Source organism: Occultella kanbiaonis (assembly GCF_009708215.1).
Taxonomy (GTDB): Bacteria; Actinomycetota; Actinomycetes; order Actinomycetales; family Beutenbergiaceae; genus Occultella; species Occultella kanbiaonis.
Genome location: NZ_CP046175.1, coordinates 4,790,248 through 4,905,590 on the forward strand (window position 1 = coordinate 4,790,248; position 115,343 = coordinate 4,905,590).

The window sequence follows — 115,343 nt, forward strand, 5'->3', positions numbered from 1 at the left end:
GACCGCGCTGCGCGGCCGCGGCGCCACCGTGGAGACCTACACCTACGACGCCGGCCACGGGTCCCACGTGGACCACGAGCGGGTGCGGCAGATGCGCGCCGAGCTCGAGTTCGTGCTCCGGCACCTGCCGGGCGCGCGGGCCTGACAACGGCTGGTGGTGGGCGGCCTCTCGCGGCCGCCGACCACCGAAGCCTCAGCGGGCCGCGAGCAGCTCCGCGATCTGGATCGTGTTCAGCGCGGCACCCTTGCGCAGGTTGTCGTTCGAGACGAACAGGGCGAGGCCGCGTCCGTCCGGCACGCCCGGGTCCTGACGGATCCGGCCGACGAAGCTCGGGTCCTGACCGGCTGCCTCGAGCGGGTTCGGCACCTCGGAGAGCTGCACGCCGGGCGCGGCGGCGAGGATCTCGGTGGCCCGGGCCACGCTGAGCGGCTGCGCGAACTCGGCGTTGATGGACAGCGAGTGCCCGGTGAACACCGGCACCCGCACGCAGGTGCCGGAGACCAGCAGTTCGGGCAGGCCGAGGATCTTGCGGGACTCGTTGCGCAGCTTCTGGTCCTCGTCGGTCTCACCGGAGCCGTCGTCGACCAGGTTGCCGGCGAGCGCGACCACGTTGAAGGCGATCGGTGCCACGTACTTGTTCGGCTCGGGGAAGGTGACCGCCTTCCCGTCCTGGGCCAGCGCCTTGGTGTCCTGCCCGACGGCGGCCCGGATCTGGGAGTCGAGCTCTTCGACGCCGGCGACGCCGCTGCCGGAGACCGCCTGGTAGGTGGACACGATGAGGCGCTGCAGGCCGGCCTCGTCGTGCAGGGCCTTGAGCACCGGCATCGCGGCCATCGTGGTGCAGTTCGGGTTCGCGATGATGCCCTTGCGCGCATCCGCGATCGCCTCGGGGTTCACCTCGGAGACCACCAGCGGCACGTCCGGGTCCATCCGGAACGCCGAGGAGTTGTCCACCACGGTCACCCCGGCCGCGGCGAACCGCGGGGCCTGGGTCCGGGAGGTGCTCGCACCGGCGGAGAACACCGCGATGTCCAGGTCGGAGACGTCCGCGGTGGCGGCGTCCTCGACCACGATGTCCTCGCCCTTCCAGGGCAGGGTGGTGCCGGCCGAGCGGGCGGACGCGAAGTACCGCACCGCGTCCGCCGGGAAGTCACGTTCCTCGAGCAGCCGGCGCATCACGGCGCCCACCTGCCCGGTGGCGCCGACGACGCCGATCCGTACGCCCATGCTCAACGCCCCGTTCCGCCGTAGACCACGGCCTCGACCTCGTCGGCGTCCAACCCGAACGCCGTGTGCACCGCGCGGACCGCCGGCTCCAGGTCCTCGCTGCGGGTGACCACCGAGATCCGGATCTCCGAGGTGGAGATCATCTCGATGTTGATGCCGGCGTCCCGGAGGGCACCGAAGAGCCGCGCGGAGACCCCCGGGTGGGAGCGCATCCCGGCACCGACCAGGGACAGCTTGCCCACGCCCTCGTCGTAGTTGAGGCTCTGGTAGCCGAGCTCGGCGGCCGTCGCCTCGAGTGCCTCCTTCGCCGCCTTCGACTGGTCGGTCGGAAGGGTGAAGGAGATGTCGGTCCGGCCGGTCTCCTGCTCGGACACGTTCTGCACGATCATGTCGATGTTCACGCCCGCGGCCGCGACGGCCTCGAACAGCTGCGCGGCCTTGCCCGGCACGTCCGGGACGCCGACGACGGTGACCTTGCCCTGGGAGCTGTCGTGGGCCACGCCGGAGATGATGGGGTTTTCCATTGGTCCTTCTTCGGGGTCTGCGTCGGTCACGAGCGTGCCCTCGTTGAGCGAGAACGAACTGCGCACGTGAATGGGAACGCCGTAGCGGCGGGCATATTCCACGGCCCGCAGGTGCAGGATCTTCGCGCCGTTGGCCGCCATCTCGAGGGTCTCCTCGGTGGTGATGCGGTCGATCCGGCGCGCGGCCGGCACGATCCGCGGATCGGCGGTGAACAGGCCGTCGACGTCGGTGTAGATCTCACACACGTCGGCGCCGAGCGCGGCAGCCAGTGCCACCGCGGTGGTGTCCGAGCCGCCGCGGCCGAGGGTGGTCACGTCGTTGGTGTGCTGGGTGACGCCCTGGAAGCCCGCGACGATGGCCACGGCGCCGCCCTCGAGGACCCGCTGGATCCGGCTGGGCGAGACGTCGATGATGCGGGCGTTGCCGTGTGAGGTGTCGGTGATGACCCCCGCCTGCTGGCCGGTGAACGCCTGCGCATCCGTGCCGAGCTCATGGATCGCGATGGCGAGCAGCGCCATCGAGATCCGCTCGCCCGCGGTCAGGAGGATGTCCATCTCCCGGTTCGGCGGGCTGTCGGAGATCGCGGCGGCGAGGTCGAGCAGTTCGTCCGTGGTGTCGCCCATGGCGGAGACCACCACGACCACCTCGTTGCCGGCGGTCTTGGTCTCGGTCACCCGTTTGGCCACGCGCTGAATGCTGGCCGCGTCAGCGACCGACGATCCGCCGAACTTCTGGACGATGAGTGCCACGGAGGCTCCGATGGGGGTGGGAAATTGGAACGCCTGATTCTAGATCGGACCAGTGGGTGGACACGCTTGCGTCCGCATCCCGAAACCGTCAGTTGCCGCTGACGACGTCCCAGGTGAGCTTGATGATGAGGGCGGCGACCACCACGAGGAACGCGATCCGGATGAACCCGCTGCCCTTGGCCACGGCCATCCGGGCGCCGAGGTAGGCGCCGAGGATGTTCGCCGCGCCGACCACGATCCCGATCCCCCAGAGCACCGCGCCGTACGGCACGAAGAACACCAGCGCGCCGAGGTTGGTGGCGAAGTTCACGATCTTCGCGAGCGCGCTCGCCGGCAGGAAGGCGTAGCCGAGCACGCTGACCAGGCTGATGACCAGGAAGCTGCCGGTACCGGGGCCGAGGAGCCCGTCGTAGGCACCGATCGCGAGGCCGAGCGCGACGGCCGCGCCGTAGTGCCGGTTCCCGCTCCAGCGCAGGTCCGTCACGGCCCCGAGCTTGGGCTTGGCCGCGGTGTAGATGGCGACGAGGATCAGCACCACGATGATGATCGGGCGCAGGGCCTGTTCGGGGATGTTCGAGGCCAGCGCCGCGCCGCCGACCGCCGCGACGAAGGCGGCGATCGCCATCGGCGCCGCCGTTCGCATGTCCGGATGGACCCGCCGGTAGTAGGTGATGGAACTGGTGGACGTGCCCATGATCGAGCCGACCTTGTTCGTGGCCAGAGCCTGCACGGCGGTGATGTCCGGGACGAACAGCAGCAGGGCCGGGAGCTGGATCAGGCCGCCGCCGCCGACCACGGCGTCGACCCAGCCGGCCGCGAACCCGGCCAGCACGAGCAGCGCGATCACGCCGAGCGTCAGTTCGAGGCCACCGGTCCCCGGGAGGGTGATCGTGGCATCGGCGAGCATCGGGGCGTCGGGCACGGAGCAGGTCTACCACCTCCGCTCGCCCGCCGCCGAGCCGGTCCGAACCGCGGGGCACACGATCCGGACACAGGACCCACGCAGGGCACGCCGCCGATCCGGCGTGTCCACGGGATCGGCGGCCCCTAGCGTATGGGCATGTCGACACCGCAGCCGGCGGGCGGCCAGCCGCCGCCCCCTCCACGCCCCACCGCGACCCCGGCGGACACGGGTCCGCCGCCCCTGGGGTCCGGCTCGCCAGCAGCACCGGCCGCTGCGGCGGCAGGGCCGGCGATCCTGGCCCGCGACCTGCACCGCTCCTTCGGCACGGTACGGGCCGTGGCCGGCGTGGACCTGGCGGTACGGCCCGGATCGGTCACCGCGCTGATCGGCCCGAACGGCTCCGGCAAGACGACGCTGCTGCTGATCCTCGCCGGGCTGCTCACCCCCGACCACGGTTCGGTGCTCGTGGCCGGGGCCGATCCCGCATCGTCGGCGACCGCCCGGGCCCGGATCGGCTGGATGCCCGACGCGTTCGGCACCTGGGACTCCCTGACCGCGTTCGAGGTGCTCACCACGATGGCCGGCGCGTACCGGCTGGGGCGGGAGCAGGGTCGCGACCGCGCCTGGGACCTGCTCAGGACGGTGCACCTTGACGACCTGGCCACCGCGCCCGCGCACACGCTCTCGCGCGGGCAGAAGCAGCGGCTGGGCATGGCGCGCGCGCTGATCAACTCCCCCGACGTGCTGCTCCTCGACGAGCCCGCGTCCGGGCTCGATCCGCGCTCCCGGATCGAGATGCGCTCCCTGCTTCGTGGCCTGGCTGCCGCGGGCACCACCGTGCTGATCTCCTCCCACGTCCTCGCCGAGCTGGACGAGATGGTCGACGACGCGGTGTTCCTCTCCCGTGGTCGCACGGTCAGCGCCGAGCAGCTCCACGCCGGTGCCGGGACCCGCCGGTGGCGGCTGCGCTCCCTCGACGGCCCGGCGCTGCAGCAGTGGGCGTTCGAGGCACGGATCACTCTCGTCCCGGACACCGACGCGCCCGACGGCGGGGGCTCGGTCCTCGTGGATCTCACCGACGACGCGGCTGCTGCGGCGCTGCTCGCCGCAGCGGTCGGAGCCGGGGTTCCGGTGGTCTCGCTCGCCCCCGTCAGTGGTCTGCTCGAGCAGGCCTACCTCTCCCTGGATACGGACCGACGATGACGACGACCTTCACCGTTCCCCTGGAACCGAGCGGCCCCGGCGGCGGATCGCCGGCTCCCGACACCGCGGCGCACGCGATCTCCTGGCATGGGGTCCGTACGATCGCGGTGCTGGAACTGCGGCAACGGATCAGGTCCACGCGGTGGCGGGTCGCCCTGGCGGTCTGGTTCGCCCTGGTCGGCCTGGTCAGCGTCCTCATCGGTGGGGCGTTCGCGTCCCTCGGCGGCGACCCCAAGTGGGCCTTCGGCCTGGTCCTGATGTTCGTGCTCGGCCTCGGCCTGGTGGTGGCGCCGACGCTCGCGTCCACGGCGATCAACGGTGACCGCAGCGCCGGCACCCTCGCGATCCTGCAGGTGACGCTCCTCTCGCCGGCGGACATCGCCGTCGGGAAGCTCCTGGCCGGGTGGGCCGCGGCACTGGCGTTCCTCGTGGTCTCGCTGCCGTTCCTGATCTGGAGCGCCCTGCTCGGCGGCACCACGGTGGGCGGGTTCTTCCTGTCCCTGGCCGTGCTCGCCCTGATGCTCGGCGTGGTCTGCGCGATCGGGCTCGGGTTCTCCGCGCTCACCGCACGCACCGCCGGCTCCAGCGTGCTCACGTACATCGCCGTCGCCTCGCTCACGGTGCTGACGCCGATCCTGTTCGTGCTGACGCTCCCGGCGGTGACCACCACGGAGCAGGTCGAGGTCTACGGCCTCGCCCAGGGTCCCCCGGCCGACGGGGAGAACAGCGGGTGCGAGACCTTCACCGCCGAGCGCGAGGTCAGCCACACCGAGCGGACCTGGTGGCTGCTCGCGATCAACCCGTTCGTGATCCTCGCGGACACCGGCGCCCAGCCGGGCCTCGACCCGGAGGACTCGGGCCCGTTCGAGGCGATCCGCGCGGCGACGAACGAGATGCGCAACGGCCCGCCGGACGTCGTGCAGGAATGCTGGTGGGAGAGTCAAGCGCCCCCAGAGGTCGATCACGGCACGCCGGTCTGGCCGTGGGGGCTGGGCGCGAACCTGCTGCTCGGGGCAGCCGGGCTCGCGGTCGCGATCCGCCGGCTCAAGGTGCCCTACCGCACCCTGCCGGGGGGCACGCGGGTGGCATAGCCTTCGCGACGCGCGCATTCACCCGTGCGCGCCCGCGATCGGCGCGCCGTCGCGATCGGCGTGCGTCCGCGCACCCGCTCTCCTGTGCTCGGCGCTTCCGCGGAAGCGCCGGGGCTTCAGCCCCCGGTGTGCAGGGCGTCGAACTCGGCCTCTCCGGCCACGTCGTCGTCCACGTCCAGGCGCAGGTGCGAGATCAGGCTGAGCAGGATCCGCATCGCGCTGGCCGCGCGCTCACCCCAGGCCGACAGGTAGGAGAACTGCCACCACCACAGCGCCTCCGACGGGTTCCCGGCCCGGTGGTGCGCCAGCCCGACGCTCAGGGCCTGCGCGATGTCGGACAGGTCATTGCTCAGCGCGCCGGCGCTGACCTCCGGGCTGACCAGCGGGTCCGCCACCTCGGTGTACTCGTCGATGCCCTCCAGCACGTTCGCCAGAGACACCCGGAGCGGCTCGAGGTCACCCTCGGGTCCGTCGTCGGGCTCGAACCGCTCGGCCGGGACGATGTCCACGATCGCGCCGAGGCGGGCACCGGCGGCGCTGAGATCGGAGACTGCGAGCAGCAGCAGCGGGATGGAGGAGTCCGGGCTCACCCCGGCGGCGACCTCGCGGACGGTGTCTAGGAATCGCTCGGCGACCCCGGCGGTCGCGGTGGCAAGCACCAGCAGGTCGGCATCCAGACCGTGGTTCTCAGACATCGATGCTCCTCCGTCCCTCGAACGCCCGGCCGAGCGTGATCTCGTCGGCGTACTCCAAGTCTCCACCAACGGGCAGACCGGAGGCCAGGCGGGAGATGGTCAGCCCCATCGGCCGCAGCATCCGGGCCAGGTAGGTGGCCGTGGCCTCGCCCTCGACGTTCGGGTCGGTGGCGATGATGATCTCCTGGATGGCGCCGTCGGCGAGCCGGGTCATCAGCTCCCGGATCCGGAGGTCGTCCGGTCCCACCCCGTCGATCGGATTGATGGCGCCGCCGAGCACGTGGTAGCGGCCGCGGAACTCCCGGGTGCGCTCGATCGCGACCACGTCCTTGGCCTCCTCGACCACGCACAGCATGGCCGGATCCCGGCGTGGGTCCCGGCAGATCCGGCACTGGGCGTCCTCGGAGACGTTGCCGCAGATCTCACAGAACCGGACCTTGGTCTTGACCTCGGTGAGCACGTGGGCGAGGCGCCGCACGTCCGCCGGGTCGGCCGCGAGGATGTGGAACGCGATCCGCTGCGCGCTCTTGGGGCCCACGCCGGGCAGCCGGCCGAGTTCCTCGATGAGGTCGGCGATGATTCCCTCGTATGCGGCCATCAGGGCTGTCCGTCCGTGGTCTCGGTGATCTCATCGATCACGGTGCCGCCGAGCAGGCGCGCCACGAGCGGCGCGCCGATGAGGCCGGAGGACTCGATGTCCGGGTCCGACATGTCGGGTTCGTCGATCGATGCCGCAGGGCCCGACGGCGGCCGGTCGCCGCCCCGCGGGCCGGCGCCATTGGTCTGGGCGGCGCGGGCGGCCGCGAACGCGGCGTCCCGGGCGGAGCCGGGCGCGCCGGCACCGGTGGGTGCGGCGGGGCCCGGTGCCGAGCTGCGCGGCGTGGAGGCGCGCCCACCCCGGTAGGGCTCGGGCGGCGGACCGTCGTCGAAGTCCGGTGGCTCGGCCGGGGGGATGTCGTCGTCCGGCGCCGTCCGTGCCGCGCCGCCGGCCGACGGCGGCCGGTCGCCGGGGCCACGCTCGCGCCGGGTGCCGCCGGACGGCGGATCCTCATCGGTGCCACGACCGTCGTTCGGACCACCTGTGCTGTCGGTGCCTCCGGTGGCGCTCCTGCCTCCGGTGGCGCTCGGGCCTCCAGCGCTGGTCGCGCCACCCGCGCTCGAACCCGCGTCGTCCCCGGGGATGTCCCAGGGCGGGGGCGGGAAGTCGTCGTCCGCGGCGGAACCGCCGGTAGCAGCCTCGGCCGGGGCGGAACCGCCGGTGGCGGCGTCGGCCGCGGGGGCGGTGGTGCCTGCCCGGGCGGGCGGCTCGGGGTCGTCGGACTCGCCGTCTCCGGAGCCGGACGGCCCGGCTGGTGCGCGGCCGCCCGAGGCCTGGGTCGCCGAGCCGGCGGACGGCTGCGACCGTGCCGACGGCTCGGCCGCCCGGTTGCTCGCGTCCTGAGCAGCGGACCCGTGCGAGGCCGACGGCGAGGCGGGGCCTGCGGAGACCGGCCCCGGCGAGGCGCCTGGGGAGCCGGCCGCCGGACTCGCCCCCGCGTCCGGGTTCGCAGACGCAGCGGGGTTCGCCGATGCACCCGGGTTCGCAGGTGCAGCAGGGTTCGCCGGGGCACCCGGGTTCGCCGGGGCTGGATTCGCCGGTGGGGGTGGGCTTGCAGGCGCAGCCGGTCGACCCCAGTCGGCCTCGGCGCGACTCACCGCGTCGTTGCCGGGGGTCTGACCACCGGTGGGCGCACCAGCGTCGGCCGGGTCATGGCCTGCATCGCCGGACTGGGCGCCGGACTGACCGGCGGGAGCGCTGCCGTCGGCGACGACGGCGTCGATGCGCACGGACAGGCCGAGCGTCTCGGACAGCGCACGCTGAAGGTGTTCACCGTGGCTGCCGTTGCGGAACGCCGAGGCGAGCCCCGGGGTGGAGAACCCGAGCGCGAGGTGCGTCGCGGTCAGGTCGACGACCTGGGCGTCCTGGGAGATGAGAGCCCAGGTGGTGCGCTTGATCCTGGTCAGGGTCTCCAGGACCTCGGGCCAGCGCCGGCGGACCTGCTCGGCCGTCATCCCGGCGGATGTGGCGGGCGCGGCCTCGGCAGCGGGCGCCGCGGCCGGGGGCGTGGCGGTTGGAGGCGGTGTGGCGGCGGCCTGTGGCGCGGCCGGAGCCGCCGAGACAACCGGCCGGTCCGGTGCTTCCGACTCAGGAGCAGAGCCGGATCCAGCTCGCTCGGTCGAGTGACTGTCGGATGCTGCCGGCTCGGAGTCGAGGGCGTCGGACGTTGGCTCGTGGGGCGCGGCGTCCGTTGCTCCGGTGGACAAACCGTGGTCCGCCTGCTCGCCCGGCGCATGCGCCGCGGGTACGCCCGACCGGTCGCCGCCGGCGGCGTGATCGGCTGCACCACCCACGGGAGAAGGCTGTGTCGGTGCGGGCTGCGCTGACGGGTCCGAGGTCGGGACCGGCTCCTGTGGCCGCGCAGGGTCGGCCGCAGCGGATGCCTCGGCCGCAGCGGGCGCCTCGGCGGGTGCGGATGACTGCGGCTGCGGGAGCGCCGGCCCACGCGGAGCCAGCGGGGCTCCGCCGCTGAGCGCACCCTCCAGACGGTCCAGCCGGGCGTTGAAGCCGTCGACGCCGTCGTCCGCGGCGGGCAGGAGCAGGCGGGCGCAGAGCAGCTCCAGCTGCAGGCGCGGCGACGTCGCTCCGATCATCTCCGTCAACGCGAGGTTCACCAGGTCCGCGGCCCGGGACAGCGCGCCCAGGCCGAGGTGCTGGGCCTGCACCCGCATCCGCTCCAACTGGTCCTCGGGGACGGCCCGCAGCACCGTGCCCGCCTGTTCGCCGGCGGCGAGCACCACGATCAGGTCGCGCATCCGCTCGAGCAGGTCCTCGACGAACCGTCGCGGCGCGTGCCCGGAGTCGATCACCCGCTCGACGACCCGGAACAGGCTGGCCCCGTCCCGCGCGGAGAGAGCGTCGATCGCGTCGTCGAGAAGCGCGCCGTGGGTGAACCCGAGCAGGGCGACGGCCCGCTCGTAGGTGATCTCGCCGTCGTCCGCGCCGGCGATCAACTGGTCCAGGACGGACAGGGAGTCCCGCACGGACCCACCGCCGGCGCGGACCACGAGCGGCAGGACGCCGGAGGCCACGGTGATGTTCTCGGCGGTGGCCAGCCGCTCCAGGTAGGCGGTGAGCTGCTCGGGCGGGACGAGCCGGAACGGGTAGTGGTGGGTCCGGGACCGGATCGTGCCGATGACCTTGTCCGGCTCGGTGGTCGCGAAGATAAACTTCACGTGTGCCGGCGGCTCCTCGACGAGCTTCAGCAGGGCGTTGAAGCCCTGCGTCGTGACCATGTGCGCCTCGTCGAGGATGAAGATCTTGTACCGGTCCCGGGCCGGGGCGAACGCGGCGCGCTCGCGCAGCTCACGGGCATCGTCGACACCGTTGTGGCTCGCGGCGTCGATCTCGACGACGTCGAGGCTGCCGGGGCCACCCCGGGCCAGCTCCACGCAGCTGTCGCAGGTCCCGCACGGGGTATCGGTGGGTCCCTGGGCACAGTTGAGGCAGCGCGCCAGGATCCGGGCGGACGTCGTCTTGCCGCAGCCGCGAGGCCCGGAGAACAGGTACGCGTGCGTCACCCGGTTGGCCCGCAGGGCAGCCATCAAGGGCTCAGTGACGTGCTCCTGACCGATCACGTCGGCGAACGTCTCTGGCCGGTAGCGGCGATACAGCGCGGTGCTCACCCGATCACAATAGGCGGCGGCACCGACACCGCACACTCGCCTGTGTCCGGCCGGCCCGATCCCGGCGCGTACCGACACAACCCGGCCTCACCGGAGGCCCTCGGAGGACGTGAAGGACCCCCCGCGTACCCATCAGAGCCCACCTGCCCTTGCTGCCTTCCGGCCCTGGGGGGGTTCAGCGGGATGACGCCACACGGGGGGTCTGCCGTCCAGTCTAACTGGACCTGCGCACAGGTTCGAACCGCCCAAGGCGGCGACACCGGCGACGGCGACCATCCGCCGTCAGGCATCGGCCTTCGGCCGACCGGCTCAGCCGGACTCGGTCCGGTGCACCCGCACCGAGACGATCCGGTGGCCGTCGATCTCGACCACCTCAAGGACGTGGTCGCCGGCCGGCACGACGTCGCCGACCTTCGCAACCCGGCCGAGCCGGTCCAGGAAGTACCCGCCGACGGTCTCGTAGTCACCCTCATCAGCGAGCTCGAAGCCGACGCGCTCGGCGAAGTCCTCCAGGTTGAGCCCGGCGTCGATGAGCCCGTCGTCCTCGGTGGGCGCGGGCGCGCCGGCCAGTTCGAGATCGTGCTCGTCGTGGATCTCGCCGACGAGTTCCTCGACGAGGTCCTCCAGCGTGACGATGCCGTCGGTGCCGCCGTACTCGTCGATCACGACCGCGATGTGGATGCGGGCGCGGCGCATGATGGACATCGACGGCAGCAGGGCATTAGTGGACGGCAGCACCACCACCTCGCGGGCCAGGTCCCGGACCTTCTGGACGGTCGGCGCCGGGCGCACGGTCGCGGGGATCTCCTCGTCGTCGCCGGCGAGGGTGGCGACGTCCGCGAGGAACAGGTCCCGCACGTGCACGAAACCGAGGATGTCGTCGAAGTCGTCGCCGATGACGGGATAGCGCGAGTACGGCTGGTCCGCGATGAACCGGGTCGCCTCGCGGATGCCGAGGTCACCGTCGAGGAAGGCGACCTCGTGGCGGGGCCGCATCACCTCGCTGACCGAACGCTCGCCCGCGTCGAACACGTCCCGCAGGATCTGGCGCTCGTCCTCGGGCAGACCCTCGTGGGCGATGACCAGACCGCGCAGTTCCTCGTCGGTCATCTCCTCGTTCTTGGCGTTCGGGTCACCACCGAAGAGCCGCACGACGGCATTGGTGGAGACCGACAACAGCCAGATCACGGGTCGCATCAGGGTCGAGAACCGGTCCAGCAGCGGGCCGACGCCGAGGGCGACCCCGGTGGAACGCTGCAGCGCGAACCGCTTCGGCACCAGTTCGCCGAGGACCAGGGACAGGTAGGCGATCACGAGCGTCATGACGATCAGGGACACGGTGCTCGCCACGGACTCGGGCATGCCCCAGCCGACGAGGGTCGGAACGAAGTCCGGTGCGATCGTGGACGCACCGTACGCGGCGGAGAAGAACCCGGCGACCGTGACCCCGATCTGGACGGAGGCGAGGAACCGGTTCGGGTCGCGGGCCACGGCGGCCACCCGGGCACCGCGGTCGCCCTTATCGGCGAGCTGGTCGATCTGGCTCTCCCGGAGCGAGACCAGCGCGATCTCGGTGGCTGCGAAGAGCCCGCCGATCAGGATGAACAACAGCACGAGGCCGAAACTGACGAGCGTGCCGCCGTCCATCAGGCGTCCGTTCGGCTGGCGTGTGGGGCGGCGCTGTCTGCGCGGCGGCCGGGAGCTGCCGGGACTCGTCGTGGTCGGGATCGTCTATGCGGAGGGTCGTCCATGTCACCATGCAACCGTCAGCGGCCCCACCGGCGCAACCTCCATAGGTCCGGCTGTGCTGCGGCTCACTCCGATCGGTTCGGAGCGGTGCCCCAACTCGGGTATCCTCTTTGAGGCCTGACCAGGAGGATTCGCCTAGTGGCCTATGGCGCACGCTTGGAAAGCGTGTTGGGTGCAAGCCCTCGGGGGTTCGAATCCCCCATCCTCCGCCAGCAGTTCCCAGGATCCCGCCAGAAACACCAGTTTCCGGCGGGATCCTGCGGTTTCTGGCCCGAGTCGCGATGTGCAGGGATAGGCACGAATGGGCCTCTTGTGGCAAAATTTCTGTCACACAGCTGTCACAGACTGCCCGTGTGACAGCGTCCGCGGAAGGTCCAACGATGGTCGCCGGAGCCCTGCCTCGCGGTATCACACGGTACCGAGACCGCTACCGAGTGCGCTTGAACGTCGACGGCACCACCCATGCCCTCGGCGTCTTCGACACGCTCGGCGATGCCCGCGCGGCACTCGACATAGCCAAGGGTGAGCGCGCCCGGGGCACGTTCGTGCCGCCCGCCCAGATTCGGGCCGAGCGGCGCGCCGCGCAGGTGAGGGCCGAGACCGATGCCCTCACGCTCGCTGAGTGGGCCGAGCAGTGGCTGGACGGTCTTGCCGCCAACCCGGAGCGCTCCCCCTCGACCGTGTTGTCCTACCGGTCGGTGCTGCGCACGCACGTGCTGCCCGAACTCGGGGCGACGCGGCTGGTCGACCTCACACCCGGGCAGGTCGCCGCCCACCTCGCGACACTCCGGGCCAAGCCGTCGAAGCGGCACCCCGGCGCGCGAGCGAACGGCGTCGCGCCGAACGCGGCGAGGGTGCTGCGCTCGTGCCTGAACGGGGCCATCAAGCGCCCCGACATCGCCCTGGCCTCCTTCGCCTTCCCCGAGGCACCCTCGCAAACCCCCGTCCGGCCGGCAGAGCCCGACGGCGACATCGCGACACCCGGGCAGGTGGCAGCAATGGCCGCGGCGATGCCGGAGCACCTGGGCGCGGCGGTCCTGCTGGCGGCCTGGTGCGCCCTGCGGCTCGGAGAGGTGCTCGGTCTGGAACGCCGCGACCTGGAGCACCTCGACGATCCCGAGCGCGCGATCCTGCACGTGCGGCGGCAGTGGAACACCAAGGCCGTGCGACTGACCGAACCCAAACGAGGCAGCACCCGCAGCGTCGCGATCCCGGCGACCCTACTGCCGGTGCTGCGCGAGCACCTCGACACCCACGCCGCGCCCGGACCCGACGGGCCGGTGTTCACGCCGCCGAGCCGACGTGGGCGGCGGGTCTCGCAGACCTCGTTCGACACCCACTGGCGAGTCGCGCGGAAGGTGGCAGGGCGTGACTCGTTCCGGTTTCACAGCCTGCGACACACCGGCCTGACTGAGTACGCACGCCAGGGCGCCACGCTCGCGGACCTGCTGGAGCGCGGCGGGCACACGGATGTCTCGGTGGCGCTGAAGTACCAGCACGCTTCAGCGCAGCGGGACCGGGAGTTGACTGCTCGGCTGGATGAGGTTGTAATGATTGGGGCGGCCGCCGGTGGCCGGGCGGACTAGTTGCCCGGGTGCCAGAACCCCTTGCCCATTTGCGGCGTCGGCGTCCGGCTACCCCTTGCCCGTCGAAGTCTGCGCTGCCTCGAGGCTGAGCGAGTACAGCGACTCCGACGGGGCTCTTCGGCTCCTGTACGAGCCCTCGACGGGGCGCTTCCCACCACACCCACCCGCAGGCCCGGCCCGCGGGGTTGACGCGGCCGCGGTGGCGGCGTGTCCACCTACGTGCAAGCCCTCGCTGAGTCGCGCGGGACCTCCGTGCAGGTGTGCGGGCTGTGGCCCGGCGCGGCCGGGTCCGGGGCGCCCGTCGTTGGCGTGCCCCTCGGGCATCACCTGCACACCGGCGCCACGGTCGGGTGCGACCCGATCAGCTGGTTCGAGCGGGGCAACCTCATCAACAACCCCTCCGCGTTAGTCATGGGCTTGCCTGCCTACGGCAAGTCCACCCTGGTCCGCCGGATTGGTGCTCGGCCTCACCGGCTACGGGGTCATGCCGCTGGTCCTGGGCGACCTCAAACCCGACTACGTCGACCTCGTCCAAGCGCTCGGTGGGCAGGTAGTCCGCAACGGGCCAGGCAGGGCCAAGATCAACATCCTCGACCCCGGAGAAGCCAACGCCGCGGCAGCACGGCTGACCGGGCAGGCCCAGATCGAGGTCCTCGCTGACCCGCACCAGCGCCGCCTGGAGATGGTCGTGGCCCTCTCCAACATCTGGCGCAAACGGCCACCTGAGTCGATCTCCGTGCAGATCCTCGACCGCGCTCTCCACGTACTCGACGACACCGCCGACCGGAACCCGGTCCTCGGTGACCTGCTCAAAGTCATCCAAGACGGACCCGAATCGGATCGCGCGGTCGCCGTCGACCGCGGCGACAAGAACCGCTACCAGGAGATAACCCGCGACATCGAGGTGGACCTGGTCGGGTTCACCTCCGGTGCCGCGTTCGGGGACATGTTCTCCGGGCACACCACCACCCCGCTGCACCTGGACCGTCCCGCTGTAATCGACGTGTCCTCACTCGGTGAGGCACAGGCAGACGTCAAGGCCGCAGCACTGCTGTCGTGCTGGTCCTACGGCTTCGGCGCGGTGAACATCGCCAACGCCCTCGCCGATTCCGGCCTGGAGCCGCAGCGGCGCTACTTCATCGTGATGGACGAGCTTTGGCAGGCACTGCGCGCCGGCGAAGGCATGGTCGACCGGGTCGACGCACTCACCCGGCTCAACCGCCAGAAGGGCGTCGGCCAGGTGATGATCTCCCACACCATGTCCGACCTCGCAGCTCTGCCCGAGCTCGCAGCTCTGCCCGAGCTCGACCAGAAGAAGGCGCGCGGCTTCGTCGAACGCTCCGGCATGGTGATCCTCGGGGCGTTGCCCGAGGACGAGATGCCCAGACTCTCCGGCGCGATCAAACTCGCCCGCGCCGAACAGGACCTACTCACCTCCTGGACAACCCCAACATCATGGGGCAGTTCGGCCGACATGGAAGCCTCACCACCGCCTGGACGAGGGAAGTTCCTTATCAAAGTGGGTGGTCGCCCCGGGATCCCGTTGAACGTCGCACTGACCTCAGTCGAGCAGGGCCTGCACAACACCAACAAGCGGTGGAACCTGGGAAGGCGGCCCGCATGAGCACCCCAACGAATCGCCGCCGCGATCCCGGCGGCCTCAGCGCCGAAACGACCCTGCTCTGGGTAGTGATCATCCTCGTCCTGGTCGCGACGGCCGTCGTCTACGGCGGGGTGCACCTAGGACACCGGATCGCCGGCACCGCGACCGGCTTGCCGGCGAAACCCCTTCGCCGTCGCCTTTGGCCTCCTCAACGGCGCGGTGACCTGGCCAGAGCAGGGCACCGCCGTGGCGATAGCGCTCGGCGCGGTCCTAGTCGCCGTGGCGATCCTGGTCCTGATCCTCGTCGCCCGCTCAAGGCGCCGGCGCGCGCGGCGACGAGAAAGCCACCTACATGGGCCGCGGCCGCGACGTCGAGGCCCTGAGTCTCAAAAGTACGCGGTCGACCGCCAAGCGACTCGGGGATGTCTCCTCGCCCGGTCTGCCGATCGGCATCACCGTCTCGACAAGCCAGCCGCTCCTCAGCTCGTGGGAAGACATGCGCTTCACCATCGCAGGACCTCGGACAGGAAAGACCACCTCGATCGTGGTGCCCGAGATCCTCGCCGCCCCCGGAGCGGTATTCGCGACATCCAACAAACGCGACGTCGTCGATGCCACCCGCGACGTCCGCGCCGACAGCGGCCCAATCTGGGTCTTCGACCCACAGGGCATCGTCAACGAAGAACCCACCTGGTGGTGGGACCCCCTCAGCTACGTCACCGATGAGGTGAAGGCAGCCAAACTCGCCGAGCACTTCGCCGCCGGCTCCCGCGACCCCGGGGCACGCGCCGACGCCTACTTCGACTCCGCCGGCCTGGACCTCCTGGCCGGACTCCTCCTCGCCGCGGCACTCGACGAACGGCCCATCACCGACGTCTACGCGTGGCTCACCAGTCCAACCGACGAAGAGGCCGTCGACATCCTCCGCCGGCACGACTTCACCCTCACCGCCCACCAAGTGGCCGGGATCATCGCAGCACCGGAGAAACAGCGCGGCGGCGTCTACGGCACAGCCCAACAGATGGCCTCCTGCCTGACCAACCGCGCCGTAGCGGCCTGGGTCACCCGCCAAGGCGTGCGCCCGCACTTCGACCCAGCAGCATTCGTCCGCGATGGCGGAACGCTGTACTCACTCTCCAAGGAAGGCCGCGGCACCGCCGGACCGCTCCTCACCGCCCTCACCATGGCGGTCGTCGAAGCCGCAGAAGAACTCGCCGCACGCTCACCAGGCGGCCGACTCACGACACCCCTCGTCGGTGTACTCGACGAGGCCGCGAACGTCTGCCGGTGGCGCGAACTGCCCAACCTGTACTCCCACTACGGATCCCGCGGGATCGTGCTCGACACCGTCCTGCAGTCCTGGTCGCAAGGCGTCGATGTCTGGGGCGAGTCGGGCATGAAGAAACTCTGGTCCGCGGCGAACGTGAAGGTCTACGGCGGCAACGTCTCCGAGGTCGCCTTCCTCGAGGACATCTCCCGCCTCATCGGTGACTACGACCGTCAAGGTTCGACCCTGTCCACCGGCCGCGGCGGCCGCGGTGTGAACTACCAACTCCACCGCGAACGTATCCTCGACATCGCGGAGCTTGCCGCGCTGCCCAAGGGCCGCGCGGTCGTACTGGGCGCCGGCTCACGCCCGACCCTCATCCAAACCCAACCCTGGATGACCGGCCCGCACGCCGACGACGTGCGAGCCTCCATCACGGCGCACGACCCACAAGCAGAGCAAACGATCGCCACAGCGGACCAGGAACTGATCTCCGTCGCCGCGGCTCCGATCGTCGAGGACGCCTCGTGAGCGACTGGGCCGAAGACGACGAACCGACCAGCCAGGCGGCGATCGACGATCGCTACTACCGATTCTGCGCCCACGCTCTACTACGGCTCCGTGGACCAGTTCGTGCGCGAACACCTGCGCAATGTCTACCGCCGCCGGATCCCCGGCAACGGCAACGGCCGTGTGTGGGCCGCGCGTTGGTGGGAGTACGACGAGGCGGTGATCCGCCTCGAGGCCCTTTGGCGTGCGTGGGAACATCTACGACTCGACGCGGCAACCGGAATGAGCGTCTGGTGGCGCGACCACGCAGACCACCACATGGCCGTGCTTCTCGATCCCGACGGACCGTTCATGGGGGTCAGAGGCGACGAGAACAGATCCGACATCGGCGCGCCGTTGCCCTACGAAGCACCCCCCGAGGGCATGTTCCCGGACGCGCGCGTACTTGGCACCACCGGAGCGAGCCAGATCTGACATGAAGTCGGCAATCTCTCGCGCTGCAGTGTGGGAACTGGATCGACCCGGCCTTTGCCGAGGTCCCGCAGGCGCAGTGGATGAACGTCAACTCGCCGAAGTCGCCCCTCGGGACGTCCCCCGGGTGGTTGGGGCACTGAGGCCGAGACGGGTGACGAAACCGCCCCTCTGGAGGGCGTACCTGGTCCTGTGGCATGGCGACAAGGAGTCGGCGTGCGGCGGGGTGACGCGTCCCCGACGAGACCGCGCGATTCTCAAAGAGCCCTTGACCCCGGCTCCATGAGCCCCTACGGTCCTTACAAACACCAAACAAAGGGGTCGGGGATGTCACGTTTCAAGCGCTCGCTCGCCAAGATGGGGATCGCGTCGGTCATCGCAGCATCGGTGCTGGGAGGACACGCAGCAGCAAGCGCGTACTCCATCGGCTCGGGCAACTTCAGCTATGACGGCGGCTCACCTTGGCAGACAATTCTCACGCCGAGGAGCGTGAGCCTGACCGGAACGTCGACCTACACGACCTATCAGAGTGTAGTCCAATTCAGTTTCGCGAGCGACTACCGCCGGTACCGCACACTCCAGCCTACTCAGTCATTGATCCGTGTGGATCGGATGAACACCGGCGGATCGGTGTCCGTAAGTCAACCTCTCAACTTCGGAACCACCACCGTCTTCGGAAACTACATCGCCAATTATGACGCTACTGTGCGCCTGAGCGCCCACAACTAACAATTGCCGGTATGCCGACGGAGATAGCGAACGAGCGGATGGATAGTCCTTTTGGCAGTTGTGAGCGAGCGAAGCGATAGTTCCGAGGCGCTTCCGCTAGCAGCGCTACGTCTAGAGAACGTCTCATTTCGATATAGCGGGACCCGGGCAGCGGTAATTGACTTGCGCTCCGCAAGTTTTGAGCCCGCGACGATCAACTACCTAGTCGGCGAAAACGGCAGTGGAAAGTCCACTCTCCTGAAGTTGCTTTCCGGAGTGCTCCGACCCGATTCGGGGCGCGCCATCATGGACGGTGGCGACATATTCCGAGATCGGGACCTAATGAACTCGCGCGTCGGGTACCTCCGCCAGGACTACGTCACCAAAGGGCAGACCCGCACCCAGGACTTCCTCGCCTACGGCGCCTGGATGCACGGGGTGGCTGCCTCGGAAACCCAGCGACGCGCCGCTGAACTCCTCGCGGAGATTGGCCTAGTTGACCAACGGGACACTCGTGTAAAGAAGTTGTCGGGAGGAATGCAGCGACGCCTCGGCCTATCCGTAGAGCTCACACACCGTCCTCGATTGGTTCTCCTTGATGAGCCAACCTCCGGTCTGGATGTCTCCGCCCGCGAGAGGTTTCATCGCGTCGTTGATACCCAGGTTAAGGACGGGGCGACAATGATCATCGCGTCACACGAGTTCAGCGAGATGACGAAGTCGGCCTGCACGATATATCACCTAGCCGGTGGCACCCTAAAGACAATGGCCAAGTCACCTGCCGGCGCATCCGTCGATCCTGAAGACTTTCTGTGACATCGCCTAGCGAAGTAGTACGTGCAACGACGATTCATGTGGAAACGTCGGCCGCCGCGGTTCCCGCCTCATTAATCGCGGTCGCTGGCACAGCGATCGCGTTCGCTTCGGGCCCTCTGGACACAACTTGGGTCGGCCGTCCGAACAACACGGGCTTGTACCTTACCGTCTTCGGCTTCGCCATTGCTGGTTGCCTCGCCCTCATCGCAGGCTATTTGAGTGGTCGGTCTCTAGCAACGGACAGCACAGCCATCTATAGACGCTCGTCCCGGAGCGTTCTTACGTTGGTCTCCTACCGTGTACTCGGAGATTTCATCTGGCTCACGGCCGGGCTGTCTATCGCCGCCGCGGCCGCACTACTCCGGACTTTGCTCATAGGCGGCGGCATCGCGATGGGCATATGGCCGCTCGTACTACTGGCTTCGTCGTCAGTCCTCGCTTCCTACACCTTCGGTCTCGTACTCGGAGCGCTACTCCTGCACGCTGCCGGTGCGGCGATACTCGCTCCGTTACCGTACGCAGCTACCCTCTTCTCGAGCAGCGTCCTAGGCCTCTCGTCGATGCCACAACTCCAGCAGATTGTCGCGCCATACATCGATCAATCTTGGGACCCCGTCCTAGTGCCGAACGTTGTGCCAATCTTGGCACTCGTCGGTTATGTTCTAGGGGTCGCGGCAACCTGTATGGCGGCAGCTTGCATTATAGTGTCACGGCGCTTGAGACGGCCGAACCTGCCCTTATGGATGGCCACGGCCGCCACGTTGGCTACCGTGGCTTTCGGGCTTGCCGTTATCATCCCGTGGACGCCGAACGGATTCGCTCGTATGAATCCTGGAGGAGTCGCATGCGCTTCCGCGAGTGGACACGTTTGTGTTTGGGAATCCCAGGAGGCACGGCTTAGCGATTGGGTGACCGCGGAGGAGTCCGTGTATCTCGTGGCCCAGCGCCTGGAACCGGACTCTCAAAGGTTGCGCATTATGCAGGTCGGTATCGATTTAGAGGGACCTGAAGACCGTAGTTTAGAACTTTTCAACCCTGTTCCGACGGTAACCGAACTACGCTTGGCGATAGCGGAGGTTTACGTTGCTGCGATGCTCGCTCAATGCGTCGACGCACCGGGTTATGGAGCCGCATTCTCAGAAATGATGGGCTTGTTCGTTGACGAACTAGGCGGTCGTGCGGACTCTCCAGGAGTCGCAGGGGGACTGTCCGTGGATTCCATACGCGCCGAGCATTGTGGATAGAATCCGCCCTATGGCAGTCTGGATTCGGAGGCGCTCGCTCGATATGGCAGTCCTCGCGCTAGCCATACTTGCAGCGATCCTACACGAAGCGGGGCATTGGTCGACTGGCACGCCTCAGATGAGAGGGCCCAGTCTTGATCTCTCAGTTGCTGACGTCTATGCTATTTCAAGCGGCCTGCTTCTTGCAGTGCTAATTAAGCCTCGAGATCTGGATCTCGAGATGCGGTCGGGCCGGCGCCTTGCCCTATACCGATCTCTTTCTGCACTCGTTCTCGCCGGGGTCGCGGCAATGTGCGTTTTCGTAGTATCGTCAGGGCCCAACGTCCAGGCGTGGCCGTCCCTTCGCAATGCCCTGCTCATTTCGGTCGGATTGAGCATTACTGTCCGCTTGGCGTCTTACTACGTGGCACTATCGCTCCTCGCAGCCTATTTGGGCACCGTAATGTTCGTAGGTGTATCGTTCGAGGGGGCTGTTGAACCATGGGCATTGTTGGCATTTGGGGAACCGACCCGTTTTGATCCGTGGCTTGCCGCGGGTGGGTGCATTGCCTATACTGCACTTTTCGCATTTCCGAGTTTAGGTATTCGCAGATTGCGGCAGTTATGAGTTCGCAACTTCTCCAGACATGATCATCGCCACCCCCGTTTCTCAATGTCGCTCCGAAGCCACCGGTACCGGCATGAGCGTCTAGTCACGCGACCACGCCGAACACCATTTGGAGGTGCGAGACCTTACTAGCGCTAGCGGTACAGACTGCCTGACCAACGAGAGAAGTTGATGTCAAAGCGGTCAGATGGATGGCGGAGGGCGCAGCGAAACTGCAAGGCAAAAGACGGACACACGCGAGCACCACGTGCCGCGGATGTACCTGAAACGGTTCGGCAGGATGACCTCCCATGGAGCCGAGTTGGTGGCAGCGACCCCCGATTTGTCGCGACAGTTCAGAACTGGCGTGAACGATATCGCGGTAGAGCGCGGATTCTACTGGGGTACAGACGTTGCTGGCGTGCCCCACCATGATCTGGAGGAGTTCTTCACGGGCATCGAGGCGAACGCCACATCTTCCTTCCCGAGGCTCCTCGACGCGGGAAGAGGGCCGAATGACGACGCACTGCCCGGCAATGGCCACCCCGACGCGAGACGAAACTTGTGCTCTCGTGGTGGATCGCCGCCCAGCTCTTACGAACTGTCCGACCACGACGACGTCTGCTTGAAGATCAAGAAGATCACCAGAGCGTCGAGGAAATGCCAACTCGATTCGACCACGCGAACCTTCACATTCGATACATCGCCAACCTGATTGCTCCCCTGACGGGAGCGATATTCCACCGCCCGTGGGGGGGGTTGGCTTCAGCGACCTGTGTCTGCTCACAGGCGATGCGCCCGTCCTGCTCCTCAATGGCCAGGACGAACAGGATCAGATGGCTGCCGCGATGTACTGGGACCTCTACCTCCCGCTCGACCCTCATCGCTGTCTCTACCTGCCTGGCCTGGCGACACAGGCATCTAACCGGCGATCGCGTCGCGTCAAGACCACCACTTCAAACTCCATGGCGGGCATGGGATCGGACTCAATTCGATGATGATCGACTAAGCCGTTAGACACGTATTTCACCATCCCGATCACAGCCCTCTCGCCCACGCCGAGCCGCAGAAGCAACTGAGCAACGGCCAGTTACCGCAGTTCCTCATGCATTACGAGGTCCTGGCGCCGACGTACAGCGTGCAGCGCCGGTGGCTCACAGCGCACGCCGAACCAGGTGCGGGCGGCGGCCCGAAGGAGCCTAAGTCCGAGCCGGACGTCCTGGCAGTCGCTCAGCGCATGGCTGACGAGCTCACTGAGCGCACGAAGGTCTTCACAGACTTCGCTCTCCAAGAGGGCAGCCCAGCGGACGGCCCGTCGTCCAGCGAGCACTGAGCCAGGGGCCCGGTAGATCGGGCACGACAAGGCATCTCCTCGGCGCAACCGTAGGCTGTGGATAACCCTGTGTAATCCACAGAGTGGAGTTGCCCTCGTTCGGTCAGCCAATAAGGCTCCGACCTGCGAGGATGCCCGCGGAGGCGCCTCTGACGCGACACGCCGACACACCGACACGCCGACACGCCGACACGGATCTAGGGCTATCGCGGATCGGTACACCCCGTCCCATTGAGCGTGGGCCCAACGATCGGGCCCGGAGAACACGTCAGCCTCGGGCATCCCATCCGCCATCGGGGTTAGGAACCACATTCCGGTTCACAGTCATCGTTCGACTCCCTGCTCTCGCGAGTGCCGAGGCCCGATACCTCGACGTATACCCACCACCATGGCAGCCGTTGGCCCGTGGCGCTCTACCACTCCTCCCCGTATGGCAGCCACGCGGCTCGGATGCAGGGCCCTCCTATTTGCTGCCAGATCCGAGTAAGGAGCGGACGGAAACGCAGCCATAGAGGCGTAGTTGGATGAACTTTCGGAAAACTGCCCACCCGAGCCGAACTTACCGCTACCCTCCCCGTACGGACGTGCCGCAGGGGGCTCTGCTGGAGTGAACCTCCATCAGGTGACCAGTCCCACCAGCCCTATCGATTGCGCGGAGGCACGAATTGCGGCGATGGTTCTCGGCGGCTTTGGCCGTCTTGGTCACAGTGGTGACGATGGGTGGGCAGGTCGTGGGCAGCGCTCCAGCCGCAGCCACGCCGCTGAGCGACGCCTTCACAGCGTCCCGAGACTGGGATGGTGACGGGCATCCCGATATCATCACAGTCGACCCATCTGGCGTGCTGCGTCTGTACCGCACTACCCCGGCGGGGATCGTCTCGTGGCGGGTACTCGGTGGAGACTGGAGCGAAGCCGATCAGGTCAGTCTCGTCGGGGATTTCGATGGAGACGGGAACAACGATCTCCTTGCCCGCATGCGAGGAAGCAATGAACTGTGGCTGTTCCCCGGTGACGGTTCAGGCGGATTCCTCCTGCCTTCGCGGATCGGAGTGGGATGGGGCTCGTTCAGGCAGATCTTCTCTCCAGGTGACTGGAATGGTGACGGGCACGTCGACCTCATAGCCCAAGGCACCACCGACAACGCTCTGCGCCTATACCCGGGCAACGGTACCGGCGGCTTCGGGGCACCGACATCGCTCGCGGGCACCTGGACCGCGTACTCCTCGATGGTCCCGACCGGAGACTTCGACAGCGACGGCAAGGTCGACTTCATCAGTCGGACGACAGCCGGCGCCCTGCTGCTAGTCCGTGGCAACGGAACCGGCGGAGTCGCCTCGACTGCGACTGTCGGGGGCGGCTTTTCCGCGTACAACGCGACCTTCGGGATCGGCGACTACAACGGCGACGGGAACACCGACCTAATCGGACGCCTGACCACGACCGGCGAACTCAAGTTGTTTCCGGGCAACGGCATCGGATCTTGGCTCTCGCCCTACCCGACCATCGGCGTCGGTTGGGGCGCACTGCGCTTCAACGACGCTGTTATCTCGACCCCAGCGCCTGCGGTGGCCCGCGTACCGAGCGTCCTAACTTCGCCCTCGCTGTCTGCCACGACCGAGTTGGCAGCTGCAAACGATGCGGCTCTCCAGTATCACGCGCCTGGAGCCCCGGTCGTCATCGCGGACTCCGTCAACGCTGATCTCGGCGCGGTCCTCGCGAACGCGCAGAGCGCAACACTCGTGGTCCGCGCGCCGTCCGATGGTGAGGTCCCCACGCTGACGGACCTCGCCGCCTCAGGTGCCGACGCAGTGTCATTAGTGGGTGCCGCGGCGAGCTTTCCTTCCGCGTATCGGAATGCACTGACTGGACTTGGCTACACGGTGGACGTTGACCTCACGAACCTGACTCGCTTCGATACGTCGGTCACGATCGCGCAGGACTACTACGTCAACAGCCCGCAGGTTGTCGTGGTCTCGGACACGGCAGCCGCCGAGCGCGCCCAGATGGCTACGACGTTTGCTTTGCTCAACAACGCACCACTGATCGCCTACGAATTTGCGTCTGCTGATTCGGTACTCGAGGCTGTCGGCAACTTCTTCGCCACTCAAGTATTCGTCAGTTTCGGGGCAACCGAAAGCGTTGTTGCGTCGGTGGCAACTCCCCCAGCCGGTGAACGTGAACTGACGATGAACCCAGATCAGGCCGTGCCCGACCCATGGCTCTCCATGGCTGCGGATCAGATCCGCGCCGGAGCGCACTCCCGTCTCGTGACTATGGCGCCTGCCGATCAACGCATCGCAACGGCACAAGCCGCGCTCCTGGCTACGCAGCGAGGACAGATCTTCCAACCAGTTACCGCGACGGGAAGCGACAGCCCCGGAACACGTTTCGCTTCCATGCAGCGCGGCGACGGCACAGCGCTCTACCTCGTCGGCGCAATCACCGAGGCTAACCGCAGACTGACGGTCACAAACCTCGACGACGTTGCTAGCCGAGTCGCGGCACCCAGTCTGCGGGTCACATCCATCACCCAGTCGGGAACGAACTTTACGCTCGCCCTGCAGCGCCCGACGGGCACGACCAAAGTCGAGGCCTACGACGCACTCGGCACCTTGGCTGGGAGTACGACCACCACGACCCTTTCGATCACCGGCCCGCTGTCCAACTTCCTGCTTGTCGCCTCCAATAGCGGGGGCGCTCAACTCGCAACCGCCGAATTCAGAACCAACATCGACGCAACCATCGGTGCTACTGAAGGTGTTCCCGTCTTCGGAGTAACGTCCACGGGCACGACCAGCATCACTGCGATCTCGAGCCGGGCCACGCCCAAGATGGTCTACAGGACCTGGCTCGACCCGCTTACCGGGGAAGAAGGCGAGCCTGAAGCTCTCGCACTCTCCTGCAGTAGCACCCTGTCGTTCGCGATCCCCGATACTTCATTGCAGTGGCGCTACGACATGCAGGAGTTCACCGATGGCGGCCAGATCACGTGTGGCGTGCCAGCCGCGCCTACGCCCGCGAGTTTCATCGGTGGAGTGGCTTTCCCGGCGCCGCTGCCTGCAATGGCGAGGTCCGCCGCGGAGCCTGACCTTGGAGCTGGCTGGACGTACTTCGAAAGTCAGCTGCTCGAGGGCATCACGTCAGACACAGCACGCACCACCGCGGCGGTGTGGCCGGACCTCTACATTCGCCACCAGGCTGTGCTGGAGCCCGAGTACGTCTACTCGCCCCTCCCGATCCCAGGGCTGATATGGCGGTTCGGCGGCGACCATCGGTCTCCCTACTCACCAGGGACAAGTCGCACCCAGGCAACAGCGCGCATCCGCTTCGACGTAGGGACAGTACAACTATCGCGTGTGATCGGCGAGTCCCATAGATGGACCTGCGCACCACTGATCGCCCATTACCCGTGTTGGGACGCGGCAACCGACACGGCGCCGATCAGCGACATCACAATGCCGGCCTCGGGTGTGGGGACCAACACTGCGTTCGTCCGGATGGTCACCCACTCGGCGAACCCACTCTTTCCAGGGTCGCCGGCGATCGACGCCGACGTCCGGGCGTACGTTCGGCCTGGCAACAGTTACTTCCTAATTCGTCATGACCGAATGCCTACTCACGTCCTGATGTGGGGCTTCGCCGAGAGCGATTACCACTTCTCCTACGTCGCGCGGGCAGTCGGCTTGCGCTGCCTCACAGGCCTCGGGGCCTGCACCGCGAACGTCAGGGTTCAGTTCTAGGAGTCAGCGAACCCAGGGATCCAGTTTCCTGGGTTCTCAAAAACACGCTCAACAGCGGGCGGTGTCCCCCAGATCTGGACCCCTTGATGGGATGTCAAAACGGCGAGAGTCCCTTCCACTCCTAGGTTCACCAAGGTGTAGGCGGGCTCTTCATCCCCGACGGCTCCCGAACTCAAAGCGGTGTTAACACCAACCTCAGCGACCTCCAGCTGCGTGCCGTCAGGAAACTCCACCTGGCTTCCGACGAGATTGCACGCGCTGTACTCAGGCAAATGCAGTTCCTCGACCCCCACCGTGAGCGGTTGGGAGGAGCACGGCACCATGTCCTCCCAACCAGGCTCAATCCTCAGGTTCGGGTCGGAACAGGCTGTCGCTGAAGCAGCAACCAGCACGCACGTGACACCGCTATACAGAAATGCGCGCAGGCGCATGCTAGCCCCTTCAGTTGCCGGTGCCGCGACTCTACTGGCATCACCGACATACTTGGCGAAGGTACGACTCGCCTATGAGGCAGGCCGTGCCGCTCGATCCCCGCGAGCCGGGGTGTCAGGGCAGCACCTCGATCGAGCACGCCCGCAAGGTATGGCCCAAGTCTCACATCCTTGGTTCTGAGACACCTGCCGGTGAGACACAGGACAGCTGTGGCTTGCGTCGTTATATGGCGGGGTTCTATCGGAGTTGTGTGGCGGCCGGGTCAGCTGACGCCGATGGCGAGGGTGCTCGCGGTGCTACCGGGCCCGGCCCAGGTGCTTCACATACGCAACCGGTCAACCCGCGTCAGGCGTTGTGAGGCTGGATGACGATCTTGCCGGTGGCGTGGCCGCTCTCGACCGCAGCAATGGCTTCGCCCGCGTCCTCCAGCGGGTAGAGGGCCGAGACGTTGGGGTCGACGAGGTTGTATTCGATGACGCCGGTGATCTTCTCCAGTGCCTCGGTGGTGCGCTTCAGGGGACTGCCGCCGAGCTCGGTGACGGTGTCGGGGTCGGCGGCGGAGATGATCCTGGCCGGGTCGGTGACGAGTCCGGCGACCTGACGCAGGGCATCGCCACCGACGAGGTCCAGGATCAGGTCTACCCCCTCGGGGGCGATCTGGCGCACCTGGTCGGCGACATTTGCACCGGAGGGGATGAACGTTGCTCCGGTGGCTTGAACGATCTCGCGCTTGGCCTGCGAGGCGATGCCGATGACGGTGAACTGGTGGACCTTGCCGATCTGGGCGGCCATGAGTCCGACACCGCCGCCGGCCCCGAGGATGAGGAGCTGCTGGCCGGGCTCGAGCTCGATCTGGTGGGTGGCGTCGTAGGCGGTGGCCCCGGCGACGGGGATGGTGGCCGCGTCGGCGAAGGCGATCTCGTCCGGCTTGGCCACGGCATCGGTAGCGCGCACGAGGGTGTCCTCGGCGAAGGCGCCGTAGTCCGGGACCACAGGGCCGAGGATCTCGTCGCCCACGGCGAAGCTTTCGACTCCCTCACCGAGGGCGGTGACGACACCGGAGACCTCCTGACCCATGGGGGCCGGCAACGGCTGGTCCCGACGGTAGCGGCCGGTGCGGATCTTGTAGTCGACGGGGTTGACACCGGCGGCGCGGACCCGCACAGCGAGCTCACCGGGGCCGGGCTGCGGCGCTGGACGGTCGATGAGTGCCTGGGTCTCGGGGCCGCCGAAGTCGGTAAATACGTACACCTTGGACATGGGGTTCTTCTCCTTCTGCTGTGTGTTCGAAGCCGGTGAGACAGGTGCGGCCAACAGCCGCTGAGTTCGCTGCGCGGGGATGGCCGGTCAGGCGGCGGTGGGAGGTTCGTCCTGGCCAGCGGCCTCGGCCGCGTCGGCTTCTTCCTTGGTGGGGTAGGCGCCGTCGGCCGCGTGCTCGGGCGGGGAGTAGATGGTGTAGAGCACGAGCGGCTCGTCACCGGTGTTGCGGAAGTTGTGCCGGGCGCCGGCGGGGACGGCGCACTGGTCACCGGCCTCGATCGGGTGGGTATGGCCGTTGAGGTCGGCCTGACCGGCCCCGCTGACGAAGGTCAGGATCTGGTCGGTGTGCTCGTGGACCTCCTCACCGATCTCGCCACCGGCGGGGATCGTCATGATGACGATCTGGGCGTGCTGGCCGGTCCACAGCACCCGGCGGAAGTCGGGATTGTCCTGGGCGACCCGCGCGATGGTGAAGTGCTCGACGTTGCCCTCGATGGTGAAGTGTTCTTCGTTACTCATGATTCCTCCTGTTGTGGTTGTGCCGGGCTTACCCGGCGGTGATACATCCGCGCCTGGCCGGGACGGTGGATGAGGCGTCCCGGCCGGGGTAGAGGGTCAGGACCGGACCGCAGCTGGGATCGGTGCGGCGGTAACTGGCGCGGAAGGTGTCGCCGTGGTGCTGGTGGTGTCCTGGTGGCGGCGCAGCAAGCGCATGGCGTTGACGATCACGACCAGGACCGAGGCTTCGTGGACGAGCATCCCGATGGACATGGTCACTCCGCCGAGCAGCACTCCGGCCAACAGCACGGCCACGGTGATCAGGGCGATGGTGATGTTCTGGCGCATGTTGTTCACGGTGCGCCGGGCCAGGCCGATCGCTTCGGGGAGCTTGAGCAGGTTGTCGCCCATGAGGGCGATGTCGGCGGTCTCTACGGCCACGGCCGAGCCGGCCGCACCCATGGCTACGCCGATATCGGCGGTGGCCAGGGCCGGGGCGTCGTTGACGCCGTCACCGACCATGGCCACGACGTGACCCTGACGCTGCAGGTCGGCCACCGCGTCGAGCTTGTCCTCGGGCAGCAGACCCGCCCGGATCTCATCGACCCCGATCGCCCGGCCGACGGCGTCGGCCACGAGCGGGGCATCGCCGGTGAGCATGACCACCTTCTTCACCCCGGCCTCGTGCAGGCGGGCGACCATCTCCGCGGCGTCGGCGCGCACCTCATCGGCGACGGCGACCACACCGGCCACCGTCTCGTCGAGCGCCACGATCATCGCGGTGCGCCCGGCGGCCGCGAGCTCATCAGCCACCTGCCCGGCGCCGACGGTGTCGGCGATGCCGTACTGCTCGAGCAGGGCCAGGTTGCCGATCAGGACCCGGTGTCCGCCGGTGGTGGCGGTGATGCCCTTGCCGGGCACGGGCTCGGTGACCTCGGGCAGGCCCGGGGTGGCCACCCCCTCTGCGGCTGCGGCGTCCAGGATGGGACGGGCGAGGGGGTGTTCGGAGCCGGCCTCGGCCCGGGCGGCCCAGGTCAGCACCTGACTGCGGTCCATGGTCGGGTCCAGGACGACGACGTCGGTCAGGTGGGGGCGGCCTTTGGTCAGGGTGCCGGTCTTGTCGACTGCGACGGCGGTGATCTTGCCGGAGGTTTCCAGGTACTCCCCGCCCTTGATCAGGATGCCGTCCTTGGCGGCCCGGCCGATGCCGGCGACGATGGAGACGGGGATGGAGATGACCAGCGCGCCGGGGCAGCCGATAACCAGCAGGGTCAGCCCGAGGACGACGTCACCGGTGAGCAGGCCCACCACGAGGGCCAGGACCATGATGGCCGGGGTGTACCAGGCGGAGAACCGGTCCATGAACTGGGCGGTCTTGGCCTTGGCGTCCTGGGCGTCCTCCACGCGGTGGATGATGCGGGCCAGGGTGGTGTCGGCGCCGATTCCGGTGGCCAGCACCTGGAGAAACCCGCCCTTGGCGACGGTGCCGGCGAAGACGTGGTCGCCCTTGGACTTCTCCACGGGGATGGACTCTCCGGTGATGGAGGCCTCGTCCAGGGCGCCGGTGCCGGCGACGACCTCGCCGTCGACGGGGACCTTGGCGCCGTTCTTGACCAGGACGATCTCGCCCATGGCCACCGAGGCGGCAGGGACTTCGACCTGCTCACCGTCACGCATGACCACGGCGACGTCGGGGGCGACGGCGACCAGCTCGGCTAGCGCCGAGCGGGTCTTGTTGAGTGTGGCTGACTCAAGGGCGTGGCCGATGGCGAAGAGGAAGGTCACCGCGGCGGCCTCCCAGTACTCCCCGATGATGACCGCACCGATCGCGGCGACGGAGACCAGCAGGTCGATGCCGATGACCCGGGCCATCAGCGCGCGGGCGGCCTTGGTCACGATCGGGGTACCTGCGACCACGGCGGCGGCCACCATGAAGGAGTTGCTCCAGGCATCGGACCCCAGGACGCGGGCCACAAAGAAGGAGATGAGGATCAACGTGCCCGAGAGGACCGGGATCGTCCACCTGCCGTACCACCACTGCTGCAGCTTGTTCATCGCTGTTCGACCTTCCTATAACTGTCCAACCCCAGTTCGAGGTGCTGACAACGACGTTACGAAGATCGGCACCGGGCAACCATGACCGGCGTCAATCAACCGCAGACCCGTCCGTGTACCGCCGCCGGGGCTGCTCCAGCGTGCTGGCACAATGAAGAGCGTCACCGCCGAGTTGATCGGCGGTGACGCTCAGCTGGTCTGGCTCAGAATGCGGGCGGACGAGCCACGTAGCCTTGGCCCGCGGGCGCCCATGACCACACCCCAGTCCGCGGGGCCCGTGGGGCCGGGTGTCACGCGCATGGCGGGACGGCTCCGTCAGGTTCGCCTGGTTGCCAGTTCCTCCACCATCAGGCCCAGACCGCTACCGAGCATGAAGACGTCCCGAGCGATCCCCATGCCAGCCGGCGCTGGACGGATTCCGTCATCACGGGTGAACCCTGGCGTCTTGAGGTACACGGCCATCAATGCGGCCGAGAATCCACTCAGGCCGGCCGCGGCCACCCGGGTGGGTACCACCGGGGCTAGCAGCGCCGTGCCCAGAGCGATCTCGAAGGTCGACAACGCCTTCCCGAAGCGGACCGGGTCCATCTTCTTCAAGAACGGGAACGCGTTGGCGGCCTGGTCCCGCAACCCCGTTGCCCCTTCGAGGTCCAATGACCGCTTCGTGATTCCGGTGTTCAATATGAAGGCCCCGCTCGCCAGGCGCGGCGGGACATGGTGAAGCTTGACGCTCATAGCAATCTCTCCTGAGTTCTTGGGACGTGGGTCTACCAGCGGTTCACACGTGAAAATGCAGCGGGCAGGCTTCCCCTGATCATTGACGGGCCCGGCGGCCCGGTCCGGCCCTGATGGGTGGCGGGATGACGCCCGGGCAGTGCGCTCGCGCTTGGTCTGGGCACCGCCTCGACGTCCCCGGTCGCCCTAGTGGAGGCGGTCCTACCTGTCCTCCGAGATAACGCTTGCGGTAACGCCGGCACCGCCGACGGTCACCAGGATGTCCTCGACGTCCAAGCGTCGGGGGTCGTAGTCGACGTCAACCCGGTGCGAGTGCAGATCGATGTGCACGGCCGGCACACCCGGAAGACGCTTCAGGTGCCGGTTGATGTCGGTGGCGCACGAGGGGCAGAACAACTCACCCAGGCGCAGCTGCAGGTGCGCCGCCTGTGCCATGACGCTCACTGTCCTTCTCCTTGGCGCGGCGGGCGTCAGAACGCGGCAGGCTTGGCGACGTACCCGGCCTTGCCCACAGCGGCGATCAGGTCCTCGACGCTGGCCTTGGCCGGGTCGTGGTCGACCTCGATGCGCGCGGAGGCGAACTGGACCTTCACGGCGCTGACGCCGTCCAGGCGTCCGACACGCTTCTCGATCTTCGCCACGCAGGAGGGGCAGGAGAAGCCTTCGGCGCGCAGGGTCGTGTGGGTGGTGGTGGGAGCGGTGGTGCTCATGGCGTGTCCCTTCCTTCTCTGACGAGGTCTCACCCTTCTTGGGTGCTGACTACGACGTTACGAGCGGGCCAGGAACCGAACCATGACGTGCATCAATCAACCGCAGCAGACGTGAGAGAGTCCTCGCCCCTCAGGCACTGGCGGCCACGGTGGCGAGCAGACGGTCGCCGTCCAGGATGGCGGTCCATCTGCGGCCGGAGTCGATGATGCCGTCCTTGCGGAGCTGGCTCATTACCCGGGAGACGGACTCCGGTGTCGAGCCGGTCATGCCGGCCAGGTCAGTGCGAGACAGCGGCAACTGGATCAATGTGCCACCAGAGGCACTGTCCTGCCCGAACTTCTCGGCCAGGCGCAACAGCGTGGTCGCTACCCGCTGGGCGACGGTGGCGGTGGATTGCGCGGTGACGTCCGCACGCGCTTGCGCTAGCAGCGCGGTGACGTCGTCCACCACCCGTAGGGCGACCTCGGGGTGTTGCGTCATGACATCGCGGAAGGCGCGTGTGTCGATGCGTAACGCGCAGGTGGTGGTCAGGGCGCGAACGGTTTCGGGGTAGGTGGGCTGGCCCAGGGTGTGCATGCCTCCGAAGAGATCGCCAGGGGCCAGGAGATCGACGACGACGTCCTGGCCGTTCGGGGTCGGGCGGGAGACCTTGGCGCGCCCAGCTGCCATGACATAGAGATGTTCGGCCACGTCGCCGGCTGTGTAGAGCGGGTCGTCCTCAGCCCAGGACAGCGAGACCATGCGGTGGTCGATACCGACAAGATCCTCGTGGGACAGACCGGCGAAGAGCGGCACCTGGCCGAGAACCTTCATGCGTACCGGCAATGGACAGTGATGGGGCTGGGCGCAGGTAGTCCGCAGCGGGACTCGCCGTCGGCCAGCCGCGCCGGTAACGAAATTGACCGGCGAGGATGCACCGTGCGATGCGGCGGAGCCGGGTTCGCTGCTCACGATTGCCTCCTGAAAGTGATGCTAGATGCGCCGAGACGAATAAGCACGTGCTTCGTCTCATTATTGGTAGCCGTAATGGTCAGGCGAGCGTGTATTCGCCCGCCTCCTGCACGGCTGCCTCGATGGCCGAGCGGTCCAGCTCGACGTCGTCCTTGTGCTTAAGGATGATGCGCGAGTCGCCGTCGGGAATGATCTCGGTGGCGACGGCCCCGATACCTGCCACGAGATAGAGCCTGTCCTTGATGGCCCGCGCATCCTCGGCTGTGGTCATGCCGGCGACGGTGTAGATAGTGCTGATCATGCCCTGCTCCTGTCAGATCCGGCCGTTGAACGCCTGCATCGCGGCGTCCTCACGGGTGCCGCCACGACCGTCACCGTACGCGGCGTAGTCGGTGATCCACTCGATGGACTTGATCCACTTGACCATCTTGTACCCATGGTTCGACTCCACCCGCAGCCGCAGCGGCGCGCCCAGATGCACCTCCAACGGGTGGTCGTTGCGCTCGTACGCCAGGATCGTGTCGTCCTCGGCGACCGTGTCGAGGTCCAGCACCGCGTAGAACGGTTCCCGCGGCCGGTGGTCCCACATCTCCTGGGCCAGGCCGTGGGAGGTGATCATCACGTAGTTGGCACCCTCCGGGGGAGGTCCGAGGACCTCGAGGAGGTCACGGAGCCGGACGCCGGCCCATTTGGAGGTGGCCGACCAGCCCTGCATGCAGGTGTGGACCGCGATGTACTCGGTCTTCGGGAGCTGACGCAAGTCCCCCAGGCTCAGCTGCAGCGTCTTACCGCTCAGCTCACCACCGAGCTCGAGGCGCCAGTCACGGAAGCCGCTGTCCCGGTGGGCGAGCCACTCCGTGGACTCGTCCTTGGTCGGCGGGAGCCCGTTGGTCCAGTGGAACTCCGAGATGTCCTTCTCGGTGTAAGTACTCTGGCGTCCCATGCGGGGCTTCATCCAGTTCAGGGTGACCTTGCGGATCGGCTCAGTCAGCGCCACGAGCACGCGCTGGGAGCGCGGGCGGTCGGCCAGCGTGAGGTAGCTCAGAGCGATCCACAAGCCGATCACGACGACGATCGTGGCGATCGCGATGGTGAAGGCCTGCGCGTATCGGGCGGTGTCGGTGACACCGAAGACCATGTGCGGCAGGTTGTACTCGGGGTGGACCAAGAACACCAGACCGATGTGCATCACGATGAAAATGCTCATCAGGACCATGCCGATGAAGTGCAGCGAACGAGCGCCCTGGTGCCCACCCCACAGCTTCACGTACCAGGGGAAGCGCGAACGCACGGCCGGGGACATCGCGATACCCGTCAGGATCAGCAACGGCGCCAAGATGAAGACGACGCCGGTGTAGGTGAGCATCTGCAGCGCGTCGTAGGGCTGGAAATGCTCGATCGACGGCACGCCGAAACCGAGGTAGATCCGCATGGACTCCCACGCCTCAGGGAACACATCCCACGAGGTCGGCACGATCCGCCGCCACAGACCGGTGCCGAACAGCAGGACGACGTAAAGCAGGCCGTTGATCAACCACAGCGTCACTCCCAATCCGTGCCAGTGCCGCCCCAGCCCGATGTTCTTCTTCCCCGGCAAGGTCAGCAGCGGGCTGGCGGACCGCTCGTCCATGAGGGAGGTGTAGACGCCCTCCTCCTTCGGCAGCTCCCGGCGGGTGAACTTGATCCACTCAGTGCCCGGCTTGGAGTCATTGCGCCACCACAGGCGGGGCAGCGAGGCGAGAATTTCCCACCCGCTGCGCAGCACAATCCCCATTAGGACAAAGTTGAGCAGGTGTGTAGCCCGCAGCCAGAGCGGGAAATCCGGGTCCAAGAATGCCTCCATAGATCGTCGCCGGCTGTAGCCGCGCCTGTCCTCGCCATACTAAGCCGCCCACCTATCCCGGGCATCTACGGGCTGCTCGATGCCGGTCCGCTGCCATCGGTCGGATCCCGTGCTGGCCTTCCACGGCAGGCTGCGGTGGGAGCTTTGGTGCGGGAGCCCAGACGTAGATGCTCGGAGAGCCGCCCTGTGCCCCGCGCTCGCATCGGAATCGGACAGAGGGAGTGGAACTCAACCCAGCGGCACACCCTGTGCGGCCATGGGAAAGGTTCGGGGTCGATGGGCTGGCCGTCGATGTGGACGGCGTACTGCAGGTGGTAGCAGCAGGCGAAGTTCCCGGCGTCGCCAACCAGGGCGATGACTAGCCGCAGGCGGCCCCCGAAGTCGGTGCCGTAGTGAAACATGCCGCCCAATAACTTGCGGGGCCCGAAACGTGAGGTGATCGGTGCATCCAGCGGCGCGGGCCGTCACCGAAGCGCTGGTGCCCCAACACCCCAACGCTCGGGCAGCCGTCGCTGCCTGCATGGCCAGAGTCCTCAGCGAGGTCGACGGCAGGCCCCTGACGTTCCACGGGCCATCAGCGATCCGCACTTCTCTTGGCAGCCACGACGCACCACTCGCAGTCTGCTGTACGTAATCGAACGATTCTGCTACAGCGACGACGAGGGTGTGTCACCCCGTTCGGGGTGGTTGACGCTTCGCGGTTCCCGGCTCACGCCGTTTGTAGCGGAACTCAGTGCCGGAATCTATGGTTCGATACTTCCCGGGCTGGATGAGTATCGCTACAGTCAGTGCCATGGGGCACCTCCTTGGCTATGCGCGCGTGTCGACCACCGATCAGGACGCCTCGCTGCAGATCGATGCGCTGAACGCGGCTGGCTGCTATCGGGTCTTCGTTGACACCATCTCCGGCTCGCTCGATCATCGTCCCGAGCTGGAGAAGCTGATGGACCAGCTCCGCCCGGGTGACACCCTGGTGGTGTGGCGGCTGGATCGGTTGGGTCGTTCGATCCGGCATCTCATTGACCAGTTGCAGATCCTGTCCGACCACGGCGTGGGGTTCCGCTCCCTGCAGGAGACGATCGACACGACCTCCTCGGGCGGACGGCTGGTGTTCCATGTCTTCGCCGCGCTGGCTGAGTTCGAGCGCGACCTGATCCGTGAGCGCACCAACGCCGGACTGGCAGCCGCACGGGCACGGGGCCGGACCGGTGGGCGGCCCTCGTCGCTGTCACCCGCCCAGGTCAAGGCGGCCCGGCGCATGTATGAGCAGAACGAGATGACCGTGGCGCAGATCGGTGACGTGCTGGGAGTCAGTCGCACCACCATCTACCGAGCGCTGAACCGCCAGAGCGCCTCAGCGGTCGCACCACGGCGGCCGAGAAGCGCCGTGTAAGTCCATGGACGCGGCCGGGCGCTGGCAGATCCTCAGGCTCCACGTCGAGGACCAGGTCCCGCTCGCTGCCCTCGCCCGCGACTCCGGCATTGGACTGCGCACCCTGGAGCGCTGGCACTCCCGCTACCGCACCAGCGGGTACGCCGGCCTGGACACACGGCGACGCTCTGATGCAGGCAGGCACCGCCTGCCCGGCGAGCTCGTGGCGTTGATCGAGGGCCTGGCGCTGAGCAAGCCTCGGCCGGCGACCGTCACGATCCAGCGCAAGGTGAGCAGCGTCTGCGACCAGCAGGACTGGCCGGTGCCGTCCTATGGAGTGGTGCGGACATCGTCGACGCGCTGGACCCGGGCATGGTCACCCTCGCCCTGGAGGGACCGGCGTCCTACCGGGACAAGTACGAGCTTGCGCTGCGCCGGCAGGCCGAGCGGCCCAACGCGATGTGGCAGGCCGACCACACCATGCTCGACATCCTCGTGGTGGGCACCGACGGCAAATCAGCCCGACCCTGGCTGACCACGATCATCGATGACTGCTCCCGCGCGATCTGCGGCTATGCCGTCTTCCTTGGCGCGCCCTCGGCGATGAACACCGCGCTGGCGCTGCGTCAGGCGATCTGGCACAAGACCGACCCGAGCTGGCCGATGTGCGGTCTCCCGGACGTGCTGTACGTCGACCACGGGAGTGACTTCATCAGCCGCCAGCTCGCCCGCACCGCCGTAGACCTGCACATCAGGCTGATCCATTCCACTGTCGGACGTCCTCAGGGACGCGGCAAGATCGAGCGGTTCTTCGGCACCGTCAACACAGAACTGCTCGTCGAGTTGCCCGGATACATCGCCGACGGCCGCCCCGCCCCCACGCCAAATCTCTCCCTGACCGAGCTCGACACCGCCCTGGAGCGCTTCGTCGCCATCTACAACGATCGCACGCACAGCGAGATCGGAACCTCGCCCCGCAGCGCGTGGATCGCCAAGGGCTGGCTGCCCCGCATGCCCGAGAGCCTGGAGAAGCTCGACGGGCTGCTGCTCACGGTCGCCCAGTCCAGGGTGGTGCGGCGCGATGGCATCCGCTTCCAGGGGCTGCGCTACGTCTCCCCGACCCTGGCCGGCTACGTCGGGCGCTCGGTGGTGATCCGTTATGACCCGCGCGACATCACCGAGATCCGCGTCTTCGATCACGACGAGTTCCTCTGCAAGGCCGTCAACCAGGATCACCACGACCAGAAGGTCAGCCTCAAAGAGATCCAGGCAGCCCGGAACGCTCGCCGCCGGGCCCTGCGCCAGGGCATCAACGAACGAATCGCTGTCGTGGCCGCACACACCACCGAGGAGCCACCGGAGACCGAGACGCCGGCACCGGCGCCGCGGCGGAAGTTGAAAGTCTACAAGGAGGACCTGAGGTGAGCCAGCGCTTCATCGTAACCAAAGAGCACCGCCGCTTCATCGAGTTCGCCGACGCCGTACGGCGCGGGCACACCATCGGCCTGTGCTTCGGCCCCGCCGGCGTGGGCAAGACTCTCTCCGCGCGCCGCTACGCCCACTGGGAGAAAGCACACGACCTGCTGACCTACTGGGGCCCGCGCACCGACAGCGACGCCAAGATCTACGCCGCGCTGGCCAGGAGCCGCACTGTGCTCTACACCCCCAGCGTGCTCACCACACCACGGGCACTGAAGGAGGAACTCGACGAGGCGATCTCCCGTACCAACATCTGCATCGAGCAGCACCTCGCACCGGCCGGCGAGGTCACGCCGACGACGTGGGGCTGGCGGCACGGCAGGAACTACGTGCAGCTGGTCATCGTCGACGAGTCCGAACGGCTCCGCCCCGCAGCACTGGAGCTGCTGCGCGATCGCTACGACCGCGACGACATCGCCCTGGTTCTGATCGGCATGCCCGGCCTGGAGAAGCAGTTCACCCACTACCCCCAGTTCTATAGCCGGGTCGGCTTCGCCCACCAATACCGTCCCCTGGGCAAGGACGAACTGCTCTTCGTCCTGCAGCGCCACTGGCGAACCCTCGGCAAGACCCTCGACACCGAGGACTTCACCGATGCGCAAGCCATCGCCACCATCGCGCGCATTACCCGCGGCAACTTCCGGCTGCTCGAGCGCCTCTTCCCCCAGATCGAGCGCGTCCTGAAGATCAACGAACTCGACACCATCACCAACGATGTCATCGAAGCAGCCGCCAGCACCCTCGTCGTCGGCATCACCAACTGAAACCGCCACGAAGCATCGACAGAACACCGCCATTTGCCAGCGAAAGTCACACGGACAGCACTCCATGGAGCCGGATCTACGGCTCACAAGTCGGCGCGAATCTCCGCGCGTCTACCAGGGTTAGTGAGCCGACTTCTGCGACGCTGATTGGATGACCGTCGTCGGATACGCCCGAGTGAGCACCGATCACCAACAGCTGGCCGCCCAGGAAGACCTGCTCCGCACCCAAGGATGCGAACGGATATTCACCGACACCATGTCCGGGGCGCGCGAAGACCGGCCCGGCCTGACCCAACTCGTGGACTACGTCCGTCCTGGGGACACCGTCGTCGTGGTCGCCCTCGACCGGCTCGGCCGGTCCCTTACAGGAGTGATCCGCACCATCGAGACACTGACCGAAGCCGGCGTGCTGCTGCGCTCGGTGCGTGAGGGCATCGACTACTCCACCCCGACCGGGCGCATGCTCGCCGGCATCTTCGCCGCCCTCGCCGAATACGAACGCGAACTCATGCACGAACGCGCCGCCGCCGCCCGCGCGGCCGCCCGGGCCCGTGGCCGACACACCGGCCGCCCACCACGCCTCACCGAAGACCAGGTACGCCAAGTCCGCGCACTGCGCGACGGCGGCGAATCCATCACCGACCTCACCCGCAGCTTCGGCGTCTCCCGCGCGACCATCTACCGGGCCCTCAACCGCGCCGACCTCAACATCGTCGAGCTAGAGACCGCCGCGGCGCTAGGGGTAGGACGATGACGGGTGAGAACCTGCCGATGCCAGCCAACTACCCCGAGCTGCTCGAGGAACTCAAACGCACCGTGGTTTGCGGGATGACTGGCGCGTCCCGCATGACGCACCATCACCGGGCACTTTCTCGGGCCAGTCTTGAGGACACTCGACCTGGGTGCGCCCGATGAACCTGCTCTATTCCCGCGACAGGTTCGTCCTATGGACAGCCCGGATCTGCCGGAGATCCGCGTGGTGCACACATCCGCGCACCTTGCTCGGCAACGCGACATCGGGCACGCGTCGCGCCATGCCCTTCCGTACACGGCACTAGAGTCGCGTGCGTGACGGAGCACAGCGACGTGAAGGTGTTCATCAGTTGGTCGGGGGACATGGCCAAGTCCGTGGCCTTGGCTCTGCGCGAGTGGCTGCCGCTGCTCTTCGACCGCGTGGCCCCCTGGGCATCCGACACCGACATCGCTGCCGGTCAGCGCGGCCTGGCCCAGATCGAGGCTGAGTTGGCTGACACCAGCTTCGGACTCGTCGTAGTCACCGCGGAGAATCAACACGCACCCTGGCTGAACTTCGAGGCGGGAGCACTGAGCAAGACTGTCGCCCGGGACGCCGAGCACCGCGTGGTTCCCCTGCTCGTGGACCTGGCCAGCCCCGCCGATCTCACCGGCCCGCTTGCCCAGTTCCAGGCGAAGACGGCGCGGCAGGACGGCGTCCGCGACGTGGTCCGGTCCTTGGCTGCGGTAGCCGGAGTCGACCAAGCCGTGGCTGGTAGGCGGTTCGATGCTTACTGGTCGCAGTTAGAGGCGAAGATCGACGCGGCCAAAGCGGCGGCGCCGGGCGGCGCCGCCGTGCCCGAGCGCCGCCGGGAGGCCGATGTCCTGGACGAAATCCTGCTGCACGTCCGGTCCCTCCGGTCCGACCGCGTAAACCCGCCGCGCAGCGACCTGATACCTACCACGGCCGAGCGGCATGAGCAACGGTTTCATAAGTTCGTGACGGACCTCGCGGCCGCTCACGGGATGAGGGTCTTCGATATCAGCGGACCTCCCCTCGGTGACCTCGAGGTCACCTTTGCGCCCACGGGGGACTACAGCGACGCGGCGGGCGAAGCCGTCAAACAGGCGCTCCACGAATACGCGACTACCAACCAACAGAAGATCAGTGTCGTAGTCATCCCCTTCTGAGGCGACCGCCTGATCGTCGTCGACTCCCATCACCGCATCCTCATCGATCGCCTGCCAGATCCAGGCTTTGGCCTTGCCGTCGTAGCGGCCCTGTTCCAGCAGACCTGCGGTGCCGGCACCCGGCTCTGCTCGCACGAGTACGGTTGGCATCACGAGTACGGTTGGCATCTGCGTGTCCACTCGGTCTCGGCCAATCGTCGAGACGCACGCAACGTCTCAACTCGCTGCCCCTCAGCGAGGTCGCGCGCATTTTTCGCGTCCTCCCTCGCTACCACGAGCGCATTCTCCGCCAGCCCGGCCTGGGTGTGAGCAGACTTCGCCTGGGCCTTCGTCCAGTGGGCGGCCCTGCCGGCATATAAGCCAGCCCGGACCGCGCCAGCGCAAGACACCCCTGAGTCAGTCGTCATCCTCGAACGCGGCACGGAGTTTCTCGTGGAACTCAGCAGAGATGGCGGGGTCCATCTCTAGCGTCACGGGCATCACGATGCGTACCTGCTCGCCGGCCTCGACCCGCTTCTCGACGGTGTCCAGCTCGGCGACGAAGTCTCGGACGAACCGTCGGCACTCCTCAACGGGCTGTTCAGCCCACCTAGATAGGGCTCGTAAGGCCCCGGCCCCGCCGCCGAGCTGGGCAGAGGTGCCCCGGAGGTCCGCCGCCCAGTCCATGAAATCCTCGTAGACGGAGATGAACTTCTCCGCCATGTGCACAATGCGGTCGACGTCCCCGGGCTCACCCGGCTTACCGAAGGCCCGCTCCTGGACGCCCGCGTCGAGCACCATGTTGAAGTTCTCCGTGATCGCGCTAATCGCGCTAATCGCTGCCTGAGTGAAGTCGATTAGCTCGTCGCGGGAGAGGCGCCGACCATTACGCCGTGCGTAGCCCATGACGAAGTCCTGATACTTGGGCTCCAGTTTGTCCATGTTCGCCCTCAGAAGCCCGCCGTACAGCAGGTACTCCCAGTACCCGGTCCGCTCGGTCATGAGCGCCTCGATGGCTTCTTGCGATCGGGGCACCCTGCCGTCCAGGAGCGCGCTCGAGGGCCTCGCTGGGGCCGTTCCGCTGATCTTCGTGCGGATCGCGTTGATCAGCCCCTCGATGCCGATACGGCGAGAATCAAGGTAGATGACAGTCGGGAGAAGTCCGTCGAGCTGCGTGTCGTCCAGTCGGACGGGCAGGATGTAGGCGCTCCGCTGCGTTGCCGCGCGGGCGAGTGCCGAGCGGCGCTCGACGTTGGTCCACATCTTCATGGCGTAATGCTGCGAGACGAATAGGACCACATACCTCGCGCGGTTCATGTAGACCTTCGTGAAGTACTCGACGCCGTCCTCGCCCCAAGCCTCGGCCTCGTAGTCCTGGTCGTAAAAGACCTTCATGTCGCCCTTGACGGCGTCGACTACCTCGGACACGTACTCCCGGTTCTCTCCGGCAAAACTTACCGCGATGTCGAACTCGTACTCGTGCTGCTCCGAATCGGTCATGGTCAAGAGTGTGGCTGACGGCACCGGCAGTCTCCGACGCCCACGCCGTGAGGTACTGTCCCCTAGCCTCCGAGAAGGAGTTGTTTCGTGTCGTACAGGGCATCGTGGCGCACGATGTGCGGCCGGGCGTCCCTCGCCGAACCAAAGCCGCTGTGTTTCGCTCTCACCTAGCCAGCCGCTGGCTCTAGGGGGAGCGGGGTGTGTCTTCGTGCAGAATCAGTGCGCCGACACCGACTCTTAGGAGCCGTCGGCGGCGCCAGTGGTGTACTGCTGCCGCAAGGCGGCGCGCTGAGCGGCCAGGAAGGCGTCTCGATCACCCCGGAACTGTTCGGCGTAGGACGCGAGCCAAGCGGCGCGCTCAGCCTGTAGTCGCGGGAGGTGCTGCTCACGCCAGACAGCGAACCTATTGGCCTCGCGCGCGGCGGCCTGGCCCTCGGTGCTGTGGTCCCACGCCGTGAGTGCATCGATCTCGCCAAGGTCTTCGATGTCGGTTGGGGGCCGAGAGCCGGCACGTTTCGGATCATCCACGCGGCAGCGGTGCGGACCTAGGTCGGTCACGACGCCCTCGGTCGTCGCTGCGTCGAACAGCGCGATACTCAGCGCTGAGGCGAGATGGTCAAGCACGCCGGGCGTCTCTCCTATGAGCCGATGATCGAGGTAATCAAGCGCGTCTTCCAGCTGCTCCACTGTCGCTGATGGAACAGTCACTGTGATCGTGTCCACCGTGCTCATGACTGCTGATCCTTCCGGGTGGTTGTGACACTCGTCCCGCTCGCCGAGGCGCTGCTGTTGGCTTGGGCTATGCGGCTGATCTGATCTGGGCGGAATCCGCTCCAGTGGTCCTGGTCGTCGATGACAACCACGGGGGCTTGGCTGTAGCCGAGCTCGTCGGTGACGAACTCACGCGCAGCGTCATCTTCGGCGACGTCGACGATCCGGTAGGTGATGCCGGCCTTGTCGAGCGCGCGGTAGGTCATCTTGCATTGCATGCACTCGGGGGTGCTGTAGACGATCGCGGTGAACACTGGCGCCCCCTCCCCCGGTTGGTTCGCTTAGTTGGCTTGCGGGCCCGGGGAGAGGGTCCCGGCTGCCAGAGCGTCGAAGGGTCGGCCGTCGTTGTATTTGGCCTCGACGCGGGCGGTTTCGGCCTCGAGGGCTCGGACGATGAAGTCGCTGAAAGACCGGTATCCCTCAGGGCCCTGGGTATAGCGGTAAGCGCCCCGCGCCCTGGCGACGATCTCGGGGTCGACGTAGAACGTGGCGGTGTTCGCCCTCTTCTTCTTGCCTACCTCGGGCGCCGGCTCACTCTTCGTCGTGGGTGTGGCCGCTGGCGGGGTTGCGGGTGCCGGAGAGGCCTCGATCGGGGACGGGGCCGCGGGGTGGGCGGTGCCCAGGCTCGAGGTGCGCCGTGCTGGCCTGTTCATGGCTTGACTCCTTCGATCGTTGCGAGGTGTTGGTCGTAGATGACGACGAGTTCTTCGGCTCGCCGTGAGGGCCACTGGTCCAGGCCGGTGGCGGCCTCGAGCGCATCGGCGATCGCGGCGCGCTTGGGTACCGCGGGCTCGATCATCGGCAGGGCGCTGGCGATCTGTTCGAACCACTCGCGCCCACCGATGGTGCGGTCCTCGTGCTTGTTGATGACGACGCCGGCGATCCGCAGTGTTGGTGCGTAATGTTCGCGCACTGTCTCCACGGTGCGGGTGAGTTTCGCGATGCCTTCGGCGGATAGCAGTTTGGCTTCGCTGACGACGACGACCACCTCTGAGGCGGCGAGTGCGTTGATCGTGAGTTGGTCCAGGCTCGGCGGGCAGTCGATGAGGACCAGGTCGTACCGCTCCCCCACCGTCTCGATCGCGCTGCGTAGGCGCCCCTCGCGTCCGGCGCCGGCGGTGACCAGTTCATCGCGGACGAGCTCGAGAGTGGACCCGACGGTCGGGACCCCGCCGAGCCTGCTCGGCATCAAGTTCCAACCGACGCTGCCGAGCACGCTCACGTGCTGCCACCTCCGACCTGTTCGCCGACATCAGTCGAGTTCCTCCCCTTGCCTGTGAACGGCCGCAGCGAACTGCCCCGACCACTCGTCGGGCTCGCGCCGCCGGTCTCGCCACCGATAGTCGACCTTGCGCCGCCAGGCCCTCGCCCGCGGACCCTCATCACGGATCCAGAGCAAGGACCCCGAGGCGCACACACCTCTTGCACTAGAGTGGCTATATTCGTCCGTACGTAATCTGCATGGAGCGCCTCATGGCATCGAAGCGGCGTCGAAACCGCCCCAGCCGGCGTGCGCAAACACGTCCCCTGAAGTCCGAGGAACGAGGGGTAGCACCAGAGACGAAGAGTGCGGCGGCAGGCACAGTTTGCCCTCGGTGCGGCGACTCGCTGCTACCGAGCCCGAGCGGTCGTGGCAGACCACGCGTGTGGTGCTCGCAGCGATGCCGCCGCGCTGCCTACGAGGAGCGTCGCGCGGCTGCCAGCGGTGCGATCGCGACCGAGATCGTCGTACAGCAGGTTGAACCACAGTGGGCAGCCACACTCGAGCGCGTCCTTGAGTCTCCGGCCGCGTGCCGGAAAGTTGTCCGCGATCTCCGACGACGGCTGAACGCGGGCGAGTTGACCAAGCCCCCATGGGACACCGTGGCAGCCGAGGTCTGGGCGCTCAGCGCCGCGGTGCCTCAGGTATCAAAGAACGCGGCGCCTTCTCGATCGTATGGCGGACCGCGTTGACCGTGGAACGTTGCTCTAAATGTCTGGCGAATTATCTCCAGCCGAACCCACGGAGCCCTTAGTCGACAAGGGGCCCGACAACCTCCACCACCTCGGCTAGTCCCACGACCTGTGCGCCCTCCATCATCTTCAACTGAAGTCCCGGAGTCGGTTCCGGCCAGCCCTCGGGACAGGTCGGATGAAGTCGAATCAATGCCTCGGCGCCCAGCTCCAGCATTCCCGATCCCTCAATCAGCAACGGGGCGTCATGGGAGTCGGGATGGACTTCGGGCTCGAACCACCAGTGCGCACGGTAGCCCGTGAAGATCGGGCGCGTGCGTCCGCCCTCATGCGTCGCGAGCAACCGAAGACGTGCACGTATGTAGCCATGCTCCTGCTCATACCTGAGCCAGCGACGACGCTCGCCTTCGCGCACGGCGAACCCGGACGCCTCGGAACGGCCGAGCCGTTCGACAGCCTCGGCCTCATCGGTTCGACCCAACTCAATGCCCGTGACTGGAAGCTCATATCCGATCCGCTTCAGCCGCTCGCCGACGACCAACCCATCATGCTCGATTCCGGCATCGTCCCAAGTGGCGCCGCCCCGAAGCCAGGAATCGCGGAAGCGTCGCACGCTAGTCGGCGAGAAGTCCCCGTAGCCCCACTCGACGCCGCAGCACGGGCAGAAGTCGTAGTTGGGACAGCGACCATCGCTCCCCCACGGAGGCTCAACATTCTCGTAGCCGCACACACGGCAGTAGAGATCGTCACGGCTACGCATCCGAACACTCCTCCCCGCTGCTGGACTCACGAGACCGCTCCGTCGAGTTCGGTGTCTGTTCAGCCATCCAAGCGCACCAGCGATGCGCATGGGGCGTTGCAGCGCGCACACGTCCCCACGGACGCCTGGGCACCCGCATCGTCGAGAGGAATCAGTCCGGTCTCCCTGCCTGTCTGCCGACGAGGTGAGTTGGTCAGACTTCGACGCCGCGACAGCCGCCGGATCGCGACCGGATTCGTCCGTGCGATCCAGGATCCCGCATTAGCCCAGAGCCTCGTCAACTTGGGCCTCGTTCAACGGCAGGGGAATCGTGAAGGTCTGTTCACCGTTGATGTCGCGAATCTTGACCTCGATCTGTTCGGCCTCTCCGTCGGGGTCCTCGACCCGAATGGCGTAGTCGATGGCGAGGCGGACGGCGTCGTCATCCTCGGTATGTAGTTCGATCACGAGTTGGACAGTCCTCACTGCCCCTGGCGCAAGCCACGCTGGCCGGGTTCCCACAGTCACGGATTCAACCGACGAAGGCCAGGCCGGCTCGGCGTCCGACTGCGGAAGCATCGACCGGATGGCCCACACCCCGAGCATCGCGGTGACGCCCAGGACCAGCCCGGCGACCACCGCGAAGGACAGGATCCGCAGCCCCCGTGAGAGGGCACCCCGTGCCAGCATCATCCGCACAGTAGCAACCACGCACGGCGGTGCCGGTCTGATCGCCCCAAAGGATTTCGCGAATCTCCCAGAGTATTGGTCCGAGCATTCACAGCCCAACGACCCGAGCACCAAGGGGACCTCAATGCGGAGACTAGTTCTAGTCGCGCTCACCTTGAGCCGAGATGGTGACCGTGACGAGCGACGACACACCGCTGATGGAATCGAGCACCTTCACCTTCCCTGACAGAGCCACCTACAACCGGACTGTGTGACGTGGACCGACCACGAGGGCGCCACCGACTATTCGAGCGACTGTAGGTCCTACCCGAACGAGGACGCCTACGCCCACGCAGAGACCAGCGCCAGCACCGGCCTCGTCCGCTCGCTGGGTGACGGTACCTGGCAAGGGTCCGACCTTGACGCCCCGACCGGTGAGCTCACGAATGTCCATGCCGCGGAGCCCTCGCTCGACAACTCGACGCCGGGACCGCCTCCTCGAGCCTGGACGTGCTCGCACGCGCGCAATAACTCCTGTCCTGAACCACCAATGCACGCCGCGTTACCTGATCGGCACGCCCGGCGTGTAAGAGGGTGTGACCAAGACATCGGAAGCGACCTCCCCTGCGCCAGGCGCGCCGGGGCGCTCGCTCGTGGCGGGACGGGGCATGGTGCAGACCGGAGACCGCGCTGGCGACTCGGAGTTCGAGGACTTCGTGCGGACCTCATCGCGAGACTTGGCGCGCTTCGCGTGGGTCTTGACTCTGGACCGTGACGAGGCGAGCGATCTGCTGCAGGAAGCGCTCGCCCGCACCTACGCACGTTGGCCGACGCTCAGCAGATCCCAGGGCGATCCGTACCCGTACGTGCGCCGCATCCTGGTGAACCTCCGGACCGACCGCTGGCGCAAACGACAACGCCAACACGAAGCAGAGGCCCTGTGGTCCTCGCGGTCCTCCCGGGACCACCACACGGCGCCGGACCCGGGCAGCTCGCCCGACGACGGCGCGTTCCTGGCTGCGGCCCTGTCCGGCCTGACCACACGCCAGCGCCGGGTCGTCGCCCTGCGCTACCTCGAGGACCTGTCCGTTGAAGAGACCGCCACGACCCTCGGCATGAGCCAAGCCGCAGTGAAGATGGCGGCCTCCCGCGCCGCCACGCACCTTCGGACCACCATGGGAGGAACCGACCGATGAGTACACCGCACCCCACCGACGACCGACCGTTCTCGCCCGAAATCTGGGACGCGATTCCCGATGACATCGGCGTCGACCTCGACGCGGTCCAGGCTCGCGGGCGGCAACGTCGCCGGCGACGACGTGCCATGACCGCCAGTGTCACGGTTGCCAGCTTCGCGTTGATCGGTGCCGTCACATGGACGGTCGCCACTTCCCCGCTCAGCACCCCGGTGGAACCCGCCACCGGCATCGTCGACACCGGTAACCCCACGCCCAGCGACACCGGATCGCCAGCGACGTCGGACCCCACGAGTGATCCCACAACCGTCGAACCGCCAACCCAGTCCACCGATGACGACCCCGCCGCGCCCAATGCCGACGATGACGCCGCACTGGCGCCGCGCCTGCAGGTCACCGACATCGAGCAAATCGCGGCTGCGACCGGGTTGACGATCGACCGGTCATTCGTCGAGCGCAACATGCTCGACGCGTTGCTCGTGGACCCCAGCGGCGCACAGATCACCATCACAGTCACGACCGCCGACTCGGTAGCCGACGCGCTCAGCCACGCCATAGCCGACAGGCCCTACGACGAGAGCACCATCGCGGGCAGCACCGTCTACCACCGGCCCGCACCCGTACCCGGCGAGAGCGACCATTGGCTCACCGCCAGCTCCGACGGGACCCAGATGATCTCAGTGTCGGCCTTGCCCCCGGGCACCGCCGCAGACGGCAGAGAACTTCCCGCCGGCATCGTGGACCTGGTGGAAGCCGACATCCTGCCAGCGATCCTGGCCGCGTGAGGCACCTACGCGTCACTGCCATCGGGCCTCGCTACCTACCGACCCGTGAATCTGTAGGTTCCTGTCCAGGTTGGCCTGTGGGGTGGCGCGGGTTCGGCGCCGCTGTTCTCAGGAAGGTATCCGGAAGTCCACCACGACCCGATATGGGTCATCAACGGTAAAGGCGCGGTACCCCGCCTGCTCGAACAGCCCCACGTACAGCCCGCCTGAGCCTCCCGACTGCTCGTGAAACTGAGCCTCGGCGATCGGGTTGCCAGTCGGGCCGGAGACGCCATGAACGCCGCCCGTCCCGGGCTGCCACGTGGCCCCGATAATGCTGAGCACCAGGATCTGCGATCCGTCGAGGGGAATGGCCTCGCCGCCCTCCGTCGTGACCTTGTCGACCCACGCGGCCCACAGACCAACGTCGCCGGCCTCCTCGTCCGGGTAGGAGCTGAATTCGACGACCACCCTTTCGAAGCCGTCACAAACAGCCGATTCGAGCGACTCGAAGAGCATGCCGCCGTACCCGTCTCCGTGATGCTGGATCTCCCCTTGAAAGTCCGGCGGGAGGAAGTCCGCCTCACCATCAACGGACGCGATGTCACACGGTGCTACCGACGGCTCTGCGAACGGCGTGGGCGACGAGCCCGTGCACGAGCTGACACTCGCCAGGAGTGCCACCGACGACACCATCCACGCGCTGCGACCTCGGCCCATGAGCGGAGAGTACCGGGAGGTGCTTGACCACCACTCGGTTCGGAGATGCCGGCGATATGGCATGTCTCGAAGTGTCGCCGGGACTACCGCGAACTGCTCATCGTCTGCACCAGTCCCCCACTTCGGCCTCGCCGATCCCGAGTCAGGACCAGTTGAGTTCGTCGTCGCTATAGCCCGCAACGGTCCTCCGGATCTGCTGCGCAAGATGAGTTCGCGATACTGCGGCTGACCCGTCGCCGAAGAAGCCGATCGTGAAACCGGCGGGACCAACCGTTGGTTCCGGGGAGAACGAAACGTCAAAGACACCACGCTCTGCTGCGCGTTCCGCAACACCGATGACGACGTCGCCCATAGCGAAGGAGAACGCTAGCGGCGGCATCAGGATGACCTGTCCGATCGTCGGAGTCGCATCCACTCAGGGCCAGCACGTTAGCGGCGACGACGGGCGGAATGGTCCTGCGTGGGAGATTGGCTCAAGACTCAATCATCGACTCGGGTGGAATCCTCGCAACTGGGTAGGTACTGAAGTGCGCCGGTCGTGTCACCATCCAGCAGCGGGTCGACGTAGAGACTGAGGACGTAGTCGTAGTCCGGGAACGCCCCGACGTACTCAGACTCGGCGAACGAGTGCAGCGTCTGGACCACCTCCACGACTGCGTCACGATCGCCCGCTTGGACCGCGGCCACGCCCGTCGACAACCAGGCACACTTCCAGTCGATCGCCATCAAAGATGCGAACGAGCCCGGTTCGAACCATTGCGTCACCGGGTCGATCGCCCCAGAAACGAGGAGTTCCTCCCCATGGTCGCCCGAGAGCATCTCGATCTGGGAGTCAATCTCCTCGAGCACATACACGGGACCAAACTCGGTGCCCGCCGGCATGCTCAGGACGGCGCTCGCCTCCCCGAGCTCGGACTCCACCTGCGCCGCGATTTGTTCGCGGTTCAGTTCAAGTTCCGCGATCGCGTCTAGGACCGCCTGACTCGGCGCGGACGTCTGGCCCTGCGATCCAACCTCTGTTCCGCCGGTACTCGGCTCCGAGTGCGCCGACGCGTCGCCCAGCGCCAAGATCGAGAGGCCGACGCCTCCCCCAACAGCGAGAATCGTCGCACCGCCGATGGCGACGGCAATCTTCTTCATGCGACGCACGACACGACCCCCATCCGATCTGCCCTCGTCTGGGCGCGCAGGCCCCACCCCGCGGGTCCCACCTGGCCCGACTCTCGCCTTCGACAGTACGACGTAGCGTAGGGCATCGGTCCATGGCCGGTGAAGAGCGCTGGAGCAAGTCAGTGATGCGGACCAGGTGGCTTTCCGGGGTCGTAGCTATGGCAGCGCGCTCGGCGCGAACCACAGATCGCCGTCGTAGTCGGCAGTGCCAATCCGTGGCGGATCGTAGTCTCGACCCAGCGCCCGACACATAGACACCAATGAGCCACGGCAGAGTTCTCACGCACCCTCGGAGTCACGACCACCGTCATGCAGCAAGTCTTCGAGCCACAGCCACCACGACCCTCCATCTGGTGGGGAGCCTCGGCGGCTCTGTTCGCGCTCATCGTCATCGGTATCGACTACGGATTCTGGACGTTCTTCTTCGAGACGCGTCACGACCTTGATGGAGTGGTCCCAGCTGGCAGCGATCTCTACTCCGAGATTGGCGAGGCGGGAAATCGCGTGCAGGCTACTGCAGCGACAGTCGCCAGAGTCGCAGCAGTTGGCTCGATCGTCGTTCCCGCAGTCCTGTACCTGCTCCGCGTCCGCCGATACGCCTGGACTGCGTTGGCCATCGCATTCCTCATGCATCCGACCATCTTTCTGCTCACCCGGCCCGAGTTCGCACTCATCGACCGCTGGACCTGAAAGCGGCCAGGGAAACTGTCACAGTACTGGCACGGGGCCACAAGGCCGCAAGTTCCTGCAGGTCATCGCGATTCAGGCGCGAATCCCCCATCGTCTGCGAGCCATTCCGGTATCTCGCCAGCACAATGATTTCTGTCAAGATTCCGGTCCTCTGCCAACTCACCTCCGACGGGCCGAGCCCGCATGGGCGGAAGGCGGACATACGGCCCATGGGTCGACGATCAAGGCCACCGTTCGTGGTCCTCCGGCAACCGGCCGCGATGGGCGAAGACTGCTAGGGCGAGCTCGGCCTCCTGCCTCAACTCTTTCCAAGCCGGCATCGCCTGAACCTGCCTGAGCGCCGGGTAGTCGTCAGCTAAATCGTCAGCGGCCCTGTCCCAGACGACCTGGAAGCGCCTCAAGGCTTCCTTCTCTTCCGCCGTGTAAACCTGTGCCTCGTCGAGCCAAAGATCCAAGCCGAGCGTCCAGTCCTCCCATTGGTTGATGATCTCGTAGGGAACATGCACAATGGGCGCCGCCGCCTCGTACCTCAATTGCGCGGTGAATGAGGAAGCGAACTCAAAGTACTCGATGAGGCGGTTGCGGATGCGCTGCTCGACAACTCGCTTGGTCGGCCACTCAGCGTTCGGGCCTACGGGATCACCCACTGGGCCATTGTTGCCCCGCGGGCGATTGCACGTCGATCCCCTGTCCCAGGCCGCCCGAAACGAGTCAATCGGCCAAGCGGCGCACCAAGGGCGGACGGCGAGGCTGTAGGGCTGCTACCCCGAGCCCGGCGACGACTGGCACCACCAGGAGCATCGCGAGTGTTGGCGGCCATGGGATCACGAGCGATGTCGGCTGCCAGGAGAGGCTCGTGTCACGGACGGTCATGAGCAACCGGGTGCCGAGCAGCCCAACCGGGATGCCCGCGACCGCCGCGATCGCGGCGGCCCCGCCCGCCTGCCACGCCGCGACCCAGCGCATGAACCTCGGGCGCGCGCCGACTGCCTCGAGCGTGACGACGTCCGGTCGTGCCTCTTCTCGGGCGAGCGCGCCCATGAGCCACAGCAGGAGCGCAACCACGACCGCGGCGGCAGCAAGGAGGGCGTACTGCGTCGGCGCCTGCTCCAGTTCGGGCGGGCCCTGCTCGATCGCCAGCGTCCAGTCGTCCTCCTGTGCGGGCTGGCCGAGTCCCTCAAGCGCCGTTGGGTCGAGCCCGACCACGAGCACGGCGACCACGTGCACGTCCAGCTCGGTCGCCACGGAGCGCGGCAGCAGTGCCGTAGCAGGACCGCGCGGCAGGATCTCCTCAACTCTGACGGTGCGCTCGCCGCCCGGTCCAGTGAGCACCGCAGTTCCGCTGCCCCCGGGCAGCGTTCCTGGAGGGACCAAGAGTCTCTCAGCGGAGAGCGCGTCGCGTACGGAGACGTCGTAGCCCCAGGCGTCGATCAGGTCATCGGTCGCGAGCAAGGCGGCGGGCACGCCGGAGCCACCGAGCAGGCTGAACTCATCGGCGGGTTCGAACACGACAGTGCCCCGGCCGTTCGAGAGCCAGAGCGGGTCGTCTGGGGTGTGGAGTGGTACCGCGCGACCGTCGGCGCCCGCCTCGGTGACCATCGCGGACACCGCCTCCGTCTCGGCCTCGGTCACCTCGTGGGCCGAACCGTCCGGGTCCCAGCGCATCAGGATTCCCGACCCCGGGGGACCCATCGGGGTGTACCTGTCGAGTGCAGCCTGGTGGGTACTGCCGACGTAGGCCATCGCTGCGACCAGCAGGGTGACCATGGTGGCGCAGGCTATGGTCGTCGGAACCACGCGCATCGGATAGCGCGCACCCTCGCGCAGCGCGAAGCGCAACGAGTACGGTCCGCGGCGGGCCGTGCCGAGGAGCGACGTGAGGCCGACCGCCAGCAAAGCGGCCAGGCCCGCCCACGTGACCACGGTTCCGACAGCCACCAACAGCAGGTCGACGCGTCGGAGCCCAAGCGCCAGCACCATGCCCCCTACGGCCAGGCAGGCGACTGCCAGTCCGATACGACGCGAACTGCTCGTGGGCCTCGACGCGGACACGTGGCCGTGAAGCGTGTCGACAACGGATGCGCCGCGGACGCGCCACGCCGTCATCAGCGCGGCGACGACGTTGACAGCGACGACGACCACCACGATCGCGACTGCTCCGACGACCACGGTCAACGTCTCAGGCGCGCTGGCCGACCCGGCGCCGGTCCACAGGGCACCGCTCGCCAGCGCCAGGCCGAGCGGAGCCCCGACAACCGCGCCGACCGCGGCGGTCAACCCCGCCGGAGCGACCAGTGCGAGCGTCGTGTCACCGTCACGCCCTCCGGCTGCCTCCAACAGACCGATCTGCCGCAGGTTGCGGCGCGCGGCAGCCATGTGCAGCGGTGCCGTGACGAGGCAGATGACGCCGAGTGCGAGCCCGCAGACCAGCACGGTCGTCGCCGAGACCCACGGATCCGTCGACACGCCGGCGCTCATTTGTCGACTCGCGACCGCCATCGCGACAGCAGCCGATCCGACCGCCGTCACCAGCGCAAGCAGGACGGCGACGAGGATCGTCCGCAGTGTACGGCGGCGCAGGTCACGGATGGTCATGAGCAGCACAGGCCGGGCGCGGCGCCACATCACACGCCCTCCAGCAGCGACTCGGGCTCGCCGGGTGCGCTCGTCGTGACGACCCGACCGTCCTCGAGGTAGAGCGTGCGGTCGGCCCATGCCGCGAGCCGCGCATCGTGCGTGACGATCACACCCGCCGCACCGGCGTCGACCCGGTCGCGCATCAGGTTCATGACGTCTTCACCGGTGACCGAATCCAGCGCACCGGTGGGCTCGTCAGCAAGAAGCAACCGCCGCGGCCCCACAAGCGCACGTGCGATCGCGACACGCTGCTGTTGTCCGCCTGACAGCGCGTCCGGGAAGCGTTCCGCGAGATGGTCGACACCTACCGCCCGCAGCGCGTCGAGAGCTGCCAGCCGCGCCTCGCGGGCGCCAACGCCGTCCAAGTCCAGGGGTAGCGAGACGTTCTCGACGGCCCGCAACGACGGGATGAGGTTGAGATCCTGGAACACGTACCCGATGCGGCGCCGCCGAACTCGTGAGCGCTGCGCCCGACTCGCTCGACTCAACTCGGTCCCGGCCACGGTCACCGTTCCCGCAGTGGGGATGTCCAGCCCACCCAACATGTGCAGCAGCGTTGACTTGCCTGAGCCCGACGGCCCCATCACGGCGACCAACTCGCCCAGACGAACGGTGAGCGAGACGCCGTCGAGCGCTGTCACAGCGTCTCCCCCGAGACCTGGGTACCGCCGCACCAGATCGCGCGCGTCGACGACGACGGCGCCTCCCGCCGTCATCTGGCGGCCCGCTCGGTCTCGGCGTGGGGGTCGGTGACGGCGGGTGTCACCTGCTCATCGGCGGCGGTTGCTCGCGCCGGACCACTGCGGGTCCGCCCGCGCGCGACCTGCTCGCGGACGTGATCGAGCCAGCGGACCTCGGCGTCGGCCGCGAAGATCATGCGGTCGAGGGTCAGGCGCCATCCCAGGTCATCGGGCTCCGTCGCGTCGCGCTTCAGGCGCGTGAGGTCGTGCATCGCACTGACGGTGGCCGCACGCTGGCTCGCGATCACCGTGGCCACGTCGACGCTCGGGGCGCCGATCGCCAGCGCCAACTTGATACTCACCTCCTCCCGGGCGGGCGTGGCACGGTCCGCGGGGTCCAGCCACCACGCCCGCACCTGCGCCAGCCCGGTGTCGGTGACCCGATAGCGCACGGGAGCATCGCCGTCGGGATCGGGCTCGGCAAGGCCGGCCTTGACCAGGCTGCCCAGGGTGACCGTGACCTGGCCCATGTTCAGCGGCCACGCCGAGGTGGTGCGGCGCTCGAACTCGCCCCGCAACTCATAGGCGTGCATCGGCCGATCAGTCAGGATCGCCAGCAGGCCGTCGCGAACAGACATCGCACCTCCATGGTTACATCGAAACCAGTAGTTGCACTGTAACCACTCGATGCGGACGGACGGAACGACACGCCGTCGAACGTCGATGAGAAATGGCGCCGACAGGAGTCTGAAATACGGTCCGGTGGAAACGTGCTGCGAGGTTCAAGGGAGAGCAACTAGATGAGACCACTTCGATACTCGATCAACGTCACGCTCGACGGCTGCTGCCATCACGAGGCAGGGCTCCCGCCCGACGAGGAGTCGATGCGCTACTGGACCGCGGAGATGGAACGAGCCGATGCCCTGCTCTTCGGCCGGGTGACGTACGAGATGATGGAGTCGGCCTGGCGGCGGCCGGCCACGGGCACGTGGCCTGACTGGATGGATGAGTGGGAGATCCCGTTCGCCGAGACCATCGACAAGGCGAAGAAGTACGTCGCGTCGAGCACGCTGAGCGCGGTCGATTGGAACGCCGAGCTGGTGCGAGGCGACCTGGGGCAGGCGGTCCAGCGGCTCAAGCAGGAGCCGGGTGAGGGTCTGTTCGTGGGTGGCGTGACGCTCCCGCTGGCGTTGGCAGATCTGGGACTGATCGACGAGTACGTGTTCGTTGTGCAGCCAGTCCTTGCCGGCCACGGACCGACGTTGCTCGCCGGTCTGCGCGAGCGCATCCAGCTCGAGCTCGTGGATCGCCAGGAGTTCCGGTCGGGGGTGGCCGCCCTGCGATACCGGCCGACGCGAGCAACGGCTTGACGTGACGTGTCCTGGGGTTGGATGTCGCTTCGCGATGGAACGACTGTTCTCGAGCCCGATCCGAGGGTTCGGTCCGCCCAGACGTGCAAACGGAACGGCGCAGCCTGCATCACCGAGCGCCGCTCGACGACGGGCCGGGGACAGGTCCGGCACGCGGGAGCGCGCAACTCCTTGCGCCGGTCGGAACCATCGTGGAAACTGGCCGCAGTGGCGTCCGCTCAACGCCCAGTCGGTGCGAAGGCCCCAGCCCTGGCACCAACAGACGAAGGGGAGTACATCCTCGGGCACGTTCTGCTGAACCGTTCATGTCCTGACGATCGGCGGGCGCTGCGGGCTGGGGTCGTGCGCGTTTGGCCGAGGAGCTGACATGACCGAGGAATCCGATTTCAAGAAGCTGGTGCGTGAGCGGATGGCTCAGACCGGCGAGAATTACACCACGGCGCGGGCCGCGTTCCGCCCGGATGAGCCAGCGGCGGCCCGGCCCTCCGATCCGCAACCAGAGCAGTCCGTCACCGACGGTGGGCTGGCCGCGTACCGTTCGGTTGCCCCCGAACTGACCATTGACGAGCTGGTCCTGCTCAGCACCTCGGAGTGAGCGTGGACGAGTTCGCGGCGTTGCGAGCCGCCATGCCCGGCGTAGCCGTCGAAACCCTCGTCGGCGCGCCCGTCATGGGGTTGACCGCAGACGAGATCGTCGCGTGGCGTGCGATCGAGCCGACGATGGACCTGGACACGATGCTCGGTTCCCTGACGGTCGGGCTGACGCCCGAGAGATTCCTGGACTACGGCGCTGGTTCGCCGACCATCAGCGCCGCCGAGGCGTGGGCACTGCTTGCGGCGGGGGTCGCGCCCTGAGCCTGGCCGTCACGGCCGGATACGGATGTAGTCCGTGAACTGCCTGGCGGCCGAGGCTGTGATCACGTCCCGATCGGTACGTAGTTCGATCACGAGTTGGACAGTCCTCACTGCCCCGGGCGCAAGCCACGCCGGCCGGGTTCCCACAGTCACGGAATCAACCGACGCGGGCCGGTCCGGCTCGGCGCCCGGCTGCGGAAGCATCGACCGGATCGCCCATGCCCCGAGCACCACGGTGACGCACACGACCAGCCCGCCGACCACCGCGAAGGACAGCATCCGCAGCCCCGCGAGTGGGCATCTCGTGCCGCGCTGCCTCCCGTATTTCTTCGTCGGCACCTCGGTGACCTGGACCAGCCGATGGTGGTCTCGGGCTGCCTCGACGACCGAGCAGGGCTTCATCACCGCGGCGAACCCGTCGGACTCGCGACCCGATCCACGACGCCACTAGCGCTCTGAGCGATTATCGATTATGGTCGGGTCCGCTAACGATGGCACGTACTCGAGAGGATCGACGATGATCAGAAACCGCGCCGTACTGACCGTCGCGGCTGTTGCTGCCGTGGCCTTGGCGGGATGCTCCGCACCGGCTGAGGGAAGCGGGGGCGACGGCGACGGAGGCGTCGAGGTGAGCATGCTCGTCAACGTCACCCCCAACCTGACCGAGGAGTTCTGGAACGAACTGGTGGCTCCGTTCGAGGACGCGAACCCCGGCATCGATGTCGTGATCCAGAACCCGGGTGCCGAGGGCGTGGCTGCTGCGCTTCCGCGCCTGCTCGCCGCGGGTGATGCGCCCGACGTGGTCCAGTCACTGCCCCCTACCCCGGACCTGGCACCTGAGCTCGTGGACCTGTCCGCATACGAGTGGGCCACCAACGGTCCGCTGGCGGAGCAGTACACAATCGGCGGCCAGTACTACATGGCGGGCATTGGTGTGCAGCTGCAGGGCCTGATGTTCTACAACAAGACGGCCTTCGACGAGGCCGGCATCACGGAGCTGCCCACCACGGTGGAGCAGCTGGACGATGCGCTGGCCGCGCTGTCGGCGGCGGGCTGGACGCCCATCCAGACCGGTGGTGACTGGATGAGCAGCCACGCGCTGCAGGCGCTGGCGCTGCCGACCGTGGTGGGCGAGGACCCCGACTGGTTCGCCAACATGTCCAGTGGGGAGGCGACCTTCAGCGAGACGTACGGTTCCTCGATCGAGCGCTACGCGGACTGGGTTGCCGCGGGCTACATCCCCACCGAGGCGCTCGGTATCCAGTACCCCGACGCCGAGCAGTCGTTCCTCGCCGGCGAGAGCGCCATCTACCCGATGGGCAGCTGGTTCGCGGGCACCGAGGCTGCGGCCGAGAACCCGGCCGAGATCGGCGTCTTCGCTGCGCCCGCCATCGATGGTGTGAGCGACGCGGCGATGGGCGCCAACATCGCGAGCCCGTACAGCATCCTCACGAGCAGCGACCGCGTGGATGAAGCGGCCCTGCTGCTGGAGTTCCTCACCACTGACGAGACCGCGGTGGTCGACCAGTTGGCGGTGGACGGTAACTTCCGCGACGGCTACGCCTACGAGACGACCGCGCTCGGAGACGAACTGTTCCAGATCGTCTCCGACACCCCGGCCACGTCCTACACCCCGACCGGAGAGGGCTACGGCGAGCGGCGGTTGCCCAGCGGCTACTCCGAAGAATTGAACACGCAGACCCAGGCACTGATGGGCGGTACCGCTGGTGCCGACGTGAACAGCGCCATGGACGACTGGTTCGCCGCGAACGCAGGCTGAGCCGGCGTGGGCACGGGTCGAGTCGGCTCGTGCCCACGCTCGATCAGGAGGGCTAGGAGATGACAGCAACCGTGACAGCACCACCGGGGACCGGGAAGGGCTCGGAAGCCCCGCTCGTGCGCTCTCCACGACGCAAGAGCCTGCGGTCGCGACTGCCAGACCTTGTGATGGCAGGCCCAGCGGTCGTGGTCTTCCTACTGATGTTCATCATCCCGATGATCCTGGCTTTCGTGCTCAGCCTGACCGACTGGAACGGCTACAGTCTCAACTTCAATTTCATCGGGATAGAGAACTACCGGTTCGCATTCCGCAACCCCCGCACGGTCGACGCGGTGATCTTCACCGGGATCGTGGCGGTAACGGGCACCGTGCTGTGCAACATCATCGGACTGGCCGTCGCCGTGCTGATCGCGGCACCGGGCCGGGCGAACACGGTGCTGCGCACGATCTTCTTCTACCCGTACATCATCAGTTCGCTGATCATCGGGTTCCTGTGGTCGGCGATGCTGCAGCCCAACGGAGTTGCCAACGCGCTGCTCGGGCACATCGGGATCGGGCCGTTGCCGTTCCTCATCGACCCGACCTGGGCCAAGGGGAGCGTCATCGCGACCATTCTGTGGTCAAGCTTCGGCTTCAACATGATTCTGTTCATCGCAGGCATCAAGTCGGTCCCGACCGAGTACTACGAGGCGGCCACCGTCGACGGTGCCTCCCGCTGGCAGCAGTTCCGCTCCATCACCGTGCCGCTGATCGCGCCGGTGCTCACCGTGAACCTGGTCCTCACCCTCGTCGGTCTGCTGAAGGTCTACGACGTGGTCCTGGCGCTCACGGAAGGCGGGCCGGCCGCGGCGACCCAGACGGTCGTCTACCAGATCCTCAAGGACTCGTTCGCGCGTTCGGCCCTGGGGCTCGGGGCAGCGCAGTCTGTCGTGCTGCTGATCGCGACGGCGGTGCTCGGACTGACCGTCACCTTGGCCAGGCGCGGCGCTGAGCGGAAGGTGGCGGCATGAGTGCAGTTCGAGCCCGCGGTACGCTGCCGGGCGCAGTGCTCAAGTGGGTGGTGCTAGCCGCGATCGCGCTGGTCATGCTGATCCCGATGTACATCCTGGTGATCAGCGCCTTCAAGCCGCAGGCCGAGATCATCCAGCAGCCCCTGCTGATCGATCCGTCGACCTTCACGTGGGAGTACCTGCAGGCCGCACTGACGAGCGAGAAGTTCAACGTGGTGCGCGCGTACGGCATCACGCTGGCGTTCGTGGCGCTCGTCAACCTCTTCGGCATCGCACTGGCGGCACCGGTCGCCTACGTGATCGCACGTGGCCGCAAGAAGTGGCACATGGGCCTGTTGTTGCTGTTCGTCTCCGGCCTGTTCATCCCCGGGCAGGTCACGCTGATCCCGGTGGTCTTCGTCCTGAGAGTCCTCGGCCTCATCAACACAGTGCCCGGATTCATCCTCTTCGAGACCGCAGCGACGCTGCCGGTCACGATCTTCCTCTTCAGTGCCTACCTGCGCACCGTGCCGCGTGACATCGACGAAGCAGCAGCACTGGACGGCGCGGGCCAGATCCGTGCGTTCTGGTCATGCATCTTCCCGATCATGAAGCCGGTCGTGGCCACCATCGTGGTGCTGAACTCGATCAGTGTGTGGAACGACTTCGTTTCGCCACAGATCATCCTCGGACCGAGCTCAGGGATCTACACGGTCACGACCGGGGTGTACGCCGCCGTCGGCCAGTACTCCACCAACTACACCGTGGTGTTCCCGACGCTGCTGCTCGCGATCCTGCCCGCCGTGATCTTCTTCGTCTTCATGCAGCGCCACATCATCGGTGGCCTCATCGCAGGCGCAACGAAAGGATGACCGTGCTGATCCACACCGAGGCGATGCGGGAGATCCCGGCATGGGCTGTGCTTCAACGCCGCCTGTTCGACACAATCGAGACGGCCTGGCGCCAGTTCGCCGAGCGCTACACCGAGCCGGATGGTCGTCTGCGTTACAGCGGCGGCTTCGAGGATCGCGACGGCGTCGACGACCTCTACGAGCCGTTCTTCAACTGGCCCGCCTTCTACCTGCTCGGCGGCAGCGACGAGGTGCTAGCCGCAGCCAAGCACCACTGGTCGGGTGTGACGGCGCAGCTCACCGAGGCCGGCATGCTGACCGACCAGTACGAGAACGGCTACGACTGGTTCCACCAGGGTGAGTCGCTCGTCTTCTTCTACGGGCTCTGTGCCGCGGACCCTTCGGACCCTGAGTTCGCCCGCAGAGCGGCACGGTTCGCCGACCTCTACACCGATCCGACGCGGGGCAACTACGACGCCGAGCGCAACATCATCCGGGCGCCGCACAACGGCGCTCGCGGTGCCCTCGAGGGCCTCAACCCGACCTGGCAGTCGTACGGTGCCGAACTCGTGTGGATGGAGCCCTACGGCCTGCCGCTTCACGGACTGCCCGGCATTCGCAGTTGGGACGATCTCCGTTCGCCTGCGAACGCCGAAGCGATGGGCCTCGCCCTGCAGCATCGCGCCCAGGGAGACACCGCGGTGAATCTTGCGGCGACCTCCTTGGTCGCCAACAGGTGGCTTTACGACGGCGACCCGAGCGCGTCGTCATGGATCTCTCGCTATGTCGAGGGCTGGCACGAGCGGGCCAGGCTCAACGGCGGGCTCATCCCCGACAACGTGGCACCCGACGGCGTCGTGGGAGGCCTTCATGACGGTCGCTGGTACGGCGGCCACTACGGCTGGACGTGGCCGCACGGGTTGCACTCGGTGGCATCGGGCACTCTGATCGCCGGACTCAATGCCTCGCTGGTCAGCGGCGACAGCAGTTTCCTCGACGTGACCCGCACCGTGTTGGACACCGTTCTCGAGCACGCGATCACGGCGCCGCCCGCCGAGGCGAATTTCAGCCTCAGCCAGTTCTGGCGCGCCCGCTACGGCCCTGGTGCCAACGAGCCCGCGCTGCTGGTCCCGCACCGACACGGAACGGACGGCTGGTTCGACTTCGGGCCGATGCAGTTGGAGTTCCCGCTATGGCTGTGGTGGTGGACCCGTGAGGAGCAGGACCGTACCCGGCTACAGCGTGTGCTCGACGGCATGCCCGAGGCGGCCTGGGACGTCCAACCGTTCCGGGACAAGATGGAGTCCGGCCACGATGCGCCCTGGCTCGCATACCTCGACGGCGAGGATCCCGACTACCCGGCCCGCGCCCTCTCGATGGCGCTGGGTCAGGTGGCTCGCCGCGTGGCGGTGATGGAGGCCGAGCACCCGGACCCGGCAACCGTTCACCTGCACTACTGGCAGCGCGTGAACCCGGTCGTCACCGAGGTCCTGTCGCAGCTGATCACCGGTACGCCGCAGACGCTCTACAACGGTGGTCTCCCGTTTTCCGCTCTGATCTACGAGGACCTCGACCGCGGCCGCGCGGGCCTGCCGCAGGATGTCGCCGCACTGGTCACCAGCCTCGCCCAGGACCGCATCGAGGTCGAGCTCGTCAACCTCTCAGCGACCCGGACGAGGCGGTTGCTGATCCGTGCCAGCCGGTTCGGTGAACACCGGCTGCAGCAGGTGGAGAGCCACGGCGAGGACGGCGGCGACTACCCCGGTCCGTCGACTGCTGAGACCTCTCGACCGGGAGTGCCCGTCTCGTCGAGCGCAGAGGTCGACGGCGCCGTGAAGGTGACGCTCCTGCCGTCGCACCGCACCCGCCTCACCCTCGCGACCACACGCAGCACGCAACGACCGCACCACCGCGCGGCAGGCGCACATGCCTCCACCGCCACACGATCCGAACAGGGGAATCGATGACCGACACCGCCACCCAGCTGACACGACCGCAGATAGCGCTGCCGGTGCGCGGCGAACCGTACGAGCGGGTCTCCGCGGACGTGCGCGACTCACTTTCGCAGGTCTCCACCGCCACCGCGTGCGCGAAACTGCACTCGATAGGCATCCGCCAATCCTTCATCTCAGGGCCGCGCCCACTGAGTCCTGGGCAGCGCATGGTGGGTTCGGCGATCACCCTGCAGTTCATGCCACAGCGGGAGGACCTGGGATCGTCGGCCGGGCAGGAGTACGCCGAGCGACACACGGCGCTGTGGAAGGTGCTGGAGGAAGTACAACCGGGAGACGTCCTGGTGGTGCAGGCCTATGGCAGCACTCACTCGGGATGCATGGGTGACATCCTGACGAGCTACCTGAAGAGTCAGGGGGGTGTCGGTCTCGTGGTCGACGGGTGCATCCGTGACTCGGGACGCATCCGTGAGCTCGACCTGCCGGTGTGGAGCACCGGGACCACGCCGCACTACGCCTCGCAGTCCGACCTGTTCCCGTGGGCCTACGACGTGCCGGTCGCGGTCGGAGGTGCACTGTGCCTTCCCGGCGACCTCGTCATCGCCGACGACGACGGAGCTGTGATCGTCCCGCAAGCCGCCGCCATGGAGGTCGCCACTGCGGCCCACGACCACGAGGAGTGGGAGGTGTTCAGCCGGGAGCGACTCGCAGAGGGGGCCAGGCTGAGCGACTACTACCCGCTCACGCAGGACAGCCGCGAGGAGTACGAGGCATGGCGTTCCGTCCAGTCCTGAGACCGATGAGCGACCCCGAGTCCGAGGCGTTCTGCGGGCTCGGGTGCGCCCCGATCGGCAACCTCTACACCGAGGTCGCCGAGGCCGACGCGCAGGCTACGGTCACCGCGGCACTCGAGGCAGGCATCCGCTTCTTCGATACGGCCCCGCACTACGGTGCCGGCCTCAGCGAGCAACGGCTCGGGCGAGCGCTCGAGGGCTTCCCTCGCGATGGGATTGTCATCGCCACGAAAGTGGGACGTGCCGTGGTGGACGACGGCGGCCGGATCGTCGAGTCCGGCCGGGTGGGTTCTGACACGATCTTCGACGGCAGTCGCGATGGTGTGCTGCGAAGCCTTGAGGGAAGCCTGACCCGACTTCGGACCGACCGCGTCGACCTGCTCTATCTGCACGACCCACCCGACGTCGATGAGGCGTTGCGGTCCACCATCCCGGCGCTGCACGCGCTGAAGGCCCAGGGCATTGTGCGCGCCATCGGGGTCGGCATGGTGTGGACGGAGCCATTGACGCGATTCGTGCGGGAGGCGCCGATCGACGTCGTGATGGAAGCGGGCAGGCTCACGTTGCTTGACCGGCGCGCAGACGAGACGCTGCTGCCCGCGGCGCGCGTGGCGGGCGTCGGAGTCGTCGCCGCCGGAGTACTGAACTCCGGTGTGCTTGCCGATCCCGACGGCAGCCCGTACTTCGACTATTTCCCGGCATCCGGCGAGATCGTTGCCCGGGCCAAGGCGATGCAGGAGCTCTGCGCCCAGTACGGGATCGAGCTCCGCCATGCTGCCGCCCGGTACCCGCTGCAGCACGAGGGCATCGAGGCAGTCGTCGTGGGAGCCCGAACAGCCGCTGAGGTGAATGACTGGGTGCTGGGCCTGGAGGCGCCGATCCCCGATGAGTTGTGGCACCTGCTGGAGGCGGCGGCGTGAGGTTCGTCGACGCCCATCTTCACCTGTGGGATATCGGCCAGGTCTCGCTGTCCTGGTTCCGCGAGGGACAGGGCCTGCCCGGTCGGGCCGTCGTCGACGACCTGCTCGCCGAGATCGACAGTGACCCGGCAGACCGGCCCGAGCGCGCCGTCGTCGTCCAGGCCGCCGACACTCCCGAGGAGATGAGATGGCTGCTCGAAACAGCGGAGCGCGATCCGCTGGTGGCCGCTGTCGTGGCGCAGTACGAGCCGCGCCCCGACCGGTGGGCCGGCACCGCACAGGCAGTGCTCGACCACCCGGCGCTCGCGGGCATCAGGCTCGCGGTGCCTGGTCGCGCCGCCGATCTCAGTGACGTCCCGGGGGTGCACGACCTTGCGGCCGGCCTGGCCTCTGCGGGTCACGTGCTCGAGATGCTGATCCGCACGGAGCAGCTCCCCGCGGTCGCCGCGCTGGCCTCCGAGCACCCCGACCTCGCGATCGTCGTGTGTCACCTCGGCCTCGGCAGTGCCGAGTCCGATGACATCTGGCGTCAGGGGCTCCGCGCCGTCGCCTCCCACGAGCGCGTGGCCGCCAAGGTCTCGGGTCTGCACCGGCCCGGCGCGGACCACGGGAGGGTTCGGAGGATCGTGCGGGATGCCGTCGAGATACTCGGTATCGAGCGCCTGATGTTCGGTAGCGACTGGCCCATCTCGACCCGCACCTGCGACTACCGGGAGACGCTCGCACGTACGCGGGATGCGCTGCCGGAACTCACGGCGCAGCAGGCGGACTCGTTCTGGCGGGGCCTGGCGACGAGGCTCTATCTCGCCTGAGAGTCCTCGTCCGGCTCAAGGAGCGTGCCGGCGGCGTGCCGGGCGAACAGGTCGGCCGCGGCTGCCTCGTCGTCGCCCTGCAGCACCTGCAGCAGGCTCCAGTGCCAGTCCGCGACCTCGTGCCAATCACCCGGGAACTCGGGGTCGCCGAGCGCATGCGTGGCCCGCAGGCTGGGCTCGATTATGTCCCACATGCGGGGAAGATACGGGTTCCCGCTCGCCTCGATCACCGTGCGGTGGAACGCGAAGTCGAGCTCCCGGAACCTGCTGAGGTTGCGCTCGGTAGCGGCCGCGTGCATCTGCTCGATCGCGGAGTCGAGCCGACTGCGCATCTCCTTGCTGAGGTTGCCGCACACCAACCGGCCGGCGAGGGATTCCAGCGCGGTCCGTGCGACCTTCGCCTGGTGCACCTCGTCCTCGGTGTACTCGGCCACGAAGTTGCCGCGATTGCGCTCGTGCGTCACGAGACCCTCGTGAGCAAGCCGCTTCAGCGCGTCTCGGACCGGTGCCTGGCTGACCTTCCACTCGCGTGCGAGCTGTGACTCGACCAACTGCTGCCCGGGGACGAGCGTGGAGTCCTTGATCCTGTCCTTGATCAGGTCGTAGATCTGATCAGAGAGCAGCCCCCGTGCGAGTCCCGTCGTCGTCTCCGTCATCTCGTCAGTCTACGGCTATCGCTAATCGCTAATGGGTGCTCCGGGCCGCGTGGCCACCAACCCGGAGCACCCATTCGGTGGCGATTCAGCCGCAGCTCACCGCCTCGTAGTTCACGGTGTCGCGCTGGTAGTGACCGTGGTCCTCGTGCCACGAGTAGCCCGCGACGCTCGCGCCATCGGGATCGATCGACGCGCCACCCGTGACGAACCCGTGGTAGACCGCAGCGCCCGGCTGCACCGCCGTGAACTTCATGTCACCGAACGGTGTGGTCAGTCGGATGTCGGCAGGCAGGTCCGTCAGATTGACGGCGTGCACCGCAACCACGGCCTGGTCGCCCCAGCACTGCGAGCGGACGCTGATCCGCAGGTCGACATCGGTCTCGTGCTCGGGCGGCTCGGGACCGACGTCCTCGACCGGCGTGAGCGTCAGCGCGTTGACCTCGGCGTAGTGGTAGACGTTGAGGTATCCGACGTCGGCGATCGCGGCACCGGTCCCGGTGTCGAGACCGCTCCAGACGGTCACGCCGTCGACACGGAGCACGACCTCCATGCCCTCGTCCGTGGCCATGGTGCCGAACTCGATGACGTGGTCGCTCTCGGGGCTGATCGCGGTGTTCGGCACTACGTCGAGCATGCTCTGACCGGGTCGCCAACTCTGGATCTCGATGACGTCCTCCTTGATCACCACGAGGTAGCCCTTGTTACTGCCCACCCAGCTCGGCGTGCCCGCGCGGTCGGACCGGACCGCAAAGCCGTACCACCCGCCGTCGAACGCCCCGAACGCGGCGTTGAAACGAAGCAGGCCGTCGGCGTAGGTAGCGCCCTCGTAGCCGATCACGCCTTCGCTCGTCACGCGCAACGTGCCGCTCTCGAAGTCGGCGATGTCGTCGCCGACCCACCCGTCGACGTCCGAGAGCTCATCGGTCAGGTCCGTGATCACGTACTGGCCCTCGATCACCTCGACGGTGACACTCGCGCTGATCGCGGGATCCTCGGCCACCGTGACGGTCACCGTGGTGGCCCCGGGCGCGACCGCGCGGAGGCGCCCGAGCGCATCGACCGTGGCGATCTCCGGATCGGCCGACTCCCACGTAAGCGAGGCGCTGGCATCGCTCGGGGTGAGGGTGGCGGTCAGCTGACGGCTACCGCCCGCAGCGAGGACGATGTCGGTCTCGGCGATGGTGATCGACTCCGGTGCCGTGCGCACCAGCGAGAACGCGACGTCGTCGACGTCGAGGTGGCTGAAGCCCGAAACGTAGAACCCGACCCGACCCGAGGCGCCGGGGTTCGGGTTCGGTCCCGAGACCACGGCAGTGCCGTCGACAGAGACCGTCACACCGGTGGCGGCCGCCGTCAGAGCGACCTCGTAGTTGGTGCTCGGGTCGAGAGCCTGTTCAGGAGCCAGTACGCCCTCCTCCAGCACGGCCCAGTCGGAGTCGTAGATCCTCCACCGCGGACCGGTCTCGGCGTGCCGATACTCGATGAAGCCGCCGGGGTCGGTTCCGGCGCGGTCGTAGATCACGAGTACCCCACCCTCGGGCATGATCTCCGGTGTGCGGAGCTGGAACCGAAGCGTGTACTCGCTGAACGGCCGCGGATGCTGGGTGTTCGCCCCGTTGACGATCCGGTACGCGTGGTTCCCGGCGCCATCGGCCACGATGCTGCGGTTCGGATCGACAGGCCAGTCGTTGCCACCGGATTCGAAGTCCGTGAAGTGAAGGATGCCGTCACCCTCCACCACCACGACCCGGGCCACGGCGACGACCGCAGCGTTGGCTACGGAGGTGGCAGTCAGGTTTGCCTCACCCGGGGCGAGTGCCGTCACCGTGCCGGTCGCATCGACCTCGACGGTCGCCGGGTCGCTGCTCGTGTAGGTCACGCCGGTGTCGGAGGAGTTCCACGGCACTACCTGCGCGGCGAACGACTGCGACGAACCCAGCGGGAGGGTCAGCTGCTCCGCAGGAAGGTAGACACCGGAGACGTCGATCTGCGTGGGCGAGGAGGGATGACCCACCGTGCCCTGCGTCCCGATCTCGCCGAAAGCGGTCGGCTCGAACCCGGGGATCTGCTCGAACGCCTGCGCATCCTCTGCAAACGTGAAGTCGCCGGCCTGCCAGTCGATGAAACCCGGATCGGTCTCGGTGACCCAGTTGTTCGCGTAGTTCATCAGAGCGTGGACATCGCGGGCGCCTTCGGCGTTCACGTCCCCGGAACGCGTCAGGCCCGGGTTCCATACCACGTTGTTCTCGAAGACGTTCGTGTCCGGGTAGTAGTGGTTCTCGTCAAAGAATGTCAGCAGTTCCGGGTAGCGCTCTGCGTAAGCGGTGCCGACGAAGTCGTTGTTCTCCTCGAACAGTTCGATCCACTTGGGCATGTAGTCGGTGTCGACCTTGTTGCCTTCGCCGTCACCCATCCACATCTCATAGTTGTTGAAGGGGATGAAGGTGTCGATGAAGACATTGTTGCGGGCGGTGATATATGAGCCGGAGCCGCTCTTGATGGCGTCGTTGCCCATCCGGTAGAAGTAGTTCCCCTCGATGGTCAGATCCATCGTGAGGTTGTCCGGATAGATGCCCTCCACACCGAGCCGGCCGATTCCGGTGTCGTGGAAGTAGTTGCCGCGGATCACGGTGCCACGCTGCTGTGGCGTCTCGCCTGCGTTCATGTAGATCGCACCGAGATCCTGGAACCTCTTGCAGATGTCGTAGATCTCGTTGCGCTCGATCAGGTGGTCGTTGCCGTGCACGATGATGCCTGGGTGAGGCGCGTCGTGGATCTCGCTGCCCAGCACGGCGTTACCCACGCCGTCGAGCATCACACCGGGGTTGTACGCCTGGTGGTAGTACGCGAAGTCGTGGATGTGGGTGTTCACCACCCGGTTGTTGCCGGGTGTCAGCAGCGTCTTGTCCCCACCTTGAAGGACGACGGCGACCCCGCCGATGTGCTCCAAGTGCGAGTCCACGACCGTGTGGTCGATGCCTCCGCGGTTCACGGGGATACCGTCGTAGGTATAGCGGCCCGGAGAATTGATGTACACGCCGCCATCAGTGAAGTTGCGGATGTCGCTGCTCGAGATCGTGACGGATTCGCCTCCGAGGATCACCGCTGCGAGCGCCCGCCCGTACTCGAGCACGAGCTCGTCGAACACGATGTGCGATGCGCCGTCGGTGCGAAGCATCGGCTCCGAGAGCATCGAGACGGTGACCGCTCCGGTGCCGTGCTGGAAGCCCGCGTTGGGCTGGAAGTAGAGGATGCCGGCATCGCGGTCCACGTAGTACTCACCTGGGGAGTCCAGTTCTTCGAGGAGGTTCTCGAAGTGATGGAAGTCCTCGAACCAGGTCTTCATCAGCCCGGACATCTCGCCGTAGCGCATCGTCAGTTGCTGAGCCTCGAGGTCGATCGAGGCGACCCTGTTGTACGACCACTCCCACGAGTAGCCGAAGATGCCGTCCATCCAGATGTCCTCGGCCTGGGTCCAGTACTGAGGCCGGTCGTAGGTGAAGCTGAACGTTCCGCCACGGTCGTGCAGGTCGTCGTCTTCGCGGGTCGGGCCGACGTCGATGATCTCGCCCATCTGAACGGTGTCGCCGTTGTTCGGCCAACGAGCGAGCGTCATGCCCTCCCCCTCGACGAACAGTTCCATCGGTGGAGTCTCGCTGAGGTCGTTCGCCTGCCAGTACCCGTGCCGGCTGAGGTTGCCATAGTCAGTGATCCCGGCGTCGTCGAGATCGAGCTGGAGCACGGTGTCGTGCGCATCGACATCGACAATCCGGTCCAGCACCGCAGTATCTGTCACCGGTGTGAAGTCCCCGCGGTCGAGTTCGAGTCCGCCGGTCAGGCGTGCCGTCTCACCAGGGTAGGAGGCGTAGGTGATCGGCGCCTCCGCGGTCCCGGAGTCCTCCGGGCCGAGCTCGAAACTCTGGGTGCGCTGGTAGGAGCCCTCACGCAAGTAGACCGTGACCGGGCCGTCGGGGAGGGTACCTTCGGAGCGTTGCACACGAATGGCGTCGCGTGCACCCTCGAGCGTGGCAAAGGGCTCCTCGAGAGTTCCGGGGGCTGCATCGTCACCACCCGGCGCGATGTACAGCGTGAGAGGCGTGGCGTCGGCCTGTGCGGGCACACAGAGTCCGCCCAGCCCGAGGGCGATCGTGGTGAGCAGCGTGAATAGCCGCCTGAGTATGGCTGACATACCGACCCTTCCGGCCACCCGGTTGGTGGCGATCGTCGTTGACCCGGCCCGAGTGGGCCGCGATGGCGACGCTATCACTAATCGATAATCGAGGGTAGATTGGCTGCGATCGTCATGCGGCGACCACCCTTGGCCCAGCAGCACGGTTCCCACCTCGTATCCTCCGGAGGCCGGCTGAGCCGGGCGGAGCACATGGCGGGTCATATTCGCTTGTGCCCCAGCGAGCACTCACTAGCGTGAGCAGAAAGTTGAACAACGTAGGGAGTGGGTCCACGTGCCCTTCGCAAGCCTCGATGTCCCGGACGGGCTGACCACGGACGAGTTCGTCCTCCGGCCGATCCTCGCCGCCGACGCCGAGCTGGACTACGCGGCCGTGATGGAGAGCCGGGACTACCTGCGCGCCTGGGAGCAGTCGACGTGGCCGGCGGACGACTTCACCGTCGAGGCGAACCGGGAGGACCTGGTCGGGCTGGAGGAGCGGCACGCCGACGGCAGGGCCTTCACCTACACGGTGATGAACCCGGCCGGCACGGAGTGCCTCGGCTGCGTCTATCTGATGGCGACGAATGGGCGCTCGTTCGACAACGCGCGCATCACCGCGGTGGGCGACCAGCGCTGGGACGAGTACGAGGCAGCCGTGTACTTCTGGGTGCGCCGGTCCCGACTGGCGACGGAGACGGACCGGGCGCTGCTCGAGGCACTTCGGACCTGGCTCGCGCAGGACTGGAGCATGCGCGGGCACCTCTTCGTCACCAACGAACAGTTCACCCAGCAGGTCGGCCTGATCGGTCAGACCGACCTGCAGCTGCGGTTCACGGTCGAGAATCCGGGCAAGCCGGGCCGCTACCTGGCCTACTCCTAGGCGTCCACACCCTGTCGAGCGTCGCCGGCAAGCACCACGTGCCGCGGCTCGCCGGTGGCAGCGAGACGTCGGTGCGCGTCGGCGACGCGGGGGTCGGCGAGGCCGATCGCCCCGATCCGGGCCGCGGCGATCGCGTGGTCTCCCGCGTGGTTGTCCTCGGCCTGGTCCACCCGGGCGTAGGGCCACTCGGCGCCGCCCAGGTAGGGCAGGAGGAACTCGTAGGCGAGGCGCAGGCTGCGCCCGTCGCTCGTGGTGTACGCCCACTGGTCCACCCCGAGCCCGGCGAGGACCTGGGCCTCGGTGGCGAGCGCGCGCAACCCGTAGGTCGCGTACTGCCACGCGTCGAGTCGGGCCATCTCCTCCGGCAACGAGCCGTCCGGGCCGAGCTGGTGATCGAGGTGCGTGCGACCGAGCTCGGCCAGGTCGGCGACCACCTCGGGCGTCGCGGTGCCGGCGTAGCCGGCGGCCGCGGCCACCTGCGCGAGCCAGAACGAGCCGTGGTTGTTGACCATCCGGCCCTCCGCCGTCCCGAACTCGCTGGTGCGCAGCCAGTGGGCGTAGTCCGCCATCCAGGCCCGCAGGCCGTCGCGGTCCGCGCCGCGCCAGTGGCCGTCCGCCTCGAGGAGGTGCACGTGGTCGAGCACCTCGACGAGCACCGCACCCTCGATGATGCCGATCCCCGCGCCGTCGTTGACGCCCGGCAGCACGGCCGCGTGACGCAGGTGCGGCGTCATCGACGTGCCAGGGTCCACGAACCAGGTCCGCAGCACCGCGGCGGCGGCCTCGCCCAGCTCGGCGTCGTCACCGATGAACGCGCCGAGCGCGAGCACCCGGACCCGCTCGACCATCTCGTCGTAGCGGGCCTTGTCATACCGGCCCGAGTTCGACTCGGGGTTGATCAGGCAGTCGCGGCGCAGGTACGGCAGCCCGTCCGCACGCTCCGGGTCGGGCCAGGCGTACTTGCCGATCGCGTAGAAGTCGCGGACCTCTCCCGACGGGCCCGGGTGCGGCTTGTCGGTCACGGTCACCGGAGCGAGCCCCGCGAGCGCCTGCCCCCGAGCGAGGAGCGCGTCCCGCGCGCTCCTCAGCGGTTCTCCCGCAGAACCGTCCCGCAGGGCCTCACGGGCACCGCTGAGGACGGTCCACGACATCGTGGTCAGGCTGGGCGGCGGTACGTTGGTGGGCATGCAAATGGATGCTACGCCCATAACATGGATCCGTTGACCTCCCGCGTGTGCCGGTAGGGCGCAGGCCGTCACCTCATTTAGGATCGCCTGGTGATCTTCAAGGCCGTCGGCGATGCGCGCCCGTACCCGGACCACGGGCTGAGTACGCCCAAGGACTGGGCGCAGATCCCGCCCCGGCAGGTGCACCTCGACGAACTGGTCACCACCAAGGCCACCCTCGACCTGCACAGCCTGCTGTCCGAGGACTCCACGTTCTACGGCGACCTGTTCGCCCACGTGGTGTCCTGGCGCGGCGTGCTCTACCTCGAGGACGGACTGCATCGCGCCCTACGGACCGCGCTGCAGCAGCGCAACGTGCTCCACGCCCGGGTCCTGGAGATCTGAGCCATGGACAGTTCCGTGGTCCGCAGCCACGTATCCGCTAGGTTCCTTCCGTGAGCACCAATGGCGTGCGCGACGCCGCCGAGGCCAGGGCAGCCCGGCGTCGGCACCTGCAGCAGCGACAGACCATCATCTTCGGCGGCCTGATCGCGGTGATGCTGGTGATCGCGTTGACCGCCGGCGCCATGTGGGTGGGGATCCTGCCGACGCCGGTGAACATCCCGATCAACTCCCCCGAGCCCACCGAGGCCACGGCCGCCCCCGGCCCGTGCCCGCCGGAGGGCCAGACGTACATCAACTTCGCCGAGATCACGGCGACCGTCCTGAACGGGACCACCACCAGCGGCCTCGCCGGCACGACCGGCGCCGAGCTCCAGGCCCGCGGCATCATCATCGCCGCCCAGGCCAACGCCGAGTCCAGCTACGCCGGGGTCGCCCGGATCGTCGCCGGTCCCACCGGGCTCGGTCAGGCCTACAGCGTGGCGCTGCTGTTCCCCGAATCGACCATCGTGCTCGACGAGCGTGCGGACGCCACCATCGACGTGATCCTCGGCGCTCGGTTCGAGATGCTGCTGCCCGCCGAAGAGGTACTCCTCGACCCGGCCGTCGTGATCCCTGCTCCGCAGGGCTGCGAACCACTCCCGACGGCGACCGGCTGAGTCGTGTCCGACGGCGGCGGTTTCACGGCCCTCGCGCCGGTGCGCGCACCCGCACCCGAGGTGCGTGAGCCCGTGCGTGCCGACGCGTCGCTGCGCCCGTGGCAGGCAACCGCGCAGTACGGCGTCTCCCCGTTCGTGAACGGCTACACCCGCCCGCTGCCCTCGTACGCCGAGACGTTCTCCGGCCCCGGCTACTACACGCCGCCCCCGAAGTCCTCGGTGTGGGCCACGCTCGCCCTGGTGTTCGCCCTGCTCGGCGTGGTGCTGTCGGTGCCGGCGCTGCTCGCGATCGTCTTCGGGCACATCGGCGTGGTGCAGACCAGGAACAACCTGATGCGGGGTCGCGGCCTCGCCATGGCCGCACTCGTGCTCGGGTACGTGGTGGTCGGATTCTGGGCGCTGCTGCTGACCGCGTTCTGGCTGTCCGGCTGACAGACGGCGGGGCCTCGCACGACTGAGCGGCGGCGCCCTTGGGTCGTGGCCGTCACCGCGGCCACCGTCCTGGCCTGGACCGGGTTCTTCGTCCACAACGTGGCCGACCTACCCGGCCAGACGATCCTCAGCCCCGAGTCGCTCGCGCCGACGCTCATCTGGCTCGCGGCCCTGGCCCTGTGGCTGCTGCCGCGGACCCGGGCGGTCGGAGCCTGAGCTCATCGCCACGACCGTGGCCTGGCTGAGGAGGGTCCGTGGGCCCAGGGCGTCGCACCGCCCGGGCTGAGGCCGGCTCCGACCTCAGCCATTCATCCCCAGCCCCGCCCGGAGCCGGCCGAGCAGGAGGTCGGCGGCGGGGGTCCGCAGGGTCGGATGACTGATCAGGCCGACCGATACGCCCAGCTCGGCACCGTCGGCACCAACGAGCACCGACCCGGGTCGAGGGGCCAGGCTGGCCGGGATGACGAGGGCGCCCATGCCGCGGGCGAACAGGTCCGTGGCGAGGGTGGGCGTGGAGACCTCGACCGTGATGTCGAGCCGTGCGCCGACGCTGCGAGCCGCCGCCTCAAGGACTCCGCGCGCTCCCGCGGCCGCGTCGAGCAGGATCAGCGGCACCCCCTCCAGCTCGGTGACCGGCGCCGGTCCGACGGCACGATCCAGGCCGACCACGGTCAGTGGGTCGCGCAGAAGCTCCGCCCAGGCCGGCCCGCCCAACTCGGCGGCACCGGCTCGCACCACGAGGGCCAGATCCAGGGCGGACTCGGACACCGCGCGATGCAGGTCCTGTGCCGACGCGGAGGAGACGACGAGTTCGATGCCCGGGAACTCCGTCGCGAAGTCCGCGAGGAGCTGCGCGAGATCGGGGAGGTCGGCGCCGGTCAACAGGCCCAGCCGCACCCGGCCTCGGCGCACGCCCGCGACGTCGTCGACCACCTGACGCAGCGCCGAGAGGGCCGCCAGGGCGGTCCGGGCAGCGGGGAGAGCCACCGTTCCGGCCGGCGCCAACCGGACCCGGCGGCTGGTCCGGATGAACATGGGCTGTCCGAGCTCCGCCTCGAGCTCCTTGATCCGTGCACTGATCGTCGACTGCGCGACGCGGATCCGGTCGGCCGCCGCGCTGAAGGACTCCTCCTCCGCGACGGCGACGAACGCCTCGAGCTTGGCCTCGTCCATCATCAAAGCCGATCTTAGCCATCACATCTATCGGTTTGCTTGATTCGTAGGTCGCGTCACAGACTGGTTCGCACCAACAGCGGCACTCACCGCACGGCACGAACAGTGGAGGAAGACGTGACGAACGTCCGACCGATGCCCACCGGGCCCATCGCCGCAGAGGACCGCGCCGACCCGTTCACGATGACGCTGTTCCACTCGGCCCTGCGCCGAGACCTGACTCGAGCCCGGTTGCTGCTGGGCGATCCGGGCCTGTCCGTGCGGCGGCGCCGGCGCCTCGGGCGGCACCTGCAGTGGACGATGGCCCAGCTCCGGTGGCATCACGAGGGCGAGGACCACAGCCTGTGGCCGGTGCTGCTGGAGCGTGACCCGGCGAGTCGCGTGGTCCTTGACGCCATGGAGGCCGAGCACGAGTTGCTCGACGGGCCGCTCCTCGCGCTCGAGGCGGCCGCCCGCGGCCTGGTCGCGGACCGCGCGACTCCGGCGGACGCCCTCGCCGCCCTCGACGAGTTGGAGGGGCCCTTGCTCGCGCACCTGTCGCACGAGGAGAGTGCCGGACTGGTGATCGTGCGCCGGGTGCTCAGCCACCGCGAGTGGCGGGAGTTCGAAAAGCGCGCCTGGATCGACGGGTACACCGTGGCCGACACGCTTCGGTTCCTCCGGTGGATCGCCGACGGCGTCCGGTGGCGCCCGGATCTCGTCCGCCGATTCGGGTTACCCACCGCCCTGTACTGGCCGGTGCTGAAGCCGCTGGCCCGCAGCGCCCGCTGCCCCGGGCTGACGGTCTGGTCCGGCACTCCGGCGGCCCGCATTCCTAGTGCCGCCGGGTCGCCGTCGACGTCGACGTCGACGTCGACGTCGTGACCTTCGCTCACGGGGGCGAGTTGGCACGACGAGGCGTGGATCCGGGTTGTCCCGGGCGGCATCACGCGGCACCGTCAGGGTCAGAGCGGCTCGATCCGCAGGTTCGCGTACTCGGCGATCATCGGGGCCATCTGACGGAACCCGATCCGGCCCGGCCCCAGGGGCGGGCCTCCCACCGACCCGTCGTCGACCCACCGGAACGACTCGACGTCGTCGATCGAGAACGTCACCGCGCCGGCGGCGAGGGTGAGCCGGATCCGGTAGGGCCCGCGGGCGTCGGCCACGTCCGGCAGCGGGTCGGCGCCGGTGGCCACCAGGTGGAACCCGTGGGACTTGCGCAGGTTGCACGTGTGCAGGGCGCGTTCGTCCTCCCACCGGCGCCGAAAGTAGGACACGTGGTAGGCGTCCAGGCCGCCGTGGTGGTACTGCTCGTACTCGCCGGTCCGGGCCGGCAGCTCGGAGTCGAACAGGTCGCGCCCGTCGTGCCCCGTGGCGGCGAAGAACAGGATGCACAGCCCCGGCTCGTGGACCGGCCAGAAGTCCCAGCTGATCGCGACGCCGTCGGGCGCCTCGACCGGGCACCAGAACACGAGGTTCGCGGCCTGCCCCTGCGCCGGGTCCCGGGTGGATTCCAGGCGCATCCGGCCCTGGCCGAACGTCACGGCACCGTCGCCCTCGAGGACCCAGCCGGCCACGTCCTCCGGCCCGGCGAGCGGGTTGCGGTAACCGCTCACGCCCGGTCCGCCGCGACCCCGTGCACGCGTTCCTCGGCGGCCGCCCAGGCCGCCCACTCGGTGCCGTCGGGTTCGTAGCGGGTCAGTGTCAGCCCGCGGGCAGCCACGGCGCGCAGGGCGGCGAGGTCACCGGTCAGGGCGCCGACGGCGCGGGCCTGGACGAGCACGTTGCCGATCGCCGTGCTCTCGTCCGGTCCGGCGATCACGGGCAGCCCGGTGGCGTCCGCGGCGGCCTGGCACAGCAGCACGTTCCGGGACCCGCCGCCGACGATGTGCAGCACCCGCACCGGGTGCCCGGACAGCTCGGTGGCCTCCCGGACGGCCCGCCGGTAGGCGACGGTGAGGGAGTCCAGGATGCACCGGGTCACCTCGGCCGGGGTGGCCGGCACCGGCTGACCGCTTGCGCGGGCGTGCGCGGCGATCCGCGCGGGCATGTCCCCCGGCGCCAGGAAGTCGGGGTGATCGACGTCCACGAGCGTGCGCCGCGCCGGGATCCTCGCGGCGGCGTCGAGCAGCGCGGTGATGTCCGTTCCGGTGTCCCCGGCCTCACGCCAGGTGCGCTGCGATTCCTGGAGCAGCCACAGCCCCATCACGTTGCGCAGGTACCGCACGGTGCCGTCGACGCCGAGCTCGTTCGTGAAGTTCGCGGCGCGGGAGGCCTCGGTGAGCACCGGTTCGGTGAGTTCGACCCCCACCAGCGACCAGGTTCCGCAGGAGATGTAGGCGAAGTCGGCGCCGGTGGCGGGGATGCCCGCGACCGCCGACGCGGTGTCGTGGGACCCGACGGCGATCACGGGCACCTCACCGAGCCCGGTCGCCTCGCGCACGGACTCGCTCAGGGTGCCGATCACCTGCCCCGGCTCGACGACGTCGGGCAGCAGGCCCGCACGCACCCCGATCCGCCCGAGCAGGTCGGTGGACCAGGTCCGGGTCCGTTGGTCGAGCAGCGCCGTGGTGGAGGCGTTCGTGAGCTCGCTGACGGCCACCCCGGTGAGCAGGTACGCGAGCAGGTCCGGAATCAGCAGAACCCGCTCGACGCCGTCGAGACCGCCGGCGGCCCGTTCGGCCGCGAGCTGGTAGATGGTGTTGAACGGCAGGTGCTGCATTCCCGCGATCCGGTACAGCTCCTCCGGGTCGACGGCGGAGTGAACGCCGGCGATGACCGGCGCCGTCCGCTCGTCGCGGTAGGCGACGGGCTCGGCGACCAGTGCGCCGTCGGCGCCGATCAGGCCGTAGTCCACGGCCCAGCTGTCGATACCGATCCCAGCCAGCGGTCCGCGCCGCCCCGCGGCGCGCAGCCCCTGCACGACCTCACCGAAGAGCCCGGTGAGGTCCCAGCGCAGGGTTCCTGCGCCGTCGGGCACTGCTCCGTTCGCGAACCGGGCCACCTCCTCGAGGACGAGGCGCGGCTCGCCACCGACCCGGGCCACCTCGGCGCGGATCACCCGCCCCGAGGAGGCGCCCAGGTCGACGGCGGCGAACGCGGTCATCAGCGCAGGAACGCGGCCGCGACCCCGGAGTCGACCGGGATGTGCAGACCTGTGGTCTGGCTCAGGTCACCGCCGGCGAGCGCGAACACCGCGGCGGCCACGTGCTCGGGCAGGACCTCGCGCTTGAGCAGGGTGCGCTGGGCGTAGTAGGCGCCGAGCTCGGACTCCTCCACGCCGTACACGGCGGCCCGCTTGGCCCCCCACCCGCCGGCGAAGATGCCGCTGCCGCGCACCACGCCGTCGGGGTTGATGCCGTTGACCCGCACGCCGTGCTCACCGAGCTCGGCGGCGAGCAGCCGCACCTGGTGGGCCTGGTCCGCCTTGGTGGCGGAGTAGGCGATGTTGTTCGGCCCGGCGAACAGGGAGTTCTTGCTCGCGATGTAGACGATGTCACCGCCGAGCTTCTGGGCGATCAGCGCGCGGGCGGCCTCGCGGGCCACCAGGAACGAGCCGCGGGCCATCACGTCGTGCTGCAGGTCCCAGTCCTTGACCGTGGTCTCCAGCAGCGGCTTGGAGATGGACAGGCCGGCGTTGTTGACCACCAGGTCCACGCCGCCGAACGCGAGCGCGGCGGCATCGATGAGGGCGGCGACCTGCTCCTCGCTGGTGACGTCGCACTGCACGGCCACGGCCACGTCCGGCCCGCCGAGCTCGGCGGCGACGGCCTGCGCGCCCTCCAGGTTGAGGTCGGCGATGACGACGCACGCGCCCTCGGCGGCGAGCCGCTCGGCGATGGCCCGGCCGATGCCGGAGCCGGCGCCGGTGACCAGGGCCACCCGGGTGGCGAGCGCCTTCGGCTTGGGGAGCCGGGCGAGCTTGGCCTCCTCGAGGGCCCAGTACTCGATCCGGAACTTCTCGGACTCCTCGATCGGGGCGTAGCTGGACAGCGCCTCGGCGCCGCGCATCACGTTGATCGCGTTGACGTAGAACTCGCCGGCCACGCGCGCGGTCTGCTTGTTCTTGCCGAAGGAGAACATGCCCACACCCGGCACGAGCACGATCGCCGGGTCCGCGCCACGCATGGCGGGGCTGTCGGGCGTGGCGTGCCGGTCGTAGTACGCGGCGTAGTCGGCGCGGTAGGCCTCGTGCAGCTCGGCGAGGCGGGCGAGCACGTCCTGCACCGGGGCGGCGGCGGGCAGGTCCACCACGAGCGGCTTGACCTTGGTGCGCAGGAAGTGGTCCGGGCAGGAGGTGCCAAGCGCCGCGAGCGGGCCGAGCCTCTCGCTGGCCAGGAAGTCCAGGACCTCTGGGGAGTCGGTGAAGTGACCGACCTGCGGGGCGTCCGCGGAGGCGATGCCACGGATCGCGGGGGCGAGCGCGGCGGCCTTCGCGCGGCGCTCCGCCTCGGGCAGCGCCTCATAACCGGGCACCACGGCGCCGAACGGGTCCGCCTTGCCGTGTTCGGCGATGTAGGCCTCGGCGGTGGCGATGATCTCCAGGGAGTTCGCCTCGGCCTGCTCGGAGGTGTCCCCCCAGGCGGTGATGCCGTGGCCGCCGAGAATGCAGCCGATCGCCTGCGGGTTGGCCTCCTTGATGGCGGCGATGTCCAGGCCGAGCTGGAAGCCGGGGCGGCGCCACGGGACCCAGACCACCCGGTCCGAGAAGATCTCGGCGGTGAGCTGCTCGCCGTCGGCGGCGGTGGCGATCGCGATGCCGGAGTCGGGGTGCAGGTGGTCCACGTGCGCGGAGTCGACGAGCCCGTGCATCGCGGTGTCGATGCTCGGGGCGGCCCCGCCCTTGCCGTGCAGGCAGTAGTCGAACGCGGCGACCATCTCGTCCTCGCGGTCCACGCCGGGGTACACGCCGGTGAGGGCACGGAGCCGGTCCAGGCGCAGCACGGCCAGGCCGGCCTCCTTGAGGGTGCCGAGGTCCCCGCCGGAGCCCTTCACCCAGCACAGCTCGACGGACTCCCCGGTGACCGGGTCGATCTCGGTGCCCTTGGCGGAGGTGTTCCCGCCGGCGTAGTTGGTGTTGCGCGGGTCGGCGCCGAGGCGGTTGGACCGGGCGATGAGGTCGGCGACAGCCGGGTTCGTCATGGAAGAGCCTTCACTCTCGAGGGTGGTGGGAGTCGGTTCCGGATGCGTAGCGGGTCAGGCGCCCCAGCCGGCCTGGGTACCGCCGACGCGCTCGGCGATGATCTTCTCGCCGTACCCGGACGCGCGGTAGGCGGCGATCGGGTCGGCGGCCAGGCCCTGGTCCTCGCGCACCTGTGCGAGGAGCGGTCGGACGTCGGTGTTGTAGGCGTCCATGAGCAGGCCGTTCGCGCCGAGCACGTCGCCACTGGTCTGGGCCGCCTTGAGGGCCTCCCGGTCCACCAGCAGCGCCTTCGCGGTGGCCTCCTGGACGTTCATGACGGACCGGATCTGGGCCTGGATCTTCGGCTCAATGTTGTGGCACTGGTCGAGCATGAAGTTCACGCCGGACTCGGCGCGGAGCGCGTCGGCACCGACGATCTCGTTCATGATCCGGAACAGCTGGAACGGGTCAGCGGCGCCGACCATGAGGTCGTCGTCGGCGTAGAAGCGGGAGTTGAAGTCGAACGCGCCGAGCCGCCCGAGCCGGATCAGCTGGGCGACGATGAACTCGATGTTCGTGTTCGGGGCGTGGTGGCCGGTGTCCAGCACCACGGTGGCCCGCTCCCCCAGCGCGAGGCAGTGGACCAGCGAGGTGCCCCAGTCCGGGATGTCCATCGTGTAGAAGTACGGTTCGAAGAACTTGTACTCCAGGAGCAGCCGGTGGTGCTCGTCCAGCGCCGCGTAGATCTCGGCGAGCCCGTCGGCGAGCCGGTCCTGGCGGGCCCGGATGTCGTCCTGGCCGGGGTAGTTCGTGCCGTCCGGCAGCCACAGCTTGAGGTCCGTGGAGCCGGTCGCGCGCATCACGTCGATGCAGTCGAGGTGGTGCTTGACCGCCTTCGCCCGCACCTTGGCGTCGGGGTGGGTGAGCGAGCCGAGCATGTAGTCGTCGTCCTGGAACAGGTTCGAGTTGATCGCCCCGATGCTCACCCCGAGGTCACGGGCGTGCGTGGCGAGCGCGTCGTAGTCGTCGACGAGGTCCCACGGGATGTGCAGCGAGACGCGCGGCGCGGCGCCGGTGTAGGCGTGCACCTGCGCGACGTCGGCGATCTTCTCGTACGGGTCGCGCGGCACGCCGGCCTGGTTGAACACCTTGAACCGGGTGCCCGAGTTCCCGAACGCCCAGGAGGGCAGCTCGATGGTCTGGGCGGCGAGCGCGTCGCGCACCCCGTTGGCGGCGGTTGCCGGCGTGGTCATGTTGTGCTCCATGTCTGGTTCGGGATGATGGCGACCGGCCTTCGGCTCTGAAACGATTCACCATCTGGATTCAGACTAGAAGCGGCCGACGGCGGGTGTCAAGCGATCGCTCGGCGCCGGCCTGCCTGGGGTCACGTCGTCGAGCCGCCGACCTAGTGGGTTCACCCTCGAAACAGTCCCGAACTTCTGGCTGAGTCGAGGGTGAACCCACTAACTCGGCGCTGCACCGGGGCCTCGTTCCAGCAGCCGAGCGAGGTGTGCGACACCTGACGCCGCCCCTCGGGCGCCAGGGGGACGCAGGGTCGTCCTGGTGCTGGTGGCGTCAGTAGGTCACCGTCACCGGCCCGATCAGGCCGGACGGCAGATCGGCGCCCTCGTAGTGCACGGCCGCGCTGTTGCTGACGAGCAGTTCCAGCCGGTTCGCGCCCGCACGCAGGTGCTCGGCGCCGATCACGACGCGATACGGAGCCCACATCAGGTCCGTGACCGTGGCACCGTTGACGACCACCGTGGCCGCCTGCCCGACCTCGCCGAGGTCGAGGACGACCGCTGCCACATCGGCCGGCAGGTCCACCGAGGTCACGTACCGGTAGCTGCCCGAGAACAGCTGCAGGTCCGGGTGGTCCCGCCAGTCACCGAGGCCGAGCTCGGCAACGGGCGGGGCGGTCAGCCCGGCCGCGGGGGTGCCGGTCACGTCGCGTAGCTCGATCGTGTGGGTCGTAGCGGCCGACGCCGGCATCTGGGTCGGTAGGTCCGTCGCCTCGGTGAGCACGGCAGTCCCGCGGCGCGGCAGGTCGAGCCGGACGGCGCCGTCGGAGCGCATCCGGGCGTCCTCGCGGGCGCCGGTCAGCGGGTCCAGCCACTGCGGCCGGGCCGGTACCCGGTCCGGCGTGACCCACGCCGCGATGGCGTCCTCACCCTCGTTGAAGAACACCGAGTCGGTCGCACCCTCGCGGCGCACGGTGAGCACCCGCAGCTCCGGGGCGGGCGGCTCGATTGTGACCGCCACCCCACCGCCGGCCCGCACGTGAGCGCGGGCCCGCTCAAGGCGCGCTGCATCGAGCACGCCCTCGTACGCCTCGACCAGGCCGCCATCAGCCGCGAAGGCGGCCAACCGCCGTCGGGCATCAGGACCGGCGCCCGGCCCGAGGTCGTCGACGACGACCAGGTAGCGCTGGTCCCCGACCAGCAGCGCGCCACCGTCAAGCGTGGCACCCGCGAGCGCGTCCGGGTCGATGTAGAAGAAGTCGAGCTGGGCCCGCAGCAGCTCGCCGGCGCGACGGTCGGGCAGGTGGTCGGGGTCGGCGAGCACGGCGACGCTCGCGGTATGGGTGCCGGCGGCGACCAGGTCGGCGATCCGGCGCTGGTAGGCGACCAGGCGGGGGAAGTGCGGCCACCAGGAGTTGTGCCGGCCGAGGTCGGGCTCGCTCTCATAGGCTCTGTTGCCGCGCACGGACGCGAAGAACGCGTGCAGCACGAGTGTGGTCACCCCGCGGGACAGGTACCAGTCGAGCAGCCACTTCGCCTCGTCGAGACTGAGCCGCCAGCCGTAGGCGCCGAGCACCTCGGCCACGGCGGTCCCGTGCCCGCGCAGGTGGGCGGCACTCGCGGCACCCTTCGGGGCCGTGGACTCGGGTCCGGCCAGGGCAGTGCCGTCGCCGGGCAGGACCCACCGCCAGACGGTGTCCTGGCCGGGCCAGTCGAAGCAGGCGGCGGAGGCCAGGTCGTCACCCTCGGCGGGGTGCCCGGTGAGCGCGATCCCGTGGTCGGCGCACCAGCGCGACTGGGCGCCGTAGTACACGGTGTTCAGACGGTTCCGCAGGGCGACGTCGTAGGCGCGGCGCAGAGCCGGGTCCGTGGGGCCGTCGTCCCAGAGCGCGGGCAGTCGCCGCAGCACCTCGCTGACGTCCGCGCCGATCTCGGCCGCCACGTCGGTCTCGAAGCCGCGTGTGTAGGCGACGGCTCCCGGCGTGGGGCCGCGCCCGAGCATGGAGGCCTCGTCGGTGAACATCGCCACCACGGTGGTGCCGAGGTGGTCGGTGAGGGCGCGGGCGTAGCCCTCGTGGGTGAGGTCGATGAAGGCGGCGACGGCGTCCGGGTTGAGCAGGTCGGCCGCGGCGGGCGCGAGCGCGGAGTCGTCATCGGTGTCGGCGTAGGCGCCGCGGATGGTGCCCGCACTCGGAGCGTCGAAGATCGCGCACAGCCGCCACCTGCCGGCGGGCAGGTCGAGCGCGACCAGACCGCGCTCGTTCGGCTCGAGCAGCCGGGCGCCGGCGTCCAGCCGGTCGGGACCGGTGGCGCGAACGCCGGCATCGAGGCCGGCGCCATCCGACCGGACGAGCGGCGTCGCCACCACGGCCAGCAGCCGCTGCGCGGGTGAGCGCCCGAGGGTCGGGCGCCAATGCTCGCGGCTGGGCGCGTGTACGTCCCGGATGACCCGTTGCAGGGACCGGGCCGCGAACGCCGGATCGCGCTGCACCACGAGTCCGTTCGCCGAGCCGGACGGGTAGGACGCCTCGTCGTAGAGCATCACGGCCAGTCCCAGCCGGGCGCACTCGTCCACGGCCGCGCGGACCAGGTCGAAGAAGGCCGGGGTCAGGTAGCCGATCTCGCGGCTCAGCCCGATCCGCGCGCTGATCGTGACGCCTCGGAAACCGGCCGCGGCCAGGTCGGCCAGCTCGGCCCGGATCGCCTCGGCGTCCAGGTGGTCGTTCCAGAACAGGAACGCGTACGGGCCGGTCGGCGCGCCGCTGCCGCTGCTCTCCACCACAGACCCACTCGTCGCCGTGGATCCGCCGTCCGCCGTGGACCGGCTCTCCCCCGTTGGCCTGCTCTCCGCCATGGGTGGCGCTCCCTCGCGCTTCGGTCCGCCGGCCGGCGGATGCTTTGAATCGTTACACAACGATCCTAGGGCAACCGGTCACCGGCGGCGGGTCAGTGCGACTCGCGGCTCACCTCGCTCCCGCTGGAACCGACCAGGATGTCCAGGTCCGCACCCGAGTCGGCCTGCAGCACGTGGTCGACGTAGAGCCGCTCCCAGCCGCGGGTGGGCGCAGCGAACCCGGCCAGGGTCGCCTCGTTGGGAGTGCGGGCGGCGAGCTCGGCGGCCGGCACGTCCAGGTCGAGCCGCCGGCCCGCGACGTCGAGCACGATCACGTCCCCGGTGCGGACCAGGGCCAGCGGCCCGCCGGCCGCGGCCTCGGGCGAGACGTGCAGCACTACGGTCCCGTACGCCGTGCCGCTCATCCGGCCGTCGCAGATGCGCACCATGTCCCGCACGCCCTGCTCCACGAGCCGCTTCGGCATCGGCATGTTCGCGACCTCGGGCATGCCCGGGTAGCCCTTCGGTCCGCAGCCGCGCAGCACCAGCACACTGGAGGCGTCCACCTCGAGGCCGGGGTCGTCGATGCGCTCGTGGAAGTCCTCGATGGAGTCGAACACGACCGCCTTGCCGCGGTGCTGCAGGAGCTCGGGCGTCGCGGCGGCGGGCTTGATGATCGCGCCGGCCGGGGCGAGGTTGCCGCGCAGCACGGCGATGCCGGCCTCACCCAGGACCGGGGCCTCGCGGAGGCGGATCACCTCGGGGTCCCAGATCGGGGCGTCGCCCAGGTGGTCCACGAGTGGGGTCCCGTCGACCGTGAGCGCACTCGGGTCGAGCAGGTCGCGCACCTGTGCGAGCACGGCATGCAGCCCGCCGGCCCGGTAGAGGTCGTCCATCAGGAACCGCCCGGCCGGCTGCAGGTCCACGAGCAGTGGCACCCGGGAGCCGATCCGGTCGAAGTCGTCGAGGGTCAGGTCGATGCCGAGGCGGCCCGCGATCGCGAGCAGGTGGACGACGGCGTTGGTCGAGCCACCGATGGCGGCGAGCGTGACGATGGCGTTGTGGAAGGACGCCTTCGTCAGCACGTCGGCGGGCCCGCGATCGGCCGCGACCATCTCGACGACGAGCTTGCCGGTCGCGTGGGAGCCCTCGAGCAGACGGCTGTCCGGGGCCGGGGTCCCGGCCAGGCCGGGCAGCACCATGCCGAGCGCCTCGGCGAGCAGCCCCATCGTGGACGCGGTGCCCATCGTGTTGCAGTGCCCGCGGGAACGGATCATCGCCGACTCGGAACGCGTGAACTGCTCCGCCGGGAGCGTGCCGGCCCGGACCTCCTCCGACAGTCGCCACACGTCGGTGCCGCAGCCCAGGGCCTGGCCTGCGAACGTGCCGGTGAGCATCGGCCCGCCGGGCACCACCACGGCCGGCAGGCCCACCGACGCCGCGCCCATGAGCAGCGCCGGAATGGTCTTGTCGCAGCCGCCGAGGAGCACCACGCCGTCGATCGGGTTGCCGCGGATCATCTCCTCAATGCTCATCGCGGCCATGTTCCGCCAGAGCATCGCGGTGGGCCGCAGCTGCGTCTCGCCGAGGGACACCACCGGCATGTTCAGCGGGACCCCGCCGGCCTCGAGCACGCCGTCACGCACGCTCGAGGCCACCTCGTTCAGGTGGGAGTTGCACGGCGCCAGGTCCGAGGCGGTGTTCGCGATCGCGATGTGCGGCTTGCGGCCCTCGAACGCGTCCGCGGGCACGCCCCGGCGCATCCAGGCCCGGTGGATGTAGGCATCGCGCCCCTGCCCGGCGTACCACTGCGCACTCCGCAACTGCTCCATCACAGGCACCTTTCGGCTTCAGTGAAGGCGACCGGGACCCGGATGGGTGTACCGGGCGCGTTCCTGCCCCTCCAGGTACGAGGAGCAATCGACGACCAACTCGTTCGGGCCAAGCCTAGCCACCCGCCGCGCCCCGCCCTGACGGCCGCGACACGGCGCTCATGCGCTGTAGTACTTCGCCAGGCGCGTGAGCCCTTCGTCGATGCTCACTCGCGGCGCCCAGTCCAGCACGTCCCGGGTATGCCTCTGGTCGAACCAGTGCGCCGTCGAGAGCTGTTCGGCGAGAAACCGGGTCATCGGCGGCTCGTCAGCACCCGGCCGGATGGCCCAGACCGCCTCGACGGCGGCGCCCGCCACCCGGGCGAGCCCCGCGGGCACCCGCCACGTCGGCGGCTCGACCCCGGCTGCCAGGCACATCCCGGCGATCAGGTCCCCGATCGGGCGCGGCTCACCGTTCGTGACGACGAACGCCTGCCCGTGCCCGCGATCGGTGTGCTCGAGCGCCGCGATGATCGCCTCGGCCGCGTTGTCGACGTAGATCGTGTCGACGAGCGCGGCGCCGTGGTCCAGGAGCGGCAGCCGCCCCGCCCGCGCGCGCTCGATGATCCGGGCGACGAGCTGGGTGTCCCCCGGCCCCCAGACGAGGTGCGGACGCACGGCGGTTACCGCGAACCCGGGCGCGTCCGCCGCGAGCGCGGCGACCTCGGCGGCCGCCTTCGTGCGCGCGTAGTGCCCGCGGGCCCGCTCGGGCTGCGCCGGCCCCGCCCCCGCCCCGACGAGCGAAGCGCCCGTGTGGGCCACCGACGGTGAGGAGACCTGGACGAACCGGCTCACCCCCGCTTCGCGGGCTGCGTCGAGGAGCCCGGCGGTACCGCGGACGTTGATCCGCTCGTAGTCGGCCCGGCCACCGCTCACCGAGACCTTCGCAGCCAGGTGGACGACGGCATCCTGACCTCCTACGGCGGAGGCGATCGCGGCGAGGTCGTCGAGGGAGCCGGCGAGGTCGCGGGCGCCGTCGACGCCGGACGGGCGGCGCTGGAAGGTGGTCACCATGTAGCCGGTCTCGACGAGGAGCCGTGCGACGGTGCCGCCGAGCAGCCCGCTCGCGCCCGTCACCAGCACCCGGGGTCCACGTTGCCCATCTGAGTCATCGTGGCCACGCGCCACGCCGGAACCGCGCGGCGGGGTCGCCCGATCGGCATGATCGCGGGAGGCGGGTGGCACGTGGCCGGCCGGTGTCATGGCGCGGGCATCCGTCCGCCGGCGAGCGCGCGGCCGGCCCAGCGGGCCAGGGCCCCGCGCTTGATCTTGGCGTTGTGCCGCACGTCCGTGGGCAGTTCGGCGACGCGCAGCACCGCGGCCACCGGCACCCCGGCCGCCCGGCGGACCGCCCGGGCCAGGCCCGGGGTGGCGAGCGCGGGCGATGCGAGCGCCCGCGGGTCGAGCGACGGCTCGGTCTCGAGGACGACGACGACCTGCTGCGTTCCCCGCGGACCGACCCCGACGACAGCGGCCCGCCGCACCCCGCGCACCCGCTGCACGCGGTGCTCGACCTCGACCGGGGTGAGAATGCCCCGCGCCGTCGCGATGACGTGCGCAACGCGACCCTCGACCCACACGCGACCGTGGGCGTCGAGGTGTCCGACGTCGCCGGTGCGGTGCCAACCGGGGTGATCGGCGCCGGCGGTCTGCGTGGCCCAGAGCCGGTCGTAGGTCCTCTTCAGGTGGGGTGCGCTCACGGTGATCTCGCCGGTCACGCCCGGCTCGGTGGTCTGCGCACCGGTGGGCGCGCCGTCCGCGTCGAGCGGAACGATCCGCACCCGCACGCCCGGCACCGGCGGCCCCACGCAGGTGCCGTTCCCGGCCCCGGCCAGGCCGTCATGCACGTCACGTTCGGCCGCGCGGATGCCGTCGAGGTCGATATCCGTGACCGGTAGCACCTCGGTCATCCCGTACGGGGTGTGGGGGACGGCGTTCGGCATGACCCCACCCACCCGCGCGAGCAGTTCCGGCGCGATCGGCGCGCCGGCGGAGAGGAGGAGCTCCACGCCTGCGAGCGCCTCCCGTCGATCGGCGTCCAGATCCCCGGCCGTGGCGAGCACGTTCGTCAATGCCGACGGCGAGGTGAACACCGTCCCGGCCCCGACGGCGGCCACGGCATCGGCGAGCGCGGTCGCCGTCAGGGTGGCCGGGGCTGTGACGTCCATGTCCGGCGTGACCGAGACGGCGCCCAGCGCGGTACCGAGCAGAGCGAACGGAGCGAAGCCGGCGACGAGCTGGGAGTCCGCACCCAGTCCGTAGGTGCGCGCCAGGGTGTCCCGCATCGCGGCGAGACGCCCCTGGGTGTAGACGACGCCCTTGGCCGGGCCCGTCGAGCCCGAGGTGAAGAGGATGGCGGCGTCGTCATCCGCTGCGGGCATGGGCCCCAGGTCCGTGCCGGCGGCACGCAGCGCGGCCCCCCGCGCGATGAGCCCGGGCACGGTCGCCTCGACCCCGAGTGCGCGCCGGCGAGCGGGGGCGAGGTCCGTCACCGAGATACGGCGGCCGGGCCAGCCCAGCACCCGTGCACCCACCAACGCCCGTTCGACCCCGATGAGGTGGTCGGGGTCCGCCCCGCGGATCGCTCGGCTCATCCCCGCCCGGCCGAGGCCCTGGTCCGCCAGGACCACGACGGCCCCGATCCGCAGGCACGCGAACAGGCACGTCGTCAGGTCGACGCCCGGGGTCACGAGCAGGCTCACCCGCTGCGCGGGACGGACCCCGGCGGCGGCGAGGCCGGCGGCCAGGTCCTCGACCCGCGCGGCGAGCTCGGACCAGGTGAGCGTGTGCGTTGCCCCGCCGGCGAGGGCGACGACCGCGGGACCGGTGCGCTCGGCCTGACTCTCGAGCACCGCCGAGATCGGGACGAAGTCCCCCTCGGGTGTCACGCCGCCGCCGTCGGAGGCGCCGGCGATCGCGTCGGACGGGGCCTCGAGACGGGCGTTCAGCCAGGCCAGGACCGTGCCCGCGACGTCGGCGTCCTCGGGCAGGAGGTGCCCGGCGCCCTCGAAGCGGTGGACGTCGGCGTGCGGGAGCCGGCGCAACAGGTCGCGCAGGTACCGGGCCTGGAAGACCGGGTCACGCGGGCCCCACATGACGAGCGCCGGCACGTCGAGGGTGCGCACACCCTCGGCGATCTCGACGAGCGCGGGATGACTGGGGTGCCCGGGGCCCGCCGGGATGTCGCTGACGAAGTCGGCGATCCCCTGACGCCGGTCGGCGCTGCGATATGGAGAGCGGTAAGCGTCGCGGAGGGCGGCCGGCAGTGCCGGTGTGGCGAGGGCGAGGGTCGCGTTCAGGAACGTACTCGTCGTCCGGGTTGCCCACCCGTGCACCATGGGGTGCCCGGCCAACCGGAGGAGCGCGGGGATGCGGGTGGCGTCCTCGTGGTGCACGGCGGTGTTCGTGAGGACGACACCGGCGAGTTGCGCGCGGTGCGCGAGCGCCCAGCCCAGGGAGATGACCGCACCCCAGTCGTGGCCGACCGTGACGACCGGCCCGTCGAGCCCGAGCGTGTCGGTCAGCGCCCCGAGCTCGCGGATGCGATCGGCCAGGCGGTGGGTGCGTCCGTCCCGCTCAGAGAGCCCCATGCCCAGTTGGTCGACGGCGACGACCCGCCATCCGCCGTCGACACCGGCGGCGAGGAGGTCGCGCCACAGGTAGGACCACGTCGGGTTGCCGTGGACCGCGAGCAGCGTGCCGCGTGCCGCGCCGTCGGCGAGCTGAGACCCGTTGTCGAGCAGGTGCCACCGGGCGGTCGTCCCCTCCGGCACCGTCGACACCGTGACCCAGCGGCTCCACTGCGGATCGAGGCCGGGCATCGCTGAGAGGTTCACGGTGGGGCTTGCCACGTGGTCGGGCACCTCGTCGGGAAGTAGGGGGAGTCGGACGGGTGATTCACCACGCGAGTTCGAGCATGGCAGCGTTGAGGCCGGACCCGACGCCCATGCACAGCACCCGGTCACCGCCCACGAGCGAAGGAGCCTCAGCGGCGAGTGTCATCGGCAGCGAGGCGGGTCCGACGTTCCCCCAGTGGGAGAACGTCACGGGGACCCGGTCCGGGTCGAGGTCGATGGCTGCGATGACTGCCTCGGTGTACGGCGTGGAGATCTGGTGCGTGACGTAGCGATCCATGTCCAGCCACCCGAAGCCAGCGCCGTTGTTGGCCTCGCGCCACGCGTCGACGACGAGCGCCAGCCCTCCGGTCAGCAGGGCCTTGGTGTCGGTGAACATCCCCTCGAGCCCGCCGACGCACAGGCCGTGGTGCTCGGTGCCGGCGCGTGAGACGCCCCCGATGACGCGGTGTGCCCCGGCGTGCTCGTCCGCCCGTCCGAGGACCGCAGCCGCCGCTCCGCTGCCGAGAGTGAGGGACGCGAACTCGCGGCGATAGTCCGCACGGGTGACGTCCGGCCCGCTCAGTCGCGACAGGGTGGTCTCCTGGGTGCCTCGCGAGTCCTCGCTGTTGACGACCACGGCGTAGCGCACCTGCCCGGAGTCGATCATCGTCGACGCGAGCATCATGGCGTTGACGAATCCGAGGCAGGCGTTGACGATGTCGAAGTTGACGGCGGATGTCGGCAACCTCAACCCGTCGTGGATGCGAGCCGCCACCGATGGCTCCAGGTGGGTGCGGGTCACCGATGTGTTGATGAGCAGGCCGACCTCGGCCGGCTCGACCCCGGCCTCGGCCAGGGCCTTCGCGCCCGCCTCGATCGCCGGGTCGTCGAAGCGGGTGCCCGGCTCCCACCAGCGGCGCTCGACGACGCCGGAGATCCGCGCGAGCAGGTTGGCTGGTAGGCGCAGGCGCTTACGCGTGGGGGCGAGTCGCTCCTCGAACTCCGCGGAGGAGACCTTAACCGGCGCCTCGATGTGCGTGACCGAAAGCAGGGCGCTGTTGTGATAGCGGAAGGAGGCGTTGCCGACATGACTCACCCGCCGAATTTACATTCGGGGTGTTCCGGGCGCACACCAGGGTGCCGCCATGTGCGCGAGCTCACGAACCGGGAGGGGACCTAGGCTGGGTCCGGACCCGCTCCTGCCCCTCCGTCTCGTGGAGAGATCGACGATGTCCTCATGGCCCGCAGCCGCATCCACCACCCGCCCACACTCAGACCCGGTCCCCGGGATGCGATTGTGAGGGCGTTGGTCCTGACCGGTCCCCACGCCGCGGAGATCGCGGACGTCCCGGCGCCCCGGCCCGGCCCTGGCGAGGTCGTGGTGGACGTGAGCCGGGTGGGCGTCTGCGGCACCGACGTCGAGCTGTTCACCGGCGAGATGAGCTACCTCCACGACGGCCAGGCCGCCTACCCACTGCGGCCCGGCCACGAGTGGTGCGGCACCGTGAGCGCCGTGGGCGACGGCGTCGAGGAGGCCTGGGTGGGCCGGCGCACCACGGGCGACACGATGCTCGGCTGCGGTCACTGCCGCCGCTGCCTGGCCGGTCGGCACCACGTGTGCGCCGACCGGTACGAGATCGGCATCCGCGGCGGTTGGCACGGCGCGCTCGCCGAGCAGCTGCTGGTGCCCGCCTCCTCCCTGCACGCACTGCCGGACGCCCTGGACGACACCGCCGGGGCGATGGTCGAACCGGGCGGCAACGCCATGCGCGCCGTACGGGCGGCGAACGTGGGCGAGGGCGACCAGGTGCTCGTGGCCGGGCCCGGCACCATCGGTCTGCTCGCGGCACTCTTCGCCGAGGCCGCCGGCGCACGGGTACACCTGCTCGGACCGGACGAACAGTCCCTGGAGTTCGCCCGCTCGCTCGGCCTGACGCACGCCTGGACCGAGGCGACGCTGCCGGACGAGCCGTGGGACGCCGTCGTCGATGCGTCCACCGGTGCGAGCGTGCCGGCCCGGGCCGTCGACCTCGTCGAACCCGCCGGCCGGGTCGTCTTCATCGGGATCGCGCCGACCCCGACCCTGTTCGACAGCCGCTCGCTCGTGTTCCGCGACATCACCGCGGTGGGCATCCTCGGGGCGTCCGCGGGCCTGGCGGGCGCGATCGAGGCCTATGCGAACGGGTCGGTGGATCCGCGGCCGCTGGTGGCGGCCACCGTCCCCCTCACGGAGGCCGCTGCGGTGCTCGCCGGCGAGCGGCCGGGCGGCCGGGGACCGAAGGTCCACATCGATCCGCGACGGTGAACACCGCCGGGTGAGGCACCCCGCCGACCCATGAATCGTTACACTCGATCCTGGGCAGGGCTGCCGCGGTCACGAGTGACCCCTGAGTCCTCGACCCGACGGAGCTCAGACCAACGAGGAGAACGATGGCGGCGACCCAGCCTGGCACCGGCCGGAACGGCAAGCGCCCGAGCGTCACGGACGTGGCACGACTCGCCGGCGTGTCGGTGGGCACCGTGTCGAACGTGCTGAACCGCCCCGAGAACGTGGCCCCACCGACGCGAGCCAAGGTCGAGGCGGCGATCAAGGAACTCTCGTTCGTGCGCAACGCGTCTGCCCGCCAGCTGCGCAGCGGTGAGCTGAACACGGTCGGCGCCGTGGTGCTGGACATCGCGAACCCGTTCTTCACCGAGATGGCCCGTGGGATCGAGGACCGGCTCGCCCAGGACGAGTACACGCTGATGCTGTGCAGCTCGGACGAGAACCCCGAGCGCGAGGGCCGCTACCTGCGCCTGTTCGAGGAGCACGGCGTCCGCGGAGTGATCGCGACCCCCTCCGAGGGCAGCTTGGACATGCTCCTGGCGATGCGCGAGCGGGGCATCGACGTGGTCCTGCTCGACCACACCTCTCCGCTTCCCGATCTGCCGTCCGTCGCCGTCGACGACGTCGGCGGCGGTTCGCTGGCCACGGAGCACCTGCTCGCCCAGGGCCACACCCGGCTGGCGTTCCTGAACGGCCCGCTGACGCTGCGCCAGTGTGTGGACCGCCGCGACGGCGTGATGCAGACCCTGACCGCGCACGGCCTCGACCCGGCCACCTCGCTCGTGGAGATCGCGCTCGAGGCTCTCAACGCCGACGGCGGCGACGACGGCATGCGCCGGCTCCTCGCGGCCGACGGTCCCACCCCGACCGCCACGTTCTGCGTCAACGACGTGACGGCGCTCGGGGCGCTGCGGGCCCTGCGGGATCTGGACATCTCGGTCCCGGGTGAGATGGCCGTGGTGGGCTACGACGACGTCATGTTCGCGAACATGCTCGCCACCCCGCTCACCTCGGTGCGCCAGCCGATGTACAAGATGGGGTGGACCGCCGCGGACATGCTGCTGCGCCGCGGCTCGGAGGACCTGACCGCGGAGCAGGTCGAGTTCGAGCCGGAGCTCGTGGTGCGGGCCTCGAGCGTGCCCGCCTGAAACGTCCGCGCACTCACGCCGGTGACCGCCGCGAGGGCGACTGGCATCATCGGGTGATGGACGCCCAGCGCCGCTTCCCGGTCGCCGTCGCCACCGTGATCCTCGCCCTGACGGCCGCGGGCTGCTCCGGTCCCGCCGGACTACCGGACCGGGACCCGGACGTCACCGGAACGGTCGGGACCGAGGGGACCACCCTGGTCCTGACCGAGCCCTCCGATCCCTACTACGAGGGCATGGGTCTCCTGCGCGGCGACCCGGACATCCTCCGCGGCGACCAGCCGATCGAGGCCGCCGACCTGGTGGACTCCGAGGTCGTCGAGGTCTGGGTCGAGGGCGGGTGCGCCGAGTCCTACCCGGTGCAGTGCGAGGTGGTCGCCGTACGCGCCGTCGGGGAGTAGCCCGCCCTTTTGGGCCGCTGACCGGACCCGCTATGCTGCCTGCATGACTGGTGATGCAACGATGCTTCAAGACCCTCCTGCCGAGACGAAGGGGGTCGGAACGATCCTGCTCCGGTCCTCCTGGCAGACCATCAACATCGGGGACGTGGCCCACACGCCGGGCGCGATCACGGCGCTGCTCGGTGCCGGCGCGAGCCGGATCATCCTGTGGCCCGGCAGCCTGGGTGAACGGGAGCAGGCCATGCTCGCGGAGCGGTTCGGCGATCTCGAGTTCGCCTACGGCGACATCGGCGCCGACGGACGCCCGGACACCCCGGAACTCGCACGCGCCTTCGACGAGGCGGACCTGTTCATCCACGGCAGCGCCGCCGGCATGGGGTCGAGGCCCGGCCTGCGGGCGTGGCGCCCCTCCGGAAAGCCGTACGGATTCTTCGGCATCACCTTCGACCCGCTCGGCAACTTCATGCCCTTCCAGCTCCCCGATGCACGCCGGGTGGTCGGCGGGATCGCCCCCGGCCACCTCGACGACGAGGCCCGCGAGATCCTCGACGGCGCCGCGTTCGTGTTCTGCCGGGACACCATCTCGCTGGACTACCTGCGCGGCCAGGACGTGCACGCCGAGATCCTCGAGGCCGGCCCGGACGCCACGTTCGCGTTCGACATCCGCGACGAGGCCGGCGCCGATGCCGTGCTCGCCGACCACGGCCTGGAACCCGGCTTCCTCGTCGCCGTGCCCCGGCTGCGCTACACGCCCTACGCGCACATCCGGAACCTGCCGATCACCGCCACCGACCTCACCAAGGACGCCGTGAACGACGCGTTCACCCCGCGCGACCTGGGCGTCCTGACCGAGACCATCGCCTGGTGGGTCCGGACCACCGGCCGGCAGGTGCTCATCGCGCCCGAGATGAGCTACGCCGTCGCCCTGATCGCCGACCACTGGCCCGCGACCCTGCCGCAGGACGTGCGCGGGAAGGTCGCGATCATGGACGAGTTCTGGGACCTGCCCACGGCGACCGCCACGTACGCGCGAGCAGCCGCCGTCGTCAGCATCGAGTGCCACTCCCCCATCCTGGCCACCACGGTGGGCGTGCCCGGCACCTACCTGCGCCAGCCGACCGACACGGTCAAGGGCGCCATGTACGCGGACCTGGGCGGGTCGGACATGGTCAACGAGATCGACGACGGCGCAGCCGAGGTCATCGAGCGGCTCGCCCGGGTGGTCGCGGACCCGGCCGCCGCGCGCGGCGCCGCCGAGCGCGTGCACGCCGAGGCGCTGCGCCGGCTGTCCCGGATGGGCCGGGCGGCGGTGGCCGCGAGCCGGGTCAGCTGACCGGGCGCTCGCTCTCGGCGCGGGCCGCCCGCTGCAGCGGTGCGAGCCGGCTCAGCTGGGTCACGTGCTGTGGCCCGAGCTCATCGAGCGAGGCGACCCCGAGCAGGCGCATGGTCCGGGTGATCTCCGCCGTGAGGATGGCGATCATCCGGTCCACGCCCGCGCGGCCGCCGGCCATCAGGCCGTACAGGTAGGCGCGGCCGACGAACGTGAAGTCGGCACCGAGGGCGATCGCGGCGACGACGTCCGCCCCGCTCATGATGCCGGTGTCCAGCACGATCTCGAGGTCGTTCCCGAGCTCGCGGGCCACCTCCGGCAGCAGGTGGAACGGGATCGGGGCCCGGTCGAGCTGGCGTCCGCCGTGGTTGGACAGCACGATCCCGTCCACGCCGAGGTCCGCGACGCGCTTGGCGTCCTCGAGGGTCTGGATCCCCTTCACCACGACCTTTCCGGGCCACTGTTCGGAGACCCAGCGCAGGTCGTCGAAGTCCACGGTCGGGTCGAACATCGTGTTCAGCAGATCTGCGACGGTGCCGGACCAGCGGTCGAGGGAAGCGAACGCGAGCGGCTCGGTGGTGAGGAAGTCGATCCACCACTGCGGCCGCGGGATCGCGTTGATCACGGTCTTCGGGGTGAGGGAGGGCGGGATCGTCATGCCGTTGCGGGTGTCCCGCAGCCGGGCACCGGCGACGGGCACGTCGACGGTGACCAGGAGCGTGTCGAACCCGGCCTTCGCGGCCCGGTCCACCAGGGCCATCGACCGGTCCCGGTCCTTCCACATGTACAGCTGGAACCAGTTCCGCCCGCCGGGGTTCGCGGCGGCGACGTCCTCGATGGACGCGGTACCCATGGTCGACAGCGAGAACGGGATCCCGGCGGCGCCGGCCGCACCGGCACCGGCGATCTCGCCCTCGGTCTGCATCATCCGGGTGAAGCCGGTGGGGGCGATCCCGAACGGCAGCGCCACCGGGCCGCCGAGCACGGTCGCCGAGGTGTCCACGGCGGAGACGTCCCGCAGGATCGCCGGGTGGAACTCGATGTCCTCGAACGCCTGACGGGCACGGGCCAGCGACAGCTCCTTCTCGGCGGCGCCCTCGGTGTAGTCGAACGCGGCCTTCGGGGTGCGCCGCTTGGCGATCGTGCGCAGGTCCTCGACGTTGAGGGCGGCATCGAGGCGGCGTTTGCGACCGCTCAGTTCCGGTGCCTTGAACTGCATCAGCGGCGCGAGGTCGCGCACCTTCGGGATTCGACGCTGAACCATCGGGGGGAACTCTCCAGTCTCGTCACGCGGGGGCGGCTGTCCGCCGCCCCCGCGATGGTAGCGGACCCGACCTCCGATTGTATCGATTCAGAGTGCTGCGGCTCGATGAGGTGGCTCCATGGCGCGTCAGGTTGCCGGCCGTGCCACCGTCACCTCTCCACCTGCCGCAAACGAGCACCCGAATCAGTTTGGAGTCGGTAAAATGTTTCCGGTCGGGGCAGGCACGGTGGGATCGCCGCCCGGCCACGGTCTACAGCAACGTCGTCGAAGGGCCCACGTGAGCATCCAGTCCCAGATCCAGGCGAAGCGCGACACCCTCGCCCCGTCGATGCGCCGCGTGGCGGATGCGATCCTGGCCGACCCCGGCCTGGTCCTGGAGGAGACGATCTCCGAGCTCGCTCGTAAGTGCGCCACGTCGGAGACCACGATCGTCCGCTTCTGCAGGACGCTCGGCCTGGCCGGATACGTCCAGCTCCGGCTCGCCCTGGCGACCGAGGTCGGCCGCGAGGGTGCCCGGCGGTCCCCGACGGCGACCTACGGTTCGGACATCTCCGCCGGCAGCACGCTGGAGGAGGTCGTGGCGAGCATCGGGTTCACCGAGAACCTCGGCATCGAGGAGACCATCAACAGCCTCGACATCGCCGAGCTCGGCCGCGTGGTGGACGCCATCGACGCCGCCACCCGGATCTCGGTCTACGGCGTCAGCGCGAGCGGCTGGAGCGCCGCCGACCTGCACCGCAAGCTGTTCCGGATCGGCCGGGTGGCCTATTCGTTCGCTGACGGGCACGACGCCGTCACCTCGCTCGGCCTGATGGGTGCCGGCGACGTCGCGGTCGGCTTCTCCCACCGTGGCACGACGGCAGAGGTGGTCCGGTTCCTCGAGGCCGCCCGGGAGCGCGGGGTGACCGCGGTGGCGATCACGAACGCCGCCGGCTCCCCCGTGGCCGGAGCCGCCGATCTCGTGCTTCGGACCGCGGTCCGGGAGTCACCGTTCCGCTCCGGGGCGATGGCCTCCCGTACCGCGCAGCTGCTGATCGTGGACTGCATCTTCGTCGCGGTCGCCCAGCGTCGGATGACCGAGACGGTCGACGCGCTGCGCGACACCCACGACGCCGTCGCCCAGTTCCGTGACAACTGAGCCGTGGCCCCTGATTCCATGACCAGCCGAACCGCACACGCCGGGGCCCCGGGCGACGCGGGCGTCGAGCCGGAGCCGACCGCCGCGCTGCAGGCCCTGCTGGACTCGGCCACCCGCAGCGCCGCTGCCGGCCCGGCCCCGATCGGAGCCGCCGACCCGGTCCCGGGCACAGCCGGCGCCGACGCGTTGATCGCCCACCGCGGGCGGGTGGTCGCCCGCGCCCGGGCCGGGTACGCCGCCCTGTTCGCGGCCGACGGCGCACTGCTCCCGACGGCGCAACGGCTCCCGCTACCCGCCGATCCGGTGTTCGACGTCGCCTCCCTGACGAAGCTCCTGACCACGGTCACCGCCCTGGTCCAGGTGGACGCGGGTGTCCTCGACCTCGACCGGCCGGTGGCCGAGCACCTCCCCGAGTTCGCCGAGGACCGTGCGCACGAGCGGGTCAGCGCCCGGCAGCTGCTCACCCACACGTCCGGCCTGCCCCCGGTGCTGCGCCTGTGGGAGGTGCCCGGCACCCGCGAGGACCGTGCCCGGCACGTGCTGGGCACGGAGCTGCGCTCCGAACCCGGCTCGGCCCACGCGTACTCGTGCGTTGGCTTCATGGTGCTCGGCCTCCTCCTCGAGCGCCTGACCGGGCGGACCTTGCCCACCCTCCTGACGGAGACCGTCACCGGGCCGCTGGCGATGACGAGCACCGGCTACGACCCGCGCGGAGTGGGCGAGCGCGTGGTGCCGACCGAGTACCAGTCCGTCCCCGACCGCGGCCTGGTGTGCGGCACCGTTCATGACGAGGCCGCCTGGAGCCTGGGGGCGTCCGGGAACGCCGGGGTGTTCAGCACCGGGCCGGACCTGGTCCGGTTCGCGGCCGCCCTCGGCGCCGACGGGCCGGGGCTGCTCAGCGCAGACTCCCTGGCCCTGCTGCGCCGGGACGTGCTTCCCGCGTCCGAGCGGGACCGGGTCGGGTACGGGCAGGCGCTCGGTATGCGCCTCGGCGACGCCACGTTCATGGGCACCGACGACCCGTCGGTGATCGGGCACACCGGTTTCACCGGGACCTCGCTGGTGATCGACACCGAGGCGGACCTGATCGTGATCCTGCTGACCAACCGCGTGCACCCGGTCCGGACCGCGTTCGACGCCGGGCCGCTACGTCGCGCTGTGACCGCAACGGCCCGGGAGCACGTCGCTCAGACCTGAGCGTCCAGGACCCCGCCGAGCCGGCCGCCGGCCTCGGCGAGCAGCCGCTCCGCGGCGGTCCGGTCCAGGCCGCGCGCCACCATGATCGCGGCGACCGGGACCCGTTGACCGGAATCGGTCAGGGCCTGCGCCGCCGCTCGGGGGTCCGCGCCCGTGATGGTCGAGACCAGGCGCTCGGCCCGCGCCCGGAGCTTGACGTTGCTCACGGACAGATCGACCATCAGGTTCCCGTAGGTCTTGCCGAGCCTGATCATCACGCCGGTGGAGATCATGTTCAGGACCTGCTTCGTGGCGGAGCCCGCCTTCAGCCGGGTGGATCCGGCGAGCACCTCCGGGCCCACCTCGACCTCGATCGGCAGGTCCACGGCTGACCCGAGCTCGGATCCGGTGTTGCAGGCCAGGCCGACGGTCAGCGCGCCGGCGGCGCGCGCCGCCCGGACCCCGCCGAGCACGAACGGGGTGCGACCGCTGGCGGCGATCCCGACGACCGTGTCGATCGCGGTGACGCCGAGGTCGGCGATCTCCTGGGCGCCGAGCTCGGCACGGTCCTCCGCGCCCTCGACGGACTCGAACATGGCACCGCGCCCGCCCGCGATCACGCCGACGACCTGGCCGGGATCCGTGTGGAACGTGGGCGGACACTCCGAGGCGTCCACCACCCCCAGTCGCCCCGAGGTCCCGGCACCGAGGTAGACCAGTCGCCCACCGGACTCCATCCGGACCGCGACGGCCTCCACGACCGCAGCGACCTGCGGCAACACGGCCCGTACCGCGAGCGGCACCCCCGCCTCGGCCTCGTTCATGGCCCGCAGTACGTCCAGCGTCGGGATCGCGTCGAGCCGTCGGTACCGCTCGTCGATCTGCTCGGTCCCGAGCAGGTCGGTCCGCTCGCCCGTCGCCGGTTGGGAGTCAGCCACCATGTACCTCTTCCTCCATGTTCAAACGAATTCAAGTAAACCAGCAACTGCGCCTCGATGAAAATAATTGACGGCCTCTACTTGAAGTGCGCCAATGATTGACCCACGATGGGCATATGCTCCACGACCGCGGCTCCGACCGCTCGCTCGAGTCCCTCGCCCATTCCGTGTTGTGGCCCGGCTTCACCGGCACGCGAGCGCCCGACTGGTTGCTGCGCGCACGCGATGCCGGGACGCCGGGAGCGCTGCTGTTCGCGCACAACATCGACCCCGATGACGCGGGCCAGGTGTCCCGCCTGGTGGGCGAACTGGATGGCACGCGTGGCAGCCTCGTCGGAGCCGACGAGGAGGGTGGCCTGGTGACCCGGCTGCACGCCCGGGACGGCTCGCCCAGCCCCGGCCACGCGGCGCTGGGTCGCCACGACGTGGCGGCGGACACGGAGATTGTCGCCGAGCAGATCGGCGCCGAGCTCGCGCGCCACGGCATCGCCATCGACCTGGCCCCCGTCGCCGACGTGAACAACAACCCGGCGAACCCCGTCATCGGCAGCCGCTCCTTCGGAGCCGATCCCGAGCTGGTGGCGCGGCACACCGCCGCCTACGTGCGCGGACTGCAGCGCGCGGGCACCGCGGCCTGCGCGAAGCACTTCCCCGGCCACGGCGACACCACCACCGACTCCCATCTCGCCGTCAGCAGGATGGACGTCAGCGCCGACGAGCTCGAGGAGATCCACCTCGCCCCGTTCCGGGCTGCGATCGAGGCCGGCGTCCGCTCCGTGCTGACGGCGCACATCATCGTGCCCGTCCTCGGCCCGGAACCCGCGACCGTGAACCCGCGGGCGCTGTCGATGCTGCGTGGGATGGGCTTCGACGGGCTGATCATCTCCGATGCGGTCGAGATGGAGGCCATCGCGAGCACGCTCGGGATCGGCCCGGGTACGGTCGCGGCGCTCGCCGCCGGCGTGGACCTCGTCTGCCTCGGCAATCAGGGCGCGGACCCGCGCACGCCCGAGAACCCGCACCCGGACGAGTTCGCCTACCGGACGGTGCACACCGCCGTCGTCGACGCCATCCGCTCGGGATCGCTCCGCGCAGAGCGCCTCGAGGAGGCGGCCGAGCGGATCGCCGCCCTCCGTACCTGGGTCGCCGCGCACCGCACGAGCGGGGGCGCGGACGGGTCGCCCGGGACCTCGGAGACCGCGGCTCCGGGCGCCCCGCCGGTCGCACCGAACCTCCCGACGGCCACCGCGGCACGGGTGGCCGCGCACGCCTGCGACGTCCGCGGCGACGTCCGGCTCCGTGCGGACGCGCCCGTCACCGTGATCGACGCCAGGGTGCTGCGCAACCGCGCGGCCGGGCGGGAGGCGGACCTGGTGGGCCGGGCGCTTGCCGCGCGCCGGGCGATCAGCCACCACCGGTTCGATGCCGCTGGCACCGCAGAGCTCCTGCGCGCGGACCCGCCGGGGGAGGTCGTGCTGGTGGTCGACCAGCCGCACCTCGCCGCCGCGGAGCGCCACGCGCTCACCGACGTGCTGGCCTGGCACCCGGACACGGTGGTGGTCCGCCTGGGCTGGCCCGGAGACCTCGGGGTGGACCTGCCCCGGCTGGTCACCACGCACGGCTCGAGCGCCGTCAGCGCGTCCGCCGTGGCCGACCTCCTGCTGGGGTGAGACCGCCTGCGGCGACCTCACCCGGCCAGGCGCCGTCGGGGGTTCGGCGCCGCGGCCAGGAGTCGCTGCGTGTACTCGTGGGTGGGTGCGTCGATCACCTGTTCGCTCGAGCCACGTTCGACGACCGTGCCGTGGTACATCACCAGGGTCTGCGCGGAGTACGCACGGGCTGAGCCCAGGTCGTGGGTGATGTACAGGACCGCGAGCTCCTCGGTCCGGCGCAGCTGGTCCAGGAGATCGAGCATCCCCTTGCGGATCGTCACGTCCAGCATCGAGACGGGTTCGTCCGCGAGCAGCACCTTCGGTTCGGCGGCGAGCGCGCGAGCGAACGAGATCCGCTGCCGCTCGCCACCGGAGAGCTCGTGCGGGAACCGGTGCAGGTAGCGCTCCGCCGGTGCCAGCTCCACCTTCCGGAGCAGCGCGAGGCTGCGTTCCTCCACCTCGTCCGCGCTCATCGGACCGCCGTGGATCCGCAGGGCCCGGCCGAGGGTGTAACTGACCCGGTGCAGGGGGTTCAGCGAGGAGAACGGATCCTGCAGGGTCATCTGCACGGTGCCGGTGTAACGGATGAACGCTCGGCCACGGGTGGCCGAGACCGGCTCGCCGTTCAGCAGGAGCTCGCCGGAGGTCAGCGGCATCAGTTGGGCGAGGAGCCGGCCGACCGTGCTCTTCCCCGAGCCGCTCTGACCCACGAGGGCGGTGACCTCACCGGCGCGCAGCTCCAGCGAGACGTCGTCCACGGCACGGAAGTACTCCCGGCCGAAGACTCCCGCCCGCTTGTTCGTGCGGAAGTCCTTCACCAGGTTCCGTGCCTCGAGGACGACGCGGCCCTGCTCGGGCTCGGGCGGATTCACGACGTCGGTACTCATACGAGGGCTCCCATGTCGGCGAGTGAGGCCAGCAGTGCCTGCGTGTACGGATGACGGGGCTCGGCATAGACCTCGAGGGCCGGCCCGTACTCGACCAGCCGGCCACGCTGCATCACGGCGATGCTGTCGGAGACCTCCAGCAGCAGTGACAGGTCGTGCGTGGTGAAGATGATCGCGAAGCCGTACTCGTCCCGCAGCGCCATCACCTGGTCGAGCACCTCGCGTTGGATCAGCAGGTCCAGCGCCGTGGTCGGCTCGTCCATGATGATCACGTCCGGCTCAAGCACGAGCGCGATGGCGATCGCGACCCGCTGCTTCATCCCGCCGGAGAGCTCGTGCGGATAGGAGGTGACCCGGCCGGCGTCGATGCCGACCTTCTCCAGCATCGTGCGCGCCAGCGCCTCCCGCTCCCGGGCCGGCATGCTCGGCCGGTGCACGCGAAGCACGTCGTCGAACTGCGCCCCGACGCTGGTCACGGCGTTCAGCGCGTTCATGGCGCTCTGGAACACGATCGCGATCTCGTCCCAGCGGTAGCCGCGCAGTTCCTCCGCGGACAGCCCGAGCAGGTCGATGGCCTCCGCCGTGCCCGGACCGGCGTCGCTCGACGCACTCGAACGGGCGCGAGCGGCCCGGTGGTAGGTGATGGATCCCCCGGTCACCTGCGCCGGGTTGCGGAGCAGCCGGGTGATCGCATTGGTCAGGGTGGACTTGCCGCTCCCGGACTCCCCCGCCAGGCCGAGGATCTCCCCGCGGTGCAGGGTGATCGAGACGTCGTCGACGGCGTGCACCACCTGGTCGACGCTGGGGTAGTCGACCTTGAGGTTGCGGACCTCGATGATGGGATCCCCTGGCACGTCGATGGGGCGGAGCTGCGCCTCGGTCGCGGCGCCACCCGAAGACTCGGGGCCCGACACCTCGTTCACGCCGTCCTCGTGCGGGATCGGCGCCATGCCCGGCGAGTCGACGCCCGAGGCCACGGCCGCGGCGCCCGCGGTGCTCAGCGCGGCCGCGTGCGGCCCGCTGGTGCGCACCGCCCGGCCCCGGCTCTTGCCGGTGCGCAGCCGCGGGTTGGAGTACTCGTCGATGCCGAAGTTGATCAGGGCCAGGCCGGCGCCGAGGACCGCGATCGCCAGGCCGGGCGGTACGAACCACCACCAGGCGCCGTACAGGAACGCCTGCGCGCTCTGCGCGAAGTAGAGCATCGACCCCCAGCTCGTGGTCGTCAGCGAACCGAGGCCCAGGAAGGACAGCCCGGCCTCGGCCAGGACCGCACCGATCACGGAGAACAGGAAGCCGGAGGCGATCAGCGGCATGGCGTTCGGCATGATCTCGGAGAAGACGATCCGGGTGCGCGACTCACCGGTGGCCCGAGCGGCCTCGACGAACTCCCGTCGCCGCAGTGACATGGTCTGGGCGCGCAGGACCCGGGCCGAGCCGGCCCACGAGGTGATCGCGATGACGAACGCCACCGAGACCATCCCCCGCGAGGGCAGGTATCCGGTCAGCACGATCAGCAGCGGCATCCCGGGAACGACCAGGAACACCGCCGTGAGGATGTACAACAGGTCGTCCGAGATCCCTCGGAAGTAGCCACCGATGACGCCGACGAGGACCGAGACGATCTGCGAGATGATGCCCGCGAACAGCCCGACGCCGAGCGAGACACGGGCGCCGTACACGAACTGGGCGAAGACGTCCTGACCGGTCTGGGTGGTGCCGAGCCAGTGCGCGCCGGACGGCGGCTGGAGCAGGTCGGTCCCGCTGGCCTGCGGTGAGTAGCTCGTCAGCATCGGGCCGAACACGGCCATCAGCACGAAGAAGATGGCGATGATCAGGCCAGCGCGCACCTTCCCGGACGCCGGCACGAGTCGTGAGAGGTTCATGGTCAGCCTTCCTGACGCGTGCGGGGGTCGAGGAACACGTAGACGACGTCTGCCACGAGGTTCGCGGCGATCACCGCCAGCGAGATGATCAGGAAGAGTCCCTGCATCAGCGGGAAGTCCTGGTTCTGGACCGCCTCGAACAGGGTGTAGCCGACGCCGGGATAGTTGAAGATCACCTCGGTGAGCATCGACCCACCGACGACGGCGCCGAGGGAGAGCGCGAACCCCGTCACCGAGGGCAGGATCGCGTTCCGGGCCGCGTAGTTGACGAGGACCATCCGCTTCGGCAGGCCCTTCGCCTCGGCCATGGTCACGTAGTCCTCGCCGAGGACGGTCACCGTCATGTTCCGCATGCTCAGCACCCATCCGGCGAAGGAGGCCAGGATGATCGTGATCGCCGGCAGGATCCCGTGATAGAGGACGGAGGAGATGAACTCCCAGTCCCAACCCGGCACCAGCCCCGGCTCGTAGGCGTGCGAGACCGGGAACCAGCCGAGGTTCACCGAGAGGACCAGGACCAGGATCAGTGCCATCCAGAAGTACGGAACGGCGTTGAGGAAGGTGAGGGCCGGGAGCAGGTGGTCGGTCCAGGAGCCGCGCCGCCAGGCCAGCACCACACCGAGGCCGGTGCCGATCAGGAAGCTGATCACCGTGGTGATGCCGACCAACCCGATCGTCCACGGCAGCGCACCCAGCACGATCTCGGAGACCGGGACCGGGAAGAAACCGATCGAGAGGCCGAGGTCGCCGGCTGCCAGCGAGGTGAGGTAGTCCCAGTACTGCACGTGCAGCGGGGCGTCGGTGAGCCCGTAACTCTCCGCGATCGCGTCCATGGCGGCCGGGTCGATCCGCCCCGACAGCCGTTCCACGAGGAGGGCGACGGGATCGCCCGGCATCAGCCGGGGGATCAGGAAGTTCATGGTGAGCGCAGCCCAGGCGATGAACACGTACAGCATCACCTTGCGCAGGAGGTACTTCAAGCGGGACAACCTCTCGGATCGGATTCGGCCGGGCGGCGGAGGCGGGCGGGCGGCGGGTGCGCCGCCCGCCCGACCTCGCCGCGGTCAGCCGGCGGGCGTCAGGTTCGTGACGACCAACAGGTTGTCCGGGAACTGGAACGGTGCGCCGAGGGCGTACGGGTCCTCCTCGGTCGGGAACCCCTCCCACCGTGCGGTGTTGTACTGGAACCAGTTCGGGGACTGCAGCATCGCGATGACCGGGAGCTGCTCGACCATGATCTGCTCGAGTCCGTCGAACGCGGCCTGCTGCTCCTCGGGGTCGCTGGTCGCCGCGAAGGATTCCAGCAGTGCGTCGGCCTCGTCGTCGTAGTAGCGGTTGTAGTTCGAGACGACGGTCTCGCCCGGTCCGGTCCGGTACTCGGAGCTCATCATCGAACGGAACAGCGTGTACGGGGTGAGGCCCATCGCCACGGACGCGATGGTCATCTGGTAGTTACCGGAGTTGCGGGCCTCCAGCCAGGCCTCGAACGAGACACCCTGGGGCTCCACGACCACGCCGATCTTCGCGAGCTGCTCCTGGAGCAGGCCGCTCATCGTCACCCAGTCCACGTAGCTCGACGGGATCTGCAGCGCGTAGGACATCCGCTCGCCGTCCGGGGTGGTGCGCACACCGTCGCTGCCCAGCACATAGCCGGCCTCGTCCAGGATGGCGTTCGCCTCATCGACGTCGTAGCTGAACTCGGCGTCGGCGTAGTCCTCGCTCATCACCGACTCGTACGCCGGCAACGGCAGCCCGGTGGGGTGGGCAGCCGGGGTGTATCCCTGCATGGCGACCTCGGAGAGCTGGTCGCGGTCGATGCCGGCGCTGAGTGCCTGGCGCACCGCCACGTCGTCGAACGGTGCCGTCTGCGTGTTCACGAGCAGGTTCACGAGCCCGTCACCGGGGTACCAGTAGGACCGGTGCTCGGGGTCCCCGGAGACATAGATCTGGTCGATGTTGGCGACGAACCCGCCGGACCAGTCGAACTCGCCGGCCTGCAGCGAGCTGTTGAACGTCTGGTCGGAGGACGCCGGGTAGCGGACCTGCTCGACCTCGACCTCGTCGGCGTTCCAATAGCCCTCGTTCGCGCTGAGCGTGTAGAGCTGCTGCCCGAACTGCTCGAGCACGAACGGCCCGGTGGCCACCGGCTCCTCGTTCTGGAACTCGATCGGGTCAACGTCGGCGAACACGTGCTCCGGGACCATCACGGTGTTCGCGATGGAGGCCTGGAACGCGAACGCGACACTGTTGAAGGTCACGTCCACGGTGAGGGGGTCGGTGGCGACCGCGTCGGCGAGGTCGAGCGCACCCGCGTTCGCCGCCGGGTTGTCCCGCATCAGGTTGAAGGTGAAGGCGACGTCGTCGGCGTCGAACGCCTCGCCGTCGGACCAGGTGACGCCCTCGCGGAGCACGAACGTGACGACGGTGCCCTCCTCGTTGAACTCCATCGACTCGGCCAGCCACGGCTGCGCGTCACCGGGGACCATCGGGGTGGCGATCATCAGCGGCTCGTACAGCATGCCCTTGGTGCCCTGGAGCGCCGTCGGGGAGAACGGGTTGAAGTTCTGCTGATAGGTGTTGGCCGTGTTGGCGTGGATCGTCAGCGGCGCGACCGCGCCGGCGTCCTCGCCGGCGTCGTCGCCGCCGCCGGTACAGGCCGACAGGGCGAGGGCGCCGGCCGTCAGCACGGCGGCCAGGCGAATGAACCTCGGGGTTCTCATGTGGTGACCTTTCGATGGGTGGAGCGGGGGAACAAAGGTGGCGTCAGTCGCCCAGGTCGGCACGCAGCACGTCGAAGCGCCGGGTGATGCGGAACCCGGACCGCAGGTAGAGGTGCCCGGCCGGTGAGTCCTCGCCGGTCCACAGGAACCAGGCGCTCTGGGCGCCCTCGGCGCGCATCCGGGTGAGGGTCTCGTGCAGCAGCACCTTTCCGAGGCCGGTGCCGCGAGACGTCTCGTCCACCCCGTACGGGCCGAACCGTTCCCGCAGGCCGCGGTAGGCGCCGTAGGTGGAGAAGCCCACGACGGGACCCTCGGGGTGGCGCGCCAGCAGCACCCTGTCGATCCGTCCGTGCTGCATGACGGAGTCCCGGACCGCCTCACCCCAGTCCGGTGCCAGCCGCTGCGCGGCGAAGGAGATCACCTCGGGCAGGTCGTCGGGGCGGGCGACGGCGAACGCGTACCCCTCGGCGACGCGCGCCGCACGCAGGTCGAGCACATCGGCCGGGGTCGCGTACCCGGCCAGATCGAGGCTCATCGCCGCGGCCGTGTACAGCCGCCGGAAGCCGGCCCGCTCGAACAGCCGGGCGGCGTCCGGGTAGGCGGCCGCGTCGAGGCCCGGCACGAAGTAGGCCAGCGGATACGCGGCGTAGTTGACCCAGTGGGCACCCTTGCCGGCGAGGAACACCCCGGCCCGCCGCACCAGCTCGGTCCCGATGCCCTGCCGGCGCGCCTCGGGCCGGACGCAGCCGATGGTGATCCACCCGCCGTCGGGATCGGGCCCGATGCCCCGCCCGGCGCGCACCGCGTAGACGAAGCCCTGAGCCTGCCCAGTGGCCGCGTCCACGGCCACGATCAGGCCGTCGGGGTCGAAGTTCGGGTCCAGCAGGACTGTGTGGGTGAACCAGTCCTCGCTGACGGCGTCGCGCGGCATCGCGACCGTCGTGAGCTCGGCGAGCCGGGCGGCATCACCGGAACGGTGGGCACGATAGGTGACCTGCAAGGGAATGACCTTTCCGATCTGTTCGATGGTGCTCATTGACGGTGGCTGGGCGGCGGGTACCTCCCTCCGTCGGAGGGCAGGTTCAGTCCAGGGGCGCCATGCCCCAAGTCCGCCCGGAGGAGAGCGCGACGGCGTGGGGCACGCCGGCGAGGCAGCCCCGGGTGATCATCTGGGCCGAGTAGAAGTCGATGTAGCGGAAGCCGTAGGTCTCCCCGCGAGCGAACGCCTGGCCGCTGATGGCCTCGGTCCAGAGCCTGTGCGCCTCCGTGGATATCTCCACGAAGAGGTCCGCATCGAAGCCGGTCGCGTCCTCCCAGTTCTCCGTGAACAGCAGCCGGCCGACACCGTGGCGCGCGGTCTCGTCCTTCCACCCGGGCAGGCCGGCCAGGAACCGACCCCGCTCGGCGACGATCGAGGCGTTCTCGTGGTCGGTGTGGATGCTGCGCCGCCAGTGCGCGAGCAGCGTGGTCGGCCTGATCTCACGAATCAGGTCGGCGACGCGTTCAGCGACCGCGTCGTCGGCCGTGAGGAACCCGTCGGAGATGTCGTCGAAGACGACCACCTCGGCGCCGATCCCGGCCGCGAACGCCCGAGCCTCGGCGATCTTCTGCTCGCGGTAGTCCGTGGCGGACATCCGAGGGTGCCCCCGCTCCCCCGGCGTGAGCGCCACGAGAACGGACCGGCCGCCGTCGAGCACGTTCTGCGCCAGCAGCGGCCCAGCGGCGAGGTCCATATCGCCGATGTGACCGCCCACGGCCATGATCGTCTGAGGTGACAACGGATTCGTCCTTCGTTCGTGTTCGGCGGGGTGTTCAGACGTAGAGAAGTGCGTCCGGCGGCACGATGGGCGTCGGTGGACCGCCGTCGAGGATCGCGCTCAGGTCCGCCCCGCGATCGATTCCCTCGCGCAGGGCCGGCGAGCCCCAGAGGAGGTCGATGAACGGCGGGCGGCCGGGCCGCGCCGGCAGCCAGATCGACTCCCCGGGATACAGGCCGGCGACGGCCTGGAGCACGGCCACGCCGGTCGCGATCGGATCGAACGCCGCGGCGTCGCGCACGTGCAGTTGGGCGCCGTGCACCACGTCGCCGTGCCACTTGCTGAACGTGGGGCGGAAGACGGCCTCCCGGAAGGCGACGCCGGGCAGGTCCCGCTCGGTCAGCGCGACGGCCAGGCGCCCGTCGGTCCAGGACGCTCCGAACAGCTCGAACGGCTTCGTGGTGCCGCGGCCCTCCGAGAGCACGGTGCCCTCCAGCAGACCGATGGCGCCGAAGACGGTCGCGGTGGTCAGCGTTGGCATGTTCGGCGACGGCATGACCCAGTCGTCGTCCGGCGCCCGGCGCTGCCGGCTCCAGCCGGCCAGCTCGATCACCTCGAGATCGGCTCCGGTGCCGACTGCGTCCGGTACGTGGGCGACGTTGAACCACCGTGCCAGCTCGCCGAGGGTGAGTCCGTGCTGGAGCGGGATCGAGACCCGGCCCACGAAGCTGGCGCAGGAAGGATCGAGCCCGGGTCCGGTCCGGACCAGGCCACCGAGGGGATTCGGCCGGTCGAGCACCACGATGCGGATCCCGACCCGTGCCGCGGAGCAGAGCAGGTCGAAGAGCGTCCAGGTGTAGGTGTAGAACCGAACGCCGATGTCCTGGAAGTCCACCAGGATCGTGGCCACCCCGGACTCGCGCAGCAGCCCGTCGAGCCGCGGCCCGTCGCAGCGGTAGGTGTCCAACACCGGCAGACCGGTGCCGAGGTCGACGCCGTCGCCCTCACTCTCGCCGGCCTGCACCGCACCCCAGTAGCCGTGCTCCGGCGTGAAGATCGTGGTCAGCTCCACGCCCGCACCCAGCAGCGCGTCGACGCCACGGCGCAGGTCCTCCGTGACGGACGTGTAGTTCGCGCACAGGCCGATGGGGCCGTCGCCGATCAGGCCGGGTTCTGCGATCGCCCGGCCCAGGCCCGTTCGGACCCGCGCCACATCGTCCACCTCGACCACTGGCCGTTCCCCCACTCGTCATCGACTGATGTAAGTACGCTACACAGATCGTCAGACTAGGGTCAATTAGTTACGTCGACGTTACGCGCGCTTCCCACGCGTGCCGTGCCCCGCGGAGCAGCCTCTCAGAGGCTGCCGACCAGGCCGGGCAGCGCCCCGGCGCGGGCGAACACCGGGATCACCTCGATCGGCGCGTCGACCTCGATCCGCTGCCCGCCGTGGTGCACCTCGCCGGTGCGCAGGTCGGTCCAGTCCGTCCCGGCCGGCAGGTAGACCGGCCGCGAGCGCGCCCCGGCCCGGAGCACCGGCGCGACCAGCAGGTCCGGCCCGAACAGGAACTGATCGGCCACGTCCCACGCAGCCGGGTCGCCCGGGAACTCATGGAACAGGGCGCGCATCACCGGCTGTCCGTCGGTGTGCGCGGCGCCCATCACCGATCGCGTGTAGTCGCGCAGCCGCTCCCGCAGGTGGGCGTAGCGGGACAGGATCGCGAACACCTCCTCGCCGAAGCTCCAGAGCTCGTTGGCGGCGCCGGAGTCCCGGCGGTGGCTCCCGTCCGCGGCCCGGACCCGCTCGGCCGGGCCGCGGTCACCGTGCAGCCGCATCACGGGCAGGAAGGTCCCGAACTGGAACCAGCGCACCAGGAGTTCGTGGAAGGCCGGGTCATCGGTGCGTCCGCCGCCGAACCCACCGATGTCCGTGGTGAACCACGGGATCCCGGCCACGCCCATGTGGATCCCCGCGGTGATCTGGCGGGCCATCGACGCGAAGCTGGAGTGGATGTCGCCGGACCAGACGAGGGCGCCGTAGCGCTGACTGCCGGCCCACGCGGCCCGCACCAGACTGACCGGAGCACCGTCGCCGTCGGCCATCAGTCCGTCATGGAAGGTGCGCGCGAACAGTTGCGGGTAGATGTTGCCGACCTCGCGGACCTGGCCGAGGTGGTACCGGTAGGCGGCGTAGTCGTAGAACGCGAACTCGGGCTCCGCCTCGTCCAGCCAGAACAGCCGGATGCCGTGCCGGGCGTAGTTGGCGCGGCAGGTCTCCCAGAGGAACTCGCGGGCCGCCGGGTTCGTCACGTCCACGAACTGGCTCGGGCCCTCGAACGCCATCTGGACGTCGACGCCCCGGTTGGACAGGGCGAGCCAGCCCTCGCGGGCCATCCGCGCATAGTTCTCCGAGGAGTGCGACACCTGGGGCCACACCGACACCATGAGCTCGATGCCGAGGTCCTTCAGCTCCGCGACCATCGCGGCCGGATCGGGCCAGAACTCCTCCTCGAACCGGTAGTCGCCCATGTGCGGCCAGTGGAAGAAGTCGGCGACGATGACGTCCATCGGCAGCCCACGCCGTTTGTGCTCCCGGGCCACCTCGAGCAGCTGCTCCTGGTTCCAGTACCGCAGCTTGCACTGCCAGAAGCCGAGGCCGTGCTCCGGCATCATCGGCGCGTGCCCGGTGGCGTCCGCGTAGGCGGCGGTGATCTGCGCCGGCGACGATCCCGCGGTGACCCAGTAGTCGATCTGCCTGGTGGACTCGGCGACCCACTCGGTGCGGTTGCTCGCGAACGTCGCCCGGCCGACCGCGGGATTGTGCCAGAGGAACCCGTAGCCGGCACTGGACAGCACGAACGGCACGCTCACCTGCGAGTTGCGGTGGGCGAGCTCGAACGTGCAGCCCTTGATGTCGAGGATGTCCTGCTGGTACTGACCCATCCCGTAGAGCTTCTCGGTGGGATCGGCCACCAGGGCGAGCGTGGTGGCATAGGTACCGCCGTCCTGCGCCGAGTAGTCCCGAGCCCGCAGCTTGAGGGCGCCGCCGGCGTCCGCCTCGGCGAACAGCAGGCGTCCGTCGGCCCCGTAGAACTCCAGCCGGCACGCGAAACGCTGGTAGCCGGACTGTCCGTCGAAATGGTCCCGGGCGGTCGCGACGACGCGCAGCTCACCGTTGGTCAGGGTCGCCACCGAGCCGTCGACGGCGACCCTCACCTCCTCGTGGGCACCCGCCTGCGGTGGCAGCAGCGCCCAGTCGGTGTCGATCACGTCGGCCCCGTGGGCGGCGCGCACCCGTACCGAGTCGGCGCCCCAGGCCTGGACCACGAGGGTCTCGCCACCGCCTCGCCAGGTGAGGCTCTCGGCGTCGGTCCGGAAGTGGTGATCGGTCATGCGGGTTCGAACTCCGTTGGGTTGGTGGGACGGCCAGGGGCCGCGCGGACGGGTCAGACGATCCGCGGGTCGTCCAGGTCGAAGTAGACGCGGTACGGCGTCCGTTCGGCGATCTCCGACAGCGGCCGCAGGTCGCCGAGCGGCAGGCGAGCCGTCCCGACGCCGACGGGCGTGTATCGCACGCCGTCGCCCGGCTCGAAGGCCTGGTCGAGGTCGACCATCTCCCAGGGGGTCGGGAGCGAGATCGGCATGGTCCAGTCGGCCTTCTGCGCCAGCACGACCGGGCCGTGCGCGAAGGCGACCCGGTTCGGGTGCCGGGCGTCGACCGGCAGGACCCGCAGCCCGGCACCGATCGTGACGTCGATGACGTCGCCGTCGCACCAGTCCCGGTCGATGACGAGCCAGCCCCCTGCCGTCGCGACCGCGGGCACCGGCTCCCCGTTCACGGCCGCAGCGAAGCCGTCGCTCCAGGACGGGACCCGCAGCCGCAGCGCCAGGTGACCGGAGCCGCGCAGGGTCAGGCGGGCATCGTCGGTCTGCGGGAAGGAGGTCTGGAGGGTGAGGCCGAACTCGCGTCCCTCGTGTTCCCAGGAGACCGTCGACGGCACGTAGAGCAGCACGGCGAGTCCGTCGTCGGCCGCGTAGTAGAGGAAGTTCGGGAGTTCGGAGACGCACTGGAGGTACGTCCCGGAGCAGCACGGCCAGTCGTCCCAGTGCGGCAGCTTGGTGGCGACCCCGAGGCGGTAGTCCTGGTAGTAGGGCGTCCGGCCACCCGGCCTGACCGGCGTCACCGCGCCGATCCCGGAGTAGACGAGCTGCTCGACCCAGTCCCCGTAGCGCGCCTCGCCGGTGTACGTCAGCAGGGCCGCGGACACCTTGAACGCGGCCCACGACCCGCACACGATCTCGGCGGAGTCGGTGCGCCACTCGAGGCTGCGCCCGAGCGCGCCGTCCTCCGGCAGCGTGAACTCGCTCGGACCGTAACCGCCCGTGGCAAACGTCTGCGTCGTGGTGAAGTACGTGTGCGCGTTGCGCACGATCTCCAGGTACCGGTCCTCGCCGGTGGCCTCGTACGCCGCGGCCGCCGACGCGAACGTGTTCAGGTGCGAGTACGCGTGCAGCCAGGTCGGGACCGGCCAGGGCAGGCCCGGCTGGGGCTCCGTCAGGAAGCGGTCCCAGTAGGCGTCGTAGTGCCACTCCCGCGCGAACTCGCCGACCCGCTCGTCCGCACCGGCCAGCCAGGCGCGGTGGAGGTTCTCGGCGAGGGTGTACCACTCGAGGGTGCGGGCATGGCTGGTCGGCCCGATCCGGCCGCCGGCGAAGTCGCGCGCCGACGGCGTCGGGCGGGCCCGGTCGAAGGTCCGGTCCGCCCAGGGCACGGTCCGTTCGAGGAGCGCGAGCGCCGGCTCGTGCCCGGTGTGGGTGAACGTGTCGACGAGTCCGCAGATGAGCTTCTCGTAGCCGTACAGGGACATCCGGACGTCACCGTCGGGACCGACCGTCTCCGCGAAGCCGTCGACCAGTTCGATCGCCCGCTCGCTCGCCGCCGCCACGCCGGCGGTGACGCCGAGGCGGGCGAGTCCGCTGACCCACTGCCCGAACGTGGGTTCCGAGGTCACCGTGGACCACCCGGTCAGGGGCGCGCCGGGAGCGGCCCGGCCGGCCGCCGTCCGGAAGCCGTGCAGGACGTCGTCCGGGTCCATGGCGAGATAGGTGTCCGCGGCGTCCGCGATGCGCTCGGCCAGCGGCCCACTCTCGATCCGGACCCGCCCGGTGTGCCCGAGCGGCCGCAGTACCTCCTGCGCGCGGACGCGCTCGGACCGTTCGACTCGTCTCCTCGACACCTGTTGTTCCCTTCAGACCTGAGAGTGGCTGGGTACCTGCGACGGGCGCGGTTCCTTGGCCGGCCGGGGCAGCACGCCGCTGCGCCACAGCCAGGCCGACGTGAGCAGGGCGGGCACTGCCACGCCGAAGACGGGGATCAGGCCCGGAACCACGTAGTACACGCAGAGCGTCACGGCCAGCACCGCGGCCGTCCCGATCGCGGTCAGCGGGCGAGCCAGGACAAGCACCGCCGCGCGCCGCAGCGTCGCCAGTGGCCCCTCGTCGAAGTGCGCGGCCAGCATCCAGACCGAGGCGCACGCCAGGAACAGCACCGCGGCCGCGAACCACAGCACCGCCGCCACCCCGGCCGCCAGACCCTGGGCGCCTGCCGTGGTGAGGAGACGGTGCTCGACCAGCAGCAGGGCCCACGCCGCGGTCAGCGCGTACCCGATGAGGTTCGCCGAACCCAGCTCCGCGCGCCAGGCGGCCGCGAACTCGGCCCGCAGCGGCGCCCGGTGGGGGTCATCGGGACGCATCACGTCCCGACGCAGCACAGCATGCACCGCGGCCGTCGCCGGGAACACCCCGACGACCACCCCGCCCCGCAGCGTGTACAGCAGCCACAGGAGGTTCAGGAGGAACAGGCGCAGACCGATCTCGCCGGCGCGGGTGTGCCATCCGAGCAGGCGCAGCATCAGCCCTTCACCGATCCGATCATGACGCCCTTCTCGAAGTACCGCTGCAGGAACGGGTACAGCACGATGATCGGCAGGGTGGAGACCACGATCACGCCGTACTTGATCTGGTCCGCGTACTGCTGGGCGTAGCTGCCGCCCGTGCCGCCCGCGCCACCGGCACCGCCGGCGAACGCCTGGTTGGAGATCAGGATGTCCCGGAGCACGATCTGCAACGGCTGTCTGTCGTAGGTACGGACGAACACCAGCCCGGTGAAGAAGTCGTTCCAGTGCTGCACCAGGTAGTAGAGCCCGATCACCGAGATGATCGCCATGGACAGGGGGATCGCGATCTTCGCGAAGAACTGGAAGTAGTTCGCCCCGTCGATCGTGGCGGCCTCGAAGATCTCCTCGGGAAGGGAGTTCTCGAAGAACGCGCGCGCGATGATCAGGTTGAAGACGTTCACAGCGGACGGCAGGACGAACACCGCCCAGTTGTCCAGGAGGTTGAGGTCCCGGTACAGCAGGTAGGTGGGGATCAGCCCGCCGCTGAAGAACATCGTGAACGCGAAGAACAACATGAGCACCTTGCGGGGTGCGAACTCGCGCCGGGACAGCGCGTACGCGGCCGGCAGGGTCACGAGCAGGTTCAGCGCCGTCCCCGCCACCGTGTACAGGAGCGTGTTCCGGTAGCCGGTCCAGATCCGGCTGTCGGCGAAGATCTGCTCATAGCCGAACCAGGACCACCCGCGCGGCCAGAAGGAGACCCGGCCCGTGGCCACCAGGGTCGGGTCCGAGACCGAGGCGATCATCACGAAGTACACCGGGTACAGCGTGACGAACAGGATGAGCCCGCAGCTCAGCGCCAGGAACACCGCGAAGGCGATGTCCCCGGGGCTGCGGTGCCGAAGCCTTTTCAGCATGGTCGTCATTCCTCTCACCACAGGCTCGTGTTGGCGACGCGCTTGGCGATCTGGTTCGTGACCACCAGGAACACGAAGTTGATCGCCGTGTTGAACAGCCCGATCGCCGTCGCATAGCTGAACTGGTTGGACAGGATCCCGATCTTGTACACGTAGGTCGAGATCACCTCCGAGACGGAGAGGTTCAGCGGGTTCTGCATCAGGAAGATCTTCTCGAAGCCGGCGTTCAGCACGCCGCCCATGTTCAGGATCAGCAGCACGATCATGGTCGGGATCAGAGCCGGCAGATCGATGTGGCGAACGATGCTGAGGCGGCCGGCGCCGTCGATCTTCGCCGCCTCGTAGAGCTGGGTGTCCACGCTGGCCAGGGCGGCCAGGTAGATGATCGAGTTCCAGCCGCAGTGCTGCCACACCTCGGAGATCACATACACCGGCACGAACGCCGAGGGGTCGCCGAGGAAGTTCACCCCGGTCAGTCCCAGGCCCTCGAGGAACCGGGTGATCAGCCCCGAGGTCGGCGAGAGGAACACCTGCAGCATGCCGACGATCACCACGATGGAGATGAAGTGCGGCAGGTAGGTGGCCGTCTGGAGGAACTTCTTGCGCGACCTGCCGATCACCTGGTTCACGAGCAGCGCCAGCGCGATCGGGGCGATGAAGCCCACCACCAGGGTGGTCACGCTGATCACCACGGTGTTGCGCATCAGGGTCCAGAACTGCGGACTCTCGAAGAACTGCCGGAAGTACTTCAGTCCCACCCACTCCCCGCCGGTCAGGCCGGCGGTGAAGTCGAACTCGCGGAACGCGAGCTGGATCCCGTACATCGGGATGTAGGAGAACACCGCCACGAACGCGATGGCCGGGGCGGCCATCACCCACAGTTGCCAGTACCTGCGGAAGTGGCGGCGCAGGCCCCGGGGCGGGGGCACACCGGCCCCGGTCGCGGCCCTCGAGCGCCGGCCCGCCGCCTTGACCGGCGTGGGTTCGATCAGCGTCATCCTGGCCTCCTTCGGCCGTTTGGCCGGGCCCGCCGCCGTCATGGCGGCGGGCCCGGGAGGTGATCAGCCCAGCGAGGCGATGTACTCGTCGTAGTAGCCCTGGTAGATCTCCACGTTCTGCGGCACGCCCGCGGCCTCCAGCTGGGCGACGTAGTCGTCCCAGCCGGCCTCCGCGCCGCCCTCGGTGATCCAGGTCGCCCAGTTCTGCATCGCGATGGCGAGGAAGTTGGTGTTGTTCAGCGAGACGGTCGAGGAGTCCTCGGCGCTCAGGCTGAAGAACTCCGCCGGGAACACGTCCTCGACCGGGTCGACGTTCGCCAGCGCATCGGCCAGCGGTTCGGCCTGGTCGTTGGCCTCCTGCAGGTCGGAGGGCAGCACCACCTCGATGTCGTCACGGATCCACATCGGCCCGTTGTCCGCCAGGGAGGTGGTCCACTTCCAGGTGGAGGGGTCCGAGGTCTCGTCGGCGGGCGGCAGCACGGTGTACGCGTTCTCGCCGGTCTCCTCGATGTTCGGACCGATGTCACCCCAGAGGACCTGCACCGAGATGTCCTGGTCGTAGAAGGCGTCGATCACTCGCAGGGAGGCGTCACGAGCGTCCGTCTGCGCGGACATCGTGATGCTGTTCGGCCCGTAGTTCAGCGAGTAGTTGTCGTAGCTCCAGACCACGTCGGAGGCGTCGGCACCCGGCGCGGCCATCGGCGCGGTGGCTGCGTACTGCGGGGCGAGCTGGGCGCCGAAACGGTCGGACGCCGTCCAGCCCCAGGAGAACCCGACGGTCGCGTCGTCGCCGTTGCCACGGCCGACCGACTGGTAGGCGGAGTAGTCCTGCGTCATGACCTCCTGGCTGATGAGGCCCTCGGCGTAGCAGTCGTGCAGGAACTCCACGACGTCGCGGTAGCGCTCGTCGGTGAAGAAGTTGCCCACCTCGCCGTCCTCGACGAA

101 protein-coding genes, 1 tRNA gene, 1 other RNA gene and 1 pseudogene (2 of these 104 only partly in view) are annotated in these 115,343 nt (G+C 69.0%); 45 read left to right on the forward strand and 59 right to left on the reverse strand.

The annotated features are described in order from the left end of the window. A protein-coding gene (locus GKS42_RS21980) for a S9 family peptidase (protein ID WP_154795762.1) crosses the window boundary here: on the forward strand, positions 1 to 145 show its 3' portion. The gene continues 1,733 nt to the left of window position 1, outside the view; the window shows 145 of its 1,878 coding nt (coding positions 1,734–1,878); its start codon lies off the left edge, out of view; its stop codon occupies positions 143 to 145. 48 nt (positions 146 to 193) lie between these two features. On the opposite strand, the gene GKS42_RS21985 is transcribed toward GKS42_RS21980, so the two are convergent. The 3 genes from GKS42_RS21985 to GKS42_RS21995 form a co-directional block, all read right to left on the reverse strand. Continuing rightward, entirely contained in the window at positions 194 to 1,228 is a 1,035-nt protein-coding gene (locus GKS42_RS21985; protein WP_154795763.1) for an aspartate-semialdehyde dehydrogenase, read from the reverse strand. A 2-nt stretch (positions 1,229 to 1,230) separates the two neighbouring features. Continuing rightward, positions 1,231 to 2,502 carry an aspartate kinase gene (locus GKS42_RS21990; protein ID WP_154795764.1) on the reverse strand — a complete coding sequence of 424 codons (1,272 nt, stop codon included), beginning with the start codon at positions 2,500 to 2,502 and terminating at the stop codon, positions 1,231 to 1,233. An 88-nt stretch (positions 2,503 to 2,590) separates the two neighbouring features. Beyond that, positions 2,591 to 3,409 carry a sulfite exporter TauE/SafE family protein gene (locus GKS42_RS21995; protein WP_154796901.1) on the reverse strand — a complete coding sequence of 273 codons (819 nt, stop codon included), beginning with the start codon at positions 3,407 to 3,409 and terminating at the stop codon, positions 2,591 to 2,593. A 153-nt stretch (positions 3,410 to 3,562) separates the two neighbouring features. Between GKS42_RS21995 and GKS42_RS22000 the strand changes: the two genes are divergently transcribed. Together GKS42_RS22000 and GKS42_RS22005 are read left to right on the forward strand one after the other, a co-directional pair. Then, the gene (locus GKS42_RS22000; RefSeq protein WP_154795765.1) at positions 3,563 to 4,609 is read left to right on the forward strand and encodes an ABC transporter ATP-binding protein; all 1,047 of its coding nucleotides are present in this window, start codon (positions 3,563 to 3,565) and stop codon (positions 4,607 to 4,609) included. Then, positions 4,606 to 5,700, forward strand: a complete 1,095-nt coding sequence (locus GKS42_RS22005; protein ID WP_154795766.1) for an ABC transporter permease — start codon at positions 4,606 to 4,608, stop codon at positions 5,698 to 5,700. Before GKS42_RS22000 ends, GKS42_RS22005 begins: the two co-directional genes overlap by 4 nt. Positions 5,701 to 5,816: 116 nt before the next feature. Here GKS42_RS22005 and GKS42_RS22010 read toward each other — a convergent pair whose 3' ends face one another. The 5 genes from GKS42_RS22010 to GKS42_RS22030 form a co-directional block, all read right to left on the reverse strand. Then, positions 5,817 to 6,395, reverse strand: coding sequence for a DUF5063 domain-containing protein (locus GKS42_RS22010; RefSeq protein WP_154795767.1), 579 nt, complete (start codon positions 6,393 to 6,395; stop codon positions 5,817 to 5,819). Continuing rightward, positions 6,388 to 6,993 (reverse strand): recombination mediator RecR, encoded by a 606-nt coding sequence (gene recR / locus GKS42_RS22015; protein WP_154795768.1) that lies wholly within the window; start codon positions 6,991 to 6,993, stop codon positions 6,388 to 6,390. Before recR ends, GKS42_RS22010 begins: the two co-directional genes overlap by 8 nt. After that, positions 6,993 to 10,118, reverse strand: coding sequence for a DNA polymerase III subunit gamma and tau (locus tag GKS42_RS22020; RefSeq protein WP_154795769.1), 3,126 nt, complete (start codon positions 10,116 to 10,118; stop codon positions 6,993 to 6,995). The genes recR and GKS42_RS22020 overlap by 1 nt, the downstream gene beginning before the upstream one ends. 109 nt (positions 10,119 to 10,227) lie before the next feature. Beyond that, positions 10,228 to 10,324: signal recognition particle sRNA small type (gene ffs, locus GKS42_RS22025), an RNA gene on the reverse strand. 103 nt (positions 10,325 to 10,427) lie between these two features. Then, positions 10,428 to 11,765, reverse strand: coding sequence for a hemolysin family protein (locus GKS42_RS22030; RefSeq protein ID WP_154795770.1), 1,338 nt, complete (start codon positions 11,763 to 11,765; stop codon positions 10,428 to 10,430). Between the two features lie 226 nt (positions 11,766 to 11,991). Here GKS42_RS22030 and GKS42_RS22035 point away from each other — a divergent pair. The 10 genes from GKS42_RS22035 to GKS42_RS22080 all read left to right on the forward strand — a co-directional run bounded on the left by GKS42_RS22035 (position 11,992) and on the right by GKS42_RS22080 (position 25,731). Beyond that, positions 11,992 to 12,079 (forward strand) — tRNA-Ser (locus tag GKS42_RS22035). Between the two features lie 228 nt (positions 12,080 to 12,307). Beyond that, a complete protein-coding gene (locus tag GKS42_RS22040; RefSeq protein WP_168217950.1) occupies positions 12,308 to 13,453 on the forward strand; it encodes a tyrosine-type recombinase/integrase in 1,146 nt (381 codons plus the stop codon). A gap of 457 nt (positions 13,454 to 13,910) precedes the next feature. Continuing rightward, positions 13,911 to 15,077, forward strand: a complete 1,167-nt coding sequence (locus tag GKS42_RS22045; RefSeq protein ID WP_154795772.1) for an ATP/GTP-binding protein — start codon at positions 13,911 to 13,913, stop codon at positions 15,075 to 15,077. A gap of 331 nt (positions 15,078 to 15,408) precedes the next feature. Next, positions 15,409 to 16,854, forward strand: a complete 1,446-nt coding sequence (locus tag GKS42_RS22050) for a type IV secretory system conjugative DNA transfer family protein (protein WP_232847793.1) — start codon at positions 15,409 to 15,411, stop codon at positions 16,852 to 16,854. 90 nt (positions 16,855 to 16,944) lie between these two features. Next, positions 16,945 to 17,307 (forward strand): DUF4913 domain-containing protein, encoded by a 363-nt coding sequence (locus GKS42_RS22055; protein ID WP_232847794.1) that lies wholly within the window; start codon positions 16,945 to 16,947, stop codon positions 17,305 to 17,307. A gap of 324 nt (positions 17,308 to 17,631) precedes the next feature. Continuing rightward, positions 17,632 to 18,033, forward strand: a complete 402-nt coding sequence (locus tag GKS42_RS22060; RefSeq protein WP_154795774.1) for a hypothetical protein — start codon at positions 17,632 to 17,634, stop codon at positions 18,031 to 18,033. Positions 18,034 to 18,093: 60 nt separating this feature from the next. Beyond that, complete coding sequence (locus tag GKS42_RS22065) at positions 18,094 to 18,828, forward strand: ABC transporter ATP-binding protein (RefSeq protein WP_168217951.1); 735 nt, start codon at positions 18,094 to 18,096, stop codon at positions 18,826 to 18,828. Between the two features lie 2,038 nt (positions 18,829 to 20,866). Beyond that, positions 20,867 to 21,373, forward strand: coding sequence for a DUF4238 domain-containing protein (locus tag GKS42_RS22070; RefSeq protein WP_154795776.1), 507 nt, complete (start codon positions 20,867 to 20,869; stop codon positions 21,371 to 21,373). A gap of 390 nt (positions 21,374 to 21,763) precedes the next feature. After that, positions 21,764 to 21,991 carry a hypothetical protein gene (locus GKS42_RS22075; protein ID WP_154795777.1) on the forward strand — a complete coding sequence of 76 codons (228 nt, stop codon included), beginning with the start codon at positions 21,764 to 21,766 and terminating at the stop codon, positions 21,989 to 21,991. A gap of 716 nt (positions 21,992 to 22,707) precedes the next feature. After that, positions 22,708 to 25,731: an FG-GAP repeat domain-containing protein gene (locus GKS42_RS22080; protein ID WP_154795778.1), complete on the forward strand. Its 3,024-nt coding sequence runs from the start codon at positions 22,708 to 22,710 to the stop codon at positions 25,729 to 25,731. 777 nt (positions 25,732 to 26,508) lie between these two features. On the opposite strand, the gene GKS42_RS22085 is transcribed toward GKS42_RS22080, so the two are convergent. From GKS42_RS22085 to GKS42_RS22125, 9 genes are all read right to left on the reverse strand, one after another. Continuing rightward, entirely contained in the window at positions 26,509 to 27,423 is a 915-nt protein-coding gene (locus GKS42_RS22085; protein ID WP_154795779.1) for an NADP-dependent oxidoreductase, read from the reverse strand. Between the two features lie 87 nt (positions 27,424 to 27,510). Next, a complete protein-coding gene (locus tag GKS42_RS22090) occupies positions 27,511 to 27,942 on the reverse strand; it encodes a cupin domain-containing protein (RefSeq protein ID WP_154795780.1) in 432 nt (143 codons plus the stop codon). Between the two features lie 96 nt (positions 27,943 to 28,038). Further along, the gene (locus GKS42_RS22095; RefSeq protein WP_154795781.1) at positions 28,039 to 29,976 is read right to left on the reverse strand and encodes a heavy metal translocating P-type ATPase; all 1,938 of its coding nucleotides are present in this window, start codon (positions 29,974 to 29,976) and stop codon (positions 28,039 to 28,041) included. 315 nt (positions 29,977 to 30,291) lie between these two features. Next, positions 30,292 to 30,711: a hypothetical protein gene (locus GKS42_RS22100; protein WP_154795782.1), complete on the reverse strand. Its 420-nt coding sequence runs from the start codon at positions 30,709 to 30,711 to the stop codon at positions 30,292 to 30,294. A 201-nt stretch (positions 30,712 to 30,912) separates the two neighbouring features. Further along, entirely contained in the window at positions 30,913 to 31,146 is a 234-nt protein-coding gene (locus GKS42_RS22105; protein WP_232848133.1) for a heavy-metal-associated domain-containing protein, read from the reverse strand. 35 nt (positions 31,147 to 31,181) lie between these two features. After that, the gene (locus GKS42_RS22110) at positions 31,182 to 31,421 is read right to left on the reverse strand and encodes a heavy-metal-associated domain-containing protein (protein ID WP_154795784.1); all 240 of its coding nucleotides are present in this window, start codon (positions 31,419 to 31,421) and stop codon (positions 31,182 to 31,184) included. Positions 31,422 to 31,551: 130 nt separating this feature from the next. Beyond that, on the reverse strand, positions 31,552 to 32,373 hold the full coding sequence (locus GKS42_RS22115) for a Crp/Fnr family transcriptional regulator (RefSeq protein WP_232847796.1): 822 nt from the start codon (positions 32,371 to 32,373) through the stop codon (positions 31,552 to 31,554). Positions 32,374 to 32,452: 79 nt separating this feature from the next. Beyond that, the gene (locus GKS42_RS22120) at positions 32,453 to 32,674 is read right to left on the reverse strand and encodes a hypothetical protein (RefSeq protein WP_154795785.1); all 222 of its coding nucleotides are present in this window, start codon (positions 32,672 to 32,674) and stop codon (positions 32,453 to 32,455) included. A 12-nt stretch (positions 32,675 to 32,686) separates the two neighbouring features. Then, positions 32,687 to 34,204 carry a molybdopterin-dependent oxidoreductase gene (locus GKS42_RS22125; RefSeq protein ID WP_290368036.1) on the reverse strand — a complete coding sequence of 506 codons (1,518 nt, stop codon included), beginning with the start codon at positions 34,202 to 34,204 and terminating at the stop codon, positions 32,687 to 32,689. A gap of 805 nt (positions 34,205 to 35,009) precedes the next feature. Here GKS42_RS22125 and GKS42_RS22130 point away from each other — a divergent pair. The 6 genes and pseudogenes from GKS42_RS22130 (at position 35,010) to GKS42_RS22150 (ending at position 39,754) form a co-directional block, all read left to right on the forward strand. Beyond that, positions 35,010 to 35,609, forward strand: a complete 600-nt coding sequence (locus GKS42_RS22130) for a recombinase family protein (protein WP_154795787.1) — start codon at positions 35,010 to 35,012, stop codon at positions 35,607 to 35,609. A 4-nt stretch (positions 35,610 to 35,613) separates the two neighbouring features. Continuing rightward, positions 35,614 to 35,748: pseudogene (locus GKS42_RS27045) on the forward strand (helix-turn-helix domain-containing protein); the annotation flags it as partial. Between the two features lie 212 nt (positions 35,749 to 35,960). Continuing rightward, a complete protein-coding gene (locus tag GKS42_RS22135) occupies positions 35,961 to 37,013 on the forward strand; it encodes a Mu transposase C-terminal domain-containing protein (protein WP_435529650.1) in 1,053 nt (350 codons plus the stop codon). Then, positions 37,010 to 37,831 (forward strand): AAA family ATPase, encoded by an 822-nt coding sequence (locus GKS42_RS22140; protein WP_154795788.1) that lies wholly within the window; start codon positions 37,010 to 37,012, stop codon positions 37,829 to 37,831. The genes GKS42_RS22135 and GKS42_RS22140 overlap by 4 nt, the downstream gene beginning before the upstream one ends. Before the next feature lie 151 nt (positions 37,832 to 37,982). Beyond that, positions 37,983 to 38,585, forward strand: a complete 603-nt coding sequence (locus GKS42_RS22145) for a recombinase family protein (protein WP_154795789.1) — start codon at positions 37,983 to 37,985, stop codon at positions 38,583 to 38,585. A 314-nt stretch (positions 38,586 to 38,899) separates the two neighbouring features. Continuing rightward, complete coding sequence (locus tag GKS42_RS22150; RefSeq protein WP_154795790.1) at positions 38,900 to 39,754, forward strand: TIR domain-containing protein; 855 nt, start codon at positions 38,900 to 38,902, stop codon at positions 39,752 to 39,754. A gap of 396 nt (positions 39,755 to 40,150) precedes the next feature. Here GKS42_RS22150 and GKS42_RS22155 read toward each other — a convergent pair whose 3' ends face one another. From GKS42_RS22155 to GKS42_RS22185, 7 genes are all read right to left on the reverse strand, one after another. Further along, positions 40,151 to 41,233, reverse strand: a complete 1,083-nt coding sequence (locus GKS42_RS22155; RefSeq protein WP_154795791.1) for a TIR domain-containing protein — start codon at positions 41,231 to 41,233, stop codon at positions 40,151 to 40,153. 237 nt (positions 41,234 to 41,470) lie between these two features. Continuing rightward, positions 41,471 to 41,965, reverse strand: a complete 495-nt coding sequence (locus GKS42_RS22160) for a hypothetical protein (RefSeq protein ID WP_154795792.1) — start codon at positions 41,963 to 41,965, stop codon at positions 41,471 to 41,473. Further along, the gene (locus tag GKS42_RS22165; protein WP_290368037.1) at positions 41,962 to 42,258 is read right to left on the reverse strand and encodes a glutaredoxin family protein; all 297 of its coding nucleotides are present in this window, start codon (positions 42,256 to 42,258) and stop codon (positions 41,962 to 41,964) included. Before GKS42_RS22165 ends, GKS42_RS22160 begins: the two co-directional genes overlap by 4 nt. A 27-nt stretch (positions 42,259 to 42,285) precedes the next feature. After that, positions 42,286 to 42,657 carry a ParB family protein gene (locus tag GKS42_RS22170; protein WP_154795793.1) on the reverse strand — a complete coding sequence of 124 codons (372 nt, stop codon included), beginning with the start codon at positions 42,655 to 42,657 and terminating at the stop codon, positions 42,286 to 42,288. Continuing rightward, positions 42,654 to 43,226, reverse strand: a complete 573-nt coding sequence (locus GKS42_RS22175) for a ParA family protein (RefSeq protein ID WP_154795794.1) — start codon at positions 43,224 to 43,226, stop codon at positions 42,654 to 42,656. The genes GKS42_RS22170 and GKS42_RS22175 overlap by 4 nt, the downstream gene beginning before the upstream one ends. A gap of 789 nt (positions 43,227 to 44,015) precedes the next feature. After that, positions 44,016 to 44,717: a hypothetical protein gene (locus GKS42_RS22180; protein ID WP_154795795.1), complete on the reverse strand. Its 702-nt coding sequence runs from the start codon at positions 44,715 to 44,717 to the stop codon at positions 44,016 to 44,018. A 261-nt stretch (positions 44,718 to 44,978) separates the two neighbouring features. Beyond that, the gene (locus GKS42_RS22185; RefSeq protein WP_154795796.1) at positions 44,979 to 45,395 is read right to left on the reverse strand and encodes a hypothetical protein; all 417 of its coding nucleotides are present in this window, start codon (positions 45,393 to 45,395) and stop codon (positions 44,979 to 44,981) included. A gap of 638 nt (positions 45,396 to 46,033) precedes the next feature. On the opposite strand from GKS42_RS22185, the gene GKS42_RS22190 reads away from it, so the two are divergent. Next, on the forward strand, positions 46,034 to 46,561 hold the full coding sequence (locus tag GKS42_RS22190; protein ID WP_154795797.1) for a SigE family RNA polymerase sigma factor: 528 nt from the start codon (positions 46,034 to 46,036) through the stop codon (positions 46,559 to 46,561). After that, entirely contained in the window at positions 46,558 to 47,346 is a 789-nt protein-coding gene (locus GKS42_RS22195; protein ID WP_154795798.1) for a hypothetical protein, read from the forward strand. The genes GKS42_RS22190 and GKS42_RS22195 overlap by 4 nt, the downstream gene beginning before the upstream one ends. Positions 47,347 to 47,454: 108 nt before the next feature. On the opposite strand, the gene GKS42_RS22200 is transcribed toward GKS42_RS22195, so the two are convergent. The 3 genes from GKS42_RS22200 to GKS42_RS22210 all read right to left on the reverse strand — a co-directional run bounded on the left by GKS42_RS22200 (position 47,455) and on the right by GKS42_RS22210 (position 49,185). Further along, complete coding sequence (locus tag GKS42_RS22200; RefSeq protein WP_154795799.1) at positions 47,455 to 48,009, reverse strand: AMIN-like domain-containing (lipo)protein; 555 nt, start codon at positions 48,007 to 48,009, stop codon at positions 47,455 to 47,457. A 178-nt stretch (positions 48,010 to 48,187) separates the two neighbouring features. Then, on the reverse strand, positions 48,188 to 48,460 hold the full coding sequence (locus GKS42_RS22205; protein ID WP_154795800.1) for a hypothetical protein: 273 nt from the start codon (positions 48,458 to 48,460) through the stop codon (positions 48,188 to 48,190). 65 nt (positions 48,461 to 48,525) lie between these two features. Continuing rightward, the gene (locus GKS42_RS22210) at positions 48,526 to 49,185 is read right to left on the reverse strand and encodes a hypothetical protein (RefSeq protein ID WP_154795801.1); all 660 of its coding nucleotides are present in this window, start codon (positions 49,183 to 49,185) and stop codon (positions 48,526 to 48,528) included. A gap of 339 nt (positions 49,186 to 49,524) precedes the next feature. Here GKS42_RS22210 and GKS42_RS22215 point away from each other — a divergent pair, with 339 nt between their 5' ends. After that, on the forward strand, positions 49,525 to 49,905 hold the full coding sequence (locus GKS42_RS22215) for a hypothetical protein (protein ID WP_154795802.1): 381 nt from the start codon (positions 49,525 to 49,527) through the stop codon (positions 49,903 to 49,905). A gap of 221 nt (positions 49,906 to 50,126) precedes the next feature. On the opposite strand, the gene GKS42_RS22220 is transcribed toward GKS42_RS22215, so the two are convergent. The 4 genes from GKS42_RS22220 to GKS42_RS22235 all read right to left on the reverse strand — a co-directional run bounded on the left by GKS42_RS22220 (position 50,127) and on the right by GKS42_RS22235 (position 53,860). Continuing rightward, positions 50,127 to 50,552, reverse strand: coding sequence for a hypothetical protein (locus GKS42_RS22220; RefSeq protein WP_154795803.1), 426 nt, complete (start codon positions 50,550 to 50,552; stop codon positions 50,127 to 50,129). Between the two features lie 64 nt (positions 50,553 to 50,616). Continuing rightward, complete coding sequence (locus GKS42_RS22225) at positions 50,617 to 52,500, reverse strand: FtsX-like permease family protein (protein WP_168217953.1); 1,884 nt, start codon at positions 52,498 to 52,500, stop codon at positions 50,617 to 50,619. 29 nt (positions 52,501 to 52,529) lie between these two features. Beyond that, positions 52,530 to 53,258 (reverse strand): ABC transporter ATP-binding protein, encoded by a 729-nt coding sequence (locus tag GKS42_RS22230; protein WP_154795805.1) that lies wholly within the window; start codon positions 53,256 to 53,258, stop codon positions 52,530 to 52,532. Continuing rightward, positions 53,255 to 53,860 carry a PadR family transcriptional regulator gene (locus GKS42_RS22235; RefSeq protein WP_154795806.1) on the reverse strand — a complete coding sequence of 202 codons (606 nt, stop codon included), beginning with the start codon at positions 53,858 to 53,860 and terminating at the stop codon, positions 53,255 to 53,257. The genes GKS42_RS22230 and GKS42_RS22235 overlap by 4 nt, the downstream gene beginning before the upstream one ends. Before the next feature lie 162 nt (positions 53,861 to 54,022). Between GKS42_RS22235 and GKS42_RS22240 the strand changes: the two genes are divergently transcribed. The 10 genes from GKS42_RS22240 (at position 54,023) to GKS42_RS22285 (ending at position 63,545) form a co-directional block, all read left to right on the forward strand. Continuing rightward, positions 54,023 to 54,592, forward strand: coding sequence for a dihydrofolate reductase family protein (locus GKS42_RS22240; protein ID WP_154795807.1), 570 nt, complete (start codon positions 54,023 to 54,025; stop codon positions 54,590 to 54,592). Positions 54,593 to 54,959: 367 nt separating this feature from the next. Then, positions 54,960 to 55,187 carry a hypothetical protein gene (locus GKS42_RS26655; RefSeq protein WP_232847797.1) on the forward strand — a complete coding sequence of 76 codons (228 nt, stop codon included), beginning with the start codon at positions 54,960 to 54,962 and terminating at the stop codon, positions 55,185 to 55,187. A 2-nt stretch (positions 55,188 to 55,189) separates the two neighbouring features. Further along, entirely contained in the window at positions 55,190 to 55,447 is a 258-nt protein-coding gene (locus tag GKS42_RS22250; RefSeq protein WP_154795808.1) for a hypothetical protein, read from the forward strand. A gap of 634 nt (positions 55,448 to 56,081) precedes the next feature. Beyond that, the gene (locus GKS42_RS22255) at positions 56,082 to 57,227 is read left to right on the forward strand and encodes an ABC transporter substrate-binding protein (protein WP_232848135.1); all 1,146 of its coding nucleotides are present in this window, start codon (positions 56,082 to 56,084) and stop codon (positions 57,225 to 57,227) included. 167 nt (positions 57,228 to 57,394) lie between these two features. Continuing rightward, positions 57,395 to 58,237: a carbohydrate ABC transporter permease gene (locus tag GKS42_RS22260; RefSeq protein ID WP_232847798.1), complete on the forward strand. Its 843-nt coding sequence runs from the start codon at positions 57,395 to 57,397 to the stop codon at positions 58,235 to 58,237. Then, on the forward strand, positions 58,234 to 59,088 hold the full coding sequence (locus tag GKS42_RS22265) for a carbohydrate ABC transporter permease (protein ID WP_154795811.1): 855 nt from the start codon (positions 58,234 to 58,236) through the stop codon (positions 59,086 to 59,088). Before GKS42_RS22260 ends, GKS42_RS22265 begins: the two co-directional genes overlap by 4 nt. Positions 59,089 to 59,090: 2 nt before the next feature. Beyond that, positions 59,091 to 61,034: a DUF8034 domain-containing protein gene (locus GKS42_RS22270; protein WP_154795812.1), complete on the forward strand. Its 1,944-nt coding sequence runs from the start codon at positions 59,091 to 59,093 to the stop codon at positions 61,032 to 61,034. Then, positions 61,031 to 61,813: an RraA family protein gene (locus GKS42_RS22275; RefSeq protein ID WP_154795813.1), complete on the forward strand. Its 783-nt coding sequence runs from the start codon at positions 61,031 to 61,033 to the stop codon at positions 61,811 to 61,813. Before GKS42_RS22270 ends, GKS42_RS22275 begins: the two co-directional genes overlap by 4 nt. Continuing rightward, positions 61,792 to 62,733 (forward strand): aldo/keto reductase, encoded by a 942-nt coding sequence (locus GKS42_RS22280; RefSeq protein ID WP_154795814.1) that lies wholly within the window; start codon positions 61,792 to 61,794, stop codon positions 62,731 to 62,733. Before GKS42_RS22275 ends, GKS42_RS22280 begins: the two co-directional genes overlap by 22 nt. Beyond that, on the forward strand, positions 62,730 to 63,545 hold the full coding sequence (locus tag GKS42_RS22285; protein WP_168217954.1) for an amidohydrolase family protein: 816 nt from the start codon (positions 62,730 to 62,732) through the stop codon (positions 63,543 to 63,545). The genes GKS42_RS22280 and GKS42_RS22285 overlap by 4 nt, the downstream gene beginning before the upstream one ends. On the opposite strand, the gene GKS42_RS22290 is transcribed toward GKS42_RS22285, so the two are convergent. Both GKS42_RS22290 and GKS42_RS22295 read right to left on the reverse strand, forming a co-directional pair. After that, positions 63,533 to 64,201, reverse strand: coding sequence for a GntR family transcriptional regulator (locus GKS42_RS22290; RefSeq protein ID WP_154795816.1), 669 nt, complete (start codon positions 64,199 to 64,201; stop codon positions 63,533 to 63,535). The genes GKS42_RS22285 and GKS42_RS22290 overlap by 13 nt on opposite strands. A gap of 85 nt (positions 64,202 to 64,286) precedes the next feature. Next, positions 64,287 to 68,543, reverse strand: a complete 4,257-nt coding sequence (locus tag GKS42_RS22295; protein WP_168217955.1) for an Ig-like domain-containing protein — start codon at positions 68,541 to 68,543, stop codon at positions 64,287 to 64,289. Between the two features lie 121 nt (positions 68,544 to 68,664). On the opposite strand from GKS42_RS22295, the gene GKS42_RS22300 reads away from it, so the two are divergent. Continuing rightward, complete coding sequence (locus GKS42_RS22300; protein WP_154795818.1) at positions 68,665 to 69,252, forward strand: GNAT family N-acetyltransferase; 588 nt, start codon at positions 68,665 to 68,667, stop codon at positions 69,250 to 69,252. Here the strand turns inward: GKS42_RS22300 and GKS42_RS22305 are convergent. After that, entirely contained in the window at positions 69,249 to 70,439 is a 1,191-nt protein-coding gene (locus tag GKS42_RS22305; protein ID WP_168217956.1) for an alginate lyase family protein, read from the reverse strand. The genes GKS42_RS22300 and GKS42_RS22305 overlap by 4 nt on opposite strands. 90 nt (positions 70,440 to 70,529) lie before the next feature. Between GKS42_RS22305 and GKS42_RS22310 the strand changes: the two genes are divergently transcribed. From GKS42_RS22310 to GKS42_RS22325, 4 genes are read left to right on the forward strand one after another with little or no spacing between them, the layout of a single operon-like run. Beyond that, positions 70,530 to 70,823 (forward strand): type II toxin-antitoxin system VapB family antitoxin, encoded by a 294-nt coding sequence (locus tag GKS42_RS22310; protein WP_154795820.1) that lies wholly within the window; start codon positions 70,530 to 70,532, stop codon positions 70,821 to 70,823. 50 nt (positions 70,824 to 70,873) lie between these two features. After that, positions 70,874 to 71,479 carry a LytR C-terminal domain-containing protein gene (locus GKS42_RS22315; protein ID WP_154795821.1) on the forward strand — a complete coding sequence of 202 codons (606 nt, stop codon included), beginning with the start codon at positions 70,874 to 70,876 and terminating at the stop codon, positions 71,477 to 71,479. 3 nt (positions 71,480 to 71,482) lie between these two features. After that, complete coding sequence (locus tag GKS42_RS22320; RefSeq protein WP_154795822.1) at positions 71,483 to 71,911, forward strand: DUF4190 domain-containing protein; 429 nt, start codon at positions 71,483 to 71,485, stop codon at positions 71,909 to 71,911. 45 nt (positions 71,912 to 71,956) lie between these two features. After that, entirely contained in the window at positions 71,957 to 72,127 is a 171-nt protein-coding gene (locus tag GKS42_RS22325) for a hypothetical protein (protein ID WP_154795823.1), read from the forward strand. An 84-nt stretch (positions 72,128 to 72,211) separates the two neighbouring features. On the opposite strand, the gene GKS42_RS22330 is transcribed toward GKS42_RS22325, so the two are convergent. Next, the gene (locus GKS42_RS22330; RefSeq protein WP_154795824.1) at positions 72,212 to 73,087 is read right to left on the reverse strand and encodes a LysR family transcriptional regulator; all 876 of its coding nucleotides are present in this window, start codon (positions 73,085 to 73,087) and stop codon (positions 72,212 to 72,214) included. 114 nt (positions 73,088 to 73,201) lie between these two features. Here GKS42_RS22330 and GKS42_RS22335 point away from each other — a divergent pair, with 114 nt between their 5' ends. Beyond that, entirely contained in the window at positions 73,202 to 73,948 is a 747-nt protein-coding gene (locus GKS42_RS22335) for a hemerythrin domain-containing protein (RefSeq protein ID WP_154795825.1), read from the forward strand. An 80-nt stretch (positions 73,949 to 74,028) separates the two neighbouring features. Here GKS42_RS22335 and GKS42_RS22340 read toward each other — a convergent pair whose 3' ends face one another. From GKS42_RS22340 to GKS42_RS22380, 9 genes are all read right to left on the reverse strand, one after another. Further along, positions 74,029 to 74,682: a DUF1961 family protein gene (locus GKS42_RS22340; protein ID WP_154795826.1), complete on the reverse strand. Its 654-nt coding sequence runs from the start codon at positions 74,680 to 74,682 to the stop codon at positions 74,029 to 74,031. Continuing rightward, positions 74,679 to 76,172 carry a rhamnulokinase gene (locus GKS42_RS22345; protein WP_154795827.1) on the reverse strand — a complete coding sequence of 498 codons (1,494 nt, stop codon included), beginning with the start codon at positions 76,170 to 76,172 and terminating at the stop codon, positions 74,679 to 74,681. The genes GKS42_RS22340 and GKS42_RS22345 overlap by 4 nt, the downstream gene beginning before the upstream one ends. Next, the gene (locus GKS42_RS22350) at positions 76,172 to 78,208 is read right to left on the reverse strand and encodes a bifunctional aldolase/short-chain dehydrogenase (protein WP_154795828.1); all 2,037 of its coding nucleotides are present in this window, start codon (positions 78,206 to 78,208) and stop codon (positions 76,172 to 76,174) included. The genes GKS42_RS22345 and GKS42_RS22350 overlap by 1 nt, the downstream gene beginning before the upstream one ends. 54 nt (positions 78,209 to 78,262) lie before the next feature. Next, positions 78,263 to 79,441: an L-rhamnose isomerase gene (gene rhaI / locus GKS42_RS22355; RefSeq protein WP_154795829.1), complete on the reverse strand. Its 1,179-nt coding sequence runs from the start codon at positions 79,439 to 79,441 to the stop codon at positions 78,263 to 78,265. A 322-nt stretch (positions 79,442 to 79,763) separates the two neighbouring features. Then, on the reverse strand, positions 79,764 to 82,283 hold the full coding sequence (locus GKS42_RS22360; RefSeq protein WP_154795830.1) for a hypothetical protein: 2,520 nt from the start codon (positions 82,281 to 82,283) through the stop codon (positions 79,764 to 79,766). A 92-nt stretch (positions 82,284 to 82,375) separates the two neighbouring features. Next, positions 82,376 to 84,094, reverse strand: a complete 1,719-nt coding sequence (locus tag GKS42_RS22365; protein ID WP_154795831.1) for an IlvD/Edd family dehydratase — start codon at positions 84,092 to 84,094, stop codon at positions 82,376 to 82,378. A 159-nt stretch (positions 84,095 to 84,253) separates the two neighbouring features. Beyond that, entirely contained in the window at positions 84,254 to 85,216 is a 963-nt protein-coding gene (locus tag GKS42_RS22370; protein WP_232847799.1) for an NAD-dependent epimerase/dehydratase family protein, read from the reverse strand. A gap of 116 nt (positions 85,217 to 85,332) precedes the next feature. Next, positions 85,333 to 87,954, reverse strand: a complete 2,622-nt coding sequence (locus GKS42_RS22375) for an alpha/beta fold hydrolase (RefSeq protein WP_154796904.1) — start codon at positions 87,952 to 87,954, stop codon at positions 85,333 to 85,335. A gap of 76 nt (positions 87,955 to 88,030) precedes the next feature. Further along, the gene (locus tag GKS42_RS22380) at positions 88,031 to 89,065 is read right to left on the reverse strand and encodes a 3-oxoacyl-ACP synthase III (RefSeq protein WP_154795833.1); all 1,035 of its coding nucleotides are present in this window, start codon (positions 89,063 to 89,065) and stop codon (positions 88,031 to 88,033) included. A 201-nt stretch (positions 89,066 to 89,266) separates the two neighbouring features. Between GKS42_RS22380 and GKS42_RS22385 the strand changes: the two genes are divergently transcribed. The 4 genes from GKS42_RS22385 (at position 89,267) to GKS42_RS22400 (ending at position 93,174) form a co-directional block, all read left to right on the forward strand. Further along, positions 89,267 to 90,274: a zinc-dependent alcohol dehydrogenase gene (locus GKS42_RS22385; protein WP_210769242.1), complete on the forward strand. Its 1,008-nt coding sequence runs from the start codon at positions 89,267 to 89,269 to the stop codon at positions 90,272 to 90,274. Between the two features lie 125 nt (positions 90,275 to 90,399). Next, positions 90,400 to 91,443, forward strand: coding sequence for a LacI family DNA-binding transcriptional regulator (locus GKS42_RS22390; RefSeq protein WP_154795835.1), 1,044 nt, complete (start codon positions 90,400 to 90,402; stop codon positions 91,441 to 91,443). Positions 91,444 to 91,499: 56 nt separating this feature from the next. Continuing rightward, on the forward strand, positions 91,500 to 91,841 hold the full coding sequence (locus tag GKS42_RS22395) for a hypothetical protein (protein WP_154795836.1): 342 nt from the start codon (positions 91,500 to 91,502) through the stop codon (positions 91,839 to 91,841). A 43-nt stretch (positions 91,842 to 91,884) separates the two neighbouring features. Continuing rightward, positions 91,885 to 93,174: a polysaccharide pyruvyl transferase family protein gene (locus GKS42_RS22400; protein WP_154795837.1), complete on the forward strand. Its 1,290-nt coding sequence runs from the start codon at positions 91,885 to 91,887 to the stop codon at positions 93,172 to 93,174. Here GKS42_RS22400 and GKS42_RS22405 read toward each other — a convergent pair. Then, the gene (locus tag GKS42_RS22405; RefSeq protein WP_154795838.1) at positions 93,167 to 94,435 is read right to left on the reverse strand and encodes an alpha-hydroxy acid oxidase; all 1,269 of its coding nucleotides are present in this window, start codon (positions 94,433 to 94,435) and stop codon (positions 93,167 to 93,169) included. The two genes, GKS42_RS22400 and GKS42_RS22405, sit on opposite strands and share 8 nt — an antisense overlap. A 277-nt stretch (positions 94,436 to 94,712) precedes the next feature. On the opposite strand from GKS42_RS22405, the gene GKS42_RS22410 reads away from it, so the two are divergent. Both GKS42_RS22410 and GKS42_RS22415 read left to right on the forward strand, forming a co-directional pair. Beyond that, positions 94,713 to 95,573: a MurR/RpiR family transcriptional regulator gene (locus GKS42_RS22410; RefSeq protein WP_154795839.1), complete on the forward strand. Its 861-nt coding sequence runs from the start codon at positions 94,713 to 94,715 to the stop codon at positions 95,571 to 95,573. 18 nt (positions 95,574 to 95,591) lie between these two features. After that, positions 95,592 to 96,770 carry a serine hydrolase domain-containing protein gene (locus GKS42_RS22415; RefSeq protein ID WP_154795840.1) on the forward strand — a complete coding sequence of 393 codons (1,179 nt, stop codon included), beginning with the start codon at positions 95,592 to 95,594 and terminating at the stop codon, positions 96,768 to 96,770. On the opposite strand, the gene murQ is transcribed toward GKS42_RS22415, so the two are convergent. Continuing rightward, positions 96,761 to 97,690: an N-acetylmuramic acid 6-phosphate etherase gene (gene murQ, locus GKS42_RS22420; protein WP_154795841.1), complete on the reverse strand. Its 930-nt coding sequence runs from the start codon at positions 97,688 to 97,690 to the stop codon at positions 96,761 to 96,763. The two genes, GKS42_RS22415 and murQ, sit on opposite strands and share 10 nt — an antisense overlap. A gap of 113 nt (positions 97,691 to 97,803) precedes the next feature. On the opposite strand from murQ, the gene GKS42_RS22425 reads away from it, so the two are divergent. Continuing rightward, positions 97,804 to 99,357: a glycoside hydrolase family 3 protein gene (locus tag GKS42_RS22425; protein WP_154795842.1), complete on the forward strand. Its 1,554-nt coding sequence runs from the start codon at positions 97,804 to 97,806 to the stop codon at positions 99,355 to 99,357. A 17-nt stretch (positions 99,358 to 99,374) separates the two neighbouring features. Here GKS42_RS22425 and GKS42_RS22430 read toward each other — a convergent pair whose 3' ends face one another. The 13 genes from GKS42_RS22430 to GKS42_RS22490 all read right to left on the reverse strand — a co-directional run. Continuing rightward, entirely contained in the window at positions 99,375 to 100,226 is an 852-nt protein-coding gene (locus GKS42_RS22430; RefSeq protein WP_154795843.1) for an ABC transporter ATP-binding protein, read from the reverse strand. Next, positions 100,223 to 102,109: a dipeptide/oligopeptide/nickel ABC transporter permease/ATP-binding protein gene (locus GKS42_RS22435; protein ID WP_154795844.1), complete on the reverse strand. Its 1,887-nt coding sequence runs from the start codon at positions 102,107 to 102,109 to the stop codon at positions 100,223 to 100,225. Before GKS42_RS22435 ends, GKS42_RS22430 begins: the two co-directional genes overlap by 4 nt. Positions 102,110 to 102,111: 2 nt before the next feature. After that, positions 102,112 to 103,089 carry an ABC transporter permease gene (locus GKS42_RS22440; protein ID WP_154795845.1) on the reverse strand — a complete coding sequence of 326 codons (978 nt, stop codon included), beginning with the start codon at positions 103,087 to 103,089 and terminating at the stop codon, positions 102,112 to 102,114. 84 nt (positions 103,090 to 103,173) lie between these two features. After that, the gene (locus tag GKS42_RS22445; protein ID WP_154795846.1) at positions 103,174 to 104,829 is read right to left on the reverse strand and encodes an ABC transporter substrate-binding protein; all 1,656 of its coding nucleotides are present in this window, start codon (positions 104,827 to 104,829) and stop codon (positions 103,174 to 103,176) included. 43 nt (positions 104,830 to 104,872) lie between these two features. Then, complete coding sequence (locus tag GKS42_RS22450) at positions 104,873 to 105,865, reverse strand: GNAT family N-acetyltransferase (protein WP_154795847.1); 993 nt, start codon at positions 105,863 to 105,865, stop codon at positions 104,873 to 104,875. Positions 105,866 to 105,911: 46 nt separating this feature from the next. After that, positions 105,912 to 106,607 (reverse strand): PIG-L deacetylase family protein, encoded by a 696-nt coding sequence (locus GKS42_RS22455; protein WP_154795848.1) that lies wholly within the window; start codon positions 106,605 to 106,607, stop codon positions 105,912 to 105,914. A gap of 34 nt (positions 106,608 to 106,641) precedes the next feature. After that, positions 106,642 to 107,799 carry an exo-beta-N-acetylmuramidase NamZ family protein gene (locus GKS42_RS22460; RefSeq protein WP_154795849.1) on the reverse strand — a complete coding sequence of 386 codons (1,158 nt, stop codon included), beginning with the start codon at positions 107,797 to 107,799 and terminating at the stop codon, positions 106,642 to 106,644. A gap of 143 nt (positions 107,800 to 107,942) precedes the next feature. Then, complete coding sequence (locus tag GKS42_RS22465; RefSeq protein ID WP_154795850.1) at positions 107,943 to 109,979, reverse strand: glycoside hydrolase family 31 protein; 2,037 nt, start codon at positions 109,977 to 109,979, stop codon at positions 107,943 to 107,945. Positions 109,980 to 110,032: 53 nt separating this feature from the next. Beyond that, on the reverse strand, positions 110,033 to 111,823 hold the full coding sequence (locus GKS42_RS22470; protein ID WP_154795851.1) for a beta-L-arabinofuranosidase domain-containing protein: 1,791 nt from the start codon (positions 111,821 to 111,823) through the stop codon (positions 110,033 to 110,035). A gap of 12 nt (positions 111,824 to 111,835) precedes the next feature. Next, positions 111,836 to 112,498: a YesL family protein gene (locus GKS42_RS22475; RefSeq protein ID WP_154795852.1), complete on the reverse strand. Its 663-nt coding sequence runs from the start codon at positions 112,496 to 112,498 to the stop codon at positions 111,836 to 111,838. Further along, entirely contained in the window at positions 112,498 to 113,400 is a 903-nt protein-coding gene (locus tag GKS42_RS22480; protein ID WP_232847800.1) for a carbohydrate ABC transporter permease, read from the reverse strand. The genes GKS42_RS22475 and GKS42_RS22480 overlap by 1 nt, the downstream gene beginning before the upstream one ends. A gap of 14 nt (positions 113,401 to 113,414) precedes the next feature. Next, positions 113,415 to 114,398, reverse strand: a complete 984-nt coding sequence (locus GKS42_RS22485; RefSeq protein WP_154795854.1) for an ABC transporter permease — start codon at positions 114,396 to 114,398, stop codon at positions 113,415 to 113,417. Between the two features lie 63 nt (positions 114,399 to 114,461). Then, positions 114,462 to 115,343 carry the 3' portion of an extracellular solute-binding protein gene (locus tag GKS42_RS22490; protein WP_154795855.1) on the reverse strand. The gene runs 735 nt beyond the window's last position, so only the last 882 of its 1,617 coding nucleotides appear in the window; the start codon falls outside the window, past its right edge; the stop codon is at positions 114,462 to 114,464.

Excerpts from the sequence above, each read along its gene's own strand:
- GKS42_RS22235 (WP_154795806.1), bottom strand. The coding sequence starts at position 53,860 with ATGTCTGTTCGCGACGGCCTGCTGGCGATCCTGACTGATCGGCCGATG.
- GKS42_RS22005 (WP_154795766.1), top strand. The coding sequence starts at position 4,606 with ATGACGACGACCTTCACCGTTCCCCTGGAACCGAGCGGCCCCGGCGGC.
- GKS42_RS22075 (WP_154795777.1), top strand. The coding sequence starts at position 21,764 with ATGCATTACGAGGTCCTGGCGCCGACGTACAGCGTGCAGCGCCGGTGG.
- GKS42_RS22060 (WP_154795774.1), top strand. The coding sequence starts at position 17,632 with ATGTCACGTTTCAAGCGCTCGCTCGCCAAGATGGGGATCGCGTCGGTC.
- GKS42_RS22480 (WP_232847800.1), bottom strand. The coding sequence starts at position 113,400 with ATGCTGAAAAGGCTTCGGCACCGCAGCCCCGGGGACATCGCCTTCGCG.
- GKS42_RS22265 (WP_154795811.1), top strand. The coding sequence starts at position 58,234 with ATGAGTGCAGTTCGAGCCCGCGGTACGCTGCCGGGCGCAGTGCTCAAG.
- GKS42_RS22290 (WP_154795816.1), bottom strand. The coding sequence starts at position 64,201 with ATGACGGAGACGACGACGGGACTCGCACGGGGGCTGCTCTCTGATCAG.
- GKS42_RS22090 (WP_154795780.1), bottom strand. The coding sequence starts at position 27,942 with ATGAGTAACGAAGAACACTTCACCATCGAGGGCAACGTCGAGCACTTC.
- GKS42_RS22435 (WP_154795844.1), bottom strand. The coding sequence starts at position 102,109 with ATGAACCTCTCACGACTCGTGCCGGCGTCCGGGAAGGTGCGCGCTGGC.
- GKS42_RS22080 (WP_154795778.1), top strand. The coding sequence starts at position 22,708 with ATGGGTGGGCAGGTCGTGGGCAGCGCTCCAGCCGCAGCCACGCCGCTG.
- GKS42_RS22000 (WP_154795765.1), top strand. The coding sequence starts at position 3,563 with ATGTCGACACCGCAGCCGGCGGGCGGCCAGCCGCCGCCCCCTCCACGC.
- GKS42_RS22345 (WP_154795827.1), bottom strand. The coding sequence starts at position 76,172 with ATGACCGCGTTCGCCGCCGTCGACCTGGGCGCCTCCTCGGGGCGGGTG.
- recR (WP_154795768.1), bottom strand. The coding sequence starts at position 6,993 with ATGGCCGCATACGAGGGAATCATCGCCGACCTCATCGAGGAACTCGGC.
- GKS42_RS22465 (WP_154795850.1), bottom strand. The coding sequence starts at position 109,979 with ATGACCGATCACCACTTCCGGACCGACGCCGAGAGCCTCACCTGGCGA.
- GKS42_RS22100 (WP_154795782.1), bottom strand. The coding sequence starts at position 30,711 with ATGAGCGTCAAGCTTCACCATGTCCCGCCGCGCCTGGCGAGCGGGGCC.
- GKS42_RS22010 (WP_154795767.1), bottom strand. The coding sequence starts at position 6,395 with ATGTCTGAGAACCACGGTCTGGATGCCGACCTGCTGGTGCTTGCCACC.
- GKS42_RS22105 (WP_232848133.1), bottom strand. The coding sequence starts at position 31,146 with ATGGCACAGGCGGCGCACCTGCAGCTGCGCCTGGGTGAGTTGTTCTGC.
- GKS42_RS22145 (WP_154795789.1), top strand. The coding sequence starts at position 37,983 with ATGACCGTCGTCGGATACGCCCGAGTGAGCACCGATCACCAACAGCTG.
- GKS42_RS22240 (WP_154795807.1), top strand. The coding sequence starts at position 54,023 with ATGAGACCACTTCGATACTCGATCAACGTCACGCTCGACGGCTGCTGC.
- GKS42_RS22400 (WP_154795837.1), top strand. The coding sequence starts at position 91,885 with ATGACTGGTGATGCAACGATGCTTCAAGACCCTCCTGCCGAGACGAAG.
- GKS42_RS21985 (WP_154795763.1), bottom strand. The coding sequence starts at position 1,228 with ATGGGCGTACGGATCGGCGTCGTCGGCGCCACCGGGCAGGTGGGCGCC.
- GKS42_RS22430 (WP_154795843.1), bottom strand. The coding sequence starts at position 100,226 with ATGAGTACCGACGTCGTGAATCCGCCCGAGCCCGAGCAGGGCCGCGTC.
- GKS42_RS22180 (WP_154795795.1), bottom strand. The coding sequence starts at position 44,717 with ATGCGTAGCCGTGACGATCTCTACTGCCGTGTGTGCGGCTACGAGAAT.
- GKS42_RS22330 (WP_154795824.1), bottom strand. The coding sequence starts at position 73,087 with ATGATGGACGAGGCCAAGCTCGAGGCGTTCGTCGCCGTCGCGGAGGAG.
- GKS42_RS22110 (WP_154795784.1), bottom strand. The coding sequence starts at position 31,421 with ATGAGCACCACCGCTCCCACCACCACCCACACGACCCTGCGCGCCGAA.
- GKS42_RS22210 (WP_154795801.1), bottom strand. The coding sequence starts at position 49,185 with ATGAAGAAGATTGCCGTCGCCATCGGCGGTGCGACGATTCTCGCTGTT.
- GKS42_RS22030 (WP_154795770.1), bottom strand. The coding sequence starts at position 11,765 with ATGGACGGCGGCACGCTCGTCAGTTTCGGCCTCGTGCTGTTGTTCATC.
- GKS42_RS22130 (WP_154795787.1), top strand. The coding sequence starts at position 35,010 with ATGGGGCACCTCCTTGGCTATGCGCGCGTGTCGACCACCGATCAGGAC.
- GKS42_RS22275 (WP_154795813.1), top strand. The coding sequence starts at position 61,031 with ATGACCGACACCGCCACCCAGCTGACACGACCGCAGATAGCGCTGCCG.
- GKS42_RS22255 (WP_232848135.1), top strand. The coding sequence starts at position 56,082 with ATGCTCGTCAACGTCACCCCCAACCTGACCGAGGAGTTCTGGAACGAA.
- GKS42_RS22070 (WP_154795776.1), top strand. The coding sequence starts at position 20,867 with ATGGATGGCGGAGGGCGCAGCGAAACTGCAAGGCAAAAGACGGACACA.
- GKS42_RS26655 (WP_232847797.1), top strand. The coding sequence starts at position 54,960 with ATGACCGAGGAATCCGATTTCAAGAAGCTGGTGCGTGAGCGGATGGCT.
- GKS42_RS22360 (WP_154795830.1), bottom strand. The coding sequence starts at position 82,283 with ATGGCGGAGAGCAGGCCAACGGGGGAGAGCCGGTCCACGGCGGACGGC.
- GKS42_RS22190 (WP_154795797.1), top strand. The coding sequence starts at position 46,034 with ATGGTGCAGACCGGAGACCGCGCTGGCGACTCGGAGTTCGAGGACTTC.
- GKS42_RS22050 (WP_232847793.1), top strand. The coding sequence starts at position 15,409 with ATGGGCCGCGGCCGCGACGTCGAGGCCCTGAGTCTCAAAAGTACGCGG.
- GKS42_RS22415 (WP_154795840.1), top strand. The coding sequence starts at position 95,592 with ATGACCAGCCGAACCGCACACGCCGGGGCCCCGGGCGACGCGGGCGTC.
- GKS42_RS22395 (WP_154795836.1), top strand. The coding sequence starts at position 91,500 with ATGGACGCCCAGCGCCGCTTCCCGGTCGCCGTCGCCACCGTGATCCTC.
- GKS42_RS22445 (WP_154795846.1), bottom strand. The coding sequence starts at position 104,829 with ATGAGAACCCCGAGGTTCATTCGCCTGGCCGCCGTGCTGACGGCCGGC.
- GKS42_RS21995 (WP_154796901.1), bottom strand. The coding sequence starts at position 3,409 with ATGCTCGCCGATGCCACGATCACCCTCCCGGGGACCGGTGGCCTCGAA.
- GKS42_RS22195 (WP_154795798.1), top strand. The coding sequence starts at position 46,558 with ATGAGTACACCGCACCCCACCGACGACCGACCGTTCTCGCCCGAAATC.
- rhaI (WP_154795829.1), bottom strand. The coding sequence starts at position 79,441 with ATGACCACGCCGGCAACCGCCGCCAACGGGGTGCGCGACGCGCTCGCC.
- GKS42_RS22120 (WP_154795785.1), bottom strand. The coding sequence starts at position 32,674 with ATGATCAGCACTATCTACACCGTCGCCGGCATGACCACAGCCGAGGAT.
- GKS42_RS22280 (WP_154795814.1), top strand. The coding sequence starts at position 61,792 with ATGGCGTTCCGTCCAGTCCTGAGACCGATGAGCGACCCCGAGTCCGAG.
- GKS42_RS22085 (WP_154795779.1), bottom strand. The coding sequence starts at position 27,423 with ATGTCCAAGGTGTACGTATTTACCGACTTCGGCGGCCCCGAGACCCAG.
- murQ (WP_154795841.1), bottom strand. The coding sequence starts at position 97,690 with ATGGTGGCTGACTCCCAACCGGCGACGGGCGAGCGGACCGACCTGCTC.
- GKS42_RS22260 (WP_232847798.1), top strand. The coding sequence starts at position 57,395 with ATGGCAGGCCCAGCGGTCGTGGTCTTCCTACTGATGTTCATCATCCCG.
- GKS42_RS22160 (WP_154795792.1), bottom strand. The coding sequence starts at position 41,965 with ATGAGCACGGTGGACACGATCACAGTGACTGTTCCATCAGCGACAGTG.
- GKS42_RS22225 (WP_168217953.1), bottom strand. The coding sequence starts at position 52,500 with ATGACCATCCGTGACCTGCGCCGCCGTACACTGCGGACGATCCTCGTC.
- GKS42_RS22230 (WP_154795805.1), bottom strand. The coding sequence starts at position 53,258 with ATGACGGCGGGAGGCGCCGTCGTCGTCGACGCGCGCGATCTGGTGCGG.
- GKS42_RS22405 (WP_154795838.1), bottom strand. The coding sequence starts at position 94,435 with ATGGTTCAGCGTCGAATCCCGAAGGTGCGCGACCTCGCGCCGCTGATG.
- GKS42_RS22475 (WP_154795852.1), bottom strand. The coding sequence starts at position 112,498 with ATGCTGCGCCTGCTCGGATGGCACACCCGCGCCGGCGAGATCGGTCTG.
- GKS42_RS22170 (WP_154795793.1), bottom strand. The coding sequence starts at position 42,657 with ATGAACAGGCCAGCACGGCGCACCTCGAGCCTGGGCACCGCCCACCCC.
- GKS42_RS22450 (WP_154795847.1), bottom strand. The coding sequence starts at position 105,865 with ATGAGCACCATCGAACAGATCGGAAAGGTCATTCCCTTGCAGGTCACC.
- GKS42_RS22365 (WP_154795831.1), bottom strand. The coding sequence starts at position 84,094 with ATGGAGCAGTTGCGGAGTGCGCAGTGGTACGCCGGGCAGGGGCGCGAT.
- GKS42_RS22390 (WP_154795835.1), top strand. The coding sequence starts at position 90,400 with ATGGCGGCGACCCAGCCTGGCACCGGCCGGAACGGCAAGCGCCCGAGC.
- GKS42_RS22485 (WP_154795854.1), bottom strand. The coding sequence starts at position 114,398 with ATGACGCTGATCGAACCCACGCCGGTCAAGGCGGCGGGCCGGCGCTCG.
- GKS42_RS22305 (WP_168217956.1), bottom strand. The coding sequence starts at position 70,439 with ATGCCCACCAACGTACCGCCGCCCAGCCTGACCACGATGTCGTGGACC.
- GKS42_RS22095 (WP_154795781.1), bottom strand. The coding sequence starts at position 29,976 with ATGAACAAGCTGCAGCAGTGGTGGTACGGCAGGTGGACGATCCCGGTC.
- GKS42_RS22375 (WP_154796904.1), bottom strand. The coding sequence starts at position 87,954 with ATGCCCGGCCTCGATCCGCAGTGGAGCCGCTGGGTCACGGTGTCGACG.
- GKS42_RS22350 (WP_154795828.1), bottom strand. The coding sequence starts at position 78,208 with ATGACGAACCCGGCTGTCGCCGACCTCATCGCCCGGTCCAACCGCCTC.
- GKS42_RS22135 (WP_435529650.1), top strand. The coding sequence starts at position 35,961 with ATGGTCACCCTCGCCCTGGAGGGACCGGCGTCCTACCGGGACAAGTAC.
- GKS42_RS22155 (WP_154795791.1), bottom strand. The coding sequence starts at position 41,233 with ATGACCGATTCGGAGCAGCACGAGTACGAGTTCGACATCGCGGTAAGT.
- GKS42_RS22215 (WP_154795802.1), top strand. The coding sequence starts at position 49,525 with ATGCAGCAAGTCTTCGAGCCACAGCCACCACGACCCTCCATCTGGTGG.
- GKS42_RS22425 (WP_154795842.1), top strand. The coding sequence starts at position 97,804 with ATGCTCCACGACCGCGGCTCCGACCGCTCGCTCGAGTCCCTCGCCCAT.